This window comes from Hydrogenophaga sp. BPS33, from assembly GCF_009859475.1.
Lineage (GTDB): Bacteria > Pseudomonadota > Gammaproteobacteria > Burkholderiales > Burkholderiaceae_C > Hydrogenophaga.
In genome coordinates, this window is the sequence record NZ_CP044549.1 from 2,441,809 (window position 1) to 2,553,306 (window position 111,498).

General features: G+C 66.2%; 105 protein-coding genes and 1 pseudogene (2 of these 106 cut by a window edge). 56 read left to right on the forward strand and 50 right to left on the reverse strand.

Annotated features, from left to right (window positions below):
* The 4 genes from nuoN to F9K07_RS11370 all read left to right on the forward strand — a co-directional run.
* A protein-coding gene (nuoN, locus tag F9K07_RS11355) for an NADH-quinone oxidoreductase subunit NuoN (protein ID WP_159593007.1) crosses the window boundary here: on the forward strand, positions 1-565 show its 3' end. Its footprint begins 944 nt before the window's first position; 565 of the gene's 1,509 nt are visible here — the last part of the coding sequence; the start codon falls outside the window, past its left edge; the stop codon is at positions 563-565.
* Positions 566-630: 65 nt separating this feature from the next.
* Positions 631-936, forward strand: coding sequence for a DUF2818 family protein (locus tag F9K07_RS11360; RefSeq protein ID WP_159593010.1), 306 nt, complete (start codon positions 631-633; stop codon positions 934-936).
* Complete coding sequence (locus F9K07_RS11365; RefSeq protein WP_159593013.1) at positions 933-1,547, forward strand: NUDIX domain-containing protein; 615 nt, start codon at positions 933-935, stop codon at positions 1,545-1,547. Before F9K07_RS11360 ends, F9K07_RS11365 begins: the two co-directional genes overlap by 4 nt.
* Entirely contained in the window at positions 1,544-2,032 is a 489-nt protein-coding gene (locus F9K07_RS11370; RefSeq protein ID WP_159593016.1) for a DUF1178 family protein, read from the forward strand. Before F9K07_RS11365 ends, F9K07_RS11370 begins: the two co-directional genes overlap by 4 nt.
* An 11-nt stretch (positions 2,033-2,043) precedes the next feature.
* On the opposite strand, the gene F9K07_RS11375 is transcribed toward F9K07_RS11370, so the two are convergent.
* Positions 2,044-3,438 (reverse strand): Fic family protein, encoded by a 1,395-nt coding sequence (locus F9K07_RS11375; RefSeq protein WP_236581895.1) that lies wholly within the window; start codon positions 3,436-3,438, stop codon positions 2,044-2,046.
* Between the two features lie 64 nt (positions 3,439-3,502).
* On the reverse strand, positions 3,503-4,393 hold the full coding sequence (gene gcvA, locus F9K07_RS11380) for a transcriptional regulator GcvA (RefSeq protein ID WP_159593019.1): 891 nt from the start codon (positions 4,391-4,393) through the stop codon (positions 3,503-3,505).
* Positions 4,394-4,522: 129 nt separating this feature from the next.
* Between gcvA and F9K07_RS11385 the strand changes: the two genes are divergently transcribed.
* Together F9K07_RS11385 and F9K07_RS11390 are read left to right on the forward strand one after the other, a co-directional pair.
* The gene (locus F9K07_RS11385; RefSeq protein WP_159593022.1) at positions 4,523-5,254 is read left to right on the forward strand and encodes an RraA family protein; all 732 of its coding nucleotides are present in this window, start codon (positions 4,523-4,525) and stop codon (positions 5,252-5,254) included.
* A gap of 19 nt (positions 5,255-5,273) precedes the next feature.
* Positions 5,274-6,272, forward strand: a complete 999-nt coding sequence (locus F9K07_RS11390) for a tripartite tricarboxylate transporter substrate binding protein (RefSeq protein ID WP_159593025.1) — start codon at positions 5,274-5,276, stop codon at positions 6,270-6,272.
* A gap of 90 nt (positions 6,273-6,362) precedes the next feature.
* Here F9K07_RS11390 and F9K07_RS11395 read toward each other — a convergent pair whose 3' ends face one another.
* From F9K07_RS11395 to F9K07_RS11410, 4 genes are all read right to left on the reverse strand, one after another.
* Positions 6,363-7,694, reverse strand: a complete 1,332-nt coding sequence (locus F9K07_RS11395) for a Glu/Leu/Phe/Val family dehydrogenase (RefSeq protein WP_159593028.1) — start codon at positions 7,692-7,694, stop codon at positions 6,363-6,365.
* Between the two features lie 139 nt (positions 7,695-7,833).
* Positions 7,834-8,406: a pentapeptide repeat-containing protein gene (locus tag F9K07_RS11400; protein WP_159593031.1), complete on the reverse strand. Its 573-nt coding sequence runs from the start codon at positions 8,404-8,406 to the stop codon at positions 7,834-7,836.
* A gap of 10 nt (positions 8,407-8,416) precedes the next feature.
* Positions 8,417-8,728, reverse strand: coding sequence for a hypothetical protein (locus tag F9K07_RS11405; protein ID WP_159593034.1), 312 nt, complete (start codon positions 8,726-8,728; stop codon positions 8,417-8,419).
* 273 nt (positions 8,729-9,001) lie between these two features.
* On the reverse strand, positions 9,002-9,904 hold the full coding sequence (locus F9K07_RS11410; protein ID WP_159593037.1) for a LysR family transcriptional regulator: 903 nt from the start codon (positions 9,902-9,904) through the stop codon (positions 9,002-9,004).
* A 135-nt stretch (positions 9,905-10,039) separates the two neighbouring features.
* Between F9K07_RS11410 and F9K07_RS11415 the strand changes: the two genes are divergently transcribed.
* The 3 genes from F9K07_RS11415 to ydiJ all read left to right on the forward strand — a co-directional run bounded on the left by F9K07_RS11415 (position 10,040) and on the right by ydiJ (position 15,657).
* Entirely contained in the window at positions 10,040-11,038 is a 999-nt protein-coding gene (locus F9K07_RS11415) for a Bug family tripartite tricarboxylate transporter substrate binding protein (RefSeq protein WP_159593040.1), read from the forward strand.
* 38 nt (positions 11,039-11,076) lie between these two features.
* Positions 11,077-12,486, forward strand: coding sequence for a sulfatase-like hydrolase/transferase (locus F9K07_RS11420; protein WP_236581897.1), 1,410 nt, complete (start codon positions 11,077-11,079; stop codon positions 12,484-12,486).
* A 90-nt stretch (positions 12,487-12,576) separates the two neighbouring features.
* Positions 12,577-15,657 (forward strand): D-2-hydroxyglutarate dehydrogenase YdiJ, encoded by a 3,081-nt coding sequence (ydiJ, locus tag F9K07_RS11425; protein WP_159593046.1) that lies wholly within the window; start codon positions 12,577-12,579, stop codon positions 15,655-15,657.
* Between the two features lie 32 nt (positions 15,658-15,689).
* On the opposite strand, the gene F9K07_RS11430 is transcribed toward ydiJ, so the two are convergent.
* Positions 15,690-17,477, reverse strand: coding sequence for an ABC transporter transmembrane domain-containing protein (locus F9K07_RS11430; protein ID WP_159593049.1), 1,788 nt, complete (start codon positions 17,475-17,477; stop codon positions 15,690-15,692).
* A gap of 91 nt (positions 17,478-17,568) precedes the next feature.
* Between F9K07_RS11430 and F9K07_RS11435 the strand changes: the two genes are divergently transcribed.
* Entirely contained in the window at positions 17,569-18,741 is a 1,173-nt protein-coding gene (locus F9K07_RS11435) for a YjgN family protein (protein ID WP_159593052.1), read from the forward strand.
* Complete coding sequence (locus F9K07_RS11440; protein ID WP_159593055.1) at positions 18,741-19,853, forward strand: M48 family metallopeptidase; 1,113 nt, start codon at positions 18,741-18,743, stop codon at positions 19,851-19,853. The genes F9K07_RS11435 and F9K07_RS11440 overlap by 1 nt, the downstream gene beginning before the upstream one ends.
* 81 nt (positions 19,854-19,934) lie before the next feature.
* Here the strand turns inward: F9K07_RS11440 and F9K07_RS11445 are convergent, their stop codons facing one another.
* Genes F9K07_RS11445 through F9K07_RS11480 form a run of 8 tightly spaced genes read right to left on the reverse strand, consistent with a single transcriptional unit; the run spans position 19,935 to position 29,070 of the window.
* On the reverse strand, positions 19,935-21,692 hold the full coding sequence (locus F9K07_RS11445) for an FAD-dependent oxidoreductase (RefSeq protein ID WP_159593058.1): 1,758 nt from the start codon (positions 21,690-21,692) through the stop codon (positions 19,935-19,937).
* A gap of 37 nt (positions 21,693-21,729) precedes the next feature.
* The gene (locus tag F9K07_RS11450) at positions 21,730-22,701 is read right to left on the reverse strand and encodes a Bug family tripartite tricarboxylate transporter substrate binding protein (protein ID WP_159593061.1); all 972 of its coding nucleotides are present in this window, start codon (positions 22,699-22,701) and stop codon (positions 21,730-21,732) included.
* Complete coding sequence (dmpG, locus tag F9K07_RS11455) at positions 22,698-23,756, reverse strand: 4-hydroxy-2-oxovalerate aldolase (protein ID WP_159596900.1); 1,059 nt, start codon at positions 23,754-23,756, stop codon at positions 22,698-22,700. Before dmpG ends, F9K07_RS11450 begins: the two co-directional genes overlap by 4 nt.
* Before the next feature lie 11 nt (positions 23,757-23,767).
* Entirely contained in the window at positions 23,768-24,682 is a 915-nt protein-coding gene (locus F9K07_RS11460) for an acetaldehyde dehydrogenase (acetylating) (protein ID WP_159593064.1), read from the reverse strand.
* 13 nt (positions 24,683-24,695) lie between these two features.
* Entirely contained in the window at positions 24,696-25,499 is an 804-nt protein-coding gene (gene mhpD / locus F9K07_RS11465) for a 2-keto-4-pentenoate hydratase (RefSeq protein ID WP_159593067.1), read from the reverse strand.
* On the reverse strand, positions 25,496-26,473 hold the full coding sequence (locus tag F9K07_RS11470; protein ID WP_159593070.1) for a 3-carboxyethylcatechol 2,3-dioxygenase: 978 nt from the start codon (positions 26,471-26,473) through the stop codon (positions 25,496-25,498). Before F9K07_RS11470 ends, mhpD begins: the two co-directional genes overlap by 4 nt.
* Positions 26,470-28,149, reverse strand: a complete 1,680-nt coding sequence (gene mhpA, locus F9K07_RS11475) for a bifunctional 3-(3-hydroxy-phenyl)propionate/3-hydroxycinnamic acid hydroxylase MhpA (RefSeq protein WP_159593073.1) — start codon at positions 28,147-28,149, stop codon at positions 26,470-26,472. The genes F9K07_RS11470 and mhpA overlap by 4 nt, the downstream gene beginning before the upstream one ends.
* Before the next feature lie 21 nt (positions 28,150-28,170).
* Entirely contained in the window at positions 28,171-29,070 is a 900-nt protein-coding gene (locus tag F9K07_RS11480; protein ID WP_159593076.1) for an alpha/beta fold hydrolase, read from the reverse strand.
* Between the two features lie 183 nt (positions 29,071-29,253).
* Between F9K07_RS11480 and F9K07_RS11485 the strand changes: the two genes are divergently transcribed.
* The gene (locus F9K07_RS11485) at positions 29,254-30,078 is read left to right on the forward strand and encodes a DNA-binding transcriptional regulator (protein WP_236581902.1); all 825 of its coding nucleotides are present in this window, start codon (positions 29,254-29,256) and stop codon (positions 30,076-30,078) included.
* 6 nt (positions 30,079-30,084) lie between these two features.
* Here F9K07_RS11485 and F9K07_RS11490 read toward each other — a convergent pair whose 3' ends face one another.
* Together F9K07_RS11490 and F9K07_RS11495 are read right to left on the reverse strand one after the other, a co-directional pair.
* Positions 30,085-31,206: a lipocalin-like domain-containing protein gene (locus tag F9K07_RS11490; protein WP_442907416.1), complete on the reverse strand. Its 1,122-nt coding sequence runs from the start codon at positions 31,204-31,206 to the stop codon at positions 30,085-30,087.
* Positions 31,203-33,761 (reverse strand): FtsX-like permease family protein, encoded by a 2,559-nt coding sequence (locus F9K07_RS11495; RefSeq protein ID WP_159593079.1) that lies wholly within the window; start codon positions 33,759-33,761, stop codon positions 31,203-31,205. Before F9K07_RS11495 ends, F9K07_RS11490 begins: the two co-directional genes overlap by 4 nt.
* Positions 33,762-33,853: 92 nt before the next feature.
* On the opposite strand from F9K07_RS11495, the gene F9K07_RS11500 reads away from it, so the two are divergent.
* The 5 genes from F9K07_RS11500 (at position 33,854) to F9K07_RS11520 (ending at position 38,161) form a co-directional block, all read left to right on the forward strand.
* Positions 33,854-34,735 carry a transglutaminase-like domain-containing protein gene (locus F9K07_RS11500; protein ID WP_159596903.1) on the forward strand — a complete coding sequence of 294 codons (882 nt, stop codon included), beginning with the start codon at positions 33,854-33,856 and terminating at the stop codon, positions 34,733-34,735.
* Between the two features lie 173 nt (positions 34,736-34,908).
* The gene (locus F9K07_RS11505) at positions 34,909-35,883 is read left to right on the forward strand and encodes a VOC family protein (protein ID WP_159593082.1); all 975 of its coding nucleotides are present in this window, start codon (positions 34,909-34,911) and stop codon (positions 35,881-35,883) included.
* Positions 35,884-35,903: 20 nt separating this feature from the next.
* Complete coding sequence (locus F9K07_RS11510) at positions 35,904-36,128, forward strand: recombinase-like helix-turn-helix domain-containing protein (protein WP_159593085.1); 225 nt, start codon at positions 35,904-35,906, stop codon at positions 36,126-36,128.
* Between the two features lie 28 nt (positions 36,129-36,156).
* Positions 36,157-37,185 (forward strand): aromatic ring-hydroxylating oxygenase subunit alpha, encoded by a 1,029-nt coding sequence (locus F9K07_RS11515; protein WP_159593088.1) that lies wholly within the window; start codon positions 36,157-36,159, stop codon positions 37,183-37,185.
* 10 nt (positions 37,186-37,195) lie between these two features.
* Positions 37,196-38,161: a PDR/VanB family oxidoreductase gene (locus tag F9K07_RS11520; RefSeq protein WP_159593091.1), complete on the forward strand. Its 966-nt coding sequence runs from the start codon at positions 37,196-37,198 to the stop codon at positions 38,159-38,161.
* 6 nt (positions 38,162-38,167) lie between these two features.
* Here F9K07_RS11520 and F9K07_RS11525 read toward each other — a convergent pair whose 3' ends face one another.
* A complete protein-coding gene (locus F9K07_RS11525) occupies positions 38,168-38,725 on the reverse strand; it encodes a MarR family winged helix-turn-helix transcriptional regulator (RefSeq protein WP_159593094.1) in 558 nt (185 codons plus the stop codon).
* A 247-nt stretch (positions 38,726-38,972) separates the two neighbouring features.
* Between F9K07_RS11525 and F9K07_RS11530 the strand changes: the two genes are divergently transcribed.
* The 5 genes from F9K07_RS11530 to F9K07_RS11550 are packed head-to-tail and all read left to right on the forward strand — an operon-like array spanning position 38,973 to position 44,368.
* Entirely contained in the window at positions 38,973-39,953 is a 981-nt protein-coding gene (locus F9K07_RS11530; protein WP_159593097.1) for a Bug family tripartite tricarboxylate transporter substrate binding protein, read from the forward strand.
* Between the two features lie 25 nt (positions 39,954-39,978).
* Positions 39,979-42,264: a xanthine dehydrogenase family protein molybdopterin-binding subunit gene (locus tag F9K07_RS11535; RefSeq protein WP_159593100.1), complete on the forward strand. Its 2,286-nt coding sequence runs from the start codon at positions 39,979-39,981 to the stop codon at positions 42,262-42,264.
* Entirely contained in the window at positions 42,257-43,123 is an 867-nt protein-coding gene (locus tag F9K07_RS11540; RefSeq protein WP_159593103.1) for an FAD binding domain-containing protein, read from the forward strand. Before F9K07_RS11535 ends, F9K07_RS11540 begins: the two co-directional genes overlap by 8 nt.
* A 14-nt stretch (positions 43,124-43,137) precedes the next feature.
* Positions 43,138-43,614: a (2Fe-2S)-binding protein gene (locus F9K07_RS11545; RefSeq protein ID WP_159593106.1), complete on the forward strand. Its 477-nt coding sequence runs from the start codon at positions 43,138-43,140 to the stop codon at positions 43,612-43,614.
* Entirely contained in the window at positions 43,604-44,368 is a 765-nt protein-coding gene (locus tag F9K07_RS11550) for a CoxG family protein (RefSeq protein WP_159593109.1), read from the forward strand. The genes F9K07_RS11545 and F9K07_RS11550 overlap by 11 nt, the downstream gene beginning before the upstream one ends.
* A 36-nt stretch (positions 44,369-44,404) precedes the next feature.
* Here the strand turns inward: F9K07_RS11550 and F9K07_RS11555 are convergent, their stop codons facing one another.
* Both F9K07_RS11555 and F9K07_RS11560 read right to left on the reverse strand, forming a co-directional pair.
* Positions 44,405-44,875 (reverse strand): hypothetical protein, encoded by a 471-nt coding sequence (locus F9K07_RS11555; protein WP_159593112.1) that lies wholly within the window; start codon positions 44,873-44,875, stop codon positions 44,405-44,407.
* A gap of 22 nt (positions 44,876-44,897) precedes the next feature.
* Entirely contained in the window at positions 44,898-46,067 is a 1,170-nt protein-coding gene (locus tag F9K07_RS11560) for an IS4 family transposase (protein WP_159590777.1), read from the reverse strand.
* Positions 46,068-46,708: 641 nt separating this feature from the next.
* Here F9K07_RS11560 and F9K07_RS11565 point away from each other — a divergent pair.
* Positions 46,709-47,005 (forward strand): hypothetical protein, encoded by a 297-nt coding sequence (locus F9K07_RS11565; RefSeq protein ID WP_159593115.1) that lies wholly within the window; start codon positions 46,709-46,711, stop codon positions 47,003-47,005.
* Between the two features lie 86 nt (positions 47,006-47,091).
* Positions 47,092-47,544: a hypothetical protein gene (locus F9K07_RS11570; RefSeq protein ID WP_159593118.1), complete on the forward strand. Its 453-nt coding sequence runs from the start codon at positions 47,092-47,094 to the stop codon at positions 47,542-47,544.
* Positions 47,545-47,723: 179 nt separating this feature from the next.
* On the opposite strand, the gene F9K07_RS11575 is transcribed toward F9K07_RS11570, so the two are convergent.
* Genes F9K07_RS11575 through F9K07_RS11585 form a run of 3 tightly spaced genes read right to left on the reverse strand, consistent with a single transcriptional unit; the run spans position 47,724 to position 51,475 of the window.
* A complete protein-coding gene (locus F9K07_RS11575) occupies positions 47,724-49,307 on the reverse strand; it encodes a sulfatase family protein (protein WP_159593121.1) in 1,584 nt (527 codons plus the stop codon).
* Between the two features lies 1 nt (position 49,308).
* On the reverse strand, positions 49,309-50,298 hold the full coding sequence (locus F9K07_RS11580; protein WP_159593124.1) for a Bug family tripartite tricarboxylate transporter substrate binding protein: 990 nt from the start codon (positions 50,296-50,298) through the stop codon (positions 49,309-49,311).
* A 37-nt stretch (positions 50,299-50,335) separates the two neighbouring features.
* The gene (locus F9K07_RS11585) at positions 50,336-51,475 is read right to left on the reverse strand and encodes an FAD-dependent monooxygenase (protein WP_159593127.1); all 1,140 of its coding nucleotides are present in this window, start codon (positions 51,473-51,475) and stop codon (positions 50,336-50,338) included.
* A 92-nt stretch (positions 51,476-51,567) separates the two neighbouring features.
* Between F9K07_RS11585 and F9K07_RS11590 the strand changes: the two genes are divergently transcribed.
* The 4 genes from F9K07_RS11590 (at position 51,568) to F9K07_RS11605 (ending at position 55,564) form a co-directional block, all read left to right on the forward strand.
* Positions 51,568-52,557 carry an AraC family transcriptional regulator gene (locus tag F9K07_RS11590; protein ID WP_159593130.1) on the forward strand — a complete coding sequence of 330 codons (990 nt, stop codon included), beginning with the start codon at positions 51,568-51,570 and terminating at the stop codon, positions 52,555-52,557.
* 148 nt (positions 52,558-52,705) lie between these two features.
* A complete protein-coding gene (locus F9K07_RS11595; RefSeq protein WP_159593133.1) occupies positions 52,706-53,461 on the forward strand; it encodes a hypothetical protein in 756 nt (251 codons plus the stop codon).
* 121 nt (positions 53,462-53,582) lie between these two features.
* Complete coding sequence (locus tag F9K07_RS11600) at positions 53,583-54,686, forward strand: hypothetical protein (protein WP_159593136.1); 1,104 nt, start codon at positions 53,583-53,585, stop codon at positions 54,684-54,686.
* Between the two features lie 119 nt (positions 54,687-54,805).
* A complete protein-coding gene (locus tag F9K07_RS11605) occupies positions 54,806-55,564 on the forward strand; it encodes an IclR family transcriptional regulator (RefSeq protein WP_159593139.1) in 759 nt (252 codons plus the stop codon).
* Positions 55,565-55,578: 14 nt separating this feature from the next.
* Here F9K07_RS11605 and F9K07_RS11610 read toward each other — a convergent pair whose 3' ends face one another.
* Positions 55,579-56,385, reverse strand: coding sequence for a MarR family winged helix-turn-helix transcriptional regulator (locus tag F9K07_RS11610; RefSeq protein WP_159593142.1), 807 nt, complete (start codon positions 56,383-56,385; stop codon positions 55,579-55,581).
* Here F9K07_RS11610 and F9K07_RS11615 point away from each other — a divergent pair.
* The 17 genes from F9K07_RS11615 to F9K07_RS11695 all read left to right on the forward strand — a co-directional run bounded on the left by F9K07_RS11615 (position 56,369) and on the right by F9K07_RS11695 (position 73,770).
* Positions 56,369-57,727 carry an acyclic terpene utilization AtuA family protein gene (locus tag F9K07_RS11615; protein ID WP_159593145.1) on the forward strand — a complete coding sequence of 453 codons (1,359 nt, stop codon included), beginning with the start codon at positions 56,369-56,371 and terminating at the stop codon, positions 57,725-57,727. The two genes, F9K07_RS11610 and F9K07_RS11615, sit on opposite strands and share 17 nt — an antisense overlap.
* 3 nt (positions 57,728-57,730) lie before the next feature.
* Positions 57,731-58,105 (forward strand): AtuA-related protein, encoded by a 375-nt coding sequence (locus F9K07_RS11620; RefSeq protein WP_159593148.1) that lies wholly within the window; start codon positions 57,731-57,733, stop codon positions 58,103-58,105.
* Positions 58,102-58,920: an SDR family NAD(P)-dependent oxidoreductase gene (locus F9K07_RS11625; protein ID WP_159593151.1), complete on the forward strand. Its 819-nt coding sequence runs from the start codon at positions 58,102-58,104 to the stop codon at positions 58,918-58,920. The genes F9K07_RS11620 and F9K07_RS11625 overlap by 4 nt, the downstream gene beginning before the upstream one ends.
* Entirely contained in the window at positions 58,917-60,230 is a 1,314-nt protein-coding gene (locus F9K07_RS11630) for a Rieske 2Fe-2S domain-containing protein (protein ID WP_159593154.1), read from the forward strand. Before F9K07_RS11625 ends, F9K07_RS11630 begins: the two co-directional genes overlap by 4 nt.
* Positions 60,227-61,120 (forward strand): alpha/beta hydrolase, encoded by an 894-nt coding sequence (locus tag F9K07_RS11635; RefSeq protein WP_159593157.1) that lies wholly within the window; start codon positions 60,227-60,229, stop codon positions 61,118-61,120. The genes F9K07_RS11630 and F9K07_RS11635 overlap by 4 nt, the downstream gene beginning before the upstream one ends.
* Positions 61,117-62,061 (forward strand): PDR/VanB family oxidoreductase, encoded by a 945-nt coding sequence (locus F9K07_RS11640; protein ID WP_159593160.1) that lies wholly within the window; start codon positions 61,117-61,119, stop codon positions 62,059-62,061. The genes F9K07_RS11635 and F9K07_RS11640 overlap by 4 nt, the downstream gene beginning before the upstream one ends.
* Before the next feature lie 3 nt (positions 62,062-62,064).
* Positions 62,065-62,529, forward strand: a complete 465-nt coding sequence (locus F9K07_RS11645) for a hemerythrin domain-containing protein (RefSeq protein ID WP_159593163.1) — start codon at positions 62,065-62,067, stop codon at positions 62,527-62,529.
* Entirely contained in the window at positions 62,526-63,695 is a 1,170-nt protein-coding gene (locus tag F9K07_RS11650; RefSeq protein WP_236581906.1) for a thiolase family protein, read from the forward strand. Before F9K07_RS11645 ends, F9K07_RS11650 begins: the two co-directional genes overlap by 4 nt.
* Entirely contained in the window at positions 63,692-64,039 is a 348-nt protein-coding gene (locus tag F9K07_RS11655) for a Zn-ribbon domain-containing OB-fold protein (RefSeq protein WP_159593166.1), read from the forward strand. The genes F9K07_RS11650 and F9K07_RS11655 overlap by 4 nt, the downstream gene beginning before the upstream one ends.
* A complete protein-coding gene (locus F9K07_RS11660) occupies positions 64,023-66,191 on the forward strand; it encodes an acetate--CoA ligase family protein (protein ID WP_159593169.1) in 2,169 nt (722 codons plus the stop codon). The genes F9K07_RS11655 and F9K07_RS11660 overlap by 17 nt, the downstream gene beginning before the upstream one ends.
* Complete coding sequence (locus F9K07_RS11665; RefSeq protein WP_159593172.1) at positions 66,164-67,438, forward strand: Rieske 2Fe-2S domain-containing protein; 1,275 nt, start codon at positions 66,164-66,166, stop codon at positions 67,436-67,438. Before F9K07_RS11660 ends, F9K07_RS11665 begins: the two co-directional genes overlap by 28 nt.
* A gap of 65 nt (positions 67,439-67,503) precedes the next feature.
* Positions 67,504-68,730 carry a Rieske 2Fe-2S domain-containing protein gene (locus F9K07_RS11670; RefSeq protein WP_236581909.1) on the forward strand — a complete coding sequence of 409 codons (1,227 nt, stop codon included), beginning with the start codon at positions 67,504-67,506 and terminating at the stop codon, positions 68,728-68,730.
* Positions 68,731-68,798: 68 nt separating this feature from the next.
* A complete protein-coding gene (locus F9K07_RS11675) occupies positions 68,799-69,797 on the forward strand; it encodes a Bug family tripartite tricarboxylate transporter substrate binding protein (RefSeq protein ID WP_159593178.1) in 999 nt (332 codons plus the stop codon).
* A 3-nt stretch (positions 69,798-69,800) separates the two neighbouring features.
* Positions 69,801-70,643 (forward strand): TIM barrel protein, encoded by an 843-nt coding sequence (locus F9K07_RS11680; RefSeq protein ID WP_159593181.1) that lies wholly within the window; start codon positions 69,801-69,803, stop codon positions 70,641-70,643.
* A gap of 22 nt (positions 70,644-70,665) precedes the next feature.
* Positions 70,666-71,940: a Rieske 2Fe-2S domain-containing protein gene (locus F9K07_RS11685; RefSeq protein ID WP_159593184.1), complete on the forward strand. Its 1,275-nt coding sequence runs from the start codon at positions 70,666-70,668 to the stop codon at positions 71,938-71,940.
* Positions 71,937-72,767: an SDR family NAD(P)-dependent oxidoreductase gene (locus F9K07_RS11690; protein ID WP_159593187.1), complete on the forward strand. Its 831-nt coding sequence runs from the start codon at positions 71,937-71,939 to the stop codon at positions 72,765-72,767. Before F9K07_RS11685 ends, F9K07_RS11690 begins: the two co-directional genes overlap by 4 nt.
* Positions 72,768-72,780: 13 nt before the next feature.
* On the forward strand, positions 72,781-73,770 hold the full coding sequence (locus F9K07_RS11695; protein WP_159593190.1) for a Bug family tripartite tricarboxylate transporter substrate binding protein: 990 nt from the start codon (positions 72,781-72,783) through the stop codon (positions 73,768-73,770).
* Between the two features lie 16 nt (positions 73,771-73,786).
* Here the strand turns inward: F9K07_RS11695 and F9K07_RS11700 are convergent, their stop codons facing one another.
* The 17 genes from F9K07_RS11700 to F9K07_RS11780 form a co-directional block, all read right to left on the reverse strand.
* Complete coding sequence (locus tag F9K07_RS11700) at positions 73,787-74,155, reverse strand: RidA family protein (RefSeq protein WP_159593193.1); 369 nt, start codon at positions 74,153-74,155, stop codon at positions 73,787-73,789.
* Positions 74,156-74,168: 13 nt separating this feature from the next.
* Positions 74,169-75,155 carry a Bug family tripartite tricarboxylate transporter substrate binding protein gene (locus F9K07_RS11705; RefSeq protein ID WP_159593196.1) on the reverse strand — a complete coding sequence of 329 codons (987 nt, stop codon included), beginning with the start codon at positions 75,153-75,155 and terminating at the stop codon, positions 74,169-74,171.
* 62 nt (positions 75,156-75,217) lie between these two features.
* Entirely contained in the window at positions 75,218-75,997 is a 780-nt protein-coding gene (locus tag F9K07_RS11710; protein ID WP_159593199.1) for an SDR family oxidoreductase, read from the reverse strand.
* Positions 75,998-76,003: 6 nt separating this feature from the next.
* Complete coding sequence (locus tag F9K07_RS11715; RefSeq protein ID WP_159593202.1) at positions 76,004-76,444, reverse strand: RidA family protein; 441 nt, start codon at positions 76,442-76,444, stop codon at positions 76,004-76,006.
* Positions 76,444-76,782 (reverse strand): hypothetical protein, encoded by a 339-nt coding sequence (locus tag F9K07_RS11720; RefSeq protein ID WP_159593205.1) that lies wholly within the window; start codon positions 76,780-76,782, stop codon positions 76,444-76,446. The genes F9K07_RS11715 and F9K07_RS11720 overlap by 1 nt, the downstream gene beginning before the upstream one ends.
* Before the next feature lie 7 nt (positions 76,783-76,789).
* Positions 76,790-77,782: a Bug family tripartite tricarboxylate transporter substrate binding protein gene (locus tag F9K07_RS11725; RefSeq protein WP_159593208.1), complete on the reverse strand. Its 993-nt coding sequence runs from the start codon at positions 77,780-77,782 to the stop codon at positions 76,790-76,792.
* Positions 77,783-77,826: 44 nt separating this feature from the next.
* Positions 77,827-78,810, reverse strand: coding sequence for a Bug family tripartite tricarboxylate transporter substrate binding protein (locus F9K07_RS11730; protein ID WP_159593211.1), 984 nt, complete (start codon positions 78,808-78,810; stop codon positions 77,827-77,829).
* 115 nt (positions 78,811-78,925) lie between these two features.
* The gene (locus F9K07_RS11735; RefSeq protein ID WP_159593214.1) at positions 78,926-80,398 is read right to left on the reverse strand and encodes an aldehyde dehydrogenase; all 1,473 of its coding nucleotides are present in this window, start codon (positions 80,396-80,398) and stop codon (positions 78,926-78,928) included.
* The gene (locus F9K07_RS11740; protein WP_159596905.1) at positions 80,395-81,192 is read right to left on the reverse strand and encodes an aspartate dehydrogenase; all 798 of its coding nucleotides are present in this window, start codon (positions 81,190-81,192) and stop codon (positions 80,395-80,397) included. Before F9K07_RS11740 ends, F9K07_RS11735 begins: the two co-directional genes overlap by 4 nt.
* Before the next feature lie 41 nt (positions 81,193-81,233).
* Positions 81,234-82,916, reverse strand: a complete 1,683-nt coding sequence (locus tag F9K07_RS11745; protein WP_159593217.1) for a thiamine pyrophosphate-binding protein — start codon at positions 82,914-82,916, stop codon at positions 81,234-81,236.
* Positions 82,913-83,743 (reverse strand): IclR family transcriptional regulator, encoded by an 831-nt coding sequence (locus F9K07_RS11750; RefSeq protein WP_159593220.1) that lies wholly within the window; start codon positions 83,741-83,743, stop codon positions 82,913-82,915. The genes F9K07_RS11745 and F9K07_RS11750 overlap by 4 nt, the downstream gene beginning before the upstream one ends.
* Before the next feature lie 14 nt (positions 83,744-83,757).
* Positions 83,758-84,591 (reverse strand): alpha/beta fold hydrolase, encoded by an 834-nt coding sequence (locus tag F9K07_RS11755; protein WP_159593223.1) that lies wholly within the window; start codon positions 84,589-84,591, stop codon positions 83,758-83,760.
* 130 nt (positions 84,592-84,721) lie between these two features.
* The gene (locus F9K07_RS11760) at positions 84,722-85,219 is read right to left on the reverse strand and encodes a cupin domain-containing protein (protein ID WP_236582000.1); all 498 of its coding nucleotides are present in this window, start codon (positions 85,217-85,219) and stop codon (positions 84,722-84,724) included.
* Positions 85,220-85,342: 123 nt separating this feature from the next.
* On the reverse strand, positions 85,343-86,098 hold the full coding sequence (locus tag F9K07_RS11765) for an SDR family oxidoreductase (RefSeq protein ID WP_236581912.1): 756 nt from the start codon (positions 86,096-86,098) through the stop codon (positions 85,343-85,345).
* 11 nt (positions 86,099-86,109) lie between these two features.
* Positions 86,110-86,895: an ABC transporter permease gene (locus F9K07_RS11770; RefSeq protein WP_159593226.1), complete on the reverse strand. Its 786-nt coding sequence runs from the start codon at positions 86,893-86,895 to the stop codon at positions 86,110-86,112.
* A 37-nt stretch (positions 86,896-86,932) separates the two neighbouring features.
* Entirely contained in the window at positions 86,933-87,928 is a 996-nt protein-coding gene (locus F9K07_RS11775; protein ID WP_159596908.1) for an ABC transporter substrate-binding protein, read from the reverse strand.
* A gap of 54 nt (positions 87,929-87,982) precedes the next feature.
* The gene (locus F9K07_RS11780; RefSeq protein ID WP_159593229.1) at positions 87,983-88,789 is read right to left on the reverse strand and encodes an ABC transporter ATP-binding protein; all 807 of its coding nucleotides are present in this window, start codon (positions 88,787-88,789) and stop codon (positions 87,983-87,985) included.
* 213 nt (positions 88,790-89,002) lie between these two features.
* Here F9K07_RS11780 and F9K07_RS31570 point away from each other — a divergent pair, with 213 nt between their 5' ends.
* Positions 89,003-89,173 carry a hypothetical protein gene (locus tag F9K07_RS31570; RefSeq protein ID WP_201451547.1) on the forward strand — a complete coding sequence of 57 codons (171 nt, stop codon included), beginning with the start codon at positions 89,003-89,005 and terminating at the stop codon, positions 89,171-89,173.
* Between the two features lie 100 nt (positions 89,174-89,273).
* Here F9K07_RS31570 and F9K07_RS11785 read toward each other — a convergent pair whose 3' ends face one another.
* Positions 89,274-90,596, reverse strand: a complete 1,323-nt coding sequence (locus F9K07_RS11785) for an NHL repeat-containing protein (protein ID WP_159593232.1) — start codon at positions 90,594-90,596, stop codon at positions 89,274-89,276.
* Positions 90,597-90,786: 190 nt separating this feature from the next.
* Here F9K07_RS11785 and F9K07_RS11790 point away from each other — a divergent pair, with 190 nt between their 5' ends.
* From F9K07_RS11790 to F9K07_RS11810, 5 genes are all read left to right on the forward strand, one after another.
* Positions 90,787-91,269, forward strand: coding sequence for a MarR family winged helix-turn-helix transcriptional regulator (locus F9K07_RS11790; protein ID WP_159593235.1), 483 nt, complete (start codon positions 90,787-90,789; stop codon positions 91,267-91,269).
* Between the two features lie 69 nt (positions 91,270-91,338).
* Positions 91,339-92,793: an efflux transporter outer membrane subunit gene (locus tag F9K07_RS11795; protein ID WP_159593238.1), complete on the forward strand. Its 1,455-nt coding sequence runs from the start codon at positions 91,339-91,341 to the stop codon at positions 92,791-92,793.
* Positions 92,794-92,838: 45 nt separating this feature from the next.
* Positions 92,839-94,119: an efflux RND transporter periplasmic adaptor subunit gene (locus tag F9K07_RS11800; protein ID WP_159593241.1), complete on the forward strand. Its 1,281-nt coding sequence runs from the start codon at positions 92,839-92,841 to the stop codon at positions 94,117-94,119.
* Between the two features lie 37 nt (positions 94,120-94,156).
* Entirely contained in the window at positions 94,157-95,746 is a 1,590-nt protein-coding gene (locus F9K07_RS11805) for a DHA2 family efflux MFS transporter permease subunit (RefSeq protein ID WP_159593244.1), read from the forward strand.
* Positions 95,747-95,929: 183 nt separating this feature from the next.
* On the forward strand, positions 95,930-96,277 hold the full coding sequence (locus F9K07_RS11810; protein ID WP_159593247.1) for a heavy metal-binding domain-containing protein: 348 nt from the start codon (positions 95,930-95,932) through the stop codon (positions 96,275-96,277).
* A 71-nt stretch (positions 96,278-96,348) separates the two neighbouring features.
* Here the strand turns inward: F9K07_RS11810 and F9K07_RS11815 are convergent, their stop codons facing one another.
* Entirely contained in the window at positions 96,349-96,957 is a 609-nt protein-coding gene (locus F9K07_RS11815; RefSeq protein WP_159593250.1) for a glutathione S-transferase family protein, read from the reverse strand.
* 113 nt (positions 96,958-97,070) lie between these two features.
* On the opposite strand from F9K07_RS11815, the gene F9K07_RS11820 reads away from it, so the two are divergent.
* Entirely contained in the window at positions 97,071-98,042 is a 972-nt protein-coding gene (locus F9K07_RS11820; protein WP_159593253.1) for a helix-turn-helix transcriptional regulator, read from the forward strand.
* A gap of 25 nt (positions 98,043-98,067) precedes the next feature.
* On the opposite strand, the gene F9K07_RS11825 is transcribed toward F9K07_RS11820, so the two are convergent.
* Entirely contained in the window at positions 98,068-99,090 is a 1,023-nt protein-coding gene (locus F9K07_RS11825) for a cyclase family protein (protein WP_159593256.1), read from the reverse strand.
* Positions 99,091-99,213: 123 nt separating this feature from the next.
* Positions 99,214-100,428, reverse strand: a complete 1,215-nt coding sequence (locus tag F9K07_RS11830; RefSeq protein ID WP_159593259.1) for a citrate synthase family protein — start codon at positions 100,426-100,428, stop codon at positions 99,214-99,216.
* A 188-nt stretch (positions 100,429-100,616) separates the two neighbouring features.
* Between F9K07_RS11830 and F9K07_RS11835 the strand changes: the two genes are divergently transcribed.
* The 3 genes from F9K07_RS11835 to F9K07_RS11845 all read left to right on the forward strand — a co-directional run bounded on the left by F9K07_RS11835 (position 100,617) and on the right by F9K07_RS11845 (position 103,281).
* The gene (locus F9K07_RS11835) at positions 100,617-101,936 is read left to right on the forward strand and encodes an acyclic terpene utilization AtuA family protein (protein ID WP_236581925.1); all 1,320 of its coding nucleotides are present in this window, start codon (positions 100,617-100,619) and stop codon (positions 101,934-101,936) included.
* Positions 101,923-102,228 carry a DUF4387 domain-containing protein gene (locus F9K07_RS11840; protein WP_159593265.1) on the forward strand — a complete coding sequence of 102 codons (306 nt, stop codon included), beginning with the start codon at positions 101,923-101,925 and terminating at the stop codon, positions 102,226-102,228. Before F9K07_RS11835 ends, F9K07_RS11840 begins: the two co-directional genes overlap by 14 nt.
* Positions 102,229-102,330: 102 nt before the next feature.
* Positions 102,331-103,281 carry a Bug family tripartite tricarboxylate transporter substrate binding protein gene (locus tag F9K07_RS11845; RefSeq protein ID WP_236581927.1) on the forward strand — a complete coding sequence of 317 codons (951 nt, stop codon included), beginning with the start codon at positions 102,331-102,333 and terminating at the stop codon, positions 103,279-103,281.
* A 36-nt stretch (positions 103,282-103,317) separates the two neighbouring features.
* Here the strand turns inward: F9K07_RS11845 and F9K07_RS11850 are convergent, their stop codons facing one another.
* Positions 103,318-103,800, reverse strand: coding sequence for an Lrp/AsnC family transcriptional regulator (locus tag F9K07_RS11850; protein WP_159593271.1), 483 nt, complete (start codon positions 103,798-103,800; stop codon positions 103,318-103,320).
* A gap of 100 nt (positions 103,801-103,900) precedes the next feature.
* Here F9K07_RS11850 and mdeB point away from each other — a divergent pair, with 100 nt between their 5' ends.
* Positions 103,901-106,504 (forward strand): alpha-ketoglutarate dehydrogenase, encoded by a 2,604-nt coding sequence (mdeB, locus tag F9K07_RS11855; RefSeq protein ID WP_159593274.1) that lies wholly within the window; start codon positions 103,901-103,903, stop codon positions 106,502-106,504.
* A 34-nt stretch (positions 106,505-106,538) separates the two neighbouring features.
* Here the strand turns inward: mdeB and F9K07_RS11860 are convergent, their stop codons facing one another.
* From F9K07_RS11860 to F9K07_RS11870, 4 genes and pseudogenes are all read right to left on the reverse strand, one after another.
* Positions 106,539-107,771 (reverse strand): lytic murein transglycosylase, encoded by a 1,233-nt coding sequence (locus tag F9K07_RS11860; RefSeq protein WP_159596909.1) that lies wholly within the window; start codon positions 107,769-107,771, stop codon positions 106,539-106,541.
* A gap of 459 nt (positions 107,772-108,230) precedes the next feature.
* Positions 108,231-110,642, reverse strand: coding sequence for a hypothetical protein (locus F9K07_RS31830; protein WP_236581928.1), 2,412 nt, complete (start codon positions 110,640-110,642; stop codon positions 108,231-108,233).
* A gap of 218 nt (positions 110,643-110,860) precedes the next feature.
* Positions 110,861-111,037: pseudogene (locus F9K07_RS32085) on the reverse strand (lytic murein transglycosylase); the annotation flags it as partial.
* 27 nt (positions 111,038-111,064) lie between these two features.
* Positions 111,065-111,498 carry the final stretch of a ZIP family metal transporter gene (locus F9K07_RS11870; RefSeq protein ID WP_159593279.1) on the reverse strand. Its footprint extends 550 nt past the window's final position, so 434 of the gene's 984 nt are visible here — the last part of the coding sequence; its start codon lies off the right edge, out of view; it ends in the stop codon at positions 111,065-111,067.

Sequence of the window (111,498 nt, forward strand, 5' to 3'; positions counted from 1 at the left end):
CTTCCTCTTGCTGGGTCTGCTGGCCGGCGTGGTGCAAGGGGCCAACGGCATGGATGGCGGCAACATGGCCAACGCCTACGGTTCGTCCATGTTCTACGTGGTGACTTACGTGCTGACTACGCTGGGTACCTTCGGCGTGATCCTGCTGCTCTCGCGCAGCGGATTCGAGTCGGAGCACATCGACGACCTGGCTGGCCTGAACCAGCGCAGCCCGCTGTACGCCGGTGTGATGGCGGTGTGCATGTTCTCGCTGGCGGGTGTGCCGCCCCTGGTGGGCTTCTACGCCAAGCTGTCGGTGCTGCAGGCCTTGCTGGCGTCGAGCAGCGCCTTCCATGTGGGCCTGGCGGTGTTCGCCGTGGTCATGTCGCTGATCGGTGCGTTCTACTACCTGCGCGTCGTCAAGGTCATGTACTTCGACGCGCCCACGCAGACGGCCGAGATCAGCGCCGGCCTGGACGTGCGCTCGGTGCTCACGCTCAATGGCGCGCTTGTGCTGGTGCTGGGCATCGTGCCCGGCGGCCTCATGACCCTGTGCGCCCAGGCCGTGGCGCAGCTGCTGGCCTGAGAGGCGGGGCAGGGCGGGCCCAACCGGTGAACTTCGCCGGTGCCCGCCGGCTCACACACCGTTCCATGACCCATACCCTCTCTGTCTGGCTGGTGTTGATCGCCGCCTTCGTCGCGGCCAATCTGCCCTTCATCAACGAACGCTGGTTCGCCCTGGGGCCGCGCCGCATGCCCAAGAAGTCGCTTGGGGTGCGGGTGATCGAGCTGGTGGTGTGGTACTGCATCGTGGGCGCCATCGGCCTGGCGCTGGAGCAGCGCGCCGGGCAGATCGCCCCGCAAGGCTGGGAGTTCTATGCCACCACCGGCTCGCTCTTCCTGACACTGGCCTTCCCGGGCTTTGTCTACCGCTACCTCTACCGGCACCGCGGATGAGCCAGAACGACGACGCACATCTGCGAGAGCACCAGCTCTCACGCACCGAGTTGCTGCGCGGCAATTTCTTGCACGTGGTACGCGACCATGTGCGCATGCCCGACGATGGGCAGGCGACACGCGAATTCGTGCTGCACCCGGGTGCGGTCATGGTGGTGGGCCTGCTGGATGATGGGCAAGTGGTGCTGGAGCGCCAGTACCGGTACCCGATGCAGGCCGTGATGGTCGAGTTCCCTGCCGGCAAGCTGGACGCGGGCGAGGCCAGCCTGGTGTGCGCGCAGCGCGAACTGCTCGAAGAGACCGGCTACAGCGCGCGCGAGTGGGCCTTTGCCGGACGGCTTGCGCCCACCATCGCTTATTCCGACGAAGTCATCGACATCTGGTTCGCGCGTGGCCTTGCGCTGGGCGAACGCCGTCTGGACGAAGGTGAGTTTCTCGACGTCTTCAGCGCCACCCCGGCCGAATTGCACGCCTGGTGCTTCGATGGCACCGTGATCGACAGCAAGACCCTCATCGGCTCCATGTGGCTGCAGAACGTCTTGCGCGGAGAATGGTCTCTGACCTGGGCCGGTGCGCAAGGCGCGGCAGCTGCAGGAGAATCCGCTCCATGAAAGTCCTGGATCTGCAATGTGCACACCACCACGGGTTCGAAGGCTGGTTCGGCTCTGAAGAAGACTTCACGAGCCAACTGGAGCGAGGCCTCGTGACCTGTCCGCTGTGTGGCGACGCGCAGATCCACAAGAAGCTCTCCGCACCGCGACTGAACCTGCGCGTGGGCCGCCAGGAGCCCGAGGCAGCGGCAGCACCGCCGTCGGCAGACACCCGCACAGCGGTCACCATGAGCAACCACGGCGCCACGCCCGAACTCGCGGCCATGCAGGCCCGGGTGCTGAAGGCGCTGCGCGAGGTGATGGCGAACACCGAAGACGTCGGTGTGCGTTTCGCCGAAGAAGCCCGTGCCATGCACAGCGGCGAGGTGGCGCACCGCCAGATCCGTGGCCAGGCCAGCCCGCAAGAAGCGCTGGAACTGATGGAGGAAGGTATTGAGGTCATTGCCCTCCCGATGATCCCGGCGATCAAGGAAACGCTGCAGTAACGGTGCAGCGGCTACCGAGGCCGGCCGGCGTCGATCCAGCCCTGGGTTTCCTGCATGCCCAGCCGGTAGCGCGCGCAGTTGAAGGCGGCCAGCGCGTTCAGCTCCGTCACCAGAATCTGCTGCAGCTTCACCGCGTCATCCTCGGGCAGGCTCAGGCCGACAACCGCTTCCTGCGCTGACCGGCGACCGCGCACCACCAGGCCCATGGCTTCGTTCAGCGCCTCGCGGTAGCGGATGCGGAAAGGGTCGGGCGAACCCGCTGCGTCCAGCACCACCTTGTATTTCGCTTGCGAGCGCCGGTAGGTCCAGGCGAAGAGGTCCACCGCCATCGAGACGTCACCGCACTCGTAGACGCCCATCATGGCCAGCGCATAGTCTTCCCGGTCCACGTCCAGAAAAGACAGTGGCGCCTGGTTGTAGAGCATGAGCGGGATGTTGGCGGCCAGCCGGCTCACGCGCTTGTTGCCATCTTCAAAGGGTTGCAGGTAGGCCAGCTGGACCCACAGGAAGAACGCCGCCTCCACAGGGTTCTTGATGAGCCGCGCCGTCGCCAGAATGCGTTCGAACATTTCCCGCAACAGCGCAGGCACCTGGGTGGGCACGTAGGTCGAGCCACTGATGTTGACCACCTTTTCGCGGATGGTGCCCAGCGACGTCACGTCCACGAGCAGGTCTTGCATCAGCACCGCGTGCAGGTTGCACACGAGCGCGGTCGCGAGCCCCTGCAAGGGCACCGCGTCCACCAGAAACTCGATGGCCGCCTTGTGGTTGAGCAGCATGACCGCGTCGAGGTCCGTGGCCGCAGCACCGCTTTTGAACAGCGCCTCGGTATCCAGCAGCGTGTAGCGGTTGCCTTCGAGATGGGACGACGACCACGACAGGTCGATGAGCAGTTGCTCCAGCACCTTGCGGATGTAGGTGCCCGCTGGCAACTGCCCGGGGAGTCGCCCCAGTGCGGCCAGTTCTTCGGCGAGCGTTTGGGACAGCAGGAAGGTCTCGTTCGGCTTGTAGTCGTCGACGAAAGCACGGCGGTACGTGACGGGCGCGCGGGCTGCCAGAGGCAGGGTCATCTGCCGCCGGAGTTCCTGGCTGGCCACGCTCCAGAGGGGGGCCGACCTCGGAGGCTCTTTGGGCGGTTCCTGCACGAGCATGGGCCGAATCGGCACCATGCCCAACGACGCCGGGGCCGGCGTGGTCCGCAGCCGATACCGGGTGGCGCGGGCCTTGCCGATGACCTCGATGCGGCCGTCGGCCAGCAACCTTGAGAGCATGCGCTTGACGGCGGGCAGACTTGCGCCCGTGGCGGCTGCCAGCTGGGTGGAGGAGGCCCACGGTTGCTCCGTTGAAGCCCATGTGGACAGGGCCTGTCGCAAGTTGTCTGGTGTGAGGTGGTACATGTGGGCCATAAATCAGCTCGTGCGTCGAGCCGATTTTGGCGGAAGTGAGCCAATAAAACAAGTATTGGCTCTATTAATGAGCCGATACAAGTGTTTCTGCCAGCAACCAGTCCCGAAACCGCAGCACAAAAGCATCTTGCGCGAGCCGATTCGGGTACAGGAGGTAGAACGCGTCGCCCGAGTCGACCCGTTGCGCAAAGGGTTCGACCAGCCGGCCCGCCTTCAGGTCGGCCGCTACCAGCGCGCGCTGGCCCATGGCCACGCCAGCGCCGTCCAGCGCCATCTGGTAGGCCAGACTCACGCTCTCGAAGGTGATGCCGCGCTCGGGATCGATGTCGGGCGCGCCCGCCGCGTCCAGCCACAAACGCCAGTAATTCGGCCGAGCGGCCGATTGCAGCAACGTGGTGCAGGTAAGGTCGGCCGCTGCTCGCAAGGGCCCCAGCTTGGTCAGCAGCGCCGGGCTGCACACCGGCGTGAGTTCGATGGGCACCAGCCGGTGGCACACACAGCCCGGCCAGTCGCCCCGCCCGATGCGGATCGCTACGCCCGTGGCTTGCGCATCGAAGTCCACCGGTCCGAGCGATGTGGTGAACACCACGTCGCGATCGGGCTGCGCCGCGCGGAACACCGGCAGGCGCGGCACCAACCAGCGCATTCCGAAGGTCATGGGGCACCAGATGCGCAACGGGTCGCGGCCCTTGGTCGACCGGATTTCCTCGGTGGCCTGGCTCAGCTCCAGCAGCACGTCGCTCACGCGTGCGAGATAACTTTTGCCGCTCGCCGTGAGCGACAACGCCCGGTGCGAGCGGGTGAACAGCGGGGTGCCCAGGTGTTCTTCGAGCAGCGCCAGCTGCCGGCTCACGGCGCCGGGCGTGACGAACAGTTCTTCGGCGGCCTGCTTGACGCTGCCGCGCCGGCCGACGGCCTCGAACACGCGAACGGCATTGAGAGGGGGCAGGCTCATGGTTTCTCCAGGCGTCTTCGGTTCTAAAAAACTCAATCGAATCGCAGTTTAAATCGGTTGAGCAAGATGATCATGAAGCCCAGAATGCCGGTCATTCTTTCATTTTCATCAAGAGTCAAGGCCAGCATCATGAGCGCCAACCCACCCCGCCTGACCGGCAAGATTCATCCCTCGCGCATCCGCCAGTTCGCCGTGCCTCGGGCAACACCCGGCTTGCTGGAGCGCTACCGCGCGCTCGGCGATGCCAGCGGCGTGATCTCCGACGTGATGGACCGCCTGGGCATTCCCGGCGTGGTCGGCGCATCCACGCTCAAGCCCACCATCGCCGGCAAGATCATCGCCGGCACCGCGCTCACTGTGCGCAATGCCATGCAGCCCGGCGACGGCTATGCGAATGCCCGCGTGCCGACCAACAAGATGGCTGAGTTCGAAGCGCACAACCTCGCGCAACCGGGCGATGTGGTAGTGATCCAAGGCGTGGCCGGCGTGTCCAACATGGGCGGCATCTCAGCCCAGACCGCCAAGCGCCAGGGTGAGGTCGGCGCCATCATCGAAGGGGGCATTCGCGACGTGACGCATTCCCGCTCGATCGACTTTCCCATCTGGGCCTCCGAGATCACGCCGCTCACCGGCAAGTGGCGCATCGAGACCATGGAGATCAATGGCGATGTCGACATTGCCGGCATGCGCGTGTCGTGTGGCGACATCGTCTTCGCCGACGACACGGGCGTGTGCTTCGTGCCCATCGCCCGCGCCGAAGAGGTGTTGGCCTGGGCCGAAAAAATCGTGTGCGCCGAAGCCATCAAGTGCGAGGCCATCGACGCCGGTACGCACATCGCCGATTTGCCCAAAACCGAATGACCCCATCCCGGAGACAAACATGAACCCATCTTCTTCTCGGTCTTCCCGCTTCACCCGCCGCGCTGCCTGTGCTGCGGTCGCTTTGCTGGCCGCAGCGCCCATGCTCGGCTTTGCGCAGGCCGCCTACCCCTCACGCCCCATCAAACTCATCGTGCCCTTCGCTCCCGGCGGCGGTGTGGACGGCATTGCTCGGCTGCTCGGCGAGAAGCTGACCCAGCGCCTGGGCCAGCCCATCGTGGTGGAGAACAAGCCCGGTGCGGGTACCACCATCGGCAACCAGCTCGTGGCGCGCTCAGCCCCTGACGGCTACACGCTGCTGATGGCCAGTTCGTCATTCACCACCGGCCCCGGGCTGTTCCGCTCGCTGCCTTACAACACCGAGCGCGACTTCACGCCCGTCATCATGGTGGCCAATTCGCCCGCCGTCATGGTGGTCGGGGCCGCGTCGGAATCGAACACCTTGGCGCAACTCGTGAACAAGGCCAAGACCCAGCCCGGCGGATTGACCGCGGCCACCTACGGCAGTGGTTCCACGCCGCACCTCGTGTCGGAGCTGTTCCAGCAGCTGTCGGGCACGAAGTTCCTGAACGTGCCCTACAACGGTGGCAGCCCGGCGATGCTGTCGACGCTCTCGGGCGAAACCGACATGGTCTTTCCCACCGTGTTGCCGGCGCTGCCGCACGTGAAGTCGGGCAAGGTCAAGGTGCTGGCCATCGCATCGACCAAGCGCTCGGCGCTGCTGCCCGGCGTGCCCACCTTCCAGGAGCAAGGCGTAGCGCTGGAGACCGGCACGTGGTTTGGCCTGGTGGCGCCAGCCGGCACACCGGCCGCCATCGTCGAGCGCTTGAACCGCGAAGTGCTCGCCATTGCGAAAGACGATGCCAGCTTTACGAAGAAGCTGAACGACGAAGGCGCGGAGTTCACGGGGGGAACATCGGCCGAATTCGGCGCGTTCCTCAAGGTCGATCAGGAACGCTGGCGCAAGGTGATCGCGAGTTCGGGCATCAAGGCCGAGTAAGCGATTCGGCACATCCGCCCAAACATCCTTCCAAAAAAACGCCCGACGCTATTGGCATCGGGCATTTTGTTTTGCGTGGAGCCGAACCGCTCAGGGGTACAAGCCCCGCAAATCGCGCGCATGCAGGATGCGCTTGCACGCCACGATGAAGGTCGCCGTGCGCAGGCTCACCTTGTTCTCGTCGGCCACCTGCCACACGGCCGCGAACGCGTCCTTCATGATCTTCACCAGGCGTGCGTTGATCTCGTCCTCGCTCCAGAAGAAGCTCGAGAAATCCTGCACCCATTCGAAGTAGCTCACCGTCACACCGCCGGCGTTGGCGATCACGTCGGGCAGCACCAGCACGTTGCGGTCGTGCAGGATGTCGTCGGCCTGCGGTGTGGTCGGGCCGTTGGCACCTTCGATCACCATGCGCGCCTGGATGCGCCCGGCGTTGCTTTCGTTGATCTGGCCTTCCAGCGCGGCGGGAATGAGGATGTCGCACGGCACGTCCCAGAAGGCGTCATTCGCGATCACCTCAGCTCCGGCGAAGCCTGCCACCGAGCCGACCTGTTTCACGTGTGCCAGCAAGGCCGGTACATCGAACCCGGCGTCGCGGTAAATGGTGCCGCCGTGGTCTTGCACCGCCACCACGCGCGCGCCCGCCTCCGAGAACAACTTGCCCGCCACGCCACCCACGTTGCCGAAACCTTGCACCGCCACGCGCGCTGTGGCCACGTCCAGGCCAATGCGGCGCGCCGCTTCCACGCCCACGGTGAACACGCCCCGGCCCGTGGCTTCGCGCCTGCCGAGCGAGCCGCCGAGGTCCACCGGCTTGCCGGTGACCACGCCGGTGGCGGTGGCACCCTCGTTCATCGAGTAGGTGTCCATCATCCAGGCCATGATCTGCTCGTTGGTGTTCACGTCTGGCGCGGGGATGTCCTTGGTCGGGCCGATGATGATGCCAATCTCGCTGGTGTAGCGGCGCGTGATGCGCTCCAGTTCACCGCGCGTGAGTTGCCTCGGGTCCACGCGCACACCACCCTTGGCGCCGCCGTAAGGCACGTTCACCGCGGCGTTCTTGATCGACATCCAGGCCGACAGCGCCATCACTTCCGACAGCGTGACGTCCTGGTGGAAACGCACACCGCCTTTGCCTGGCCCGCGTGAGGTGTTGTGCTGCACGCGGTAGCCCTCGAAGTGGGCGATGGTGCCGTTGTCCAGGTGGATCGGCACGTCGACGATCAGTGTGCGCTTGGGTCGCTTCAAGGTGTCGACCCAACGCGCGAGCGGGCCGAGGTAAGGCGTGACGCGATCGACCTGCTGCAGGTAGATGCCCCAGGGCCCGAGGTGTTTGGGATCGAGGTAGGAAGGAAGTGCCTGCGTGAAAACGGCCGGGGCGCTGGTGGCGCTGCCGGCTGGGAGGGGCGGTGTTTGTGACATGGAAGAATCCTTGTGGTTTGCGGCCCTGGTGGGCCTGCCAACGCCACTGTACGGAAGCCGTCCTCGCTTGTCTAAGGCCACAAGGCCATTGCGTTATGCGTTTGGCGCATAGTTGTGCGCCGACCCGCTCGGGCTGGCATCAGGCAATGGCAATGCCCACGTCCATCAGCGACAAGGCCGCCTGGCTGCGTGAAATGGTGGACCCGCGCAACTGCGGGGCTTCGTCCAGCATGACGTGGCCCAGATCGGCTTCGCGAAGATCGGCGCCCGCGAGCAGCGTGTCTTCGAACGTCAAGCCTGCGCTGATCACCTCCAGGAAGCGCGCTCCCTCGAGCATGCAGGCCTTGAACAGGGTGGAGGCCAGGTTGGCGTGCCGCCATCGCGTGTCGATCAGGTCGCAGTCGTTGAACGTCGCGTCGCTGAGGTCGGCGGATTCGAGTTTTGCCCGCCGGCCACGGCATCCGATCCACTGGGTGTGTGCCATCGAGGCCGCTTGAAACGAGGCATCCATGAAGGAGCCGTGGATGAACTGGAAGGAGCGCAGCGTCAACCCGGACAGGTCGACACAGTCGAAGTCGCAGCGCTCGAACCGCTGCGGTGTTTCGGACTGCGCCAGGAACGCCATCTCGTGTCGGTTGAAGGACAGGTCTTCGTGCGTTTCCAATGCGGGCGAAGAGGTGTCCGTGTGGGGCAGGTCGGTGGGAGTCGTCATGCTCTGGCTCTCAGCGTTTTGCGATCGCCTGTTCCATGGACACCGCGACGCCCGCCAGGGCTTCGATCTGGCGGCAGATGGGCTCGTTGATCGCCCGCAGCAGGGCGCTGAGCTGGCCGCGGGAGTTGGGCACGCCGTGGCGCTGCTCGTCGGCGTAGTCCGTCATCGCGAAGCGCTCGAGCGAGCGGTAGGACTGGAAGTGGTCCGCGAGTTCGGCGATCTGGTCGCGAAACCGCGTGATGAGGGCGGTGGGGTCCTTTGTGTTGGTGTGCAGATCGTGAACCGACGGTCCGGCAGGGTTCTGCTGTGGTTGGTGTGACATCTCTTTCGCTCCCCGAAAGTTTTTGCAGATGAAAACCGCTGCCGACGCGCTGTCGGTGGCGGCGACTCGAGCAGGTTGGCGTACCGGGGAATCGTAGCGAAAACCCGTGGACCCTGAGGTCCCCCGCTCGAGCCGCCATAGGCGACACGTGAGCCATCACAGTGATCTGCGATCGCTCCGTTGTTCACTACGTTTTCGCCGGGACGCCAATTCCGTTCACACCCTTTGAGGATGCGACCGCGCGGTATAGGTGCGTCGCGCTCCTGTGGGCGATCAGATGGGCGGCGCCAGTGCCTGAACCAGCTCAACCAAGGTGGCACGGGTCACCTCGGCCGCGGGCTGAAGGGTCTCTTGCGTGCCCCACACGACGCACAAACTTCGTTGAATTGAGGGGTCGCGAATCGGGATGAACGAAAGACCGTCCACGGTGGCGGGCATCGCTCCAATGCGTGGACGGATGGTGTAGATCCCACCTTCCTTGAGCAGCAATGAAACCAGGCCAGTGCTCGTGCTGATGATGGGGCGCACTTCTTGGCCGACTCCTTGGGCGGCTGTGTCAATCAAGCGCCTGAGCCGGTTGGGGTGCAGAGACAGCGCCAGTGGATACGACAACACTTCCGACAGCGAGATCGATTCTGGCAGGCTGTCGACGTGGTCGAAGCGTCCACAAAAGCAAAACACTTGTGTGGCCAGCTCCATGGAGTGAAGGCTCGTGTCGGAGTGCCCTTCAGGGAGCAGCGCAAGGCTGGCTGTGCCCTCGCGCATCCACGTCTTGATGGCATGGCTGTCGCCTTCCAGCACTTCAAGCCTCACCAACGGGAAGCGTTCCTGCATGGTGGTGAACAGGCGCACACCCAATTGATCGATGAGCGAGGTAGGAAGCGCCACTGTCACGTCGCCAGATGGCACCGACTCCAGATGCGCAATGGCGGCTTCGGCTTCTGCAACGTTCTGAAAGATTCGTTTGGCGTGCTCGATCAGGCGGGCACCCGCTGCGGTGGGTTGAACGCCTTGTGAGGAGCGGTGCAGCAGTGCCGCACCCAGCGACTCTTCCAGGAGCCGTATCTGACGACCCACCGCCGGTTGAGCACGCAGAAGCCTTGCAGCCGCCCGATTGATGCTGCCTTCTTCTACGACGACAAGGAAGGCTCTCAGATGTTCGAGGTTTAGCGCCAATGTGCGATGTGCGAAGGGGAGGGTGTGCCGAATTTGGAGAACGGATGTGCGCCGATTTTACTTCCGGCCAACCTGCTGACGCACATAAACTGCGCCCCCATCGAGCAGGCCTCTTCGACAACTCCAGAGACAAACATGATCCAACTTCCTTCATTCTCGCGCCGTCGCGCCGTCCTCACTGTTTTGGCCAGTGGGGCTTCCAGCCTCGGCTTGTTCTCGGGCTCGGCCCGCGCACAGGCGTTTCCCAATCGACCCATCAAGCTGTTGGTGCCTGTGGCTGCAGGTGGAGGCACCGACTTGATCGCCCGTGTCGTGGCAGATGCACTTTCGCGCACGATGGGGCAGACCTGGGTCGTGGACAACCAGGCTGGCGCAGGCGGTCAGATCGCGTCGCAAGCTACCGCACGGGCGGCGGCCGACGGGTACAGCCTCATGCTGGGTTATGTGAGCACGCATGGCACCCTGCCAGCAGTGCGCAAACTCCCCTATGACACCCAGAAGGACTTCACCTATATCGGGATGATCGGGGGCGCCCCCAATGTGCTGGTGTCCAACGCGGTGCGTGGTCCGCAAACATTTCAGCAGTTTCTGCAAGACGTGCGAGCGAACCCTGGGAGGGACAGCTTCGGTTCGGCCGGTGCAGGCACCATCACGCACCTGGTCTTTGAACGATTGAAAGTCGCAACGAACACGTCCATCGTCCATGTGCCTTACAAGGGGGTCGCGCCGGTCATGACCGACCTGCTGGCCAACCAGATTCAGTACGCCATGCCAGGGCTGGCAGGCGCGCTCAACTACATCCGCAGCGGCAAGGCGACCGCGTTGGCCGTGACGGGCCCGCGCCGTCATCCCTTGTTGCCAGACGTCCCCACGCTCAAGGAGCTGGGCGTTCCCGACTTCGAGGCCGTGCAGTGGGTCGGCATCATGGGGCCTGCCGGCATCCCCGCCGATGTCGGTCAAAAGCTGACCGCATCGCTGAATGAAGTGCTCAAGCAAAAGGAGCTGGCCGAAAAGCTGACCAGCGAGGGGATCGAAGTCATGCCGATGAGCGTCGAGGCCTTCCGATCGTATGTTGCCGCCGACTCCGTGCGCTGGCGCGAAGTGGTGAAAAAGAGCGATATCAAGGAGTCTTGAAGATGAGGGCCAAGAAAAGAAGAATAGCCATTGTCGTGATGTCCGATGAGCACTCGGGCGTGGCGCTGTCATCGGCCGGGCATCCCTGGATCAAGACGCCGAACCTGGATGCGTTCGCCGCGTCTGGCTCGCGGTTCTCCTCGGCTTACACCAATTCGCCTATCTGTATTCCCGCGCGCGCTTCGTTCACCACGGGACGCTACACCCACGCTACCCGTCACTGGGACAATGCCCTGCCGTACACCGGCTCGCCCAAGGGTTGGACCCATCTGCTGCGCGATGCAGGCTACGACGTCACGTCCATCGGCAAGCTGCATTTTCGCAATGAGACCGACGACACGGGCTTCAGCCGCCAGATCGAGCCCATGCACGTGGTCAATGGTGTTGGTGACTTGCTGGGCGCTGTGCGCGATCCCTTGCCGGTCCGTCACAAGGCGAAGTCCATGTCCGAAGAAATCGGCATCGGCGAGAGCAGCTACACCCAGTACGACCGGCGCATTGCAGATGCATCGGTGGACTGGATCCGTGAGCACGCATCGCAGGACGGCTGGGTCTTGTTCTCGTCGTTTGTGGCGCCCCACTTTCCGCTGATTGCTCCGGAGGAATTCGCGTCACGCTACCGCCTGGAAGACGTGCCCTTGCCCAAGTTGCACCGCGCCGAAGACCGCAACGATCACCCTTGGGTGTCTGCACTGCGCACCTGCTTTCCCCATGACATCCATTTCAACGACGACTTGCGCCGTCGCGCACTGCTGAGCTATGCGGGCTTGTGCAGCTTCATGGACTGGAACTTCCAACGGATTTGCGATGCGATAGAGGCCGAGGGGCTCGCCGATGAAGCCTTGGTCATCTACACGAGCGATCATGGCGACAACATGGGAACACGGGCCTTGTGGGGCAAGTCGACGTTGTACGAGGAGGCCGCACGCGTGCCCATGCTGGTGCGCGCCCCGGGGCACAACCTGCGCAAGGTCGTCGCCACACAAGCGTCGCTGGTGGACGTGGCCCCGACCTTGCTGGAATGGATGGGCTTGGATGTCCCGCGCGATTGGCCGGGTCGATCGCTCGTGCAAATGGCCGAACAACCCGACGATCTGACCCGTCCCGCCTTCTCCGAATACCACGCAGCCGGCGCCAAGACGGGTGCCTACATGCTGCGGCGCGGACCGTGGAAGCTGATCCACTACGTCGACATGCAACCCCAGCTGTTCGATCTGGATGCGGATCCCGAAGAGCTCGTCGATCTGGTGCCCGGGGGGCAACACGACAGCGTCGTGCAGGAGCTGACGCTGGCCCTGCGAGCCATCGTGGATGTGGAGGCGCAGGACCGCCAGGCCAAAGCCGACCAGCATGCGCTGGTGGAGTTGCACGGTGGCCGACAAGCTGTCGTTGAGCGCGGAGGCTTTGGCGCAACGCCAGCGCCGGGGCTTAAACCGAAGTTCGCCTGAGCACCGTCTGCAGAAGGCATCGCGCCTGCCATCCGCGGCCTGAAGGCCGCTTTTGCTGCGCGTGTGCCGATCGCCATGCCCTCCAGATTCATGAAGCCCAAGACAATTGCCGTCGTTCGCCCACCGATCTCCACGGCCGAAACCTATCGACGTTTTTTGACCGCGCTCAAGGAGGCGGGCTTCTCGGGTGAAATGACGACCCTTTACGGGGATCGTCTGGTATTGGCAACGGATAACTCCGTTTACCAGCGGCTTCCTCAGGCCGTGGTCTTTCCGCGCGATACCGCCGATGTACAGCGTCTGGCGCGTCTCGTCGATTTGGACGTCTGGCGTTCGATTGTGTTGGTGCCACGCGGTGGTGGCACCGGCACCAACGGCCAATCGCTGACCGATGGCCTGGTGGTGGATCTGTCGCGGCACATGAACCGCATTCTTGAGATTGACGTGGCAGCGCGGCGCGTGCGTGTGCAAGCCGGCGTGGTGAAGGATCAACTCAATGCTGCGTTGAAGCCTCATGGGCTCTTCTTTGCGCCCGAGTTGTCCACCTCGAACCGTGCAACCATTGGTGGAATGGTGAGCACGGACGCCAGTGGGCAAGGTAGTTGCACCTATGGCAAGACGCGCGATCATGTCGTGGCGCTGGGCACGGTCCTGCTGGGCGGCGAGCTGCTGCACACGCATGCCATTGCATCGGACGAGCTGGAGAACCGTTGTGCGTTAGCGGGACGCAGCGGCCAGGTCTATCGAACGGCAGAAGCCATTCAACGGGAGCACAGCGCGCTCATCGATCAGGTGTTTCCGCCGCTCAACCGCTGCCTCACCGGGTACGACCTGGCGCACCTGCGAGAGGCGGATGGCCGCTTCAATCTCAACAGCGTGCTGTGTGGGTCGGAGGGCTCCTTGGGATTTGTGGTGGAGGCCACCTTGGGTGTTTTGCCCGTGCCCCAATTCACGGCGCTGGTCAACGTGCGATACGCGGCTTTCATGGATGCCCTGCGCGACGCTCAGGCCCTGATGGCACACCGTCCGTTGTCCATCGAGACGGTTGATTCCAAAGTGCTTTTGCTGGCCATGCGCGACATCGTCTGGAATGGTGTGGCCGACTATTTCCCGCAAGAGGACGACCGTCGGGAAACGCTGGGCATCAACCTTGTGGAGTTCAGTGGTGACGAGGAGGCCGAGTTGCGCGCACGTGTTGACGCGTTTGTCGAGCACCTGCGACGGGACCCGAGCGTGGAGCGCCTGGGGCACACCATCGCGGTCGGTCCCGAGGCTGTCGAACGGGTGTACGCAATGCGCAAGCGTGCGGTGGGCTTGTTGGGCAACGTGCAAGGCGAGGCGCGCCCCCAACCCTTCGTGGAAGACACGGCCGTGCCGCCCGAGAAGCTGGCCGACTACATCGCGGAGTTTCGGGCGCTGCTCGATGGTCATGGCCTTGCCTATGGCATGTTTGGTCATGTCGATGCAGGCGTGCTGCACGTGCGCCCGGCCCTGGACATGAAGGTGGCCGCACAGGCCGCCCTTGTTCGCCCGATTTCCGATGGCGTGGCGCGGTTGACGAAAAAGTATGGTGGCTTGCTCTGGGGCGAGCATGGGAAAGGGGTGCGCTCGGAGTATGCCCCCACGTTCTTCGGTGAACTGTATCCAGCGCTGCAGCAATTGAAGACGGCGTTCGACCCGTTCAATCAGCTCAATCCTGGCAAGGTCGCCACGCCGTTGGCGACGGCGGCTGAGTTGCTGAAGATCGACGGTGTGCCGTTGCGTGGGGAGGCCGATCGGCAAATCGACGAGCGAGTCTGGCAAAGCTATGGCTCGGCCATGCATTGCAATGGCAACGGCGCTTGCTACAACTACGATCCGGCCGATGCCATGTGTCCATCCTGGAAGGCCACGCGCGAACGTCTGCACTCACCCAAAGGCCGCGCCAGTGCCATTCGGGAGTGGCTCCGCTTGCAAGGCAAGGCCGGCATCAATGTTCTTGAGGCGCAGGCACGTGCTTCTTCGAGCGTTCATGGGTGGCTGACGCGATGGCGCAACGGGCGCGCAAAGAAGCGCGGAGAGGAAGACTTCTCGCACCAGGTCTACGATGCAATGGTCAGCTGCCTGGCCTGCAAATCCTGCGCTGGACAATGCCCCGTGAAGGTCAATGTGCCGGAGTTTCGCTCGCGGTTCCTGCAGCTGTACCACCAGCTCTACCCTCGACCTCTGAAGGACTATCTGATCGGCTCGCTTGAGTTCACCGTGCCTTGGCTGGCGCGGGTTCCAGGCTTTTACAACGCGTTGATGGCATCGGCTCCCATGCGCCATGCGCTTGAACGCTATGCAGGCATGGTGGACAGCCCTTTGCTGAGCCGCCATGACTTCAACTCGACGTTGCGGCGCCATGGGGTCGTGGCTGCCACGCCGAAACGCCTTGCGTCGCTCAGCGAAGAGGAGCAAAAACGAAGCGTCATTCTGGTTCAGGACGCGTTTACGCGGTACTTCGAAAGCCCGTTGGCTTCGGCTTTTGTCGAGTTGGCTGCGCACCTGGGACTTCGGGTCTTTCTGGCGCCTTTCCGGCCCAACGGCAAACCGTTGCAAGTCCAGGGTTTTCTCCACGCCTTCGACCGTGTCGCCACTCGAAACGCGGCGCAGCTGGGCGCGCTTGCAGCCTTCGGTGTTCCTCTGGTCGGGCTAGACCCGGCCATGACACTCGTGTACCGGCAGGAATACCGCAAGGTGGCCGGGGCAAGCGACTGCCCGGAGGTGCTGTTGCCGCAAGAGTGGTTGCTCAATGTCCTGGAGCCCGGTAACACCTCCGTTCAAGCTGCTACCACCTATCGCCTGCTGGCCCATTGCACCGAGAAGACGAACGTTCCGGCCAGCACCTCGCAATGGCAAGCCGTTTTCGCGCGTGTGGGACTGGTGCTCCAGAGTTCATCCAGCGGGTGCTGCGGAATGTCAGGCACCTATGGACATGAGACCCGCAACCGGCAGACATCCGAACGGATTTTTGACTTGTCCTGGGCCGCGTTGGTCGACCAGGGTGCAGCTGAACACGAGCCTGAGCTACTGGCGACGGGCTACTCATGCCGCAGCCAGGTCAAAAGGCTCCGGGCAAGCGAGTTGCGCCATCCCATTGCGGTGCTGCTCTCGACGCTTCGGGATTCGAAGGCAAGCACCAGTCTCTAAAGCGCTTCTCTGCGGGTCGAGCGGAAAGGTCGCTACGCGTTGAACTGCAAGGCCGCCAGCCCCGCATACACCCCACCGTGCGCCACCAGTTCCGCATGCGTGCCTTGCTCCACCAGCCGGCCGTGGTCGAGCACCACGATGCGGTCGGCCTTCTGCACGGTGGCCAGGCGGTGCGCGATCACGAGCGTTGTGCGGTCCTTCATGGCCGATTCGAGCGCGGCCTGCACCATGCGCTCGCTTTGCGCGTCCAGCGCGCTGGTGGCCTCGTCGAGCAGCAGCAGGGGCGGGTTCTTGAGCATGGCGCGCGCGATGGCGATGCGCTGGCGTTGTCCACCTGAGAGCCGCACGCCGCGTTCGCCCAGAAAGGTGTCGTAGCCCTCGGGCAGCTTGTCGATGAATTCGTCCGCGAAGGCGGCCTGGGCGGCCGCGCGTACCTCGTCATCGCTCGCCCCGGGCTTGCCGTAGCGGATGTTCTCCATCGCGCTGCTGGAGAAGATCACCGGGTCCTGCGGCACGATGCCGATGCGCTGGCGCAGCGCGTGCAGATCGAGCTGGTGGATCGGCACGCCATCGAGCCGGATGCTGCCTTGCGCCGGGTCGTAGTAGCGCAGCAGCAGGCCGAACACCGTGGTCTTGCCCGCGCCGCTGGGACCGACGAGCGCCACGGTCTGGCCTGGCTGCACGTCCAGCGTGAAGCCGCTGAGCGCGGCCTGCGCGGGGCGCGAGGGGTAGTGGAAAGTGACGCCGTCGAACGCCAGCGCGCTGCCACCTTGTGGCGTGGCGGCTTGCAGCGGTTGGGCCGGCGACTGCACGGGCGATGCGCTGGCCAGCAGCTCCATCAGCCGCTCGCTCGCGCCCGCCGCGCGCAGCAGGTCGCCATACACCTCGCCCAGCACACCCACCGCGCCGGCGAGGATGATGATGTAGACCACGGTCTGCCCCAGGTGGCCGGGCGTGATGGTGCCGGCCAACACCGCCTGCGTGCCCTGGTACAGGCCCCAGAGCAGCAGCGCGGCGGTGGAGATGATGATGAAGGCCACCATGCCGGCGCGCGCCTTGGTGCGGCGGATGGCGGTGATGAAGGCGCTCTCCGTCGAGCCGCGGAAACGCGTGGCCTCGCGCTCTTCGGCGGTGTAGCTCTGCACGATGGGAATGGCGTTGAGCACCTCGGCCGCGATGGCGCTCGAATCGGCCACGCGGTCCTGGCTGGCGCGCGAGAGCTTGCGCACGCGCCGGCCGAACCACATGCTGGGCAGCACCACCAGCAGGATGATCAGCAGCACTTGCAGCATCACGTACGGGTTGGTCCACACCAGCATGATCAGTGCGCCGATGCCCATCACCGCGTTGCGCAGGCCCATGGACAGCGAGGAGCCCACCACGGTCTGCACCAGCGTGGTGTCGGTGGTCAGGCGCGAGAGCACTTCGCCGGTCTGCGTGGTCTCGAAGAACTGCGGGCTTTGCCGCAGCACGTGGCTGTAGACCGCGCTGCGCAGATCGGCCGTGATGCGCTCGCCCAGCCAGCTCACGAGGTAGAAGCGCGCCGCGGAAAACAGCCCGAGCGCGACCGCCACGGCAAAGAGCTCGAAGAAGTGGCCGCGCAGGCCCATGGCTTGCGCGCTGCGGTCGCCGGTCACCAGGCCGCCATCGATCAGGCCGCGCAACGCCACCGGAAACAGCAGCGTGGCGACCGCCGCCAGCACCAGGAACAGCAGCGCCAGCGCGATCTGGAGGCGGTAGGGACGCATGAACGGGAAGAGGCCTCCGAGCGAGGTCGGCGTGGTGGCTTTGGGGCGTTCGGCGGCGAGGGACTGGGGCATGGTGGTTCCGATGGAGGGCCGGCAAGTGGACCTGAACGTGCGGGGTGCGCTGCTAGGATGCGTGCGAACTCAATCACATCAAGGGCAGAGGATGGCACAACAAGATGATTTCGCACCCACCGAGGTGCTGGCGGGCCAAGGCGCGTCCCGCGCCATGGAGGGGCTGGGCATCCAGTTCACCGGTTCGGGCAGCGAGTACTTTCGCATCTGGATGGTGAATCTGCTGCTCACGTTGGTCACGTTCACGCTCTATGTGCCGTTTGCGCGCGCGCGCCGCATCGCCTACTTCCAGAACAACACGCTGGTGGGTGGCGACCCGCTGGGCTTCCATGCCGACCCGTGGAAGATGTTCCGAGGCTACCTGCTGGTGCTTGCGCTCGGCGTGGGCTATTGGGCGGTGTCGAACTTCCAGCCCGGCCTGGCCTGGATTGCGCTGGTGGTGTTCGCGGCCCTGTGGCCCGCGCTGTGGCGCGCCTCGCTGCAGTTCCGCCTGCGCAACACCAGTTGGCGCGGCGTGCGTTTTTCGTTCGAAGGCGATCTCAAGTCGGCCTACATCGCCCTGCTGCCGTTCTTCCTGCCGGCCCTGGCGTTCGTGCTGTTTCTGCCACAGGTGGAAGAGGGCGAAGAGATGACGCGCGAAGCGGCGCAGACCGTGGCGACCGTCATGGGCGTGGTCACCGTGGCCTTCATGGTGCTGCTGCCCTGGCTGTTCGCGCGCATCAAGCGCTACCAGCATGGCGGCTACGCCTTCGCGCAGGAGCGCACGGCGCTGAAAGTGGGCGCGGGCAGCTTCTACGTGTTGTTCCTCAAGACCTTGGGTGTGAGCATCCTGGTGGGTCTGGTGGCCGGCGCGGTGCTGATCGCGCCGCTGTTCCTGCTGGGCGGGGCGCTTGCGCCCCTGTTGATCACGGCCGCGCTGGCCGTGGTCTACCTGCTGGTGCCGCTGCTCACCATGCCCTACGTCCATTCGCGCCTGCAGAACCTGTTGTGGGGCAACACGCGCAGCCCGAAGATCCATTTCGAGAGCCGCTTGCGCTTTCGCGAGCTGTTCCGCGTCACGCTGGTCAACTGGCTGCTGATCGTGGTCACGCTCGGCCTGTACTGGCCCTTTGCCAAGGTGCGCACCGCGCGCCTGAAGCTCGAAGCCCTGTCGCTGGAAGTGGAGGGGCCGGTGGACGAATGGGTCGCGCGTGCGAAGCGCAGCCACCAGGGCGTGCTGGGGGATGCGGCGGGAGACTTCTTCGGCATCGACATGGGCCTGTGATGCGCGAAGGCGGCGCGCTCGAATCGTTGTGGTTTGACGGCCATTCGCCCAAAGCGCGTGCGGTGACGCTGCGCATCGAGGGCGCGCAGTTGCACCTGCGCGTGCACGACGACGCCACGCAAGCCGAGCGGCACTACCCGTTGAAGCGCGTGCGCTGGCCCGAGCGCCGCACCCACGGCCAGCGCCAGGCCGAGCTGCCCGACGGCGGCCTGATCCAGCACGCCAACGCCGCCGAGTGGGACGCGTGGTGGCAGGCCAGCGGCCAGCGCGACAGCGCCGTGGTGGGCTGGATGCAGAGCTGGCGCGCCACGCTGGTGGCGCTGGGCGGCACGGTGGTGTTTCTCGCGGCGGCCTGGGTCTGGGGCGTGCCCTGGTTGAGCCAGACGATCGCGCACCAGATCCCGGATTCGCTGGACACCCACATCGGCCGCCAGAGCTTGCAGCAGCTCGACCGCCTGTTTCTCAAGCCCAGTGCCTTGCCGCAGGCGCAGCAGGACGATCTGCGCAAGCGCTTCCAGGCGGTGGTGGAGAACGCCCATCCTCAAGGCGATGCACCGCCGTGGACGCTGGCCTTCCATGCCTCTTCCGTGCTCGGCGCCAACGCCTTTGCGCTGCCGGGTGGCTTCATCGTCATCACCGACGACCTGGTGAAGCTGCTGCACGACCAGCCCGATGCGATCGTGGGCGTGCTGGCGCACGAGCTCGGCCATGTGCAGCACCGCGATGGCCTGGACATGCTGGTGCGCGCCAGCCTCATCAGCGCCATGGTGGGCGTGGTGCTGGGCGACGCCAGCGGCTTTCTGGCCACCGTGCCGGCCACACTTGCCACGCAAGCCTATTCGCGCGACGCCGAGCGCCGTGCCGACGCGCATGCGGCGCGCCTGCTGCACCGCAGTGGCGTGTCGCCGGCGGTCATGGCGGTGTTCTTCGAGCGCATGCTGGAAGAGGAGTCGAAGGAAGAAGGCGAGCGCCAACCGAAGCGTCAAGAAGCGGGCGATGGCGACAGCGAAAAGGAGCGCAGCGTGTCGCTGCCCATTGCCATCGCGAGCCCCCCGGACCACGAAGAACGCATTCGTTATTTCCGCGAGTGGCAACCCGAAGAAGCGCGTTGAAATGCCGCTCCGATCTGCCCGATTTTTGGGCATCGTGGCGCAGGCCAGGCGGGCTGCGGCTTGCTGGAGTTGTGCCAGCGGTTATCCACAAGCTTGGACACAGTTGCTGTTCGTAACCCGGGCCTGCAGGGCATCGCCGCGGGCCAGATGCATCGCCGTGGCATAACCAAACGCGATGGCCGGGCCCAGTGTGATACCGGCCCCCGGGTACATGCCCGACATGACGGAGTTCATGTCGTTGCCGCAGGCGTAGAGGCCGGGAATGGCGGACCCTGCGTGCGACAACACCCGGCCATGCAGATCCGTGTCCAGTCCATGGCAGGTGCCGATGTCGCCCGGGTGCAGGCGGATGGCGTAGAAGGGGCCTTGGGCCAAGGGCGCCAGACAAGGGTTGGGGCGGTGCTCGGGGTCTCCCAGCATGCGGTTGTAGGCGCTGTCTCCTTTGCCGAAGTCCGGGTCCGCACCGCCTTGTGCGTGCGTGTTGAATTCAAGAACGGTCTGGGCCAGTGCGTCGGCAGGCACGCCCATCTGCTGCGCGAGTTCGCCCAGGGTGTCGGCTTTGAGCAGGTAGCCCTGTCGCACCAGTGAAGCCTGCAGGCGGCGGTTGGGGTGCGACACACCGAAACAGTACTGGTCCAGGTGGGCCTGGGTAGCCACGAGGTAGGCCGCGGTCGTTCCGGTGGTGGACGCCTGCGCCAGCATGGCCTGCGCGAACCCGTGGTAGTTGAGTGCCTCGTTGACGAAGCGGACACCGTGGGCATTCACCGCGATCAGGCCCGGCTTGGAGCGGTCCATGATGAGGTGAGGGTAGTGGTAGGTCGAACCGTCGGCCCGCGTGAGATGCGACACCGGCGACCAGAAGGCCGGCGTGGCCGGCGCACGGCCCATCGCGCCGCCTGCCGACAGGGCCATGGCAATGCCATCTCCGGTGGACGACGCAGGCGTGGCGCTGTTCACCTCGGCACCCGCGCTGAAGTAGCGCTGCCGCATCTCGGCGTTGTGGGGAAAGCCACCGGTGGCCAGCACCACCGCCTTGCGCGCCCGCACGGTGCGCAGCTGGTTCTGGTGCGACACCTGCACACCGACCACGCGGCCTTCGGGACCACCGTCCTGCAGCAGCGAGCGCACCTCGGCCTCGCGCCACACGGGTACTTGCCGGTCCAGCACGCTGCGGTACAGCCGCGCGGCCAGGGCACTGCCCAGCACCAGGCGCGTTCCTCGGGGATAGCGCCGCAGACGGTCCCACAGGTACTGGGTGCTCAGCTTCACCGCGTGCGTGAATCCCTTCCACGACTGTTTCCAGGCCATCAATTGCGTGGCATCGCCACCCGTCACCATCATGCCGCCCCACACCAGAAACTCGGGTGGTGGCATGCGCAGGTGCGCCAACGCGGGCCCCAGCCGCTGGCCATCGAAGGCCAGGCTCTCCAACGGGCGGCCATGCTGGCTTCCACCGGGCAGTTCGGGGTAGTAGTCGCACATGGCGCGCAGTGCAAAACGCACCTCGGAGTGCGCCTCCAGGTATTGGAATGCTGGCGGTGCCAGCGCGAGGTAGCGCTCCACCCGCTCGCGGTCCAGGTGCTCGCCGATGCAGGCTTCCATGTAGCGGCGCACATTCTCTGGCGGGTCCTGCACACCCGCGGCCTCGGCGAGGTGGTTGCCGGGCACCCAGCAAACCCCTGCCGAATAGGTGGTGCACCCACCCACCACCGGGGACTTCTCCAGCAGCAGGACCTGCAGGCCCTCGCTGGCGGCCACCAGAGCGGCCGTCATGCCGGCCGCGCCGGCGCCCACCACGACCACGTCGGTCTCGAAGTCTTGCGAAGAGGTCATGTTCATGGGCTGCAATGGGGCAACGGGCAGGGCGCCCGGGGGTTCAATCAAGCGTGATGTTGAGGGACTTGATGACCGGGCCAAAGCTCTTGCGCTCGCCCTCGATCAACGATTTGACCTCTGCAGGGCCACCCTTCAGGGGCAGGATGGTCAGCGTGTTCAGCGAGGTCTTCACCTCATCGGACTCCATCACGACGGCCAGCTCGCGGGCGATTTTCGCCACGATGGCATCGGGGATGCCTTTGGGGCCCAGCAGCACGGCGTAGGGGTTGGGGATGTGCACGTTGGGGTAGCCGGCTTCGGCCAGGGTGGGGATGTCCGGGAACGCGGGGAGCCGTTTCTCGGCGTTCACGGCGAAGGTCCTCACCTGGCCGCTGCGCATGAAGCCGCTGGTGGAGCTGGCTTCGTTGAGCATGAAGTCCACCTGCGCGCCGATGACGGCCTGCGCCACGGCCAGGCCGCCCTGGTAGGGCACCTGGGTCAGCTTGATGTCGGTCTGGTTCATGAACAGTTCCGATGCCAGCCGACCCGGCGAGGTGGCGCCGGTGTTGCCATTGGTCAGCTTCATCGGATTCTGTTTGGCGTGCTCGATGAATTCCTTGAGCGTCTTGAACGGCGAGTTGTTCGCCACCTGGAAGGTGTAGGTGTAGATGCCGATCGGCGCGATGGGCGTGTATGCGTCCACGTCGTAGGGCAGGGACTTGAAGAAGAACTGGTTGTTGGTGAACGGTTGGCCGAGCGTGTAGTAGAGCGTGTACCCGTCTGCCGGCGAACGGGTGACCGCCACCGTGGCCGGGATCAGGTTGCCGCCCGGCCTGTTTTCCACCACCACGTTCTGCCCCAGGCGCTTGCCCAGGCCTGCGGCGATGGGGCGGGCCAGGGAGTCCAGCGCGCCGCCAGCGGGGTACGGCACGATCAGCTTGATCGGCTTGTTGGGATAAGCGTCTTGCGCGTGTGCGCAGGCCATGCCAAGGGTGGCCAGCAAGGCCGCCAGAATGCTCGCGTAAGTCTTCATGAATAGTCTCCTGTTGTGGGCGATGAAACTCGGGCTGCTTGTTGACGTGCCATGGTGATGGCGGTGTCTTCGATCATGTCTTCCTGCCCGCCGACCAGGCCGCGCCGGCCCAGCTCCACGAGCAGATCGCGCGCCGACACGCCGTACTTTTTCTCGGCGCGCTGCGCGAACAGCAAAAAGCTGGAGTAGACCCCGGCGTAACCCAGCGTCAGGGCGTTGCGGTCTATGCGGATGGGCTGGTCCATCAAGGGCACCACGATGTCCTCGGCCACGTCCTGAATGGCGAACACGTCCACGCCGGTCTCGATGCCCATGCGGGCACACACCGCGACGAACACTTCCATGGGCGTGTTGCCGGCACCCGCGCCCAGGCCGGCGGCCGCGGCGTCGATGCGGTTGGCGCCGGCCTCGATCGCGGCGATCGAGTTGGCCACGCCCATGGCCAGGTTGTGGTGGCCATGGAAGCCCAGCTCGGTCTCGGGTTTCAAGGCATCGCGCAGCGCACCCACGCGGGCCGTCACATCGTCGGGCAGCATGTAGCCCGCCGAGTCGGTGATGTAGAGGCAGTGGGCGCCATAGCTCTCCATGAGCAAGGCCTGTTTGACCAGGGCCTGCGGTGTGCTCATGTGCGCCATCATGAGAAAGCCCACGGTGTCCAGACCGAGGGCGCGGGAGCGCGCAATGTGCTGTTCGCTGACGTCGGCTTCCGTGCAATGGGTGGCCACGCGAATGGTCGCCACGCCCAGTTCGAACGCCATCTGCAGATGGTCCACCGTGCCGATGCCCGGGATGAGCAGCGCGGACACGCGGGCCTGCTGCATCAACGGGATGACGGCACCCAGGTAGGCCTCGTCGGTGTGCGCGGGAAAGCCGTAGTTCACCGAGCTGCCACCCAGGCCGTCGCCGTGGGTGACTTCGATCAGCGGCACGCCTGCGGCGTCCAGGCCGCAGGCCACCGCCTTCATCTGCTCCAGCGTCAACTGGTGGCGTTTGGGGTGCATGCCGTCACGCAAGGTCATGTCGTGAACGGTGATTTTTCTGCCTCGCAGATCCATGGTGCTTGCCTTCATGCGACCGACTCTTCCAGCACGAGCGCGCCGCTGAGGATGTCGTGGGCGAACATCTCGGCCGTGCGCGTGGCGGCGGCGGTCATGATGTCCAGGTTGCCGGCGTAGGTGGGCAGGTAGTCGCCCAGGCCCTCCACCTCCATGAACACGGAGACGCGTTGGCCGTCGAACACCGGTCCGTTGACCAGGCGGTAACCCGGCACGTATTGCTGCACCTCGCGGATCATGGCCTGCACCGAGGCCGTGATCTCTTCTTCTCTGGGCAGCTCCTCGGTCAAACAGTGGACCGTGTCGCGCATGATGAGCGGGGGCTCGGCCGGGTTGATGACGATGATGGCCTTGCCCCGGCGCGCGCCGCCGATCTGCTCGACCGCGCCGGCGGTGGTCCGGGTGAACTCGTCGATGTTGCGGCGCGTGCCCGGTCCCACGGATCTGCTGGACACCGTGGCCACGATTTCGCCGTAGTCCACGGCCTGCACCCGCGAGACCGCCGCCACCATGGGAATGGTGGCTTGCCCGCCGCAGGTCACCATGTTCACGTTCATGGCACGGCGGCCCACATGCGCGCTCAGATTGACGGGCGGCACGCAGTACGGGCCGATCGCCGCCGGGGTCAGATCGATCATCAGCACGCCCAGCGCGTTGAGCAGCCGGCTGTTCTCGGCGTGGGCGTAGGCGCTGGTCGCATCGAAGGCGATCTGCACACCGTCGGCCTTGACGTGGGGCAGCAGACCTGCCAGGCCCTCGGCGGTGGTCTTCACGCCGAGCCCGCGGGCGCGCTGCAAACCTTCCGACGCGGTATCGATGCCCACCATCCAGACCGGCTCCAGCACGCGGCTGCGTCGCAGCTTGATCAGCAGATCGGTCCCGATGTTGCCGGGGCCGATCACGGCACATCGAATTTTTTCGCTCATGGAGCCGTCCTTTTCAATCGGGGGAGAAACGTGCGCAGACCGAACCGAGCCCGGACAGGCGGGCTTCGAAGACATCGCCTGCCGCAATGGGCACCATGGGCCCCAGCGCACCGGTGAGGATCAGGTCGCCCGCGCGCAGGGGCTGTGCCAGCGCCGCCATCTTTCGGGCCAGCCACACGGCGGCGTTCAAGGGATGGCCCAGGCAATCAGCGCCGGTGCCCGTTGACACGGTTTGCGCATTGCGGGTCATTTCCATGGCGCAGCGCCCGAGGTCCAGGGCGCTGAGCGGGCGCGGCGCGCCGCCCAGCACCACGACCCCGCTGGAAGCGTTGTCGGCCACGGTGTCGAAGAAGCGGATGTCCCAGTGGGCGATGCGGCTGTCGACCACTTCAATGGCGGGCAATGCGTAGGCTGTGGCGTTGATGACATCGACCATCGTGGCGTGCGGCATGTCCAGGTCGTGGCCCAGCACCAGCGCCACTTCCGCCTCGGCCTTGGGCTGCAGCAGCCGCGACATCGGGATCGGCTCGTTGTCGCCGTACACCATGTCGTCGAGCAAGGTGCCGAAGTCGGGTTGCGTGACACCGATCTGGGCTTGGACGGCCCGGGAGGTCAGGCCGATCTTGCGTCCCACGACCCGCGCCCCCCGGGCCACCGCATGGGCCACGTTGAGCTGCTGCACGGCATAGGCCGCTTGAATCCTGGCCGCTTCGTCCAGGCTCTCGGCCTCGCTGCGCAGGGGCGCTATGGGCGTGGCCAGGGACTGGGCCTGGCGCAGGCGCTGGGCCCATGGCTCGATCGGGTGGTCGGTGTTCATGAAGGCTGGGTCTCTTCCGGGGTGGGGGTGTCCATGAACAACACGCCAAAGCCGGCGATCAGTTCGGGAATCGCCTGGTAGTGGCGCATGTGTGTGCGTGGCGAGGTGTCGCCCAGGCTGCAGCGGGCGACCAGCCAGGTCTTGGACTCGTGGGCGGATCGGCCGGCGTCGGCTTCGATGCGGTGCTCGGCCATGCCGCTGAAGTAACCCAGGTCGCCGTGCTCCAGCGCGTCCATCCAGCGCCGGTCCCAATCGGGGTTGAGCGGTTTGGTGCCGGGTGCACCCTGGGACAGCGCCAGTCCCGCTTCCATGGCCCGCTGCGTGCGCTCCTGCCGTTGTGCGGGGGTGTAGTCCACGCGGGCGATGATGCGTTCGCGAACCGCCGGGTCCGGGTGGTCCATCGTGGGGGCCGGGGGCTCGTGCGAGAGACCGCCCGAGCCAATGACCAGCGTGCGCCCGGGCAGCGTGTCGAGGAAGCGGCCCAGGGCCTGGCCCAGTTCGATGCAGCGACCCACGCGCGCAATCGTCGGGCCGGCCAGCGCGTTGAGAAAGACCGGTACCACCGGTGGCGACTGCAGGCTGCCCCACAGCAGCACCAGTGGCTGCACGAAGGCATGGTCCACCCGCATGCGCCGCGACACCGACAGATCGAACCCGGCGTCCATCAGCGAGGTGGACAAGGCCAGCGCGGTGTGCGTGTCGACCCTCAAGGGGCCGGAAGGCATCAGGTAGTCGCCCACCGACACGGCGTCGGTGCCCACGCAGAAGGTGGGCATCAACTCGTTGAAGAAGCCGTTGTAGTGGTCGGGTGCCACGAGCACCACGCGGTCCGGTGCCCAGGCAAGCACGCGCGATTTCAGGATGTCGAGCGCCGACAGGAGTTCGGCTTCCACCGTCTGTGGCACCGTGGCCAGACCGAGCAAGGGGGTGTGCGAGAGACCGAGAAAGGCTCTCGACGAATGCGCGGCGGTCATGTCAGTGCCTCCTCTTGTTGAGCGTGTGGCACCGGCGCCTGTGTGGCGTTGTCTGGGGCAAGGTCCATGGTCGCGCTCAGGGCGCGCAAGGTCTCGTCGAGCTCCCAACCGGTGCAGACCGCTGCGACGATGCGGTCCGGTCGCAGCAGGACGATCGAGCCGGGGGCCTGGTCGAACCAGCGCTTGACGGTTCCGTCGCGGTCCGCCACGGCCAATGTGCCTTCGGGCACGCCGCGCTGCAGGTCCTGGCAGGCGGGGCGGACCACCACGGGAACCGCACCGAGCCTGGCCAGCACCGCGCGGCCAGCGGGTGTGATCCACGCATCGGCGCCGACGCTCCAGGACACGATCGCAAAGCGCAGGCCGATCACATCGTCGAGGCGGCGGGCTTGTCCTGCGGCATCGGTCACCCAGGGCTGGATCAGCATCTTGCCGACCACGCCCTTGGGGTCGGGTGCGCCCCGGTGCACCACCGCGCCGGTCTGGAAAAAGGGCATGGGCTTGAACCGCATTTCGCCGATGTACCGGCGCAAGGCTTCGAAGCGGAACAGCACCGGGGCCAGCACGTCGCGCAAGGCGCGCAGCACGGTATGGGACGGCACGAAGATGCGGCCCACCAGCACCGACAGATCGATCATCGCGCTGGCATGGGCGTGGCGCTCCTGGGTGTAGGTGTCCAGCAGGCGGTCCCCCGCCGCACCCTGGACCACCAACGCGAGCTTCCACGCCAGGTTGGTGGCGTCGCGAATGCCGGTGTTGAAGCCCTGTCCCTGCCACACCGGCATGAGGTGCGCGGCGTCGCCGGCCAGGAACACCCGGCCCTTGCGGAAGTCCGGCACGATGCGCGCGTGGTGCATGTAGACCCGGTGCCGCAGCACCTTGGGTTTCACCTCGGCCGGCAGCACGCGGGCGAGCAGTTCCTGCACGCGTTCGGGCCGGGCGAAGTCGGCTTCGTCCGCACCGCGCGGCACCATGAACTCGAAGCGGCGTATGCCGTGCGGCAAGGCGATCTCCACATAGGGGAAGTCGTTGCGCAGCACCAGGTTCACGTTGGGCGTGCCGACCGGGTCGTCCGCCAGATCGATGACCAGCCAGCGTGTCGACTCGCTGATGCCTTCGAAGGGCAGTCCCATGGCGCCACGGATGGGGCTGCGACCTCCATCGCAGCCCACGAGGTAGCGCGCCGTGGTCGTCCACCGGTTGCCCGCCGCCTCGCCGTCGGCATCGACGGGCTGCACCTGCACGGTCACCGCGTCCGCCGCGTCTGTGAACCCTTCCACGCGGCATTGCGTGCGCACCTGCACCTGCGCGAAGCGGCCCAGGCCTTGCAGCAACACCCGGTCGACCAGGGGTTGGATGAAGCCGTTGCGCCGGGGCCAGCCGAAGGGTTGTCCCGGCGGCATGATGGAAATCAGGGTCTGGCGATGGCGGTTGAGGAAACCCATGATCTGGTCGGGCACGGTGTGCTGTCGCACCGTGTCCACCAGCCCGACGGCCTGAAAACTGCGCAAGGTCTCGTCGTCCATGCCGACCCCGCGCGGGTAGTCGATCAGCTGGGGCAAAGCCTCCAGCACCAGCGTGCGAATGCCCAGTGCCCCCAGGTGGTTGGCCAGCGTCAGGCCCGCCGGGCCGGCCCCGGCGATCACCACGTCCCAGTCAACGCGTTGTCGTGTCATGGCGTGTGTCATCGGGCGGCATCAGATCGGCGTGTCGGCCGCTCGGCCCAGCAGGAAGTTGATGTGCAGGCGGTCGAACGTGGCCGCGTCTTCCCATTGCGGCCAGTGTCCGCAGTCCTGCATCACCACGAACCCGGCACCGGGGATCATCTCGGATATGCGGCGCCCTTCGGTCACGTCGGCGGTCGGGTCGTGCGAGGTCCACAACACCAGGGTGGGCGCCGCGATGCGGCCATAGTCTTCGGGCTGGATGAGGTTGCGCAGGCGCACGTCCATGTCCTGCAGCACCATCGTGTTCGCCATCGCGCGGGCAAAGCCTGGCTGGGCGTAGATGGCCTGGCGGCAGGCCACCAGATCGGGCGTGGCCTTTGACGGGTCGGCCATCAGCCATTCGACACGCGCCTTGATGAAGTCCCAGCTCGGGTCTTCGGCCGCGCGCATCGACAGGCTCTTGATGCGGGCCATCACGCTGGGCTCGGCACGCGAACCGCCGGCGGTGTTGAGCACCAGGCGCTCGACACGGTCCGGGTGGTCCGCCGCGAGGCGCGCCACGACCCAGCCGCCGAGCGACTCGCCGCTCAGCCGCGCCTTGTCCCAGCCTTGTGCGTCCATGAAACGCAGGACGTGATCGACGTAGTGCGCGATCTCGTGCGGGTGGTCGGGCTTGTGCGACCAGCCGTGGCCGATCATGTCGATCGACCAGGTGTTGAAGAACCGGCCGTGGTTCTTCAGGTTGCGCAGGTAGGCCTCGGCATGCCCGCCGGAGCCGTGCAGAAAGAGCAGGGGCGGCAGGCTCTCGTCGCCCGATTGCAGGTAGCGCGTGTCCACGCCTTGGGCGTCGTACCAGCCTTGCCGGTACGAGGTGCCGAGCAGGTCTTGCCAGAAGCTGGTGGGGGTGGTGTTGCTGTTGCTGGTGCTCATGTTCAAGGGGTCTCGGGAAGGCGGTTCGCAAGAGGCAGTGCTTGGTGTGGCCGGATCTTCCCCGCACTTTCCCCGGGCGCGAATAGAGTGCACCTGGTGCACTTTGGGGTGCGTGTAAACCCCAGTCGCCAGCCGCACTGGCGGGTGCTGCGGGCGCGGATGTCTCCCTACAATCCGGCCACGATGATCACGACCGTCCACACCGGCATGGGCTTGCCCGAAGGACCGCACAAGGAGGTCAGAGGGCTCGCGCGGGGCATCCAGCTGCTGCGGGCGTTGAACCGTTCACCGGGCGGCATCGCCACGACGACCCAGCTGGCCAACGCCTGTGGCATCCACCGCACGACGGTGAAACGCCTGCTGGAGACTTTGCGGGCGGAAGGGCTCGTGCGGCATGGCGAGCGCGACGGCCAGTACTACCTGACCTTCGGCGTGCGCCGGCTCAGCGAGGGCTTCGAAGATGAGAGCTGGATACTGGAAGCGGCCACGCCGCTGATGCACGCGTCCGTGAAGGAACTGCTGTGGCCTTGCGACCTGACCACCATGGAGGCCGGGTTCATGGTGGTGCGCGAGTCCACCCACCGATGGAGCAGCCTGTCCCAACACCACGCCATGATCGGCCAGAAGATGCCGATGTTCGTGACCGCGGCCGGTCGGGCCTATCTGGCCGCGTGCCAGGACGAAGAATTCGAAGCCCTGATGGCCATCCTGCGCAAGCGAGCGGACTGGATCGGCGAGTGGGCACGCGACAAGGCGCGCATCGGCAAGATGGTGCGCGAGACCCGTCGGCGCGGCTTTGCCATCAACACCGGCGAATGGGTGACCGAGCCCCACTTCGGCGGCATCGCCGTGCCCGTCCACAGTGGCAATACCTTGCTGGGGGCGGTCAGCATCATCTTTCCGATCAATGTCGTCTCGGGCAAGGACCTGAGGGAGCGGTTTGCGCCACGCCTGGTCAAACTCGCCAGCGCCATTGGCAAACACAGCCAGCCCTGGCTGGAGAGCTAGCGCGCGTCACAGCACCAACCGCTGCGCGTACCCCGTCATCTCCAGGTAGCCGCGCCCGACCGTCTTGCCGTTGCTGTCGATCAGGTCCGACAAGCCTTCCCAGTACACCGTGCCGGTGCTGGCGCGGCTGTCGAGTTCCTGCGGATCGATGACCGCCTTCACGGTGTAGAAATCGCCCGGCGTGCGCACCACCCATTCCACCGGATAGCGGGCGCGCGTGAGCGGGCTGGTCCACCAGCGCTGGGGTTTGAAGTCGACCTCGCCGGGGGAGAACCGGTAGATGTCGGTGGGGCTCTTCGCGCTGCCCGCCGCGCGGAACGAGCCGCCCGCCCAGACTTTGCTGCCGTCCTTTCGGCGCAGCTGGAACGCCGTGAGGCTGTGGCCATCGAACAGGTTCATGCCGATCCAGTCCCAGCCCACCGCCTCGGGGTGCAGGATGGCTTCGCTCCATTCGTGGTCAAGCCAGGCGGTGCCCTTGATGGCAAAGCGCTGGCCCTGAAGGCTCAGCGTGCCCTGCACCGCGAGGTGCGGCTGGCTCACGTAGAAGCTGGCCTGCGAAGGGGTGGGGCCCTTGCGCGAGAAGCCCTTGTCGCCCTGCAGGAGCCAGGCCTGTTGGGGTGCGGCGTTCAGTTCGATGCCGAAGTCGTGGGCGTCGATGCGCGCCGTGTAGCGGCCGTCGGCATGGCGCTGCAGCGACCAGTCGCGCAGCACCACGTGCGTGTCGTGCTCGCTGGCAAAGACGCCGCGCGCGTCGGGCTGCGCGGGCGGCTCGCCATTCCAGCGCGCGATGCGCTGGTCGTGCAGCAGCCGAGCGCTTGTCACATCGGTGATCGCGGCGTGCGCGAACAGCAACTGCCTGGCGGCCAGCGTGCTGCGCAGATCCTGGGTGGCGTCGACGCGGCTGCGGAAGAAGGTGACCTGGAAGCCGAAGTCGCGCCCGGCCGCGTCCTGTGCTTGCCCGGTGAGGTACCACCACTCGGTGCGTGTCTCGTTGTGTGTGCCGTGGTCGCGTGGGAACACGAGCGGCCGTGGCCGCAACGCGTCGCCCGGGCGGTGCTGGGCCTGCACGCGCGGCAGCGCGAATGCGCCCACCGAGGCGACTAGAAGAGGGCGCCGTCCGATGTTCACCAATCCTCCTTCACCGCGCGCACCGCATCGCGGCCCGCGGCGGCCTGGCCGGCCATCCACGCGGTGAGCGTGCCCGCCACCACCACCGCCGCGCACAGCGCGAGCAGCCGCGCCCACGGCAGCACCAGGTCCATCGTCCAATGAAAGCTCTGCGGGTTCACCACGTGCACCAGCACCAGGCTCACCGCCAGGCCGAGCACAAGGCCGGCGATCGCGCCGAGCACGGTCCAGGCCAGGCCCTCCAGCGCGACCACGCCCAGGATCTGCGCGCGCGTGAGACCCAGGTGCGCCAGCAGGCCGAACTCGCGCCGCCGCGCCAGCACCTGCGCGCTGAAGCTGGCGGCCACGCCAAAGATGCCGATGCCGATGGCCACCGCCTGCAACCACACGGTGACGGCGAAGCTGCGGTCGAAGATGCGCAGCGAGTTCGCGCGGATCTGGCCGACCGAGGCGAACTCGATCTGCTCCTGCGCGCCGTGCTGCGCCGCCACTGCGCGGATGCGTTCAAGCACGGCGTTCTCGTCCGCGCCTTCGCGCAGGTGCAGCGCGAGATCGTTCACGCGCGTGTCGCCCGTGAGGCGCACGAAGTCGGCGCGGTCCATCACCACGCTGCCGTGTTGGCGCGCGTAGTCGCGCCACACCCCGGCCACGAAGAAGCGCGTGCCGCGCACCTGAGGTTCGGCGAAGGCCTGCGCCATCGCAGGCAACCACGCGCCGGGCTTCGCGCCGTAGAGGTCCACCATGGCTTCGCTCACGTAGACGGCGATCACGCGCTCACCCTCGGGCACCCCAGGCGAAGGCAGGGCATGGCCCACCAGCGGCAGACTCAGGGTTGCGCCTGGCTTCGTGTCGAGCGGGCGCACGAGCAGGGCCACCGCGGGGCGTGCCGGGTCCAGTTGCAGTGGCGTGGCGCGCAAGGTGTCCACGCGGTCCACACCGTTCACTTGCGCCACCGCCGCCACAAAGCCGGGCGGCAGGTGGTGATCGTCGCCCGCGCCGCCGGCGCTGCGCACGTAGAGTTGGGCGGGCAATACGGCGTCGAGCCACTGCGTGACCGAGTCGCGAAAGCTCGCCACCATCACCGTGAGCGCGACCGACAGCGCCAGGCTGGCCACCACCCCGCTGGTGGCCACGGCGGCGGTTTCGCGCAAGCGGCGCGCCCGCTCCACGGCGAGCACGGGCAAGGCATGCCGGGTGATGCGGGGCGCGACGCGGTCGAGCAGCCAGCCCACGCCCAGCGGCAGCGCCGCGATACCGCCCACCAGCAAGAGCCCCACCGACACATACGCCGCCAGCGGAATGCCCGCCACCGGCGGCGCCCATGCGAGCGCGCCGGCCAGCAACACCAGGCCCAGCGCCAGCGTGTGCCGGTGCGCACCGGGCGTCGGGGGCGCGCCCAGGCCCTTGAGCGCCAGCGCGGGCGCCATGCGCGCCGTGGCGCGCGCCGGCCACCAGCCGCCCACGAGCGATGCGGCCACGCCCAGCAACAGGTAGACCGCCGCGGCCCATGGCCTCCAGAGCAGCGGCGGCGTTTCGCCTTTGAAGTAACCGCCTCCCAGGTCGCCGCCCAAGAGGCGCAGCGCGAGCGCGGCCAGGCCTGTGCCCAGGGCGATGCCCAGCGCGCTGCCCAGCAAGCCGAGCAGCGCCGACTCGGCCAGCACCAGGCGCAGGCGCTCGCGGCTGGAGAGCCCCAGCACACCGAGCAGCGCGAACTGCGGCTGGCGCCGCGCCACCGAGAGCGACAACACCGAGAACACCAGGAAGGCGCCGGTGAACAGCGCGACCAGCGCGAGCACCGTGAGGTTGACGCGGTAGGCGCGCGAGAGGTTGCTCACGCGCTCGCCCGATTGTTCGGGCCGCTGCGCGATCACGTTCGCGGGCAGTTGCAGCGCGGCCAGCACATCGCTGGCGCGCGCGCCAGGCGCCAGGCGCAGGTCGATGCGGCTGAGTTCACCCTCGCGTTGCGACAGGGCCTGCGCGGCGGCCACGTCCATCACCAGCAGCGGCGCGCCGGGCGCGTTCACGCGGCCGGCCACGCGCAGGCGCGCGCCATCCCCCGTTTGCAACGCGGTCTGCCCCGCGAGAGCCTGTTGGGCCGCCGCGTTGAGAAACACCGCGTCGGGCGCGAACAGGTCGAAGCGGCGCGCGCCGCTGGGCGCCTGGGTGGTGTCGGTCACCGGCATCAGCGCGGGCGAAAGCGCGGCGACCACCAGCGCGTCCACCCCCACCAGGCTCACGCCCATGCGTTCGCCGCTGGGTGCAATCACCTGCAGTGGAAATTCGAGCACCGGGCTGGCCAGCGCCACACCGGGGTGCGCGGCCACTCGCGCGAGCAGGGCATCGTCCAGCGCGCCCTGGCGCGCGCGCAGTTCCACGTCGGGTTGGCCGTTGACCGAACTCACCGCGCTGGAGAACTCGGCCAGGGCCGAGGCGTTGATCAGGTGCACCGCGAACGCGAGCGCCACGCCCAGCAACACCGCCACCACCGCACTGGCGTTGCGCCAGGGGTGGTGGCGCAACTCTTGCCAGGAGAAGGTGCAGAGCAGGGCGCGCATACTGTCGAGCTTACAAGGGTGCTTGGTGAGGCAGCGCACCGACAGGCATTCGCCAGGCGCCTAACATGGGCCATTCCTTTCACGGTGCCACCATGGTCCACATTCACCTTGCCATCGATCTGCAGTACGAGGTGCTGCCGCCCGGCGCCGATTTCATCTTCAACGTGCAGGCCGCGCACACGCCGCAGCAGACCGTGACCTGGGAACAGCTGCAGGTCAGCCAGCCGGTGCCGCTCCTGATGCACACCGACGCCGCCACGCGCACGCGCACCTTGCGTCTGAGCGCCACGCCGGGCGCGCTGTCGGTGCGGTACCGCGCCACGCTGGGCATCGAGCACCACGTGGCCGACCCCGACCAACTGACCGAGACGCCGGTGGCCCAGCTGCCGCCCGAGGCGCTGATCTATATCTACCCCAGCCGCTATTGCCCGTCCGACTGCGTGGCGCAGAAGGCCTTCGAGTTGTTTGGCCAGTTGCCGCAGGGCTACCGCCGCGTGAAGGCCATTCGCGACTGGGTGCAGAACCATGTGACCTTCACATCCGGTTCGAGCAACTCCATGACTTCGGCGCTGGACACGCTGAACGACCGCCAAGGCGTGTGCCGCGATTTCGCGCATCTGATGATCACCATGTGCCGCGCGCTCAACATCCCCGCGCGCTTCACCACCGCGATCGACTTCGGAGCCGATCCTGCCTTGGGCCCGACCGACTTCCACGCCTATGTGGAAGCGTACGTGGGCCACCGCTGGTATCTCTTCGACCCCTCGGGCACGGCGATCCCGATGGGCTTCGTGCGCATCGGCACCGGGCGCGATGCGGCCGACGTCTCCTTTGCCACCATCTTTGGCGGCGTGACCAGCCAGGCCCCGCGCATCGACATCTCGGCCCAGACCAGCGTCGAAAACGGCTGGCAGATGCCGGTGCACCGCCCTGACGCCTTGTCCACCGACAGCGGCTGGCACGCGCCGGCCTGAACCGACGCGCCCTGCCGCCCACGCCGCTCGGCGAAAGCCGAGCAAATTACTCTGCGAGCCCCTTCCCACGCCCGTGGTTTGTCTGTAAAATTCGCTTCGTTTCAAGTAAGAAACACGGATTTACTAAAGAAACGATCGGCCACCGCCACGGCCGGGCACTTCAAGGAAGACAGATGAGCGTATTGGGCATTGATCAAATCACCTACGGCGCTGCCGATCTGCCGCGTTGCCGGCAGTTCTTCCTGGACTGGGGGCTCACGCTCGCGAGCGAAACCGCGCAGGAGCTGGTGTTCGAATCGCTCAATGGCTGCCGTGTGGTCGTGGCCCATTCCGACAAGCCCGGCTTGCCTGCCGGCGTCGAGCCCGATCCGACGCTGCGCGAAGTGGTGTGGGGCGTGGATTGCGCCGAGAGTCTGGCGCTGTACCGCGGCCGCCTGCAGGATCAACCCGGTTTCGTCGACGCCGAAGGCCGCATCGGCTGCACCGACCCCAACGGTCTGGCCGTGCGCCTGCAACTCACGCAAAAGCGCGACGTGCAGCTGGAGAGCGCGGTGGTCAACACCTGGAGCGAGCGCAAGCGCGTGAACCAGCGCAGCCCCGCCTACGACCGCGCCACGCCGGTCGAAGTGGGTCACGTGGTGTTCTTCGTGACGGACATCCAAGCCACCGGCGCGTTCTACCTCGACAAGCTCGACTTCGCCGTCTCCGACAGCTACCCCAACCGTGGCCTGTTCCTGCGCTGCTCGCTCGAAGGCGGCCACCACGACCTGTTCCTGCTGCAGCCGCCCGAGCCGCGCAAAGGCCTGAACCATGTGGCCTTCTCGGTGCGCGATCTGCACGAGGTGGTGGGCGGTGGCATGCACATGTCGCGCACCGGCTGGACCACCGAACTCGGCCCTGGCCGCCACCCGATTTCCTCGGCCATGTTCTGGTACTTCGAATGCCCGGCCGGCGCGCTGGTGGAGTACTACACCGACGAGGACGAACTCACCGCCGACTGGCAGCCGCGCGAATTCACGCCCGGCCCCACTGTCTTCGCCGAATGGGCCATCAAGGGCGGGATCGACGGCAACACCCGCCGCCAGGTCAACGCCGCTGCGCCCAGCGGCAAGTTCATGACCGACAAGGTCAAGCCGCCCACGGAATGACACAGAAGGAGACCACGAGCATGCGAACCCCGGATCTGTACAACGAAACCCACCAGACGCGCACCGCGCCGCCGACCGCGTACGAAGGCCTGCTGGGCGACTCGATCGAACGCGCCTACGCGCAGGGCATCCACGACCTCCCAGGTCTCGTGGGCTACCTCAACGACGCGGGCCCTTCGGGCCCCAACGGCCAGCGCTGGACCGAGCAAACCTTTCAACAGGAAATGGCCCGCCTGGGCGCATAAGCCACCCCCTTTGCCAGGAGACACGTCCATGGATACCTCTGTCATCAACGTCCAGCTCGACCCGGTCGATGCCGTCCTCGAAGTCGGCCTCAAGGACCTGTGGTTCCCGGTCTGCCCGTCCAGCTTCGTCAAGAACGACCCGATCTCGATCCGCCGCCTGGGCTACAAGATCGCGGTCTGGCGCGACCAGAACGGCCAGGTGCACGCGCTCGAAGACCACTGCCCGCACCGGGGCGCGCCACTCTCGCTCGGGGTGAACCTGGGGGACCGCCTGGCCTGCCCGTACCACGGCGTGGAGGTGCGCTGCGACGGCACCGTGACGCGCGTGCCCGGCAGCCCGGGCTGCAAACTGGAAGGCTCGCGCCCCGCGCGCATGTTCCATGCCGCCGAGGCGGCCGGCGCGATCTTTCTCTACAACGCCAGCAACCCCATCCTGGACGTGGCGCCGCCGCTGCAACTGCCCGAGGAACTCACCTCGCCCGAGTGGTCGCATTTCCTGTGCTACACCGAGTGGGGCGGCGACTACCGCTATGTGGTCGACAACGTGATGGACCCGATGCACGGCGTGTATCTGCACAAGCAGTCGCACACCATGAGCGAAGGCGCCAGCGAAGCCGAGTTCCAGATCCGCGACATCCCCAACGGCTTCTGCTTCGAGAAGAAGGGCCAACGCGGCGTGAACTTCGACTGGACCGAATGGATGGACCTCGGCATTCACGTGATGCGCCTGGAAATCCCATACCCCAAGACCGGTGGCCCTGGCGGCAACTTCACCATCATCGGCAGCTACACGCCCATCAGCAACCGCACCTCGGGTGTCTTCCACTGGCGCTGCCGCAAGGTCACCAGCTGGCAGCGCGACACCTGGCGCTTCCTCTACAAGAACCGTCTGGAAGAGCGCCACTGGAACGTGCTCGAGCAGGACCGCGTGGCCGTGGAAAACATGGAGCCCGACGCCAACAAGCGCGAGCACCTGTACGCGCACGACATGGGCATCGTGCGCCTGCGCCGCCACCTGAGAAACCTGGCCAAGGCCCAGCTCGACAAGCCCGTGTGAGAATCGCGGGATGAGCAACGCCAACACCTTGCAAGCCTGGGTCCACACCCTGAAGTACGAAGCCGACGACATCATCAGCGTGGACCTGCGGCCCGCGCCCGACGTGATCTTCCCGGCCTTCACCGCCGGCTCCCATATCGACTTGCACCTGCCCAACGGCATGGTGCGCAGCTACTCGATCTCCAACAACAGCCAGGAGCGCCACCGCTATGTGGTCGGCGTGCTGAAGGACCGCGCCAGCCGAGGCGGCTCGCGGTGCGTGCACGAGCAGTTGCGCGTCGGCATGCGCATCACCATCAGCGCGCCGCGCAACCACTTCGCCTTGCACGAAGACGCGAAACACTCGGTGCTGGTGGCCGGTGGCATCGGCGTGACGCCGGTGCTGTGCATGGCACGGCGCTTGAAAGACCTGGGCCACAGCTTCGAGTTCCTGTACTTTGCCCGTTCGCGCAAGAGCGCGGCCTTCGTCGCGGAGATCGAGGCGCTGGGCGTGCCCGTCACCTGGCACTTCGACGACGAGAAGGGCGGCCCGCCCGACTTGCGTGCGCTGCTGGCGCGCCGCGAGCCTGCGGCCAGCGAGCACTACTACGCCTGCGGCCCGGCCGTGATGCTCGACAACTTCGAGAAAACCTGCGCCGCGCTCGGCCACACGCAAGCCCACATCGAGCGCTTCGCCGCGGTGGAAGTGGCGGCCGCGGCCGACGCGAAGACCGCCTTCACCGTCGAGCTGCGCCGCAGTGGCCAGATGTTCGAAGTCACGCCCGACACCACCTTGCACAAGCGCCTGATCGAGATCAATGCCGACGTGCCCTTCAGTTGCGAAGAGGGCATTTGCGGTTCGTGCGAAACCAAGGTGCTCGAAGGCGTGCCGGACCACCGCGACATGGTGCTGACCGATGCCGAACGCGCCACCAACAAGGTGATGATGGTCTGCGTCTCGGGCTGCAAGAGCGAGCGGCTGGTGCTCGATATCTAAGGCCTGTCAGGCATCGATGGCGTCGTCTGAGGAGGCCGCGCCGCACTGCCGCCGCAGTTTCCCCAGCACGGTGTAGAGCGTGCTGCGCTCTTCCCGGTTGAGCGTGAGGATCATCTCGGCCTGGCTGCGCCGTGCCAGCGGCATGATCTCCTGGTAGAGCGCCTCGCCCGCCGGCGTCATGAGGCAGATCAGCCCCTTGCGGCCCTTGGGGCCCGGCGTCTGCGTTTCCACCAAACCCCGATCCCCCAGCAGGCGCAAGGCGCGGCTGACCTGCGCCTTGTCGGCGGCCGCGAGTTCCACCAATTCCGCAAAGGGCAGTGAGCCCGCGTGCGCCAGCACCGAGAGGATGCGCCACTCCGACACCGTGAGCTGGAAGCGGTCGGCGTAGGGCAGCGTGATCGCGCGCCGCAGCGCATTGCTGGTGTGGCTGAACATGGTGGTCAGGAAATCGTGCACGGCCAGACCCGCGCCGTCGGGCGAAAGATCGGCCCAGGGATTGGCGGGGGTGGCATCGGCGTCTGGCGGCAAGGTGGGCTGGACTGGGGTGGGCTTGTTTCGGGGCATGCGGGCATTCTGAGGGACGGCAGATCCGTCCATGGGCGGGACGGGTGCTTCTCGTCGTTGATGGATCAACAAAATTGCAACAAGATGTTAGAAATCGGGAAAACGTCGTTGATCAGTCAACGACGAAGGCATACGATGAGTCTGTTTCTGTTGTGAACCTGTGTCTCCAATATGAAACCGTCTTCCGGCGTCAAAACGACCGGGAGCGCCCCCACCAATGGATGAAGCGCCTTCGCAGGAGTGCACGATGAAAATGGAACGTCGACAGTGGATGGCAGTGGCAATGGCTGCCGCGGCCTTGTTTGCGGGTGGCGCGGCCGCCCAGGCCTACCCGGAAAAAACGATCAGCCTCGTCGTGGCCTATCCGCCCGGCGGCGATTCCGACGCCACGGCGCGGCTGTTCGCCGAGAAGCTTTCGCTGCGGCTCAAGCAACCGGTGATCGTGGACAACCGGCCCGGTGCCGGCGGCACGCTGGGCAACACGCTGGTGTCTCGCGCCAAGCCCGACGGCTACACCCTGCTGTTCACGCCCAATCCCTTCACCACCGCGCCCATGGTGCTCAAGTTGGCGCCTGGCTCGACCTACGACCCGCTCAAGGACTTCGAGCCGGTGATCCTCACGGCCATGCAGTCGGTGCTGTTGGTGACCCACCCCGACACCGGCATCAAGAGCGTGGCCGACCTGGTCGCGCAGGCCAAGGCCGGCAAGCCGCTGACCTACGCCAGCCCGGGCGCGGGTTCGCCCATGCACATCGCCGCCGAGTGGTTGAACCGCGCTGCCGGCATCCAGGTCCAGCACGTGCCTTTCCGAGGTGTGGGGCCGATGATTCCCGACATGCTGGCGGGCCGCGTGAGCATGGGGTATCCGACCCTGGGTGCGGTCGAGCAGTACCTCAAGTCCGGCAAGCTGGTCGCCGTGGCCTTGACCGACGGCGAACGCAGCCCCTTGGTGCCGCAGTTGCGCACGGTGGCAGAACAGGGCTACCCGGACGTGAAGCTCGGTGCGTGGAACGGCATCTTCGCGCCCAAGGGCACGCCGCCGGCCGTGGTCAAGTTGCTCAACGAGCACATGAACGAGATCCTCAAGATGCCCGACGTGATCGAGAAGATGGCGACCTTCGGCTCGCGCCCGGTGGGTGGCAAGCCCGAGGCGCTGGCCAAGATCAACGCCGATGACTACGCGCGCCTGTCCAAGCTGATCAAGGACCTGAACATCCAGGCCGACTGATCCCGCAACCGAGGCAAGGACTCCCATGAGCACATCCACCCTGGGCCGGGACACGCCACAGGTCAACGCGCGGTCCAAGGTGCTGGGCCGCGCGGTGTATGCGGGCGACATCAAGGTCGCCGGCATGCTGCACGGCAAGATCTTGCGCAGCCCTTATCCGCATGCGCGCATCGTGAGCGTGGACACCTCGGCGGCGCGGGCCTTGCCCGGCGTGAAGGCGGTGCTCACAGGCGCCGACGCCCCGCGAGCGATGTGGGGCGTGCACCAGAAAGAGCGCCGCATCCTCGCCGAAGGCGTGGTGCGTTTCGCGGGCGAAGAGGTGGCGGCCGTGGCCGCCACCACGGAAGAGATCGCGCGCGATGCGCTGGACCTGATCCACATCGAGTACGAAGAGCTGCCCGCGATCCTCACGCCCGAGGAAGCGCTGGACGAAGACGCACCGGGCGTGCACCCGGGGCGCGGCAACGTGGCGCACGAAATCCGCTTCGAACGCGGCAGCATCGAAGCGGGTTTTGCGCAGGCCGATCTGGTCCACGAAGCCACCTACACCGCGCACGCGCAGTACCCCGGTTACCTCGAACCCATGGCCAGCGTGGCGTCGCTCGACGCCGATGGCCGCCTGCAGGTCTGGACGTCGACGCAGTCGGTGTTCCTGGCACGCGCGCGCCTGGCTGCGGCGCTGGAGCTGCCGGTCTCGCGCATCCGCGTGGTGGCGACCACCGTGGGCGGGAGCTTCGGCGCCAAGATCGTGGAGGACGACAACCAGCTCGTGGCCGGCCTGCTCGCCCTCAAGACCGGGCGCGCGGTGCGCCTCGTCAACAACCGGCTGGAAGACTTCCAGGCCGCGTGTTCCAGCGTGCCCGAGCGCATCACGCTCAAGCTGGGCATGACGCGCGACGGCCTCATCGTCGCCAAGGACGTTCGCATCGTGGCCGACTGCGGCGCCTACTGCGGCCTGTCGCCCGAAGTCATGCACGTCAGCGCCATGCGCAGCGACAACATGCACCGGCTGCAAAACGTGCGCTCACACGCCACCATGGCCTACACCCACACGCCGCCGCACGGGGCGTTTCGCGGTTTCGGCGGCACGCAGATGCTGTTCGCGCTCAACAGCCACATCCACACCATGGCCGGGCAGCTCGGTCTGGACCCGGTGGAGATCCACAAGCGCAACGCCATCGGGCGCGGTGAAACCTCCATCCACGGTTGGGAAATCGGCAGCACCGGTTTGCTCGAGTGCATAGCCCAATGCACCGACGCCATCGGTTGGGCGGGCAAGCGAGCCCGGCCCGCGCAGCACGGTGCGAAGCGCCGCGGCGTGGGCATGGCCGCGGCCATGCACGTGAGCGGCAACCGCACCATCGGCAACTGGGACGGCTCCACCGTGATGATCAAGGTCAACGAGGACGGCCGCGTGGTGGTGCATTGCAGCGAAGGCGACATGGGGCAGGGTGCCATGACCATGTTGAGCCAGGTCGTGGCCCACGAACTCAACCTGCCGTTGGCGCATGTGCACGTGGTCGCGCCCGACACCGACAGCGCGCCGTTCTGCATCGGCACGCTGGCCTCGCGCGTGACCATGGCGGCGGGCAACGCCGCCATCGTGGCAGCGCGCGCCGCCAGGGACAAACTCTTTTCCATGGCCGCACAGATGCTGGACGTGGCCACCGACCGGCTTGAAATCGCCGAAGGTGCCGTGCGCGTGCAAGACAACCCGCAGCAGCGGCGCACGCTGGCCGAGGTGGTCCGCCAGCACCTCTGGCGCCACGGCGGCGAAGGTATCCAGGTCATGGGAAACTGGGACGCGAAGACCCAGATGCACGACGCCAACGTCTACGGCAACATCGCGCCCGCCTACTCATTCGCGGCGCAAGCCGTCGAAGTGGAGGTGGACACCGAGACCGGCCAGGTCAGCGTGATCGACAGCTTCGTCAGCGACGACTGCGGCAAAGCCTTGAACCCCTTGGCGATCCACGGCCAGACCAACGGCGCGACCGTGCAGGCCATGGGCTGGACGCTCTACGAACAGCTGCAGGTGGAGGGCGGCCGCATCATGAACGGCAACTTCGCCGACTACAACATGCCCACGGCCGACGCCGTGCCCATGTTGCGCGGGGGCCTGGTCGAGTCGAACGAACCCAACGGCCCGCACGGCGCCAAAGGCGCGAGCGAAACCGCCATCCTGCCGGGCGCGCCGGCGATCGCCAACGCGGTGTACGACGCCGTGGGCGTGCGCATCACCGATCTGCCCATCACGCCGCAGAAGGTGCTGGCCGCGCTGCGCGCTTTGCGAGAGAGCACCCATGCTTGATTTTGATTTCCTCGAACCCGCCAGCGTCGGCGAAGCCAGCCGCATGCTGGCCGACCTGGGCGACGAGTGCCGCGTGATCGCCGGTGGTACCGCGCTCATGCTCGGCATGCGCCAGCGCATGCTCACACCCTCGCACCTGGTGTCGCTGGGTCGGCTCGGCACATTGCGCGGCATGGCGCTGGACGAACGCGGCGGCTTGCGCATCGGCGCGCTCACGCTGCACGCCGAAGTCGCCGCTTCACCGGTGGTGCGCGAGCGCTGGCCCATGCTCGCCAGCATGGCCTCGCGCGTGGCCAATCCGCAGGTGCGCAACCAGGGCACCGTCGGCGGCAACCTCTGCTATGCGGATCCGTCCACCGACCCGCCCGGGTGCTTGATGGCGCTGAACGCACAAGTCGTGCTGGCCAGCCAGCGCGGCGAGCGGATTCTGTCCATGGCCGACTTCCTGGTGGACTACTACACCACCGCGCTCGAACCCGACGAGTTGCTCAGCGAAATCCGCGTGCCCGCGATGCCGGCCGACGCCTGCGGCCAGTACGCGCGCTTCCTGCGCACGGCGGCCGAGCACCGGCCCCTGGTCAGCGTGGCGTTCGTCGCCAGGCGCCAGGGCGCGGTGTGCACCGAGGCGCGCATCGCGGTGGGCGCCTCCACCCCGATTCCGCTGCGCCTGTCGCGCGCCGAAGCCTATCTGGCCGGCAAGACGGTCACCACCGACGTGGCGGCCGAAGCCGCCGCCATCGTGGCGTCCGATATCGAGCCCGTGTCCGACGCCCGTGGCGACGCCGACTTCCGGCGCGACATGGTGCGCGTGGTCGCGCGGCGCAACATCGCCGGCCTGTTCGGCCTGCCTCAGGCATGAGAGGAGCACTCGCCATGAGCCAACACCCGATCGAACTCACCGTCAACGGCGAGACCGTGCAAAGCACCGTGCCGGCGCGGCGCCTGCTGTCCGACTTTCTGCGCGACGACCTGCACCTCACCGGCACCAAACGCGGTTGCGAAACCGGCATCTGCGGTGCTTGCTCGGTGCTGGTCGACGGCCAGGTCGTCAAGTCCTGCCTGAGCCTGGCCGTGCAACACAACGGCCGCGCCATCACCACCGTTGAAGGCTTGTCGCAAGGTGAGCAACTGCACCCTTTGCAGGAGAGCTTCATGCAATGTGGTGGCCTGCAGTGCGGCTACTGTACGCCGGGCTTTCTCATGACCTCGTGCGCGATGCTGGCGAACAACCCCTCGCCCAGCGAAGAGGAAGTGCGCCATGGCCTCAACGGCAACCTGTGCCGCTGCACGGGCTACACCCAGATCGTCGAATCCATCCTGAGCGCTGCGGAGAAGATGCGTGGAAATTGAAAAAACCTTGTTGCTGGACGCGCCGCCTGCGCGCGTCTGGGCCTTGTTGCTCGACCCGAATGCCATGGGCGCCTGCGTGCCCGGCATGGAATCGATCGATGTGATCAGCGACGACGAGTACGTGGCCGTGATGAAGGTGAAGATCGCCTTCGTCAGCGCGCGCTTCAAGCTCAAGACGCGCATCGTCGAGCGCGACGCACCGCGCTACCTGTGCGCCGAAGGCACGGGTGAAGACGCCTCGGTGGCCAGCTCGCTCAAGCAGACCAGCGAGATGTGGTTGCAAGCGCGCGAGGGGGGCGGCACCGAGCTGCGCATGAAAGTGAAGGTGGATGTGCTGGGGCGCATGGGCACGTTCGGTCTGGGGGTGATGAAGACCAAGGCCGATCGCATGTGGGACGAATTCGGGGTCAATGCGGGGGCCCGGTTGGCGGGTGGCGGGGCTGCTGCGGCAGTGCAGACCGTGGCCGAAGTGGCGGAGGCCGCGCCTGTGCCCGTGTCGAGCGCATCCGAGGCGCCTGCATCGGCAGACGCGGTGCCGCCGATCGCCAGGCACATCGGGCCCGCTGCGCCTCCTGCCGCACCGGCGCGCGCCGTGCAGAGCCTGGGCTTCTGGGCGCGCTTGTTGAGCGGCCCGTCCGCAGCCGCGGGGCAGGACATCCGCGTCGAAGTCCGCCGAGGTGATACCACCATCACCGTGCACTGGCCGGTGCAGGCCTCGCAGGACTGCGCGGCCTGGTTGCGCACGCTGATGTAGCGCGGGGGCCGCTTGGGTTCTTGCGAAGCATGGGCATCATTCCGAATCGGCGGTCTTTGGCCCCTTTTTCATCGTCGTATCCACCCGCCATTTCAAGGCGTACAGCATGGTTGCCTCCCATGTCTGCTCTTGGTCCGCCGCCGAGGCAGAGGTCGCCTTTTTGTGCATCGCGTGGACATGCTCGCGAACCTCTTTTGCCTGATCCCATGAGACTCTGTGCAGCAGGTAGTCTCCGGGCGAGGCGGTCATCATCAACGCATAGACCATGCGAACCAATGCCGGCACCGCTGGACTGTTGCGACCCTTGTTCAGGAGTTCGAGGGCCAGCTTCTCGCCAGCGTATGCTCGCAAATTATGGGCTTGCTGGACCAGCTTGTGAAATTCGCGCACGGTCTTGCCTTTGGTGTGTTGCTCGAGCAAGGTGCACCTGAAGCCCAGCAACTTCGTTCCCGCAAAGGGTTGCTCCGCGAGCAAATCGGCGAGGCGCTTGCGATGCGGTGATTTCATGAGTTGCTTCACTACTGTCCGGTTAAAAGTCGAACAAATTCAATTGGTTAACGGCGTCGGGCATATCGGTCTGGGACGCGTCGGCCTGCAAGGCGCATGAAATCTCGGTTTTCTCGAAGACCGACACCGACAAGATCTGTAGACATGTGTAAAGCGAGACATCGAGTTGAAGCTCCTTCTTGACGATGGCAATGAGCACGTAGGTGGCCACGGCACACCACACCTGCGTCTTCACGGCGTTCTCGCTGTTGCCGAGAAACTTCTTGATGCGCAGATGCTGCTTGATCCATTTGAAGAACAGCTCGACTCGCCAGCGGCTCTTGTACAGCGCGGCGATCGTCAGCGCCGGCAGCGCCGTGTTGTTGGTCAGGAAGATCAGTGTTTTGCCGGACTCGGGATCCTTGAATCGCACACGCCGCAAATGCTCGGGATACTTCTTGGCCGAGTAGTGACCGTTGAGCATGACCTGCTGGTCGCTGATGACGCCAGTGCTGCGGTCGGTGGGTGCCGAGTAGACACGTCTGGCATCCATCGGCGACTTCGCGCGCGTAACGAAGAAGGCGCCAGCCTGGTGCAGCGCATACAGCCGTGCGAAGTCCACATAGCCGCGATCCATCACGTAGAACGCACCGGCCTCGAAACTCAGCATGTCCAGCACGTTCACGTCGTGCAGCTTGCCATCGCTGATGTGGATGAAGGCCGGGATAGCGCCGCGCAGATCCAGCAGCGTGTGCAGCTTGATGGCCGCCTTGGTCGATCGAAACGGTGCCCAGTCGAACAGGCTCAAGCACAGATCGATGGTGCTGGAGTCCAGCGCATAGACCGTGTTGTCCAAGTCGACGCCGAGCGCATCGTTCGCGTACAGCTTGCGTGCGCGCCGGATCAGCAAGGCAGCCAGGTCCGACCAGATGCGCCAGTCGCGCGATTCGTTGGCGTCGGCCAGCGTGGAGCGCTTGACCGCCGAGCGAAACCCCATCGCATACAGCTTGCCGGCATTGGCCGACAAGCTGGCCTCGATGTCGCGCAGACTCTCTCGCCAAGTCAGCTGCGCGAAGGCCATCGCCCGGAACTGCTCGGCGCACGACAGCGCTCGCACACCCGAGTTGCCTCCATGGCGCTGCACGATGCGCGCGAAGCTGGTCCATGGGACGAACTCCATGATCTGAGAAAACAAGGTCTTGCCGATGTGCACGCGCTTCCCCAGAGACAGTCAAGCCCGGGAAAGTACGCGGTTTTGGAAGAGCGAAGTTCAAATCGGCACCAAACGAAATCGGTCTGCAACCCGCGCCAATGCTTGATCTCAGGCTCGGCGCGGACCATTTAACCGGACAGTAGTGGAGTTGCTTGATGGCGATCTCCAAGGCTTTGGCTTGTGCCTTCACCTGGTTTTCCGGGCATGCCAGGAGGGCATGGCAGACGTTCTGTACCTCGATGGGGTAGAGCTTTCGCATGTCGGTATCGCGCTGGATCCGCTCCGTGATTTCCGCGTGCGTTCTGGCGGCAAGCGCCGCGCGGCTGATGTGTTGTCTCAATTCCGGGAGACCGTGCTGCTCCGCAAACGGGTAAGTCCATTTCTGTGCCTTCTCGTACGAACGCAGCACGCTGGGGGGCGGGAAATACTTCAGCATGTGCAGCGGTTGAGGCAAGGTCTTCAGGATCGTCAGGACCTTTGCGCCGTCGCCCGCGTCGATCGCGGTCATCAGGTCGTTCTGGACTTGCGCGCGGCGAAGGATCTCGTCCGCATTCTGCAATTCGACTTTCGCAGCCGCTCCCGCTGCCTTCTCAGTGGGATCCCTGAGGTCGGCAGGACTGCGGGGCTTGCGGGCGACGCCCGTGGTGGCCGTGATGGTGGTGTTTGTGGTGGTGGTTGTCGTCGTGGCCGTGGTCGCCGACATGCTGTTCATCGTGGTCGGCGCCAGCGTCGATGTATCGGACACGCTGCGCTTGTGCGATTTGCGTTGCTGCGATGTGCTGGCGGTGCTTCTTTCCATGCGCGAGTCGATGGAGGAGGCGGTGGTGCTGATATCGCTGTGGCCTGCGCCGCTGCGCGGGACGGTCTTGGGTGTCGCCTTGAGTGGGGCGACGGTGTTGGCCTCTTCGTCGTCGTTGTCTTCTTCTTCCGACCGGTAGTCCGATTCGGACAGCTGATCGGCATCGATCTCCTGCGCGATCTCGCCCACGGTTTTGGGGGCGGGTTGCTCCTTGTGGATGTCGACGTGGACGCGCCATTGATCGCAAATCCACTGCAGCATCTGCTCGCAGGCCGGGTCGCCCAACAGGCCCTGGATCGTTGCGGCCTTGCGCAGCAATATTCCCGCCACCGTGACCGCCTTGTCGCTCTTGCCCGGGTAGGCGTCAAACCCCATGTAGACGCCCAAGGCGTCTGGTGTCTCGCTTCCACAGACCCGCCGGTTCTCGACGACCAGGGCTTGCAACTGCTGCTTGACGGTCTCGACGTGGTGGGGGACTTTGAAGAGTTCCTCGACCAGCAGACTGCGCGCCTCGATGGCCTTGCGGGTGTTGTTCCAGTACAAGCCCCGTTGTTCTGCCTTGCGGTCCACGACCGCGAAGACGACCGTCGTGCTGTTGCTCGCGTTTGCGGTGGAGGTGGTGTTGGCCTGGCTTCGCGAGGTGCCGCCCCGTCCGGCTTGCTTCTGAAGCGGACCTAGGGTGATGCCCCAATCGCTGGGTGGCGTGACGGGGTTGGCCGAATGAGGGCGGGGGGTGGCGGTGCTTTGGGCCATGGATTGAACTCCAGGTGGGAATGGGTTCCGTGGGTAACCCATGCCATCCCGAGGTTCCCCCATGGGGGAAGCCGCGTCGCTTGCCCGTGGGGCGGGCGAGGCGTCTATGCCGCCGCGCCCGGATACGGGCTGTCGTCCACCGCCGACAGCATCGCCCGCGCGAGCCGCTCCATGAGTTCGCGCCGCAAGGGTAGCGAGGCCGTCTCGTCCCAGAGGTTGCGCAACTCCAGCGGGTCCGCGCCGAGGTCGTAGAGCTCGCCCCACGGCTGGCCGTCGTACACCGTCAACCGGTGTTGGTGGTCGCGCAGCGTGCGCATGCGCACACGGCGGTCCATGCCGAAGTCGCTGCGCTGGCTCTCTTCCTCGATCAGCAGTTGCGTGCGCACCTCGGTGGCGTCGCCACGGATCACGGGCAACAGCGAGGACCCTTGCATGCCATTCGCCGCTGGCAGGCCCGCGCGTTCGAGCACGGTGGCGGCGATGTCGATGGTCTGCGTCAGCGCGCTGCTGGCGGCGTTCGCTGAAGCCTGCGCGCCATCGCGCCAGATGAAGGGCACGCGCGTCAACGCGGGGTAGTGCAGCCCGCCCTTGAACATCAGGCCGCGCTCGCCCAGCAGGTCGCCGTGGTCGCTGGTGAACATCACCACGGTGTTGTCGTCCAACCCGAGCGCGCGCAATTGCGCCATGACGCGGCCGATGCTGTCGTCGATGTGCGCCAGGCTGCCGTGGTTGAGCGCCAGCGCTTCGCGCACTTCCTGCTCGGAACAGGCGAAGCTGCCGTAACCGGGGCGAAACGCCGGGTTGGCGCGGCGCTGCTCGCGCAGCCATGGCACAGGCGGCGGCGGGTTCGTGAGCTCGGCGTTGAACGAGGCGGGCAGGGACACGTCTTGCGGGCGGAACATGTCCCAGTACCGGCCCGGTGGCGTGAACGGGTGGTGCGGGTCGGGGAACGAGCACTGCACGAAGAAGGGCTGGTCTTCGCGCGCCAGCCGCGCGAGTTGTTCGCAGGTCTGGGTGGCGATGTAGGCCGTGGGGTACAGCTCTTCGGGCACGCGCGTGCGCCAGGCCTGGCGCAGTTTCGCCAGCTGCAGGCCGGGCGTGGGAATGGCGTTGTCGGGGCCGATCAGTTGGTCCGCGTCGGGCGTCTGCTCGCGCAGCCAGCGCCGCCAGTGGCCGTGTTGTTCGTCGGCGTGGCCGATGGTCAGGCGCGCTTGCTCGAAGCCGTAGTAGGGCAGGTCGAGCTCGAACGTGGGGTCGTCCTCCCAACGCTTCCACACCTCTTGCCCGTAGCGGCCGGGGAAGGGCTGCAGCGCGTCCTGTGGCCGGCGCTGGGCGGCCGAGGGCCACAGGGGCGGGATGGTCGTGATGTTCTGCAGGTGGCACTTGCCCACCAGCGCGGTCTGGTAGCCGGATGCGCGCAAAGTCTCGACAAAGGTGCGTTCGCCCAGCGAGAGTTCGCGCCCGTTCATCTGCAGGCCGTGCACGCTTGGCAAGCGCCCGGTCATGAGCGAGGCGCGGTTGGGCTGGCAGATCGGGGTGGCGACGTGGAAGTGATCGAAGCGGCAGCCCTGTGCGGCCAGCGCGTCGATGTGCGGCGTGCGCACCTCGGCGTTGCCGTAACAGCCGAGGTGGTCGGCGCGGTGCTGGTCGGTGATGAACAGCAGGAAGTTGGGGCGCTTGCGCGTCACCTCAATCTGCCTTGATATTGAGTTCCTTGGCCAGCTTGCCGTAACGCTCGTTGTCGGCCTTCATGAAATCGGCGAGCACCTGTGGCGAGCCACCCAGAATGTCCAGGCCCGCGCCGGCCAGCTTCTCGCGCACGTCGGGCAACTGCAGTGCGTCGTTGAACTCCTTGTTCAGGCGAGTGACCACGGCGGCAGGGGTGCCGGTGGGCGCGAACACGCCGTACCAGGCGTTCACTTCGACACCGGCCACGCCTTGTTCGCCGGCGGTGGGCACGTCGGGCAGCAGCGGCGAGCGCTTCTTCTCGGTCAGGGCCAGGGGCACCAGCTTGCCGCCCTTGATGTGCGGCACCGCGCCGCCCAGGCCGGTGAACAGCAGCTTGACTTCGCCGCTGAGCGCGGCGGTGATCGACGGGCCGACACCGCGGTAGGGCACGTGCATCAGGTCCACCTTCGCGGCGCTCTTGAGCATCTCGCCCGCGAAGTGCATGGGTGAGCCGTTGCCGGGGCTGCCGTAGGGCAGGCCGGGCGACTTCTTCGCGGCCTCCAGCGCGGCCTTGAGCGTGGTCACGCCGAGCTGCGGGTTGGCCACCAGCACCATGGGCGTGGTGGCGGGCGAGATCACCGGCACCAGGTCCTTGTGCACGTCCAGGCCGCCGCCCGCGCCGGCCGGCAGCACGTGGGGCGAGATCACCATGGTGTTGGGCGTGAGCAGGATGGTGTGGCCATCGGCGGCCGAGCGCGCGACCATGCCTGCGCCCAGCAGCGCGCCTGCGCCGGGGCGGTTGTCCACCACCACCGGCTGGCCGAGTTTGGGGGCGAGTTTCTCGGCCAGCACGCGCGCCGCCAGGTCGGGGCCGCCGCCGGGCGGGAAGGGCACGACGATGGTGATGGGCTTGCCAGGGAAGGTTTGCGCGAGCGCCGCGAAGGGCAGTGCCGCGGCCAGTGCCGCGCCGAGCAGGCCGAGGGTGAAGTTGCGCTTGTGGTTTGAGCTCATGTCGGTCTCCGGTTCGTGGTGGTTGTGGTTGTGGTGATCAGGCCGTGGCCAACGGTTCGTTCCAGGCGTCGTAGCCGTACACCCAGTCGGCGTTGCCCTGGCCCTTCATCCACTGGTTGCCGCGCGAACCGATCTGGATCTTGGCGGTGCGTTCCTGGCGCGTCTTCTCGTAGCGGCGCAGCGCTTGCACGGCTTGCGCGCGGTCGCTCACACCGGCCAGCGCACGGCCCAGCACCACCGCGTCTTCGATCGCCATGCCCGCGCCTTGCGCCATGAAGGGCAGCATCGGGTGGCTGGCGTCTCCCAGCAGCGTCACCGTGCCCACCGACCACTGCGGCAGCGGGTCGCGTTCGTACAGCGCGCTCTTGAGCGTGGTGTCGCAAGCGTCGAGCAGCGCGCGCGCGTCGGCGTGGAAGTCTTTGTAGAAGCCGCGCAGTTCGTCCACGTCGCCTTCGCTGGTCCACGATTCCTCGGTCCAGCTTTCCTGCCCGGTGGTGGCGAACACGAAGGTTTCCTTGCCCTGGTTGAGCGGGAAGGTGACGATCTGGCTGTGCGGGTTCGGGCCCCACCACTTGGTGAAGGCTTCGATCTCGGGCACGTGCCGCACGCGCGCGGTGGGCACGACCGAGCGGAACGACACCACGCCGGTAAAGCGCGGGCGCTCCTCGCCGAACAGCGCAGTGCGCACGCGCGAGTGGATGCCATCGGCGCCCACCACCACGTCGAAGCGGCCTTCGCTGCCGTCCTCGAACTGCACGTTCACGCCCGCGTCGTCCTGCGTGAGCGTCTTCACGCGTTTGTCGAACTGGATGTTCTCGAGCGGGAAGTTCTCCGCCAGCGCGTTGATGATGTCGGCGCGGTGGATGGTGACCTGCGGCGCGCCGTACTGCTGCTCGGCGATGTTGCCCATGCCCAGGCGCGAGGTTTCCTGGCCGGTGTCCCAGTCGCGGCTGATGCGAAAGGTCGGGCGCGCGCCGCGCTCGCGGATCGCCGGGCCCGCGCCCAGTCCGTCGATGGCGCGCACCACGTTGGGCGTGAGGTTGATGTCGGCGCCCACGCGCGAGAAGCCCTTGGCCTGCTCGAACACGGTCACGTCATGGCCTTGCTTGGCGCAAGCGATGGCGGCGGCCAGTCCGCCCACACCACCGCCGGCGATACCGATTTTCAAATTGCTCATGGGGCTGCTCCTGCCATTGCGATCCGCGCATTGTTCTGCGCATGGCGTGTGCGCTCAACCGCTCGGACGCTCGAAATGGGTACGATTCGTCCATGGATGTCCTCAGCGAAGTCCTCGCCATCTGCCGCGCCGAGCGCGCGGTGACGGCGCGGTTCCACCTCTCAGCACCCTGGGGCCTGCATTCCAACGGGGTGTCGGGCTCGGCCATGATCCGCATGGCGCGCGGCGCGCCCTGGTGGGTGGAGGCGGCGGGCGGGGGTGGGCCGGTGCGCGTGGAGCCGGGCGACCTGGTGATGATGCCGCTGGGTGCGGCGCACCGCATGGGGTCCGCGCCCGATGCGCCCACGGTACCGTTCGCGCAACTGCTCACCCAGCGCACGCCGGGCGCTCGCGACGAAGCCCCGCTGGACCTGCGCCATGGCGGCGGTGGCGAAGGCTGCGAAATGTTCAGCGCCTTGCTGTGGTTCTCGGCCTACTGCCGGCACTCGGTGCTCAGCGTCCTGCCACCGCTCATCCACGTGCGCGCGAGCGAACTGCCCACCGCGGTGATCCTCGCCGCGTCCATGGAAACCCTGGTCACCGAAACGCTGGACCAGCGCCCGGGCTGGCGCCTGTCGGCCAGCCGCATGGGCGAGCTCTTGCTCATCAACATCCTGCGGGGTCACCTGTTGCGCGAGGCCGGTGCGGCAGAGGCCAACTGGTGGCGCGGCCTGTCGGACCCCGCGATTGCCCGCAGCATCGCCGCCATGCACCGCGAGCCCGCGCGCAGCTGGACCGTGGAAGCGCTGGCACGCGAGGCGGCCATGTCGCGCTCGCGCTTCAGCGACCGGTTCAAGACTCTGGTGGGCGACACGCCGATGGGCTACCTCGGCGGGCACCGCATGGCGTTGGCCGCCGAGCAACTGGAGGCCGGCTTCCTGCCACTCGCGCAGGTGGCGCAGGACGCGGGGTATGAGTCCGACAAGGTGTTCGCGCGTGCGTTCCGGCGCTGGTCGGGCTTGTCGCCGACGGCGTATGCGAAGCGCGAAGTGGCGCGCAGGACGGCGATGAGCGATCCGCACACGGCTTCGGCACAGCACTGATCCGTTGGGGAATGCCACCTCGGAACGGTTGCGCAAGGGCCGTTACCCAGGCCGAGATTCAACGCATGTCTGCGTTGGACGCAAGCTTGAAGGAGTGATGGTGAAGCGGACCACGACAGAACCGGGATATGTGCCCCTCCCTTTATCCATGGGTACCAATCCTCCTGCGCAGAAGCCGCGTGTGGTGCAGCAGGACCCATTGCCACGTGTCACGCAACAGGCACCGTCGCAAGGCACCCAGGGCGCGCTGCCCCCGGCCTTTCAACAGCCTCCGCCTGTCCCCACGGTACGCCGGGATCAGCCGCGCTTCTTCACCTCGGAAAGCCTTCTCAGTGGCGCTTACACGGTCGGCCAGGGAACGCAGCAGCAGAAGCGCTTTCTGCCCATGAGTGCCTTCCATCCCACGCGAGTCCCGGTGCCCACCGTGTCGCCATCTGCCGCGGCTCCACAGGCGCTTGCGCCGTGGATCCTGGAGGAGGACGAGGTGCTCGAGGCGCATCCTCACATCCATCTTCAGGCCGGGAGTGGGTATCGATTTGAAGATGACAAGGGCCGTCGCTTCGAGTTGCGATGGAGCGAGCTTCCTGAGCTGTGGTGCGATGGCAAACGGTTCGTTGAACTGCCGGATGCCGGTGGTGCTGTCCAGATCCTGGGGGCGTTGTTTGACGCGGAGCTTCGATCGCCTGGAGAGTATGTCGAATGCCAACAACTCAATGGAAAGATCCTGAAAATCAAAGGAAAGGGACTCCTTAGCAGAACGACGGACGGGTTGAATTCCCTGGCGGCGGTCTTGGGCGCATCGGTGGTGCAGCGCTTTGGAAAAGCCGATGTCCAGGTCGTTTGCAAGTTGCAGGTTGTTCCAGCCATCACCCGGCCTGCAGGAGCCGTTGGGACATCGCAATGAAATGGACTTGCCCATATGGGTCTCCTCCTCCAAGGCAACGTTCCCGCAACCGTGCCCGTGAGAGCGTTATCCAGCGGCACGGGCGGTGCCACCCCGCCTGCCGCGACCCCAAGGAGCTCTCATGAAGCGGGTCGCCGCAGATTCAGATCTGCGGGTATTGCCGCAGACACCGACACACACACAACCGCGTCAACGTCGCCGCGAAGCGGGTGCTGAGCAAGGGAGGCGCATCGAAGTGCAGCCGGCGTTGCCGGCTGTGGTCACCGCCACGGCAACGGTCGTTCCGAAGCTTCAGACCATGACGCCGACCGTCGAAGCACCTCCGGGACCCCACAAAGGCACTCCTCTCGAGGACCACCCTGTCATCCGGCTCGAGACGGGGAAGTGGTACTGCTTCGTCAGCGGAAATCAGCTCTATGAGCTGCAATGGAGCAAGACCCCCGAACTGTGGCGGGACGGAGCACGCGCCGTCGATATCGAGAGTACGAACGGTGCCGTCCAGCTCCTGGGAGCGTTGGTCTACGGTCGAATAAAGTCGCCAAACAAGCATCAGTCACGCCGGTCATACGCACAACAGGTGCTGCAATTCAACGACCAGCCTTACAAGAACCTGGACTCGGCGTTCAGCGTGCTGCAGAGTGCTTTCGTGCGATCGGCTTTTTCCATGCGTGGGGCCATGGGCACGGCTTTCAGGCTTCAAGTGGAAGGTCCTTTGCCGCAGCGGCTCTCCCTATTGCCGGATGCTTCGAGCGAGCCGCCCTCGCTGGAGCAAGCCTCTGCGCAAGAGGCCGTCACCAGCGATCTACCGGTCCCGGCGTATGACGTCAGCAGGTACTTCGCGGCCGCAATACCGTTGACAGGCGTGCTTCAAGAACACCCCGGCGGGCCGCAGAACAATGCGCCGCGAGCCGAGCAGCCACCAGAAGCATGGGAAGCGTTTCTGAACCCGGAGCCCTGGCGCCGTGCGAGGGCCACGCCTGGCGTTACCGGCACTGGAACCGCAGATCCGCGGGACAGCGTGGGTGCTGCAGGCTTCGGACTGTGGGACGCGATCCAGCAAGAAGACGAAGCCGCCGTCCTGCGCCATCTGCTGAGGCCGGGCGCGTGCAGCGAGCAGATCCTCCAACTGGCCAGGCAGATGGCGGCCTCGGATCCTTCGGAGGCGCGTGACCGCATCGTGGCTGCCGTGGAACAGGCGGCCATGCTGAACACCCACACAGGTTGACGAGGTTCGGACTCGCCCAGCGACGCGGTGAGGCGGTGTAAGCCGGTGGGGATTCGCCCATGTCCCCAGTACGATCGCAGTTGCTGTAGTTGCGGCCGTTGGCCTGCCCGGGAACGACGATGAAACCAAGTGCTCACGCTTCGATGCCTTTGTCGGCCATGCACAAGTGCGTGCATCTGCTGAAGGCGATGACCGAACCCGGTCCTCACCACGTGTCGACGCTGGTGAAGGCCACGGGCTTGAACAAGGCCACGGTGATACGCATCCTGGACGTGCTCACCAGCGAGGGCTATACCGTGCGCGGACCTGACCGCGCGGTGCGGCTGGGTGTCGAGGCATTCGTGCTCGCCGCCTCTCTCGCCAGCACGGCCAGGCCTTTCGAGGGCGCTCGTCCGGGTCTTTTGCGTCTGGCGGCCGAGAGCGAGGACAACGCCTTGCTGTCGGTGCGTTCGGGGCCGGACATCGTCTGCATGGACCAGGTGCAGGGCACCTACCCGATGCGCGCGGGCTACCTGGCGCCGGGTCGACGTCTGCCACTGGGCGCTGGCAGCGCCGGCGTGGCATTCCTGGGGGCCATGCCCGAGCAGGAGGCCGATGCGGTGATCGACGCCAATGCCCCGCGCCTGCTGGGCATGGGACGCATGGAACTCGACGACGTGCGCCAGCAAGTGAGGCTCGCCCGTCGGCAGGGTTATGCGTTGGTCACCAATGTGGTTTTTGAGGGAACCGGCGGTATCGCCGTGCCGGTGCGGGACGCCGATGGCCGACCCGTGGCGGTGCTGTCCATCGCGGGCCTGGTGAGCCGGCTGCAGGCGCGGGAGGCCCAACTTGCGGCCATGCTGCTGCGCGAAGCTTCGGTGCTACGCGGCAGCGCCTGAACGCCGAAGACCTTCTACGGACGCTCTTCGGCGTGGGCGGTGGGCGTGCCCGTCTCGAGAATGAACAGAAACCGGTCCATGAATTCCTGGATGACTTTCACTTCGCTCTCATTCCAATGCTGGAGTTCCTTTTCGACCAGGGAACTCATGCTGCCAGGCTTGAGCAGCGTGTTCATCATCCTGTCCACGGATTTCAGGCCCAAGGCCGTGAGCTGAACCAGAAATCCGCCGGCATGCAACGGGTCGCGGTTGCGCAAGACCAGCTTGGCGGCGCATAGGCTGTCGATCTGCTTGGTCATGCCGCCCGACGAAACGAGCTGGGCCCGGAACAGATCGGTGGGCCTGAGGGCGTAGGGCCGACCGGATCGCCTTAGCGCGAGCAGGAGGCGGACCTCCGACGGCAGCAGTTTGAACTCCTGCTTGCACAGGGCCGCGAACCGTTGCTCCTGCAAGCGCGCAGCCCTCGTGAGCCACATGAGGCACTGCAATCCGTCCAGCCGCAGCGCGGGGTCCTCTCGGTGCCATTGGTCGATGCTGCCGGAAATCACATCCTTGGTCACGCTGTTCTCCAATATCTTTCCAGAAAGATGACAGTGTGCCGCAATGTGGTCGACGCACACAAGTTCTTCTGTGGAATAGGTGATTACCCGTGGCTGCAGGGGTTCGGGTTCAATGGGCAAACCAGACCTTCTCCGCTTTGAAGGAAATGCCGTTCTTTCTCTTGCCAGTCGGTTTTCCGTGTCGCAGAATTCATCTTGCTGGAAAGATGTTTTTGAAATGTGACCCACGACACAAGGAAAATCGATGACGGACAGGACCATACGGATCGGTGCTGGAGCGGCTTGGTGGGGCGACCGGGTGGAGCCGGCGGCGTTGAGCGCCGAGAAGGGCGATCTCGACTACCTGTGTTTTGAAACCATGGCCGAGGCCACGGTGTCGGCCGCCCAGGTGCGGGCCCGACGCGACCCCAGCTTTCAGGGCTACGACACCTATCTCGACGACCGCATGCGTGCGGTGCTGCCCGCTTGCATGCGGCATGGCACCAGGATCGTCAGCAACCAGGGCTGGATCAACCCGACCGGTGCGGCCCAGCGGGTGGTCGAGCTGTTGCGCGAGGCGGGGTACCACGGTGTCAAGGTCGCGGCGGTCAACGGCAGCCTCATCACCGACCGCGTGTTGTCGATCACGGATCGGATTTCTGAGAACGGGCAGAGCACCTCGACACTGGCGCCGAACCTGATTTCGGCCGAAGCCTATCTGGGTGCGGAGCCCTTGGCGCAGGCCCTGCGCGAGGGCGCCCAGATTGTGCTCAGCGGTCGCGTGGCCGATCCCTCGATCTTCCTGGCCCCCATGATGGTTGAGTTCGGCTGGGACCCGCTGGACCACGAACGGCTCGCGCGCGGCACCGGCCTGGGGCACCTGATGGAGTGCGGCGCCCAGGTCACGGGCGGCTACTTCTGCGATCCCGGTTTCAAGGAGGTTCCCGAACCCTGGAACTTCGGCTTCTCGATTGCGGAGGTGACGGCCGACGGCAACGCGGTGCTCACCAAAGTGCCGGGCACGGGTGGTGCAGTGAACCTGCGCACGGTGAAGGAGCAGATGCTCTATGAAGTGCACGACCCGGCCCACTACATCACGCCCGATGTGGTGGTGGATTTCACCACCGCCCGGCTTGAGCAGGTGGGCCCCGATCGCGTGCGTGTCAGCGGCATCTCCGGCAAGCCGCGCACGCCGACGCTGAAGGTGTCGATGGGCTGCACCGAGGGCTTCATCGGCGAGGACATGTTCTTCTATGCCGGACCGGGCGCGCTTCGCCGCGCGCAACTGGCCAAGCGGATTCTCGAAGAGCGCTTCCGGATCGTGAATCTGCAGGCCGAGGAATTCCGCATCGATTTTCTCGGCATCAACGCCATTCACGGCGATGCCACACCGGCCGACGCGCCTGAGCCTTATGAGGTGGCGGTGCGCGTGGCGGCGCGCACCGCCACGAAGAAGGAAGCTGAGAAGGTGGGACGCGAGGTGGACGGCATGGCGGTCTCCGGCATCGCGCACACCGGCAAACGCGTGCCCCACCAGGACCGCACGCGAGAGGTGATCGGTGTGTGGTCGTCCCTGGTTCCGCGCGAGCAGGTTCCAGCATCCATTCAGTATTTCGAGAGTTGAACGATGAAAGTCCTTCTGCAACATGTGGCGCACGCGCGATCGGGCGACAAGGGCAACACCTCGAATATCTCGGTGTTTGCCTACGAATCGGCGTTCTACCCCCTGCTCAAAACGCAACTGACGGCACAGCGGTTCAAGGCGTTCTATCGGGGGGCCATCCAGGGTGACGTGACCCGGTACGAAGCGGAGAACATCGATGCCCTGAACTTCGTGTGCGAAGGTGCGTTGGGCGGTGGTGTCTCGCGCAGCTTGTGTCTGGACAACTACGGCAAAGCGCTGTCGGCCGCCATCCTGGGTTTTGAAATCGAGGTCCCACAGGCGCTGGTCGGCTTGCTGCACGGCACGCACCTGCTCAGGCCCCTGGAGGGCACGCCATGAGCGCCGCCGATCCGGGGCAGGTTCCCGACTATGCAGGCATGCTTCGGCTGGATGGCCGCAACATGGTCGTGCTGGGCGCCGGGCAGGGCATCGGGCGCCAGGTCAGCCACGCGCTGGCGCAGTGTGGTGCGCGGGTGCTGTGCGTGGACCACGACCCGGCGTTGGCCGATGCCGTGGCGCTGGAATGCGGTGGCCTGGCGTGTGCCGCCGATGTCACGCAGCGCGAAGGCATGGCGCAGGTCTTTGCACACGCCGAACGCCACTGGGGCGCGGTGCACGGCATTGTCGACATCGTCGGCCGCGCACACATCGCGCCCATCGAAGCCACCTCGGACGAGGCCTATCAGGCGCAGCACGACATGGTGTTTCGCCATGCCTGGCTGGCCTTGCAACTGGGTGCGCCGGCCATCGCCGCATCGGGCGGCGGATCGATCGTGTTCATCGGATCGACCTCGGCGGTGACGACGCACGCCAACCAGTCGCTCTACGGCGCCAACAAGGCGGCACTGCACCACCTGGCACGTTGTGCGGCCGTGGAGTACGGCCCGCGCGGCGTGCGGGTGAACACCGTGGCCCCGGGGACGACCCGCACGCCCCGCGTAGAGGCGTTGATCGGCGACGGATGGGACGACGTGCACGCGGTCATCCCGCTGCGCAGGTCTGCCGAGCCGGCCGACATCGCCAGTGTCGTGCTGTTCCTGATGAGCCCGTTGGCCCGGCATGTCACGGCGCAAGCGCTGGTGGTCGACGGCGGCATCACGGCCACCACCATGCGCTCGGGGGTGCGCAAAGAACCTCAAGGAAACGTTCCATGAACCACGAAGACAACGAAGCGCTTTGCAGGGTTGGCAAGGGAACCCCGATGGGCGAATTGCTGCGCCGCTATTGGCTTCCGGCGGGCCTGTCGTCCGACCTGCCATCGCCCGACAGCGATCCGGTGCGTGTCCGTTTGCTGAACCAGGACCTGGTGGCGTTTCGGGACAGCGAAGGGAAGGTGGGCATCCTGGACGAGTTGTGCCCTCACCGGCGCGCTTCGCTGGTGCTCGGGCGGGTGGAGCAGGGCGGCATCCAATGCATCTACCACGGCTGGCGTTTTGACGTGCGTGGCCAGATTCTGGAGATGCCCAATTGCGATGACGAAGCGGTGCGCTCCCGGTACAAGGCCACGGCCTACCCCGTGCGCGAAGCGGGTGGCGTGATCTGGACCTACCTCGGTGAGCCCGAACAGTGCCCGGTGTTTCCCGAGCACCCGTGGATGGCGATACCTGAGAGCCACCGCTACAACCGCGTGATGGCGAGCCACTCCAACTTCGTGCAGGTGCTCGAAGGTTTGCTGGATTCGTCGCACCTCGGCGTCCTGCACCAGGACGCGCTGCCGAAACCCGATGGGTCCAACCAGTTCGCGCACTTCGGGAAAACCGAGAGTTTCCAAAGCATGACGACGTCGCGTGCACCGCGCATTGAAGTGGAGGAGACGGACTTCGGTATGTACTACGCGGCCTTGCGGGGCGGTGTTCACGAGGGCGAGCCGGTACTGGAGACGCGTGTGACCGCGTTCGTGGCGCCGTTCACCGTCTACGTGCCCTTCGATACCGGGAGAGTGGCGTTGATGGTGGTGCCTGTGGACGACGAGCACACCCACTTCTACAACATCCAGTGGGACGAGAGCCGTCCGCTGGGCGAAGAGCCGCACCGAAGTGCCATCGACCATGCCGGTGGGACACGGCCCGATGTCGCGCAGTGGTGGGGCTTCAGCCGGGAGGCCCATGGACGGCCGGGCACGGCCTGCCGCGAGAACAACTGGCTGCAGGACCGCGTGGCCATGCGCCAAGGCAAGTCGTTTTCGGGCTTGCCGGTGTTCTATGCCGAGGACACGGCGATGACCTCGTCCATGGGGCCCATCTCCGATCGCGACGAGATGCTGGTGCCCGCCGACGTCGCTATCGTGCGCATGCGCCGGCTGCTGCTGGCGGCGGCACGCCGTGTGCAGGCCGGCGAGCGGCCACCCGCGTATGCCGATGGGCAGGTCGCGGGCGATGTGGTCCCGATCGCGACACGCATCCGAGCCGACGGCGACTGGCGCGAGCTCGTCCGCCGCACACAAGCCGATGTGGAGGGTGCATGACGCCAAGCGCATCCCCATCGACCGTGGTTCGCGAGATGCAGCAGCGCGTACGCGCGCTGGGCCCGGTTTTCAATCCCGACGTGCTGCTCGCCACGCGTGCCATCTACCGGGAACACATCGCGACGGAGCAGGTCAGCGAACAGCTCGACGTTCCCTACGGCCCGCACGAGCGGCACCGCCTCGATGTGTACATGCCGGCCCAAAGGCCGCGCGCGGTGGTGGTCTTTGTCCATGGTGGCGGATTCATCGGTGGGGACAAGCGGGACGACGGCGTCTTCTATGCCAACGTCGGACGCTTTCTGGCCAACGCGGGTTTCGCCGCGGTGTTGATCAACTACCGCCTCGCGCCGGCGTTCGGCTGGCCGTCGGCTGCGCACGACGTGCGCGATGCGCTGGCCTGGGTGCACGCAAAGGGGCTTGGCTCCGATACCGGTTTGCCGGTGTTCGTGTGGGGCCAGTCCGCCGGCGCCAGCCATGTCGCCACCTGGATGTTCGACGACGCCACCCGGGGATGCGATCTCGGTTCCGTGGCCGGCGTGCTGCTCATGAGCGGGTACTACCACCCATCGGCACCCATGTCGCCCAACGCCCAGGCGTACTTCGGTGCCGATCCGAACTCGCACGAGCGCCGTTCTTCGGTGGTGCAGGCCAAGAAATGTGCCACGCCACTCTGGCTGAGCATGGCGGCGTTCGATCCGGGTGACATGGCCGCGCGTTCGTTCGAGCTGGCTCAGCGGATCTCTCAGCTCAACGGACGTCCCCCGTCGTTCGTGTGCTTTCAGGACCACAACCACGTGTCCACGGTGTTGAGTCTGGGATCGCCTCAGACCGATGTCGGCGATGCCGTGCTCGGTTTTATTCATTCGGTTTTGTCGGGAGATGGGTCTTGAGTACCTTTGACGTGCGGGTGCACGCCATTCGGTTGGAGGCCGGAGGCGTCTACTCCTTCGAGTTGCAATCGCTCGACCGTTCCGCGCTGCCGGCGTTCACGGCCGGTGGACACATCGACGTGTTCCTGCCAAACGGTCTCGTTCGGAGCTATTCGCTGGCGAATGCCCAGAACGAGACGCACCGCTATGTGATCGGCGTGCACAAGGACCCCGCCAGCCGGGGTGGTTCGAGTCACATGCACGAAGACATCCGGGTCGGTCAAAAACTGAGAATCGGCACGCCTCGCAACAACTTCGTGTTGAACGAACAGGCAGAGCACACCGTGCTGATCGCTGGCGGCATCGGCATTACGCCGCTGCGTTCGATGGCCGATCGGCTGTCGGCGCTGGGCAAGCCCTGGACGCTTTACTACTGCGGCCGCGAGCGCAATTCGATGGCCTATGCGCAAGAGTTCGCGAACGCGGGTAGCCACGTGCATCTCCACGTGGATGCCGAGTCCGGTGGGGCCCTTCTGGACCTTGCGAAGGTGGTGGCATCGGCGGCGCCGAATGCGCACTTCTACTGCTGTGGCCCGAAACCCATGCTGGCTGCGTACGAGGCCGCGACTGCGCATCTGCCGTCCGAGCGTGTGCACGTCGAATACTTCAGCGCCAAAGAGAGTGCCTCGGTGGAAGGCGGCTTCCGTGTGGAGCTGGCACGTTCGAAGCGCAGCGTGGTGGTCGAGCCGGGCAAGTCGATTCTGGACGCGGTACTCGATATCGGCGTGCAGGTGGAGTTTTCGTGCATGGACGGCATCTGCGGTTCATGCGAAGCACGCGTCCTGGCGGGAATTCCGGATCACCGCGACTCGGTGTTGTCCAAGAGCGAGCGCGAGGCCAATGACCGCATGCTGATCTGCTGCTCAGGGTCCAGGACGGACTGCATCACCCTGGACCTTTGACCCATGGCGACCGATCTGCATTCCTTGCCGACGCATCTGCGTCTGGGGTTGAGCTCGCTGGACGCCGAGCACGCCGATTTGCACCAGGCCATCCTGGTGTTGCGCGATGCATCGCACGACAACGTGCAACCGGCTCTGCAAGCCCTGCGTGCGCAGGCGGCGGCGCATTTCGCATCGGAAGATCAGGATTTGCGCCAGATGAAGGACGGCAACGCCTCCTGCCACATCGACGAACACGCTGCCGTGTTGAAGTCGCTGGACGAGGTCGATGAGATCCTGAGCAACGCCGAGTCGACGGACGACACGAAGAGCCGGCTGGTGCGGATGCTCGTGGACGAGCTGTTGCGCTGGTTGCCAGAACACGTGAATGAAATGGACGCGGCGGTGGCTGTGCACCGCTCCAAGCACCGTTTCGGCGGCGCTCCGGTGAAGTTGTCGCGTCCGTCTGCCGAGAGGTTGAGCGCGTGAACACATTTCTCACCAAGCCCAACCGACAGCCTCTGGCCTATCTGGCGGGATCGGCCGTGACCCGTTACGGTCGGCATGAGGGCCAATCCAGCCTGGACCTGATGTCGCAGGCAGCCGAAGCGGCCTTGGCCGATGCGGGCCTGCAGCGAGGCGATGTGGACGGCGTGCTGTGTGGCTACACGACAACCCTGCCGCACATCATGCTGGCGACGCTGTTTGCGGAGCACTTTGGCGTGCGCCCTTCATACGCGACATCGCTCCAGATGGGCGGCGCCACCGGCTTGGGGCTGCTGATGCAGGCCGCGCAGTTGGTGCGCATCGGGGCCGCCCGGCGCATCCTGGTGGTGGCCGGCGAAAACCGGGCCACCGGACAAAGCCGCGATTCGGTCGTGCAAACGCTCGCCCAGGTGGGCCACCCGGTCTTCGAAGTGCCGCTGGGCGCAAGCATTCCAGCCTACTACGGTCTGGTGGCGGCGCGCTACATGAAAGACCATGGGGTGGGCGAGCGCGACTTTGCGGCCCTGGCGGTGCTGATGCGCCAGCATGCCACCCGGCATCCCGGCGCGCAGTTTCGCACCCCCATCACGGAAGACGACGTGCTCGCGTCCAAGCCTGTGGCCTCGCCGCTGAAGCTGCTCGATTGCTGCGCCACGGCCGACGGCGGCAGTGCCTTCGTTGTGACGCACGAGCCCTGCAGCGCCCATGCGGTGCGCATCACCTGTGCGGCTCAACACCACAACGCGCAGCACGTCAGCGCCATGGAGGACATCACCGCGTTTGGCGCAGCCGGTTGTGTGGCGCGTGCCCTGGATGGGGCCGGTCGCTCGTTGGCCGACGTCGAGCACGCGGCGATCTACGACAGTTTCACCATCACGCTGGGCATGCTGCTCGAAGAAATCGGTCTCGCGCCGCGCGGACGTGCCGGGCCTTTGGCACGCGAAGGCCACTTTGGTCGCGACGGCGTGCTGCCCCTGAACCTGCACGGCGGCTTGCTCTCGTATGGGCACTGCGGCGTGGCGGGTGCGATGGCACACGTGGTGGAAGCCCACTTGCAGCTGACGGGTCGTGCGCAGGATCGGCAGACCCGCCGCGCCGGGCTGGCGCTGTTGCATGCCGACGGGGGCGTTCTGTCGTCCCACGTCAGCGTAGTTCTGGAGAGCGCATGACCGCGTCGACACCTCCGCTTGAGTTCCAGCGTTGTGGTCAATGCGACCGGCGCTGGTACTTCACCCGTGACTTCTGCCCCGGGTGCGGCAGCCACGATGTGCAACGCCAGGCTTCTCAGGGGTCGGGCGTTCTGTACACGTCCACGCTGGTTCACCGCGCCCCGGCAGAGGCATTCCGTGCCCTGGTGCCTTTTCGCCTGGCGCTGGTCGACATGGACGAAGGCTTTCGCGTGATGGGCCACACCGAGGCCGACCTCGCCATCGACGACCGCGTCGTGTGCGAGATGCGCGACATCGCCGGCCGTTTGCTTCCGTATTTTCGAAAGGATGTTCGTGTCTCTTGACCCCCGAGCTGCGCTCAGACGTGCGCTGAATCCCGCCTCGATCGCCGTGATTGGCGCGTCGGACAACCCCAACAAGATCGGTGGGCGTCCCATCGCCTACCTGTCTCGCTACGGCTACCAGGGGAAGGTGTTCCCGATCAACCCCATGCGCTCGGACGTGCAGGGCATGCGTGCGTTTCCCAGCCTGGCGTCGCTGGACACGGCGCCCGATCTGGCCATCGTGGCTGTGCCCGGTGACGCTGCGGTGGACGCGGTGCAGCAATGTGCCGACGCGGGTGTGTCGCTGTGCATCATCATGAGCTCCGGCTTTGGTGAGGTGCACGAAGCAGGCAAACGCCAGGAGGCTGCGATGCGCGCCATGGCCAAGGCCGCCGGCATGCGCCTGGTCGGCCCCAACTCGCAGGGCCTGGCGAACTTTGGCACCGGTGCGGTGGCCAGCTTTTCGACCATGTTCACCGAGGTGGCGCCTGCCGACGGCCCCATCGGCATCATCAGCCAGAGCGGCGCGATGTCGGTCGTGCCTTACGGACTCTTGCGTGCGCGCGGCCTCGGTGTGCGGCATTCGCACGCCACCGGCAACGACTGCGACGTGACCGTGTGCGAACTGGCCACCGTGGTGGCCGAAGATCCCGAACTCAAACTGCTCATGCTTTACCTCGAGCAGATTCCCGACCCGTGGCATCTCGCCGAAGCCGCGCGCGTGGCGCGCGAGCGCGATCTGCCGATCGTGGTGCTCAAGTCCGGTCGCACCCCGGCCGGCCAGGCCGCCGCCCAGTCGCACACAGGCGCCTTGGCCAGCGAAGACCGTTCTGTCGATGCCTTCTTGCAGGAGCACGGCATCTTTCGTGCACAGTCTGTGGCGGACTTGGTGGCGTCTGCGCCGCTGTACCTGCAGGGCTGGCGCCCGCGTGGCCGGCGCCTGGTGGCGATCAGCAACTCCGGCGCGGTGTGCGTGTTGACGGCCGATGCCGCAACACGAGCACACATGCCCCTGGAGCCGTTGAGTGCCCACACGCAAAAGGAACTTCGGTCGATCCTCCCGGGCTTTGCGAGTGTGGGCAACCCCGTGGACATCACCGCTGCGCTGCTCACCAACAGCCAGCTGTTTGGCGACATCCTGCCTGTGATTGCGCGCGACCCGGCGGCCGACGCGTTCCTGGTGGGGGTTCCCGTGGCCGGAACGGGCTACGACGTGGACGCGTTTGCGCGCGATTCCGCCGCGTTCGCGTCCGATACCAAAAAGCCTCTGGTGGTGGCAGCGCCTCAGGAGCTGGTGGCCGGGCCGTTCCGCCAGCAGGGCCTGGTGACGTTCACCACCGAGGGCGAGGCCATCGACGCCTTGTCGAACTACCTCTCGCACATGGAGTTGATGGCGGCGGCGCGGTCGCATGCACCGACGTTTGTGCGTCCATCCGAATCAGCCGGGCCGCTGGTGCTGCTGGACGAAGCCCAGAGCCTGCGGTCGTTGGGGGATGCCGGTGTGCCCGTGGTTGCCCACCGCTTGTGCCACAGCGAAGCTGAGGCCGCTGCCGCTTTCGCAGACCTCGGTGCCGTGCGGGTGGTCGTCAAGGGATGTACCGCCGAGGCTTCGCACAAGTCCGAGCTGGGTCTGGTCGAGTTGGGCTTGCAAAGTGCCCAGGCCGTGCGCGAGGCCTATGCCCGCATGGTGGCTGCGGCTGGCGCGGCGGGAATTGGTTTGTCCGGTGTGCTGGTCGCCGAGCAGATGAAGGGCCAGCGGGAAATGATGATCGGCGCGCGCATCGACCCCGTGTTCGGCCCGCAACTGCTGGTGGGTGACGGCGGCAAGTACGTCGAGGCCATGCCTGACATCAGTCTGTTGCCCGCCACCGCCACCCTGGCCCAGGTCGAGCGCGCCGTGCGTTCGCTGCGCATGGCCCCCCTGGTCGATGGCGTGCGCGGCGAACCGCCCATCGATCTACAGGCGTTCTGCGAGGCCGCAGTCGCCGTGGGTCGCCTGATCGCCAATCCTCACAGTGGCATTCGCCAGCTCGACATCAACCCCGTGATCGTTTGCGCCCAGGGTGCTGGCTGCGTGGCTGTCGACGCGGTGGTGTACCGCGCGGATGCTGTCCCCATCCCTACCCACGACCAAAAGGAGACGACATGCTGTCCCACGACGACAACGAATTGATGTGCCGCAGCGGCCCGGGCACGCCGATGGGCCAGGCCATGCGGCGCTTCTGGATGCCGGTGGCCACGCTGACCGATCTGCCGGAGCCTGGTGGCGATCCCCGTGCGCTCGAATTGCTGGGCGAGCAATTTGTGCTGTGGCGAGACGCGGCCGGGCGCCCGGGGCTGTTTGCCGATGGCTGCGCCCATCGCGGTGCCTCGATGCTGCTGGCGCGCGCCGAGGAAGATGGCCTGCGCTGCATTTACCACGGCTGGAAGTTTGCCGTGGACGGCTCGGTGCTGGATGTGCCCAACGTCACCGACGCGAAATTCAAGCAACGCATCAAGGGCCGCGCCTACCCCGTTCGCGAAGCCGGTGGGCTGCTGTGGGCCTATCTGGGCCCCAAGGACAAGGAGCCGCCATTTCCTGCGTGGCCTTTCATGGAGGTGTCGGAAGAGCACCGCATCACCACGACTTCGATCGTCGATTCCAACTACGTGCAGGTGATCGAGGGGTTTGTGGATTCCTCGCATCTGACGATCCTCCATTCCACCGCCCTCGCTCGCACGAACGGCGAAGACCTGGACTTCGCCAAGAAGACCAACCACATGCAGTTCGATGCGGCGCCGAAGCTGGAGGCTGATGCGACGGACTTTGGCTTTCACTACGTGGCGATGCGGCCGTCGGGCGACAAGGTCATGGCGCGCGTGGCGTCATTCGTTGCGCCGTTTTCTGTCGCAAACCCGAACGGAAACCTCTGGCTGGCGGCCGTGCCGATGAACGACGAGCGCTGCTACTTCTTCCACGTGCTGTGGGACGAGGTGCAGAAGGTGGGTCTCGAGCCGTTGCGCTCCAAACAGAAGACGTTCACGGGGCTGGACACGCCGACCCTTGAGCAGTACGGCATGACCTGGGAAACCTGCGACGGCCCGCGGACGATGAAACGCGAGAACCGCTTCCTGCAGGACCGGGAGCTGATGCGCCAGGGCCATTTCAGTGGCTTTGCCAGCTTCAACCAGGAGGACGCTGCCTGTTGCGTCTCGGCAGGCGGCATCCGGGACCGCAGCTACGAGATGTTGTGCGCGGCCGATGTCGGCATCGCCCGTCTCTACCGTGCCTTGCTCGATTGCGCGAAGGCCGCGCGCGACGGCAGGGAGATACCAGGCGCCGACCTGCAGATCGGCCATGTACGCGGAATTTCGGCGGAGATCGAGGCAGGAGCGGACTGGCGTTCGCTGGTGCCCGATCACGGCATTGTGAGTCGTTGAAGGAGTGGTTTATGTTGAGCAGAGAAGACAATGAGTTGCTGTGCCGGGTCGGTCCCGGAACGCCCATGGGCCAAGTGTTCCGGCGTTTCTGGAACCCGGTGTTGCTGGAGGAAGAGCTGCCGGGTCCTGACGGGGCACCTGTACGGCTTCGTGTGCTGGGCGAAAACCTGATCGCCTTCCGTGACACGTCAGGGCGTATCGGGTTGATCGACGAAGGCTGCCTGCACCGGCGCGTGTCGCTGGCGCTCGGGCGCGTCGAGCAGGGCGGCATCCGCTGCCTGTACCACGGTTGGAAGTTCGACGTGGATGGCAAGGTGCTGGAGACGCCCAATGCGGCCGACACGCGCATCCGCGATCGCCTGCGCACCCGCGCCTACAAGACCCGCGTGGAAGCCGGCATGGTATGGGCCTATATGGGCCCGCCGGAGAACGAACCTTCCTTCCCCAACTGGCGCTTCATGCAGTTGCCCACCGAGAACCTGAAGGTGGTGCGCCTGGACGCCGCCGCCAGCTACATGCAGGTGCTCGAAGGTGGCGCCGACAGCTCGCACGTGGGCATCCTTCACACCAACTTTGCGCGTCCGGGCTGGATGGACGGCGACTTCGAGGCCAACAGCGACGAAGACAACCCGGCCGCGCTCGCGACCAACGATCTCGCGCCCGACCTGCTGCTCGAAGACACCCAGTTCGGCTTCCACTACGCAGCCGTGCGCAAGATCATCGACGAAGGCGATCCGCGCAAGAACATCCGCATCGTGCCCATCGCCATGCCGAGCACGCGCATCATCCCGTCGCCAGCGATGCAGTTTGTCGTGTTCGAGATTCCGATCGACGACGAGAACACACGCACCTTCAGCGTCGGCTTCCGCACGGACGGCCAGCCGCTGGTCGAAGACCGCTACGACGAACTGCGCGGACGCGACAACCGCGAACTGGTCGATCCGACCACCTGGACCTACCTGGGCAACTGGGACAACGGCTTCGGCCAGAAGCGCGAGGCGATGACCCGGGACTGGTCGGGCATTCGCGGCGTGGTGATGGAAGACCTGGCCATGGCGCTGTCGCCCGGACCCATCCTCGACCGCAGCGAAGAGCACTTGGTGGCCGCCGATGCAGCCATCGTGCGGGCCCGTCGGCAGCTACTGGAATCGGCACGTGGATTGCAGGCCGGGCGCGATCCCATCGGTGTCGGGGCGGATCTATCGGGTGTCATCGCCTGCGATGACACCGTGGCCGCCGATGCCGTCTGGCAGTCGCTGGCACCGGGACACCACGCCCGTCGTCCTTCATGACCCATTTCCAACCCGCGTCCATCGTTCGGACGAACCCCGCGCGATGAGCGCGTAGCAAAGGAGACCCGATGAAGCATCGTCACGAAGATCACCCCACGTCCATCGACCGGCGCACCTTTGTGGGCGCCTCGATGGCGGCCGTTGCCGGCTTGCTGGCACCGCAGGCCATGGCCCAGCAAGCCTTTCCTTCCGGCCCCATCAAACTGATCCTGCACACGCCACCGGGTGGGGGGAACGACGCCATGGCGCGGCTGTTCTCGCTCAAGATGCAGGAGAGCTGGGGGCAGCCGGTGGTGGTGGAAAACCGCACGGGTGGCAACGGTTCCATCGCCACCCAGGCGTTGATCAAGTCGCCGGCCGATGGGCACACGATGATGGTCAACATGAGTGCGCTGCTGTCGCAACTTGTCGTGACAGAACGCCCCGGCTACAAGCTGAGCGACCTCGTGCCCGTCAGCTGGATCTGCGACATCCCGATCGCCATCGGTGTGCGCAGCGGCCTGGGCGTCGATTCGCTGAAAGACCTGATCGCCCTGGCCAAGTCCAGCCCGGGCAAGTTGTCCTATGCCACCGCCGGCCCCGCCAGCTCGCCCAACTTCGTGGGTGAACTGCTCAAGGCCGAAACGGGCACGTCGATCGTTCACATACCGTATCGGGGCGATGCGCCTGCCGTCCTCGACACCGTGGCCGGTCAGGTGGACATCGTGCTGGGTGCTTTGGGCACCATGTCCCAGTACCCCGACAAGATCAAGGTGCTGGCCACGGCCGGGTCGGGTCGCTTCCCCACGTACCCCAAGGTGCCCACGCTCACGGAACTGGGCTATCCCGCAGTCGACATGCCCGGGTGGGCGGGTCTGTTTGCCCCGGTGGGCACGCCACCCGCTGTGGTGCAGCGTTGGGCTGCCGAGATCGAGCGCCTGGTGAAGTTGCCCGACGTGTCGCGCCGCATGCTGGAGTTCGGCTTCCTGCCGGTGGGCCAAGGTCCCGAACGCTTCGCCGCGATGATGAAGGACCACCTGGCTCGTTTCGAGCGGGTGGTCGCACAAGGTCGCATCAAGGTGGGCTGAGGCGTGCAAGCACAAGCGCTGCTTTCGTTCAACCTGGGCATCGTGCCGGGCGTGACGGCGATGTTCGATGCCCCAACGCTGCCGCAGCGGCTGGACGCTGCGCGCGCCAGTGGCTTTACCGGCGTGGAAGGAGCGATACCCGCAGACCCTGTGGCGATGCGGCGTTTGCTGGACGAGCGAGGCATGCACTTTGTGTGTTTGTCGTTTGCACGCGGGCGCACGGAACAAGGCGAGCTGGGGATCGCCGCCTTGCCCGATCGAGGCGAGGCGTTCCAGGCGTCCTTGAGCGATGTGCTGGACGCTGCCGAGGTGTTGGGCTGTTCCATGGTCCACCCTGTGGCGGGGCTGGTGTCTGAGGCTGCGCGCGTCGAAGCGGCTTCGGCCTACCTCGATCGCCTGCACCTGGCCTGCGAGCAAGCGAGCCTGGCGGGTGTGAACGTGATCATCGAACCGATCTGCGCAGCGCGCCAGCCCGCGTTCTTTCTGCAAACCCAGGCGCAAGCGCTGGGCGTCTTGCAGGCGGTCAATGCCCCGAACCTTCGGATCATGGCCGACATGTTCCATGCCGGTCTATCGGGGGAATCGACCAGCAAACTCGCCCGAAAGCACCCTGGCGCCATTGGTTTGCTTCAGGTGTCGGACGTGCCACACCGCCGCCAGCCCGATCCCGCGGACCCTGAACTGCAAGCCACGCTGCAGGCGCTGGCTGCGCACGGGTGGAACGGTTGGATCTCGGGTGAGTACGTGCCGGAAGGCGATCTCCAGGCCTCGCTGGCGTGGACACGCCTGCTCCATGAGTACGGGGTTGGGCTGCGGCCGCAGGCCGCAGTCGATCCGCTTTTTTGAATCTATGTGAAGGAGTTCAGCCATGCTGTCGAAAGAAGAAAACGAAAAACTGTGCCACGTCTCACCCGGCACGCCCATGGGGGATGTGTTCCGGCGTTTCTGGAACCCGTTCCTGATGTCCTCGGAGTTGCCGCACCCCGGTTGCGATCCGGTGCGTATCACGCTGCTGGGCGAGGAACTGGTGGCGTTTCGCGATGCCTCAGGCCAGCTCGGTCTGCTGGAGGAAGGCTGCCTGCACCGCGGTGCTTCGCTGGCACTGGGCCGGTTGGAGGAGGGCGGCGTGCGCTGCATCTACCACGGCTGGAAGTTCGATTTCTCCGGCCGCTTGCTGGAGACGCCCAACCACCTCGACCCGCGCGTGCGCGACCGGTTGCGTGCCGTGGCCTACCCCGTGCGCGAAGCGGGTGGTCTGATCTGGGCCTACATGGGACCACCCGAGCACCAACCCGCGTTTCCGGATTGGCACTTCATGGACCTGCCCGTGGAGAACCTGCGCGTCACGCGCGTCGAGGCCGAGGTCAACTACATGCAACAGCTCGAAGGCGGTGCGGACACGACGCACGTCGGCATCTTGCACACCAACGATGCGCGTCCAGGCTGGATGGAAGAGAAATTCGTCGCCACTGTTGACGAGACAAACCCCGCCGCGCTGGCCTCGGACGACCTGGCACCGGCCATGGAGTTCGAAACGACCGAATTCGGCTTTCGCTACGCCTCCCTTCGCAAGCTGCGTGGGGACACGCCGCAGCGCAACGTGCGCATCGTGCCGATTGCCATGCCGTCCACGCGTGTCATTCCGTCACCGATGGTGCAGTTCGTGGTGTTCGAGGTGCCCATGACCGACACGCGCACCGCCACGATCGGCATCACCTACCGCCTCGACGGCAAGCAGGTCGATGGACACAAGCTCGACGAGATGGGGGGGAGGCACGATCCCAAACTCTTCAACCCGGCCAATAACCACTACGTCGGCACCTGGGCGAACCGTTTCGGCCAGGACCGCCAGCGCATGAAGGACGACTGGAGTGGCATTCGCGGCATCGTGGCGGAAGACCTGGCGATCGCCATGTCGCAGGGCCCGATCGTCAACCGCGCGAAGGAGCATCTGGTGGCGGCCGACATGGCGCTGGTCAAGGCGCGCAAGCAGCTGCTCGACTCGGCGGACCGGGTGCGCAACGGCGGGACCCCGATCGGCGTGAACGCCGATTTCCGGCAGGTTCTCGCGTGCGATCAGACGGTGGCGCAGGGGACCGAGTGGAAATCCCTGCTTCCTCTGACGTCGGCGGCCGTCGCGTGAGCGCGCCCTTCGACGACACGGCGGCGCCCGACTACGCAGGTCTGCTGCGCCTGGACGGGCGCGGCTTCGTCGTGCTCGGCGCAGGCCAGGGTATTGGCCGGCAGGTGGCGTTGGCGCTGGGGCAATTGGGGGGCGAGGTGCTTTGTGTGGACCGGGACATCGAGCATGCCCAGCGCGTGGCCGGGCAAGTCGGCGGCGTGGCGGTGGCGGCCGATGTGACGCAGCGAGGCGAACTCGAGCGCGTGTTCGCGCATGCCGCCGAACGGTTGTCTCGGCCCTACGGGGTGGTCGACATCGTGGGCATGGCCGCCATCCAACGCTTGCTGGACACCGGCGACGACACGTATGAGCAACAGCATGCGCTGGTCTTTCGCCACGTCTTTCTGGCCCTGCAATTGGGCGGGCGCATGCTCGCTGCCCGTGGTGAAGGTGCGATGGTCGTGGTCGGCTCGCTGTCGGGGTTGACGGCTGTGGAAGGCCAGGCCCTGTACGGCGCCTTCAAGGCCGGCGTTCACCATCTGGTGCGTGGCGCGGCCGCGGAATTCGGGGCGTCGGGGGTGCGCGTGAACACCGTCGCGCCAGGGGCGACCAAGACGCCGCGCCTGGTTGCCACGCTGGGCCCGGACTGGCGCCGTGTCAGCGATGCGCTGCCGCTGCGCCGCGTTGCCGACCCCCATGAGATTGCCTCGGTCATCGCGTTTCTCTGCAGCGACATGGCCGTTCACATGACCGGCCAGACCCTGGCGGTGGACGGCGGCGCCAGCGTGGCGTCGTCTCGTCCGCCTCTCATTCCCACGTTCACCCCTTCGAACCTCAAATGGCCATAAGGAGACCATCAATATGAAAACCCAACTTCACCGCCGCGCCTTGCTTCTCGCCGCCCCGTGCATGACCTTCGGCCTGGCGGGCGCATGGGCCCAGGCGCCCTGGCCTCAGCGACCGGTCACCATCGTGGTGCCGACGCCGGCGGGTGGCCCGGCCGACGTGGTCGCCCGCATCGTGGCGCAGAAACTTCAGGATCGGCTGGGTCAGGCGGTCCTGGTGGACAACAAACCCGGTGCGGGTGGCTTGCTGGGGGTCGAACTCGTGGCCCGCGCACGGCCCGATGGCTACACCATCGCGATGCCCAGCTCCTCCGTGATCCTGTCCACGGCCATCGATCCCAAGGCGGTGCGTTTTGACATCCGCACGGACTTCGAACTGCTCACCACCGCGGGCAAGATTCCGCTGGTCATGTCGGCCAACAACGCAATGCCGTTTTCGAACTTCCGTGAGTTTGTGTCCTACGCCAAGGCGAATCCCGGCAAGCTGTCTGTGGGCGTGACGCCCGGGCTGGCCACCACCGCGCACGTGCTGATGGAACGCATCAAGCTGGAGATGGGCATTGACATCGTTCCCGTCGCGTACAAGGGCAGCGGTCCGGCGACGATCGCCGTGAGCACCGGTGAAGTGCAGGTGATCATGGACAACATCTCGGGCTCGGGTGCGTTCATTCAGGCGGGCAAGATCAAGCCCATCGCGATCATGACGCCGCAGCGCAATCCCAACTATCCGCAGGTGTTGAGCATTGCCGAGCAAGGCCATCCGGGGCTCGCGGTGGAGACCTGGAACGGCTTTGTCGTGCCCAAGGGAGTGCCGAAGGAGGTGGTGCAGCTGCTGCAGCGCGAGCTCATGGCGGTGATGAACGATCCGGAGATGGTGGCGAAGCTGCGCTCCCTGGGGCAAGACCCGGGTGGTCAGACCCCGGAGGAGTTCGCCGCCATCATGCGCAATGGGCTCGAGATGTGGACACGCGTCATCCGGCAGGCCAACCTGAAGCTGACGCAGTGATCGGCAGGTGGGCCCGCTACGCCACGTAGGCCACGATCTCGATCTTCATGCCCGGTACCACCAGGGCCACCCCCGCGCTCGACCGGTTCGGCCAAGGCGCCCGGAAGAACTCGCGGTAGACCGCGTCGATGGCCGGCATGTCGGCCACGTCGGTCATGTAGATCAGAACCTGTGCCACGTCGTCCATCGTCCTGCCGGCACGCTCCACCGCGCGCCGCAGGTTGGCGAACGTCAGGCGCGCCTGCTCTTCGATGGTGCCGGTGGTGTCCACGCTGCCATCTTCGCGCACCGGCCCGTGCGCGGTGTAGAGCACACCGCCGGCACGGACCATCCACGAAAAAGGTTGCTGGAAGTCGGGCAGGCCGACGTCGATCACTTCTCTCATGGAGGTCCGACGATCAGTCGGCCATGATCCCGGTTTCCCGGATCACCTTGCCGTAGCGTTCGTTGTGGTACTGGTTGATCTTGGCCAGGGCCGCCGGCTCACCGCCGACGGGAATCAGCGCCATGGTCTGCATGCGCGCCTGCACGTCGGGCATCTTGAGGATGTCGTTCAGGTGGCCGTTGAGCGTGCGAACCACGTCGGCGGGCATGCCCTTGGGGCCGAAGAAGCCTTGCCAGGCACCCACTTCCGCGTCCTTCACGCCGGCCTCGGCCAGCGTGGGCACGTTGGGCGCCAGCGACGAGCGCTGCGGGTCCGCCACGGCCACGTTCACCAGCTTGCCCTGGCTGATGTATTGCGCCACCGGACCGAGCGTGGTGTACATCATGGGGATGTGGCCGGCCACGAGATCGACGATGGCCGGGCCGCTGCCACGGTAGGGCACTTGCGCCAGCTTGGTGCCGGCCGACCGGTTGACCATCTCGCCCAGGATGTGCATGGGCGAACCGCTGCCGGGGCTGGCGTAGTTGGCGACCTTGCCGCTCTTGGCGGCGGCCACCACGTCCTTCACCGTGTTCAGGCCCGAGCCTGCGTGGGTGATGAGAAAGAGCGATTGCGTGCCGGCCAGCAGGATCGGCGTGAAGTCGGTGAGCGGGTTGTAGACCGCGCCCGTGCCGGGCTTGAGCACCAGCGGTGCGGTGGCGAAGGTGTTGGGTGTGAAGAGCAGGGTATAGCCATCGGGCGCGGCCTTGGCCACGTAGGAATTGCCGATGGTGCCGCTGGCGCCGGTCTTGTTCTCCACCACCACCGGCTGGCCGACGCGGGCCTGCAGCTTCTCGGCAAAGCTGCGCGCCAGCGCGTCGGTGTCGCCACCGGGCGGGAACGACACGACCAGGGTGATGGTCTTGCTGGGGTAGGCCTGGGCCAGGGCAGCGCCGCCGGGCAGGGCGAGCGCGGCTGCGGCAGTCATGGTGGCGAGCATCAGCTTGCGTCGATCGATCATGTTTTTGTCTCCGGTGGTGGTGGTTGTGGTCTGACAGGAAAACGATCAGGAGGCACGCGGTGCTAGAACACGCCGTTGAACGAGCCGCCGTCGATGAGGATGTTCTGGCCGTTGATGTAGCCGGCGTGCACGCTGCACAGGTAGGCGCAGGTGTGGCCGAGCTCGCTCGGTTGGCCCGGGCGGTGCGCGGGGTGCTTGGCAAAGCGGGCGCTGCGCACTTCTTCGGGTGTCTTGCCTTCGCGCTGCGCCTGCGCGGCGAAGTTGCTGGCCAGTCGCGCGGTGTCGAAGGCGCCGGGCAGGAGGTTGTTGATGGTCACGCCGCGCGCCACCGTGCTGCGCGCCAGGCTGGCGACGAAGCCGGTGAGGCCGCTGCGCGCGCCGGTGGACAGGCCCAGGCCGTCCACGGGCGATTTCACCGCGCTGGAGGTGAGGTTGATGATGCGGCCGAAGCCGCGCGCCATCATGCCGTCCACCGTGGCCTTGATGAGTTCGATCGGCGCGAGCATGTTGGCGTCGATGGCCTTGTGCCAGGTCTCGCGGTCCCATTGGCGGAAGTCGCCGGGCGCGGGGCCGCCGGCGTTGGTGATGAGGATGTCGAACGCGGGGTGCGCGGCGAAGATGCGCGCGCGGCCTTCATCGGCGGTCACGTCGGCGGCGATCCAGTCGACCCGGCCCGCGCCGTGCGCGGCCAGGCGTTCGGCCGCTTCGCGCAGCGGCCCTTCGGTGCGCGCGGCGATCACCACGTGCACACCGTCTTTCACCAGCGCTTCGGCGCAGGCATAGCCCAGCCCCGAACTCGCGCCGCACACCAGTGCTTTCTTGCCAGCAATGCCCAGATCCATGGTGGTTCAGCTTTCGTTTGAGAGGGGGATGGTTTCGCGCAGATCGGTGTCCAGGCGCGCCCAGGCGTCGATCTCCACGTGCAGTTCTGGAAACACCAGAGCCTTCACGGCCACCAGCGTGGAGCAGGGCGTGTGCGCGCCGAAGAAGTCGCGCCTGGCGCGGCCCACTTCGTCCTTGTCGGCGATGTCGGTCAGGTAGACCACGGTCTTCGTGATGTTGTGCTTGTGCCCGCCGGCCGCGCTGACCAGTGCTTCGAGCTTCTTCAGCACCACCATGGCCTGGTCGTACGCGCCGAGCGCTTCACCGCGTTCGGCGGCCTGGCGCGTGGCGGGGTGGCCGGTCATGCCCGACATCACCACTTCCTGGCCGATGCGGTAGCCGTTGGTCCAACTGGCGGTGGGCAGGTCCGGCACCTGCGGGCACTGGAGTTTTTCGGCGATCGCCATCACTGGCCTCCCGCGCGCACGCGTTCGATGATGCGCTCGCGCACCGGCACGAAGTCGTAGGTGGGATAGACCTCGGTCTGGAACACGCCCCAGGCGGAGCGCTCCAGTTCGAGGTTCACGCGGCCCAGGAGGTGCGCAGGCACCTCCAGCGTGACGATCTGGCCCAGGCCCATGGCCACGGTCCACGAGACGACGCGCGTGCCTTCCACCGGGAAACGGTCCCACCACCCGCTGGCCTTGAGCTTGGCCTGCACGTCGTCCAGCGTGAGCCCCGGGTGGTGCTTGAGCACCAGGGTGAGCAAGACGTTGGGGTTATCGGTCGCGGCAGGTTGGCCCATGGCGGTATCACTCCACGGTGATGTTGCGGTCCTTGATGACCTTCGCCCAACGCGCGGTCTCGTCGCGGATGTGCTTGTCGAAGGCGGTGGTCTTGATGTCCCACGAGGTCAGGCCCTGGCCCTTGAGCTGTTCCTGCACGGCGGGCTGGGCCAGGATCTCGGCCGCATCCTTGGCCAGTTGCGCCGCCACGTCGGCCGGCGTGCCGGCAGGCGCGAGCAGGCCGTACCACGAGGGCACCACGACGCCGGGCACGCCCGATTCGGCCAGGGTCGGGATCTCGGGCGCGGTGGGCGTGCGTGCGCTGTCCGTCAGGGCCAGTGCCACGAGCTTGCCGCTGCGGATGTGCGGCAGCACGGTGGGCAGGTTGCTGAAGGTCAGCGGCACCACGCCACCGAGCACGTCGTTGATGGCGGGCGGCGTGCCCTTGTAGGCAATGTGCAGGATGTCCACGTTCGCCTGCGACTTGAAGAGCTCGCCGGCCAGGTGCAGGCCGCTGCCCACGCCGGGCGAGGCGTACGACAGGGTGTTGGGCTTGGCCTTGGCCTGCGCGATCAGATCGGCCACGGTCTTGATGCCGGTCTTGGGGCTGGTGACGATCACGTTGGGCGTCTTCGCCAGCATGGCCACGGGCACGAAGTCCTTCTGGATGTCGAAGGGGAACTTGGGCATCAGCGTGGGGTTGATGGTGAGGTTGCCGGCCGGGATCACCAGCAGCGTGTGGCCATCGGCCTTGGCGCGCTTGACGCGCTCCATGCCGATGTTGCCAGCGGCACCCGGTGCGTTGTCCACCACGGCGAGTTGGCTGTAGCGCTTGCCCAGGCCATCGGCCAGCACGCGCGCGAGCGTGTCGATGGGGCCACCTGGCGGGAAGGGGGCGATCAGCGTGAACTTGTCCGAGGCCAGCTGCTTCTCGGCGGTGGTCTGCGCGTGGGCCACAGTGGTGCCCAGCAGGGCGAACAGCGAAGTGAAGGCGATCAGGGTGCGGCGGTGGTGCGTCATGTGAAAACTCTCAAGGATTCAAAAGTGGGTGAGGATGGCCAGGGTCATTCCATCGTGATGTTGCGGGCCTTGATCACCTTGGCCCAGCGCGCGGTTTCCTCGCGGATGTAGGCGTCGAAGGCCGAGGTCTTCAGGTCCCACTCGGTCATGCCTTGCGACTTGAAGAACTCGCGGAACTGCGGCTGGGCCAGGATGGCGTCCACGTCCTTGGCCAGCTGTGCCACCACATCGCTGGGCGTGCCGGCCGGCGCCATCAGGCCGTACCACGAGGGCACCACCACGCCAGGCACACCTTGCTCGGCCATGGTGGGAATGTTCGGGGCGTGCGGCGAGCGTTTGCTGTCGGTCAGGCCCAGCGCCACCAGCCGGCCGCTTTCGATGTGCGGCAGCATGGTGGGCAGGTTGCCCACCATCAGCGGCACCGTGCCGGCCAGCAAATCGTTGATGGCCGGGGTCGATCCCTTGTAGGCCACGTGCTGGATGTCGATGCCGGCCTGGTCCTTGAACAGCTCGCCGGCGATGTGCAGGCCACTGCCCATGCCACTGGAAGCGAAGAAGAGTTCGCCCGGCTTCTGCTTGGCCGTCTTGATCACGTCGGCCACGGTCTTGAAGCCCGACTTGGGGTTGGCCATCAGCACGTTGGGCGTGGTCGCCAGCATGGTCACGGCGACGAAGTCCTTCTGCACGTCGAAGGGAAACTTGGGCATCAGCGTGGGGTTGATGGTGAGGTTGCCCGCAGGGATGACAAGCAGCGTGTGGCCATCGGCCTTGGACCGCTTGACCTTGCCCATGCCGATGGTGCCCGCGCCACCGGGCACGTTGTCGACCACGGCCACCTGGTTGTAGCGTTTGGCCAGGCCGTCGGCCAGCATGCGCGAGAGCGAGTCGAGCGCGCCGCCGGCCGGAAAGGGCGTGACCACGGTGAACCGGTCGGACGAGAGCTGCTTTTCAGCGGCGTTCTGCGCGTGAGCGGTGCCCATGAGGGCGAACATCGAGGCGAGGGCGAGGAGGGTGCGACGGCTGGTCATGGCTTGAACAAAATGAGATGAGAAAAAAAGAAAAGATGTCGCACCGAATGGAATCCGGCAGATGCCGGACCTTGTCTCCTGTTGTGTGCAGCGACGCGGATGGGTTGAGCAAGACTCAGGCCGTGGCCCAGGGCATGGGCGCTTCGTTCAGGCCCCAGTAGAAGCTCTTCTGGCTGGTGTATTCGAGGATGCCCAGGCGGCCCTTCTCCTGGCCGTAGCCGCTCATCTTCACGCCGGTGAAGGGCGTGCTGATAGAGAAGACCTTGTAGGTGTTGATCCAGACCGTGCCGGTCTGCAGCGCGCGCCCGATGCGCCAGGCGCTCTTGAAGTCGCGCGTCCAGATGCCCGAGGCCAGGCCGAACATGTTGTCGTTGCACTGCGCGATCAGGTCGGCCTCGTCCTTCCACGGCAGCAGCGCCAGCACCGGGCCGAAGATCTCTTCCTGGCACATGCGCGCGCTGTTGGGCAGGCCTTCGAAGATGGTGGGCAGGTAGTAGCTGCCGCCGTCGTAGAAGCCGCCGCTGGGACGCTCGCCACCGCAGAGCACGGTGCCGCCTTCGTCGCGGCCCAGTTGCACGTACTTCTCCACCGAGGCGCGGTGGCCCAGGTTGACCAGCGGGCCCATCTGCGTCTCTTCCTTCGACGGGTCGCCCACGCGCAGGCGTTTGACGCCTTCGAGCAGGCGCGCCTTGAACTCGTTGTAGACGCTCTCGTGCACGAAGGCGCGCGAGCCGGCGATGCAGGACTCGCCCGAGGAGCTGAAGATGCCGTAGAGCACACCGGCCACGGCGTGGTCCAGGTCCGCGTCGGGCATGACGATGGTGGGCGACTTGCCGCCGAGCTCCAGCGAGGTCGGCATGAGCTTCTCGGCCGCCAGACGCTGGATGCCCATGCCCACGGTGGTGCCACCGGTGAAGGCGATGCGCTTGATGAGGGGATGCTTGACCAGCGCATCGCCGACGATGCTGCCCTTGCCCGGCAGCACGCTGATGATGCCGTCGGGCACGCCGGCCTGCTGCGCGATTTTGGCGAGTTCAAGCGCCATGCGCGGCGTGATCTCGGCGGGCTTGAAGACCATGGCGCAGCCGGCGGCAAGCGCCGGGGCGAGCTTCTGCGCTTCGCTGGCGATGGGGCTGTTCCAGGGCGTGATGGCGCCGACCACGCCCAGCGGCTCGTTCACGCTCATGCTGAGGAAGTCGCCGCGCGAAGGGGTGATGGTGTCTTCCCAGGTTTCGGCGGCGGCGCCGAAGAACTGGAAGGTGCCGGCGGCGCTGGCGACCAGGGCGCGGCATTCCTTGATGGGCTTGCCGTTGTCCAGGCGTTGCAGCTGGGCGAGGTCTTCGCTGCGCTCGCGGATGCCGCCCGCGATGCGGTAGAGGATGGCGGCGCGTTCGTGGTGCTTGAGCTTGGCCCAGGCGGGTTGCTGGCGCGCGCGCTCGGCCGCTTGCACAGCCTCGTCCACATCGGCGGCGGTGGCCGCGTGCAGGCGGGCCACGGCGCTGCCGTCGTGCGGGTATTCGGTGGTGTATTCGGGGCCGCTGGCATCGCGCCATTGGCCGGCGATGAAGCTCTTGAGTTGGTCGGTCATATGGTCACCGAGGAAGTGCGGTTGTGCAGGAAGCGCAGTGCCGAGAGCACGGTGAGCGCTGAAGTTTTCGGGTTGTCGGCCAGCGGCTTGCCGCGCATGGTGATGTGCATCTCGCCGAAGGCGCCGCGCACGTCGATCTCGTGGACGTTCTCGGTCACGGTCGGGTCGGCGATCAGGCGCACGCGCGTCGCGTCCAGGCCCAGGCCGGCGAGCGAGACGGTGGCGGCCACGTTGGCATTCTTCGGGTACAGATGCGCGGCCTCGCGCGCCGTGGCTTCCAGGATCACGGTGGGCTCGGTGATCGCGTCCAGGTTCGTCACCTGCTCGGCCGGGCTGCCGCGCCAGCCTTGGGGCGGTTTGCGGCCGATGTAGGTCACGCTGTCCAGGCCAGCGAGGCGCGCCGAGGCGATCGCGTCGATGCCGCCAATGGCGCCGGCCAGCAGGTGCACGCGCGTGCCGCCGCGCTGCGCGGCGTCGGCCAGCTTCTCGGGCAGGCCGTCTTCGGACAGCGCACCCACCGAGAGCACCGCGCATTCGATGCCGCGTTCCAATGCCGGCAGCACGTGGCAGGCCAGCGCGCCATGGCCCGCGGCCTCCAGCAGCAGCGTGGTCTCGGGCGGCACGGCGCTGCAGACGGTCAAGCCATCGCCGACCTGTGCCTGCGTTTCGGCCACCTTGGCTTCGGACACCACCACGTGCGTGATGCGCACGCTGGGGTGCCCGGCCATGCGCGCGATCAGCGTGCGGCCGATGGCACCATGGCCGATGAGCGTGACGCGTTGGATGGCGCTCATGGACGTGGCCTGGTGGTGCGCGCTGGCCAGGGGAAGGCCGCTCATACTTCTTCTTCCTTTTCCTTCTTCTTCGGCGGGCCGGCGAACTTCACCGCGAAGGGGCCCCAGGCGTTCATGTCCACTTCCACCACCACCGGGCCGTTGGCCGGGGCCAGGGCTTTCTTCAGCGTGTCCTGGGCCGCGGCGGGGTCGGTCAGCTTGAAATGCGGCACCTGCAGGCTGGCGCAGAGCTGCGCGAAGTCGGGCGTGTGCAGTTCCACGTAGGCGTGGCGGCTGCCGTAGATGTCGTCCTGGATGTTCTTGATCACGCCGTAACGCTGGTCGTTCATGACGATGAAGACCACGTTGGCTTTTTCCTGCGCGGCGCAGGCGAGTTCGCCCACGTTGAGCATGAAGCCGCCGTCGCCGCACAGCGAGACCGTGCGCCGGCCCAGCGCGTGCTCGGTGTCGGCCACCGCCGCACCCACGCCCATGGCCAGGCCCTGGCCGATGCCGCCGCCCAGGGCGTGCACGCCGGCGCGCGGGTGGTCCAGCACCGGCGCGCGGTTGCCCCACATGCTGTTGGAGAGCGTGATGTCGCGCACCCACCAGAGGTCTTTGCCCACCACTTCGCCGAGCGCTTTCTTGAGCTTGGCGTACTGGCCCAGGGTGCCGTCCACCAAGGTGGCGGCTTCGGCGCGCGCGCGCTTCACGTCGGCAGCGAGCGCGGGGTCGATCTGCATGCGACCTTCCAGGCGGTCGGCCAACGCGTTGAGCGTGATCTCCGCATCGCCGTGCACGAACAGCTCGCTGCTGTAGCCACGGCCGTCGGTGAGCGGGTTGGCGTCGATGCGGTAGCGCGTCTCGGGCAGCCGCAGCTTGTAGTTCAGCGTTTCGTTGCTGCGCAGGCGCGTGCCCACGGCGAGCATGGCGTCCACGGTTTCGTAGAACGTTTCGGCCGGTTTCTGCAGGTTGTACGAGCCCAGCGTGGCGGGGTGGTCTTCGGGCACGATGCCACGGCCTTGCACCGAGGACACCACGGCCCAGCCCATCTTCACCAGGCGCTGCGCGGCGGCGCTGGCGCCGCGCGCGCCACCGCCCAGCCACAGCAGCGGACGCTTGGCGCTGGCCAGCCGTTCGGCCAGCGCATCGACCGCGGCCAGGTTGGGCTGCACGGCGGGCACGGCCAGCGGCGAGAGGTCGGCCGGCAGGTCCATCTTCATCTTCTGCACGTCGATCGGGATCTCGATGCTCACCGGGCCGCAGGGCGGCGTCTGCGCCAGGCGCACGGCTTCGCGCAGCGTGGCCAGTGCGGTCTCGGGGTTGCGGATGCGGAAGGCGTCCTTGCCCACGGCCTTGAGCATGGCCAGTTGCGCCGGGTGCTCGTGGATGTAGCCCAGGTCGCGGTCGAGGAAGGGCGACTCGATCTGGCCGGTGAGGTGCAGCAGCGGCGTGCCGGCGGTGATGGCTTCGACCATGGCGCCGGCCGCGTTGCCGCAGCCCGTGCCGGTGCTGGTGACACAAACGCCCAGGGTGCCGCTGACCCGCGCATATGCGTCGGCCATGTTGCAGGCGCCGGCTTCGCCTCGGGCGGAGACGAAGCGGATCTTCTGACGCGTGTGGAACGCGTCGAGGATCGGCATGTTGTGGATGGAGATCACGCCAAAGGCGGCGCGCACGCCGCACTGCTCCAGGAAGCGCGCGGCAAGTTCACCCACGGTGATGCGTTTGTGTGTCGATGTCATGCGACCTTCTTTTCGGTTGGTTTGTTTTGCCAACTACCACGTTCGGGCAGGTGGCTGATGCGGGCGGTGAGGCGGTCGGCCGCCTCGCGGACTTGGTTGATCAGGACTTCGAGTTCGCCGGGCTGCACCTGCTGCGCCGGCACGGTGATGCTCACGGCAGCGGCCACCTCGCCCCGGTCGTTGAACACGGGGGCGGCAATGGTGGAGATACCGGTTTCGAACCCGCCCTGGCTCACGCCATAGCCGCGTGCGCGGTCGGCGTCGATCAGCACCTTGAGCTGTTCGACGGTGGACGGGGTTTTGGGGGTGTAGCTCGGCAGCTCGGGCTCGGGGTAGAGCTGGCGCAGGCCGTCGAGGTCGAGGTCGCTGAGCAGCAGGCGGCCGAGCACGGTGGCATGGGCCGGCAGGCGCGCGCCGACCTGGATGGAGTGGAAGAGGGCGTTGCGTCCGGCCACCTTGGCGATGAAGACCGCGTCGCGCCCGTCGCGCACCACCACGTGGGCGGAATAGCCGCACGCGTCGCGCAGGGCCTCGATGACCGGGCGGCCGTGCTCGGTGAGCTCCATCGACGCCAGGAATTCGAAGCCCAGGCGCAGCACGGCCAGGCCGAGCTTGTAGTAGGCGCCGTCGCCCACGCGTTCGACGAAACCGCCTTGCTCCAGCGTCTGCAGCATGCGGAACACCGAAGCGCGCGGCAGTTCGAGCCGGCGCGAGATTTCCGCACCGGTGAGCTCGCGCTCGTCGCGGTTGAACAGCATCAGCAGTTGCAGGCCGCGCATGAGCGCGGGCACGGTGTAGCGGTCGTCGGTGGTTTTCTCGGTGGCCATGGTCGGTTCCTTGATCAATGCAGACCCAGCAAGGCGTTGACCGGGCCGGGCGCTTCGAGCGGGCACGCATGGCCCGCGACACCGAGATCATTCCATGCCACGCCAGCGGCCTGCGCCACGGCCTGGCAGGACAGCGGGGTGGTGATGCTGTCGGCGTTGCCGCTGGCCACCGCGATGGGCATGCGCAGCTGCGCCACGTCATCGGCCAGCGTGCCTTGGGCCAGCAGGCGCGCGGCCTGCGTATAGCCGGCGGGAATCACCTGCGACATGCTGTCGCGCACCGCTTCGACCAGATCGGGCGCTGCGCCGGGCGAGAGCATGGCCGCGCCACGGGCTTGTGCCATGCCCTGCGGGCCGAGGCGCTCCAGCGTGGCCAGGCGGTCCTTCAGTTTTTGCTCGCGCACGGCGGGCTCGGCTTTGCCGTAGCCCCCGGCAGGGGAGAGCAACACCAGGCGCTGCACGCGCGAGGGCGCCAGCAGGGCCGCGCGGCCCGCCATCAACGCGCCCAGCGAATGGCCCACCAGGGTGACGGGCGCGCGCGCTTCCAGTGCGTCCAGCCAGGCCCAGACCCGCTGCGCGTAGTCGTCGGTGCAAGGCCATTCGGCCGCCACCGGCGTGCTGCCGCTGTAGCCGGGTGCGTCCCAGGCGACGACGCGCACGGGCTTGCCTTGTGCGGCTTGTGCGGCTTCGAGCTGGCGCACCCAGCTGCCCGAGGCCGAGCCGATGCCGTGCAGCAGCACGTGCGTCACTTCGGTGGCCGAACCCGCTTCGCGGTACGACACGCGCGCGCCGTCCGCCAGCGCGGTGGTGCGCGAGGGGAAGGTTGCGAGGGCTTGAAGAGGTGTCATGTCGATGGAGGAAACGGAGCGAGCGAAGTGCGTTCAATCCAGAAACACCGAGGAACCGGCTTTGCCGGGCCTCAGGTGTTGCCCCCTGGGGGGTGACGGCCCCAGTGGGCCGGCACGGGGGGGACCCAGTTCACCTTTTGATTTTTGCCAGCGGCGAATCCGGTGGGTAGGTCGGCGTGATCGGCTTGGGCGAGCCCAGCATCACGCACATCAGCGCGTCTTCGTCGCCCACGTTGTGCTCTTCGCGGTACACGCCGGGCGGCACCGAGATCAGGTCGCGCTCACCCACGATGGTTTCCCAGCGCTCGCCGTCTTTCTCGCAGACCACCTTCATGGCGCCGCGCATGACGAAGAAGATTTCTTCCACGTCGTAGTGGATGTGCGACGGGCCGATGTTGCCGGCCGGGATCACCATGGTGGAGAAGGTGAAGTGTGCGGCGGGCACGGTGTTGGTGTCCTTGTTCACGCCGGTGCCGCCGGTGCCCACGTAGCGCATCTGCGCGCGGCGGTACTTGGGGTCGTAGTCGGCCTGGAACTTCAGCGCGTCCCAGTCGTAGCTGCGGCTGGCCTTGCGGGCCACGCGCGATTCCATCCATTGCGCGAAGCTCTGGCCTTCGGCGCGCATCATGGTGCGTTGCGTCTCGGCTTCGGACGGGATGTTGGCGTCCATCAGGCCGCGTTCGTTGAACACGGGCGCGTTGGCTGCGGCGGTGGGTTTGTCGATGGTTGCAGTGCTCATGGGTTCTCCTTTTCAGTTCATTGCAAAACCGCCGTTGACCGGCAGCAGCTGACCAGTGATGAAGCCGCTCGCTTGCGTCAGCAAGAACAGCGCGGCGGCGTTGACGTCTTCGGGCACCTGAGGCCGCTGGATGGCGCGGCCCTTGAGGTAGTGTTCGTGCCGCTCCTGCGGCACATAGGCGGTGGCTTCCACCAGCGTGAGGCCGGGGGCGATGGCGTTGACGGTGGTGCCGTCCTCGCCCATCTCGCGCGCCAGCGACTTGGTCATGGCGATCACCGCGCCCTTGCTGGCCACGTAGGCCAACAGGTTGGGCGCGCCCCACAGCGCGGTGTCGGACGCGAGGTTGACCACGCGCCCACCGCCGCTGGCGGCCAGGTGCGCGCGCGCGGCGGCCGTCACCAGCCAGGTGCCGCGCACGTTCACGTCCATCACCAGGTCCCAGGTCTCGGGGCTGAGCTGGTTCATGTTCTTGCCGCCCGAGTTCGTGATGGCGGCGTTGTTGATCAGGCCGTCCAGCCCGCCCAGCCATTGCACGGCGGCGTCCACACCGCTGCGCACGCTGTTCGCGTCGAGCAGGTCCAGCGGCACGTAGTGGGCGTTGGGACCCAGGTCCTTCGCCAGTTGCTGGCCGGCGTCGTGCAGCACGTCGCTGATGACCACGCGCGCGCCGGCCTGTACCAGCGACTGCGCGAAGCCGGCACCCAGGCCGCGCGCCGCGCCGGTGACGAGCACGCGGCGGCCGGTGAGCAGAATTTCGTTGTGGCTCATGGCGTTCATATTCAAGCCACGCGCCGCTCGGCGCTGGGCAGGTAATGCAACACGCGCTTTTCAGCGATGACGACGGCGTAGTAGGCAAAGATGCCGATGACGGTGAGCGCGGCGATCACCACGAAGACCGCAGCGGTGTTGCCCTGTCCCTCGAAGAACGTCAGCAGATAGCCCAGGCCCATGTTGCCGCCCACGAGTTCGCCCACGACCACACCGATCACCGCCAGCGTGCTGGCAATGCGCAGGCCCGAGAACAACGGTGGCAGCGTGGTCGGGAACTCGACCATGCGGAACACCTGCCAGCGCGTGGCCGAGAACGAACGCGCGAGGTTGATCAGATCGTGGTCCATGGTGCGCATGGCCGAGAGCACGTTGATGAGCACCGGGAAGAACACGATCAGCACGGCGACCAGGATCTTGGGCGACATGGTGTAGCCCAGCCACATCACGAACAGCGGCGCGAACGCCACCTTGGGCGCGATCTGCAGCGCCAGCAGATAGGGCGAGAGCACGGCTTCGACCTTGGGTGAGAGGCCCAGCGCATAGCCGATCACGGCGCCCAGCAGCGAACCCAGGATGAAGCCGACCACGACCTCGAAGGCCGTGATGCCCGAGTGCCAGAGAAGACGCTCCGCGCCCCAGATGCGCACCGCCTCTTCCCACACGCGCGAGAACGGCGGCAGCACGAACTCGGGAACGCCGAGCAAGCCCGGGCCGAATTCCCAGGCGGCCATGAACACCACCAGCACGGCCAGGCTCCATAGCGCGGTGCTGAAGCGCTGCAGTAGGTCTTTCATGTTGCGACTTTCTCGGGCGGAATGGGATGGGTGTGGCTTACTTGCCCGTCACGAACTGGTTCGTGTACAGGTCCTTGAGCGGCGTCTCTTTGGGCACCACGCCGTTGGTGACGTAGAACTTCTGCAGTTCGCCCAGGCGCGCTTCGTCCATCAGGCCTGGCACCTTCTGCTTGGCATAGACGTACTGGTTGAACAGCTCGAAGGCCTTCAGGATGCTGGCTTCCTTGCCCTTGTGCACCGGCACGTGGGCCACGTAGGCGGTGGTCGCGGCCTTGGGGTCGGCCATGATGTCCTTCATGCCCTTGAGGGTGGCGCGCACCAGTTTCTGGATGAGCTGCGGGTTCTTGGCGATGGTGTCGTCGGACGCGAGGATGGCCTGCGCCATGCTCTTGAAGTACACGTCGGCGGGCAGGATGTCGACCTGTGCGCCCGCGTCCATGGCGCTCACCGTCCAGTCGGGAACGCCCGCCATGGCCGAGGCCTTCTTGGCCGCGAACTGCTGCCACACTCCGGCCGGTCCTGCGGCCTGAATGTTCACGTCGTTCTTGGTCAGACCGACCTTGCTGAGCATGCCGAGCAGGGCGTAGTAGGTGGTGTCGGTGTAGGCCAGCACGGTCACGGTCTTGCCCTTGAGCTCGCGCGGGCTCTCGATCTTCTCGTCCTTGTGGCTCACGAGCTGGGTGAGCGAACCGGCGCCGAGCACGGCCACGGCCTTGACCGGGATGCCCTGGGCGCGCGCGATGATGGGCGTGTCGCCGATGGCGCCGCCGATGACGGCGTTGCCCGCGCCGACCTGTTTGGCCACGTCCACGCCACCGCGCGCGGTGACGAAGGTGACCTTCAGGCCTTCCTGTTCGTAGTAGCCCTTGGCCTGCGCCAGCATCCAGGGGCCGAAGGCGGGCAGCGTGCCGGGCGCGGGCAGCAGGTAGGTGATCTCCTGCAGTTGTGCGTGGGCAGCCAGGGGCGAGACCAGCGCGGCGGCGGCGAACAGGCTCAGGCAGGCACGGCGGGTTCCGTTGAAAGCGCGGGTCATCTTCATGGCAACTCCAGTGGGCGGGTGAATGTGGAAAGGCAGGTGGGGAAGGGATCAGTGCACGTCGGTCTGCGCGTCGAGCTTGAGCAGGTCCATCAGGCGCGAGACGTAGTCGCCCACGGCGGCATGCTTGCGGCGCGCCATCGGGTTGTCGCGGTTGGGGATGTCCACCACGATTTCTTCGACGATCGTGCCGGGGCGCTCGCTCATCACCAGGATGCGGTCGGACAGCGCGACGGCTTCGGCCAGGTCGTGGGTGATGAAGAGCACCGTTTTCTTGTGCTCGGCCACGGTGCGCGCCAGGTCCTGCTGCAGGATCATCTTGGTCTGCGCGTCCAGCGCGGAGAAAGGCTCGTCCATCAGCAGCACCAGCGGATCGACCGCCAGCGTGCGCGCCATGGCCGCGCGCTGGCGCATGCCACCGGAGAGTTGGTGTGGATAGCTGTTGCCAAAACCCTTGAGGTGGCATTGCAGCAGCAGCTTCTCGGAAATCGCGGCACGGTCGGCGGCCTTCACACCGCGCAACTCCAGGCCGAATTCCACGTTCTGCGAAATCGTGCGCCAGGGCATGAGCAGGTCCTTCTGCAGCATGAAGGCCACGTGCCTGTTCGGACCCGTCACGGGTTCACCATTGACCCTGACCGTGCCGGCCGAAGGTTTGGCCAGGCCCGACCCCATGTTGAGCAGCGTGCTCTTGCCGCAGCCCGAAGGACCGATGAGCGACACCACCTCGCCGGTGCGGATCGACAGCGTCACATCGCGCGCTGCCAGCACTTCGGGGTTCTTGCCCCGGGCGGGAAAGCGCTTGTCCACGCCGATGAATTCGATCGCGGGGTGAGAGCCATGCAAGGTGTCGTTCATATGGGCCTGCAAATCGGTTTGTGCGTTTTGTATATGAAACGCTGATTCATTACGGAATCAATGCTAGGGCCGTTGAAATGCTTTGTCTGCAAATCCCAAGTAAATCCGCGGGGTATTGGGGCGGCGGTTTTTCGTTGGCGGAGTGCCTTGTCCGCCGGTGGGTTTCGTCTATGGCCTAATAGCAGCTTTTGCAATTTCTCTCAGGAACCAGCCATGGGCAACAAAATCGTCACTGAAGCCGACCGCAAAGCCACCCCCCGTCCGACGCCCGTCGCTGGCGCCAGCCTGCAGACACCTGGCCGTGGCCAGCGCGTGAGCCTGGAGCGCGGCGTGGCCACGCGCAGCAAGAAGAACCCGGGCAAGCGCTCGAAGAAGGGCGGCTGAGCCGTCTCGCTTGCCCTTGAGGCCACGCCCCCATGCAAAAGGCCCGCAATCGCGGGCCTTTTGCATGGGGCGCGATGCGCCGATGGCGGTGCATCGGCTCCTACCGCGCTGGGGTGACCTTGCGGACTTTCTGGCTCAAGGTGTCGGCGATGTAGAGCGTGCCGTCGGCAGCGATCGCCACGCCAAACGGTTGAAAAAAACGGGCTTGTGATCCCACGCCATCCGTGCTCCCTGCCACACCCGCCTGGCCGGCCAGCGTGGACACGGCGCCTTGAGGGGTAACCCTGCGCAGCAGGTTGTTGCCGATTTCAACGACATAGACGTTGCCGTCCTCGTCCACCGTCAGGCCACTCGGTGTGTTGAAGGATGCGCCGGCGCCGACCCCATCTGCGGACCCGCTCTGGCCGGAGCCTGCCAGCGTGGTGACGACCCCCTCGGGCGTGATCTTGCGGATGCGGTGGTTGCCGGAGTCTGCGACATACAGGTTGTCGGCCTTGTCGATGGCGATGCCGAAGGCGTTCTGGAACGACGCGGCGGTGCCGGTGCCGTCGGCAAATGCAGGTACGCCCGAGCCGGCCAGGGTGCTGACCTCGCCGTCGGGCATGATCTTGCGCACCACCTGGCCGTCGAGTTCGATCACATAGATCTCGCCCTGGGAGCCCATGGCCACGCCGGCTGGGTTGTTGAGCGAAGCGGCTCTGCCCTTGCCATTTTGCGATTGGGGCGTGCCGTCGCCTGCGAAGGTGGTGACGTCCGCGCCGGGTGTGATCCTGCGGATGAGATTGCCGAAGAACTCGGCGAGATAGAGATTGCCCAGGTTGTCCAACGCGATCCCCCCCAGGCTGGCGAACGAGGCTTTCAGGCCGTTGTCATCCAACGAGCCAGCGAAGCCCCCTCCCGCGAACGTGGTGACGTCGCCATGGATCGAAACCTGGCGCACAAGGCCGGCGACCGAATCCGTCACGAACAGGCCGCCATCGGGCCGAATGACGATGCCCAGGGGGTAGTTGAAAGAAGCGGTGCGGGCATCGCCGTCGTTGGACCGGGCGATCCCGGAGCCCGCCAGGGTCGAGACGCGGGCCGCAGTTGCCGAACACACCACGCTGACCTGTCTCGCGTCGATCATGGCGACGCCGTTGCCTGGGCTGACGGTGCAGGTTTGCCACAGGGGTTGTTGGCCCACTCGGACCTGGTCGGGCAATCCTGCGGTGGAGGCCTTCGAGAAGGCAAACGCGCCATCGGCCTTGAGCGTGAGTTCTTCGCCAGCGTTGTTCTGCAGCACCAACGTGCCTGAGAGCCCGGTCACTGTGCCGCCAAGGGTGTTCGTGGCGCTCGCGCCGTGGCCGCCGCAAGACGCCAGAAACGAGACTGCAAGGGCGATCGCGCCGCTGCGGAGCGCCCAACGCGCGGGGCCAACATTCATCGCGGGGGTGGGTGTTTGGTTCATATAACCCCTATGGGTATTGGTATTTAGGTATCAATCTAAATCTGATGAGAATGGAATTATGAATTCTTTAGATATAAAAATCAATCTTCAACAAAACTGTTAGACAAACTGTCGAGTTTTGTTAGAAGCCTCGACAAATATTGCCTAGGCATGTATATTCCGGCCCATGCCTCGAACTTCCAAACCCGCCCAGTTCTACGACGGGGGCCACCTGCGGCCCGAGGACAGCGTGGGTTACCTGCTCAAGCGCGTCCTGATGTCGATCGTTTACCAGGCCGACAAGCGCCTGTGCCTGCACGACCTCACGACCGCCCAGTGGGCGCCGCTCATGAAATTGCGCATGCAGGGCACGAGCACGGTGGCCGAGCTGGCGCGGTGGTCGCAGATCGACGCTGGCGCGATGACGCGGCTGCTCGATCGCCTGGAAAAAAAAGGTTTGTGCAAACGCGCGCGCTCCACGGAGGACCGCCGCGTGGTCATGGTGGAACTCACGCCCGAGGGCGAGGCCGCCATGGAACACGTGCCTGCGGTGTTCGCCGATGTGATGAACCAGCACCTGGCCGGTTTCACCAAGACCGAATGGACAGCGCTGCTCGGCTACCTGCGCCGCATGCTGGAGACTGGCGAGGCCTTGCGCGGGTCCGAGTGAGGGATGGAGTGAATGTGGTCCGGTACGGCGGACCGATGGCCTTTTTGAATCAATTAATTGCCTAAGCAAATGAAGCCCCATCAAACAACTGACGTCCGTGGCCGTTTTCAGCGACGCGGCATCGCGCTATCGATCGTGGTGGCCGCCTTGGTGGCGGGCTGCGCCAGCAGCGCCGGCATCCAGTCGCAATCGACCGCACTGGAGCCCCAGGCGGTGGGCCTGGCCCCGTCGGGCGTTGGCAGTGGTGCGGCCATGCCCGCGGCCGATTGGTGGCGCACCTGGGGCGACGAGGAACTGGGCCGCGTGATCGAACAGGCGCTGCGCGCGCAACCCTCGCTGGGCGTCGCGCAAGCGCGGCTGCGCCGCGCGCAAGCCGCCACCGCCAGCGAAGAGGCCACCAATGGCTTGCAGGTGAAGGCAAGCGCCGACGCCACGCGCCAACGCTTCAGCGCCAACAGCATCTACCCCGCGCCTCTGGGCGGCTCCATGCAGACCATGGCCAATGCGCAGATCGCCGGCTCGTGGGAGCTCGACTTCTTCGGCAAACACCGTTCGGCCATCGAAGCCGCCCTGGGCGCCGAGCGCGCCGCCGCGGCCGACGTGCAGGCCGCGCGCAACCTGTTGGCAAGCCAAGTGGCGCAGACCTACGTGCAACTGGGCCGCCTGCTGGCGCAGCGCGAAGTGGCGCAGCAAGCCCTGGCGCAGCGCGAGCAGATGCTGGGCCTGATCCGCCAGCGCGTCGATGCCGGCCTGGACACCCGCGTGGAACTCAAGCAAGGCGAGGGCGCGCTGCCCGATGCGCGCGTGCAGATTGAGCAGGTCGACGAACAGATCGCCGCCGCGCGCCACGCGCTGGCCGCGCTCGCGGCCTTGCCGCCACAGAGCTACGACCAGCTCCAGCCGAACCTGCAGGCCCTGCGCAGCCTGCCATTGCCCGCGGTGCTGCCGGCCGATCTGCTGGGACGGCGTGCCGACATCACCGCCGCGCGCTGGCGCATCGAAGCCGCCACCCAAGGCGTGAGCGTGGCCAAGGCGCAGTTCTATCCCAACGTGAGCCTCACGGCCTTCGTGGGCCTGGCCAGCATCGGCCTGGACCGGCTGGTCGATTCGGGCAGCCAGCAATACGGCATCGGTCCGGCGGTCCACCTGCCGCTCTTCGACACCGCTCGCCTGCGCGCCCAACTGCGCGTGCGCACGGCCGACCTGGACGCCGCCGTGGACAGCTACAACGGCGCGGTGCTCGAGGCCGTGCGCGACACGGCCGACCAGCTCAACGCACGCCAATCGCTGGAGCGCCAGCGCGAACAGCAGGCGCAAGCGCGCAGCGCCGCCGAAGCCGCCTACGACATTGCCACGCAGCGCTACCAGGCGGGCCTGAGCAACTACCTCACCGTGCTCACCGCCGAGGCCACGCTGTTCAACCAGCGGCGCCAGACCATCGACCTGCAGGCGCGTGCCCTGTCGACGCAAGTGGCGCTTGTGCGTGCGCTGGGCGGCGGCTTCGCACCCGATGCCGTGCACTGATCCAACTCCATCCCATCCTCCCGCTCACCGCAACCGGAGCCTTCCATGAACGCCACCACCGACAACCCGACACCCCAAGGCAATCCCGCCCGCAAGAAGGCCCTCACCGCCGTGACCGCCGCCGTGCTCGTTGCGGGCCTGGGCTATGGCGCCTACTGGGCGCTGGTGCTCAACCATTTCGAGACCACCGACAACGCCTACGTACAGGGCAACCTTGTGCAGGTCACGCCGCAGGTGGCGGGCACGGTGGTGGCCATCAATGCCAACGACAACGACCACGTGAAGGCTGGCCAGTGGCTGGTGCGCCTGGACCCGACCGACGCGAAGATCGCGCTGGAGCAGGCCGAGGCGCAACTCGCGCAGACGGTGCGCGAAGTGCGCACGCTGTATGCCAACAACCGCACCCAGAGCGCGCAGATTGCGCTGCGCGAAGCCGATCTGCAGCGCGCGCAGAGCGACCTGCAGCGCCTGCAGGACGACGTGAACCGCCGCCAGCCGCTGGTGGCCAGCGGCGCGGTCGGCCAGGAAGAGTTCAAGCACGCCACGGCACAACTGGCCGCTGCCAGGAGCAACGCCGAAGCGGCGCGCGCCGCCGTGGCCGCCGCCCGCGAGCAACTGGCATCGAACCAGTCGCTCACCGAGGGCATCTCGGTCGACCAGCACCCCAACGTGCTGCGCGCCTCTGCCCGCGTGCGCGAAGCCTTCGTGGCGCTCAAGCGCGTGGAATTGCAGGCGCCGGTCGACGGTTATGTGGCCCGGCGCAACGTGCAACTGGGCCAGCGCCTGCAGGCCGGCGCGCCACTGCTGTCGGTGATCGCGCTCGACCAGGTCTGGGTGGACGCGAACTTCAAGGAAAGCCAGTTGAAGAACCTGCGCATCGGCCAACCCGTGGAGCTGACCGCCGACGTGTACGGCTCGAAGGTGGTCTACCACGGTGCCATCGAAGGCCTGGGGGCGGGCACGGGCGCGGCCTTCTCGCTGCTGCCGGCGCAGAACGCGACCGGCAACTGGATCAAGGTGGTGCAGCGCGTGCCGGTGCGCGTGCGCCTGGAAGCCCAGGAACTGGTGGACCACCCGCTGCGCCTGGGCCTGTCGATGGAGGCGCGCGTGGACGTGAGCAAGACCGATGGCCGCATGCTGGCCGATGGCGCCACGCCGCCCGTGGCGACCGAGACCGATGTGTTCGCGCAGGACAACCGCGAGGCCGATGCGCGCGTGCAGCAACTGATCGCGCAGCACAGTGGTGGTGGTCGGGGCACCGTGGCATCGCAACCCAAGGCCTCCAACGCGCCCGCGCCCGCCGCGCTGGCACTGGCCGCCCACTGAAGGCGCGCCGCGCCCGTTCCTCATGAGCAGCCAAGCCATGCCAGCGGCTACCGGGGCCACGCCCCCGGCGCCACCACCCGCACCCGCCGCGCCCAAGGTGTTCGAACCGCTCAAAGGCGGGCAACTCGTGTTGGGCACGATCGCGCTGTCGCTGGCCACGTTCATGAACGTGCTCGACAGCTCGATCGCCAACGTCTCGATTCCCGCCATTGCCGGCGACATGGGCGTGAGCCCGGCGCAAGGCACGTGGGTCATCACCTCGTTTGCGGTGGCCAACGCCATCTCGGTGCCACTCACCGGCTGGCTCACACAGCGTTTCGGACAGGTGCGCCTGTTCATGATGAGCGTGCTGCTCTTCGTGGTGGCCTCGTGGCTGTGCGGCCTGGCGCCCAACATCGGCATGCTGATCGCATTTCGCGTGCTGCAAGGCCTGGTGGCCGGCCCGATGATCCCGCTCTCGCAGACGCTGCTGCTGGCGAGTTACCCACGCGCGCTGGCCGGTACCGCGATGGCGATGTGGGCCATGACGGTGCTCGTCGCGCCCGTGGCCGGCCCGCTGCTCGGCGGTTGGATCACCGACAACATTTCGTGGCCCTGGATCTTCTACATCAACATCCCGGTGGGCCTGGTGGCGGCCGCCATGATCTGGTCGATCTACCGCACGCGCGACCCCGGGCCGCGCCGCGTGCCGCTGGACGTGATGGGCCTGGCGCTGCTGGTGCTGTTCGTCGGCGCGATGCAGATCATGATCGACATGGGCAAGGAACTGGACTGGTTCGAATCGAACCAGATCATCCTGCTCGCGGTGGTGGCCGTGGTGGCCTTCCTGTTCTTCCTCGCCTGGGAGCTGACCGAGAAGCACCCGATCGTGGAGATCCGCCTGTTCGCGCGGCGCAACTTCGTCGTGGGCACGGTGGCGCTGTCGGTCGCCTATGGTCTGTTCTTCGGCAACGTGGTGCTGCTGCCGCTGTGGTTGCAGCAGCACATGGGCTACACCGCCACCTGGGCCGGGCTGGCCACGGCACCCGTGGGCTTGTTGGCCATCGTGCTCTCGCCCTGGGTGGGCAAGAACGTGAGCCGCATCGACCCGCGCAAGCTCGCGACCGTCGCGTTTCTCGGCTTCGGTGCGGTGTTGTGGATGCGCTCCAACTTCAACACCCAGGCCGATTTCATGACCATCCTGATACCGACCCTGCTGCAGGGCGCGGCCATGGCCTTTTTCTTCATTCCCTTGCAGGCCATCGTGTTCTCGGGCCTGCAGCCGCACCAGACGCCTTCGGCCGCGGGCCTGTCCAACTTCGTGCGCATCACGGCCGGCGCGGTGGGCACCTCGCTCTTCACCACTTTGTGGGAGAGCCGCGCAGCGCTGCACCACGCGCAGCTGGTCGAATCGATCCACACCGGCAGTGCGACGGCCATGGCCACGATCGACCAACTGATGGGCAGTGGCATGGGGCGTGAGCAGGCCCTGGCCACGATCGATCGCCTGATCAACCAGCAGGCCTTCACGTTGGCGGTGACCGATCTGTTCTACCTCTCCGCCGCGTTATTCTTCGTGTTGGTGGGCGTGATCTGGTTCTCCAAGCCGGTGCATGGGGCTGCCGTGGATGCCGGCGGGGCGCATTAGCGCAGAGACACCCCCGCCGCGCTGCGCGCGACCCCCTCAAGGGGGCGATGTCTGGGGCCGGCGGAGCCGGACCCTCGACATCTCTGGATGAGGGCCTCGCGCTCCGGAGATGCGAGTGTCTGCGCGGGTAGGCGGTCACAATGAAGTCGCACCCACCGGGCGGTGCGTTTCTGGAGTATTTCCATGGGCTGGTTCTCGAAGAACAAGGACGGTTTCTTTCTCAGCACGACCACGCTCGAAGGCGTGGGGCGTGCGCAGATCCTGGGTGTGGTGCATGGCGAGGCCATCATCGGCGCCAACATCTTTCGCGACATGTTTTCTTCGGTGCGCGACGTGGTCGGTGGGCGTGCGGGTGGCTATGAGCGGGCACTGTCCGGTGCGCGCGACGCGGCCGTCGAAGACCTGATCGAGTCGGCGCGCGAGATGGGCGCCAATGGCGTGATCGGCGTCGACTTCGACTACGAGGTGCTCGGCGAAACCAACGGAATGATGATGGTCTGCGTGAGCGGTACGGCGGTCAAGATGGCCTGAGACCGTGGGCTGGCAGGACCCTCGCCGTCTTGGCCACGAACATCAACGCATCACAGCCATCGCCGATCAGCTCAGGCGCCGTCGGCCTGCATCGCCGGGCGCGCCTGCAACGCGCCCAGCCAGGCCGCTACATGCGCGTGCTGCTGCACCGGCGCGCCGATGTATGCGCTGTAGCCGATCACCGAGCCCACCACCAGATCCACCAACGAATACGCCTCGCCCAGCATCCAGGGCTGTTGCGCCAGGCGCGCATCGAGCAAGGCGAGCAGCTGGTCCATGGCCTTGTGGCCCGCGCTGCCATGCGCATCGTCGGGCGTGCCCATGTCGCGTGCGGCCTGCAAGCGCACCAGTTGCGCACCGTAGGTGACGTACGACCACACGCACCACGACATCGCCTGCAGCCGCTCGGGCGTGCCCTCGGCGGGCCACAGACCCTTGGCCACGCCATACGTCTCGCCCAGCCACAGGTGCATCGCCAGCGCTTCGAACATGGGCGCGCCGTCGACCGTGAGCGTGGGCACCTTGCCGTTGGGGTTGAGCGCCAGAAACTCGGGGCGGCGCTGTTCGCCGGTGCGGATGTCGACTTTGACGCGCTCGTGCGCCACGCCGAGTTCGACCAGCGCGCAGGCAATCGGGGTGGCGCTGGACATGGGATGCCAGTAGAGAACGGTCTTGGACATGGAGTGCTCCTTGTGTGAGGGTGGTGTCGCCCTGGCACCGCGCCAGGAACGTGTGGCCAATGTCGCCTCTATTAAGGACATATTCAGGCCTCAATAAGAGATAAAGTGCTCCCATGCTCTCTTCCTCCTCGCGATTGCTCCGCGTGCTGTCCTTGCTGCAGACCCGCAGCCACTGGGCCGGTGCCGAACTGGCCGAGCGGCTCGAAGTCCACCCGCGCACCTTGCGCCGCGACATCGACCGCCTGCGCCAGCTCGGTTACCCCATCCATGCGAGCAGCGGCGTGGCGGGGGGCTATGCGTTTCGTGCGGGACAGGCGCTGCCGCCGTTGCTGCTCGACGATGACGAAGCGCAGGCGGTGGCCATTGCCTTGCGCATCGCCGCCGCGGGCTCGGTCAGCGGCGTGGAGGAGAGCTCGCTGCGCGCTCTGGTGAAGCTGGAGCAGGTGATGCCCACGCGCCTGCGCCGCCGCATCGACGCGCTGCGCACGGCCATCTTGCCGATGCAGCGCGTGGGGCCGACGGTGGACGCCGGCATGCTGGCCACACTGGCTGCCGCATGCCGCGACCAGTTGCAGCTGGCCTTCGCCTACCGCGACGGCAAGGGACGCGCCACCGCGCGGACGGTGGAACCCCAGGGCCTGGTGCACACCGGCCAACGCTGGTACCTGGTGGCCTGGGACCCGGCCCGCGACGACTGGCGCACGTTTCGCATTGACCGTGTGGAGGGGCGTGCCACCACAGGCGCGCATTTCGCGCCACGCCCCGCGCCCGGCGGCGGCGACCTCAGCGCCTACGTGGCGGGCACGCTGGCGGTGGTGCTGCAGGGCGAGGAGGCGCGCGTGGTGTTGCACCAGCCCCTCGACGTGATGTCGCCACGCATCCCACCGTCGGCTGCGCTCCTCGAAGCCATCGACGGCACGCGTTGCCTCATGCGCTGCGGTGCGCACCAGCTGGATTCGCTGGTTTACTGGCTGATGGCGCTGGACGTGGACTTCGAGGTGTTGGGTCCACCGGCGCTGGTGGAGCGGCTGCGTGTGGCGGGGGAGCGCGTGGTGCGGGCCGTGTCCGCGCACACGGTGTCTTAGCGCTTTCGGAACGGCCGCGCGGCGCTCATACTGTGGCCACCGGCGTGACCGGTGATCCAGCCGCTCCCGGCAGCCGCAGGGGTGGTGCCGTTAGCAGGAAGCGGTTGCGCTGGTGTTCGCGCAGCCAACGGTTCAACGGCGAGAGCAACCACTGCTCACCCAGCGGGACACCTAGCTTGAACAGGCAGTGTTCGTGGATCGTCGTGCGAGCACCCGGCGTGGGCGGCAGGATCTCGACCGCGCGGTTGTCGGAGATCAGCGCGGCCACGCCAGAGTCGGTGATCCATTGCAGCAGGCGTGTATCCGCCCCATCCAGGCCCGCGCAGCTGTTGTGCAGGCGCTGCGCATCCGGTTCGCGGTTCATCTCCAGCAGAAGCTCGTCGAAGCCCGTGCACAGGCACAACATGTCGCCGCGCTCGACGGTCACACCGTCCGCCTCGAAGATGCGCATCAGCTCGTCGTAGCCGATGCGGTGGTGGTCTCGGCCGACATGGTGGAACAGATCGACCATCACGCCGCGGCCCTGCACACCCGTGGCCGCCATCGTGTCGATACCCAGCGGGCCGGCATTCACCCCTTCATAGCGCGCCCATGGCTCGGCGCCTTCGCGGGCGGGTGGCGTCAAGATGTGTTCTCCGCCGCGCCAACCGTTGTAGTAGACGATCTCGGCCACACCATCGCCATCGGCATCGAACTTCGCACCGACATGGGCCAGGCTGTCCCACTGTGTCGAGTATTGGGTGGATAGCAGCACCGCGTCGTCGCAAACCACCGAAGACCTGCCTGCCGCGTGGCGCGTGTGGTTGTGAAAGCAGGTGTCGCCGAGCACGGCGCCGAAAAGCCGCGGTGGATGCCGCCGTGGATTCGCAACGCTGCCACCCGGATAGTCCAGCGGCAGGCTCAGGCAGAAGACCCGGCCTTCGCGCGCCTCGGCCAAGCCCTCGCGCACCTTGGCGGACGTCAGCAGGTTCAGCCGCCCGATCTGGTCCATGTCGCCGAACTCGCCCCAGTTGGAACCCTCCGGCCGGTGGATCCATCGCTTGCCCATACCGTCTCCTCTTCGTGTTACGCCTGGTCCCAGGATTCCGGAAGAAGACCTGGGAGATGGGCGTCAGCATAGAGGTGTCGATCCTTCCTAGTCAATCTCGATTTTTACAGTCGATATATGCATTCAGGCGGGAAGAACGCCTGTGTAGTGGACCCTCCAGCGCGGCAATGGCCGATCGTTCTGCTGCTCCCAGGCATGGGCAACCCAGCCCACGATGCGCGCCAGTCGCACGAGGTTGGCCTGTGCGTCGGCGCCGATGCGCTGGTTCACATAGGCTGCCAGGAACGCGAAATCGGGAGGCTGGCCGGTCAGTTCGGCGGCCAGCGTGACGGCGCGCTCGAAGCGCTCGAAGCGGCGGTCGGCCGCGAGCACGGTGCGCAGGGACGACCACAACGCTACCGCGCGCGGATCGGCGACATCGAACGGCGAGAAGCCGAAACCGGGGATCGCCTCGCTCTCGCGCGCGCGGATGCGCACGGGCTCGGTGGGGTCGTCGGCCTTGTCGATTTCGGTGATGAAGCGCGCGAAGGCGCCTGCGCGCACCGCCGGCAGCCGCTTGCCGGTGGTTGCCGCCAGTCCGGCGACGACACAGCGGTAGGGTGTGGCGCCGGTGCTGGCGGTGGCGCGCACCGCATACGTGGCGGACTGGAAGGCCTGGTCGGCCGCGAGCACGAGCACGCGTCGCACCATGTCCTCCAGTTGAGGGCCACATTGCGTCACGCCGCCAACGTACTGGTGCAGTAGACCTTGGGCGGGCTGCATCTGACGCAGCATCAAGGCGGCGAACCAGCGCAACACCTCGACGCCCGACCGCAGAAAGCCGGGTTTGGCGAGGTCGTGGGCGCGCGGGTTCGCGGCCTCGGCGGCCGGCAGGAACATCATGGCGCGGTCGAGCGCGTTGTAGCCGGCACTGGCTTCCAGCAGTGCCTGGCCGTGGAGAGGCATGGCCGGAGGCTCCGACGCGAATGGATCGGCATCGTGCGCGTCCCATAGCAGCCGGGCGACGTCCTCCAGCGTGGCATGGTCCGCCAGATCCACGGCGCTGATGCCGCGGTAGAACGAGCCGGCTTCGGTTACCAGCGTGATGGCGGACGACGCGGCCAGGCCTGGTGCCGCGTCGCGCGAGGCATCGGTTGCAACGCCCGCCTTGAGCTGCTCTACGTCGGAGCGCAGGTAGCGGCTGGCGCGGCTGCCGCGCGTCTTGTGGGCACGGATGTTCTTGCGGCTCACGTAGGTGTAGAGCGTGGGAACGCTGACGTTGAGCGCGCGCGCCGCCTCCTCGGCGGTCATGTAGATGCTGTCACTGGAACCCAGCTTGGGGGATGGGCGGTCTGCCATGTCTGACTCCTGATGTCTATATATCGATGATTATTGTCGAGATTGACTAGATTTTGACATCGGTCGATATTCCGCGGCGGACGACGTGTTCGAAACCCTTTCAGGAGATCTTGATGCAGGAATGCAGATTTGTTGCCGCAAGCGGAATGCTTGGTGTCGGCATCCATGAAGACAGCTTGAGGCAGGCGATGGCGTCGCGGCCGCATTTCGTGGCCGCGGATGCCGGCAGTACGGACGCCGGGCCGTTTGCCCTCGGCATGGGCGTTTGTGCCTTTCCGCGCGAGGCGATCCTGCGCGATGTGGCCATCTTGCTGCGCCAGACGTGTCCCGCGAAAGTCCCGTTGCTGATCGGTTCGGTGGGTACCGGCGGGGCCGACATTCACGTGGACTGGTTCATGGAGATCGTGCGCGAGGTCGCCCGCGAAGAGGGGTTGCAGCTCAAAGTCGCCGAGATCCGTGCCGAGCAGTCCAGGGATTTCCTGGTCGATCAGCTCCGGCAGGGGCGCATCCGGGCGCTCGATCCAGCGCCGCATCTGGACGAGGCCACCTTGCAGCGCAGCGTGCGCATCGTCGGCATGATGGGCATCGAACCGCTGCAGGCCGCGTTGGACGAAGGCGTGGACCTGATCGTGGCCGGGCGCTGCAGCGACCCCGCGCTCTATGCCGCCGTGCCGATTCGGATGGGCCTGCCCGCCGGATTGGCCTGGCATGTGGGCAAGGCCGTCGAATGCGGCACCTCGGTCTGCGAGAAGCCTGGGCCCGGTGTGGTCGTCGGGGCCATCCGCCCGCACGAGGCCATCATTCGGCCGCTCGGCCCAGAACTGCGCTGCACCACGCAGTCGGTGGCGGCGCACAGTCTGTACGAAAACGGCGACCCCTTCCTGTTCCCCGAGGCCTCCGGTGTGCTGGACATCCAGGAAGCGACCTACGAACAGGTGGACGAGACCAGCGTGCGCATCCGCGGCAGCCGCTTCGTGCCCGCCGCACAGCACACGGTCAAGCTCGAAGGCGCGGAACTCGTGGGTTACCAGAGCATTCTGGTCGGTGGCGTGCGCGATCCCTTCATCCTGGCGGAGTTCGACACCTGGCTCGGCAAGGTCGCCGAGCGCGTGCACGGTTCGGTCGAACGGGTGTATGGGAAGTCGCTTCAGGCACTGGGCGCGCGTATCGACTACCACGTCTACGGCCGCAATGGCGTGATGGGCGCGCTGGAGCCACGGCGCGACAGCGTGCCGCATGAGGTTGGCATCGTCGTCGAGGCCACCGCGCCCGATCAGGTCACCGCCACCGCACTGGCTCAACTCACGCGCCAGCCGTTGCTGCACCAGCCCACGAGCAAGTGGAAGGGATCGATCACCGGCTTCGCCTGCCTGCACAACCCAGCCGTCATCGAACGTGGACCCGTCTGCGCCTTCAACCTCCACCACGTGGTGCTGCCGGCAACGCCGCTGTCCATGTTTCGCACCACGATCACCACCCTCCACGGAGTTGAACATGCGACTGTCTGACTACGCCGCGATGGTCCGCAGCAAGAACGCCGGACCTTTTGTCCTGACCTTCGACATCCTGTTCTCGGACGACGCCAGCTACGAACGCGTCAAACGCTCGGGCACGCTGAATTCCGAGATGTTCGCGCGCCTCTACCAGACCGAGCCCGCGAAAGTGCGCTTCTTCGAGTGCGACCGGGCGCGCGCATTCAAGTTCAGCATCCCGCATCCAACCACCCAGGGCGCGCTCGGGTGCACCGACCTGCATGGCGGCCAGCAATTCATCCCGCTGCTGGACGTCGAGATTCCCTGACCCGTACCCGGCCCCTCCCAACACCTATTCTTAACAATCTTCCGGAGCCAATCCATGCATTGCAAACACAAGCTCGTCGCATCCCTTTGCATCGCCGGCAGCGTGCTGGCCGCCGCAGCCCCGTCCTTTGCGCAACCACGCGCCGAAGCCCCTGCTCTGTGGCCCACGCGGCCGGTGAAGCTGGTGGTGCCGACAGCGCCTGGCCAGGCGTCGGACGCACTCGCGCGTCTCTTGGCGGACAACTTCTCCAAGGCCTTCGGCAAGTCTTTCGTCGTCGACAACCGGCCCGGTGCCGGTGGCTCGATCGGACTGGGCGGTGTCGCCACAGCGGCGCCCGATGGCTACACGCTCGTGATCGCCTCTAGCGGCCCGCTGACGATGTCGCCGGCCGTCTATGCCAAGCAGTCGTTTGATCCGATCAAGGATTTCGAACCCATCGCGAACATTGCGCTGACGCCTCAGTTGATCGCGGTTTCGAGCGCAGGCCCATACAAGACCCTGGCAGACCTCACCGCTGCCGCGAAGCAGAGGTCCCTGCCGTTCGCCATTCCCTCGCTGGGTTCGACGGCCCATTTCGCCTATGCCGCGTATGCCCGCTCCGCCAAGGTGGATTTCAATCTGATCCCCTTCAGGAGCAACGTCCAGGGCGCTTCGCAGGTCATGGCGGGTGACGTGGCGGCGATGTACGACACCGTTCCCGGTGCTCTCAGCCTGATCAAGGCCGGCAAGCTGCGCGCGGTGGCGGTTGCGGCGACCCAGCGGTCTCCTTTCTTGCCGGACACGCCGACGCTGGCAGAGCAAGGGGTTGCCGGTGCGGAAGTCGTTGGCTGGATCGGCTTGGCGGCGCCAGCGGGGACGCCTGCCGTGATCCTGGACAAGCTGAATGCGCAGGTGCGGACGTTCCTCGATTCTGTGGCCACCCAGGAGTCGCTGAAAGGCATGGCCTTCGTGGCCGTCGAGGACAGCAGCCGGTCCGCATTTGCCAAGACCATTCGATCCGAACTCACGCGCTGGGCCAAGCTCGCGAAGGAGGCGAACATCCGCGCCGAGTGATCCGGCGGGGGTCGGTCTGGTGGCAGTGGTGGCGGCCTATGCCTGCAACGGCAACGCCGTCTTGTACCGCACCTGCTTGAGCGCGAAGCTCGATCGGATCTTCTCCACCTGCGCAATCGGCGAGAGCTGCTCCAGTATGAAGCGCTCCAGCGCCGGCATGTCGGGCACGGCCACGCGCAGCAGATAGTCGGCATCGCCCGTCATGAGGTAACACTCCATCACCTCGTCGCGAATGCCGATGCGCGCCTCGAACTCTTCCAGCGCCTTGCGGTTCTGCTGCTTGAGGCTGATGGAGATGAACACGTTGAGGTGCAAGCCGAGTTGCTTCGCATCGAGCAGTGCCACGTATTGGCGGATCAGGCCGCTGGCTTCCAGCGCTCGCACCCGCGCCAGGCAAGGGGAGGGCGACAGGTGCACGCGTTTGGCCAGCTCCACGTTGGAGAGGTTGGCGTCCTTCTGGAGTTCTTCCAGAATCTTCAGATCGGTGGCATCAAGGTCGTTTGTGCTGCTGGATTTCATATCAATGGCATTTTATGCTGCGAATTGGCAATTACGGGGGTGGTATTGACACCAACTGCCTGGGCTGTGCGCCTACAGTTCCCGCATCCAGGAGAACGCCATGAACGATGTTTCGAAGCAGCTGTATTTCACCGACCCCACACAGCCGGACCAGGACCCCGAGGAGACGCTCGAGTGGCGCGATGCGCTGCTCTCGCTGGCGGCGGTCCAAGGCCCGGCGCGCGCGCGGCAGATCCTGGACGAGCTCGCACGCCTGGCGCGCCAGCAGCGCATCGGCTGGCAGCCCGAGCTCAACACGCCCTATGTGAACACCATCGCGGTGGAGGACCAGCCCGCTTTCCCGGGCGACCTCGCGATCGAAGAGCGCCTGGCCTCGTTGATGCGCTGGAACGCCCTGGCCATGGTGGTGCGCGCCAACCAGGCCTATGGCGAACTGGGTGGCCACATCGCAAGCTATGCCAGCGCAGCGGACCTGTTCGAAACCGGCTTCAACCACTTCTTTCACGCACGCAGCCCGCAGCATGGCGGCGACCTGGTGTTCTTCCAGCCGCACAGCGCACCCGGCGTCTACGCACGCGCCTTTCTCGAAGGCCGCCTGAGCGAAGCCGACCTGATGCACTACCGACAGGAGATCACCGCGCCGGCCAGCGGCGCACGCGGTCTCTCCAGCTACCCGCACCCGTGGCTGATGCCCGACTTCTGGCAGTTCCCCACCGGCTCCATGGGCATCGGTCCGATCAGCTCGATCTACCACGCACGCTTCATGCGCTACCTCACGCACCGCAACCTGCAGAACTGCGCGGGCCGAAAAGTGTGGGGCGTGTTCGGTGACGGCGAGATGGACGAACCCGAGAGCATGAGTGCGCTCACGCTGGCCGCGCGCGAAAAACTCGACAACCTGGTGTGGGTGGTCAACTGCAACCTGCAGCGCCTGGACGGCCCGGTGCGCGGCAATGGCCGCATCATCGATGAGCTCGAAAAGCTGTTTGCCGGCGCGGGCTGGAACGTGATCAAACTCGTGTGGGGCAGCGACTGGGACGGCCTGTTCGCGCGCGACACCACCGGTGCTTTGGTGCGCGCTTTCGCCCACACGGTGGATGGCCAGATGCAGACCTTCGCCGCCAAGGACGGCCGCTTCAACCGCGACAACTTCTTTGGCCAGAACGAGGCACTGGCGCGCCTGGCGCAAGGCATGACGGACGAGCAGATCGACCGCTTGAAGCGCGGCGGCCACGACCTGGTGAAGATCCACGCCGCCTACGCCGCGGCCGCGGCGCACACTGGCCAGCCCACCGTGATCCTCGCGCAGACCAAGAAGGGCTACGGCATGGGCAGCGCGGGGCAGGGCAAGATGACCACGCACAGCCAGAAGAAGTTCGAGGGCGCCGACCTGATCGAATTCCGCAACCGCTTCAACCTGCCGCTGAGCGACGAACAGGCGACGGGCCTCAGCTTCTTCAAACCCGCCGAAGACAGCCCGGAGATGCGCTACCTGCGCGAGCACCGCGAGCGCCTGGGTGGCGCGATGCCACGGCGTGAAACCGCGTGCGACATGGTGCCCGTGCCCGCGATCGATGCCTATGCCACCTTCGCGTTGAAGGCCGACGGCAAAGAGATGAGCACCACCATGGCCTTCGTGCGCATGCTCGGCACCTTGCTCAAGGACAAGGCACTCGGCCCCCGCATCGTGCCCATCGTGGCCGACGAGGCGCGCACCTTCGGCATGGCCAACCTGTTCAAGCAGGTCGGTATCTACAGCAGCGTGGGCCAGCGCTATGCGCCCGAGGACATCGGCTCGGTGCTGAGCTACCGCGAGGCACTGGATGGGCAGATCCTGGAAGAGGGCATCAGCGAAGCCGGCGCCATTGCGAGCTGGACCGCGGCGGCCACCAGCTACAGCGTGCACGGCCTGGCCATGCTGCCGTTCTACATCTACTACTCGATGTTCGGTTTCCAGCGCGTGGGCGATGCGATCTGGGCGGCGGCCGACCAGCGCGCGCGGGGCTTCCTGCTGGGTGCCACTTCCGGGCGCACCACGCTCGGCGGCGAAGGCCTGCAGCACCAGGACGGCAGCAGCCATCTCGTGGCCGCGACCATTCCCAACTGCAAGGCCTACGACCCGGCATTCGCGGGCGAACTCGCGGTGATCATCGACGCAGGCATGCGCGAGATGCTGGTGGAGCAACAGGACGTGTTCTATTACGTCACGCTGATGAACGAGAACTACGCCAACCCCGATCTGCCCGAAGGCGCTGCGGCAGGCGTGCTTCAGGGCGGTTACCGCTTCGGCCGCTTCGGCCCTGAAGATGCCGCGCAACGCGTGGGCCTGCTGGGTTCGGGTGCGATCTTCACCGAGGCTCTCAAGGCCGCCGAGCAACTGGCAGCAGTTGGCATCGGCGTGGACGTGTTCAGCATTACCAGCTGGAGCGAACTCGCGCGCGATGGCGTGGCGCATGGCGAGGCTTCGCACCTCACGCGTTTGCTGGCCGACAGCACGGGTCCGCTGATCGCCGCCACCGACTACGTGCGCACCGTGCCCGAGAGCGTGCGCGCCTTCGTGCCCGAAGGCCGGCGCTTCCACACGCTGGGCACCGACGGTTTTGGTCGCAGCGATACGCGCGCCGCGTTGCGCGCGTTCTTCCAGGTCGATGCCGAGCACATCGTTCGCAAAGCGTTGGCTGCGCTGGCCAAGCCGGCGCGCTGAGGCGCGCCTGTGATGCCACCGGTGGTGGCGCAGACTACAGGCCGCGCAGCGACTTCAACAACTTCTGTCCCGCACGTCCGCTGGCTTCCTGGCCGAGCCGTTCCTGTTCAGCGCGGATGGCGGCGCGGCTCTTGTCGCCGAGCATGCCGTCGACTTCGCCAATGTCGTGGCCGCGCGCGATCAGCAGGGTCTGCACCTCGCGGCGTTCGGCGCGCGAGAGGCCTGGGTCGTCGGTGGGCCATGGCGTGGCGAAGGCGCCGCCGCCGCGCAAGCGGTCCGACAGGTGCGCGATCGCCAGGCCATAACTCTCGGACGCGTTGTAGCCATAGATCGCATCGAAATTGCGCAGCACGAGGAAGGCCGGCCCTTGCGGACCCGCTGGCGTGAGCAGACCTGCGACGCCCATGCCGGAGGGCAGGGGCGAGCCATCGGTGTGGGTGACACCGCGCTCGGCCCACTCGCTCATGGGCCGTTTGGTGCGCCGGCCTTCGCCGCTGCTGTTGAAACCCCGCGGCAGCCGCACCTCGAAACCCCAGGGCTGGTTCGACTGCCAACCGGCCTTGTGCAGGAAATTCGCGGTGGAAGCGAGCGCATCGGCCGCGCTGTCCATCAGGTCGGCCTTGCCATCGCCATCGAAGTCGACCGCGAGCCTTTCGAACGTGCTGGGCATGAACTGGGTGTGGCCGAACGCGCCAGCCCACGAACCCACCAGCCGTTCCCGCGCGATATGGCCTTCTTGCAGGATGCGCAGCGCCGCGAACAGTTCGGTGCGGAAGTAACCCTGGCGGCGGCCGAAACACGAGAGCGTGCCCAGCGATTGCACCAGCGGTGATTTGCCGAAAGTCTGGCCGAAGTTGCTTTCCACCCCCCACACCGCCACCACCGTGGCCGGGTCCACGCCGTAGCGTTCCTGCACGCGCTTGAGTGTTTCGGCGTGCAGCGCCAGCATGCCCTGGCCTTCGGCGACACGCTGGTCGTCCACCAGACCGGCGAGGTAGTCCCAGACGGCGGTGCGGAATTCGGGTTGGTAGTTCAGCTTGTCGATCACGCTCATGTCGGGCTGCAGGCCTTGGGTGAAGCGCGTGAAGCTCGCGTCGTTCACGCCCACGGCGCGTGCTGGTGCGCGCAGCTTGGCCAGGCAGCTGTCGAACTCGCCGGGCGGGGGGGCTGGGGTGGGCGGTGGTGGGTTCTGTGCCCACACCGAAACGGCGAGCAGGGTAGCGAGCAGGGCGGTGAGCGGTGGCAGGGCGCGAAGTCGAGCGGTCATCATGCTTCCGATCTTAGTCACCCCGCGTGGCAGGGGGTTCGGGTTTGTGTCGCATGGCGTAACAGCATGAACATCAGGTCCTGAGGCTCAATGCTCTTCGTGTGTTGGGCGCGTTGAAAAGCTCGCCGTGTTGATCGACGCGGAGAATGTCTCTCACACGCTCATCCGCCCCGTTCTGCGGCGCGCGGGTGTGCGGGTGTATGGTTTCGGTGGGCAACAGATGCCCAGGGCCTTTGTGGCGGCGTGCAGCAGCTTCATCTACACGGAATCGATCCAGGGCAGCGCAGTGAGGTCGTTTGAGCTCTGTGCAGTGCCGCACTGAGGCACAGCTTGAACAAGAGGCACACTGGCCCTGTGATGCCGCCGGCCAATGGCCTCGCGCGCGACCGGCACGCTCGAGGTTCTGCTCAACACCGGCGCCGAACGGGGCCGCGACTGCGGCTGGCCACCCAGGTGGTGTCACGAGCCGTTCGAATCCGGGTCTTTGCGCGGCCTGGTGGTTGGGCGCACCTGGCTTGGGGTGGTCGGGGTGGTCGACACCGTCCCTGTGGTGGTGGTCGTCGTTGTGGTCGTGGTGTTGGTCGTGGTCTGCGCAGGCGTCCGGGCGGGCTTGGGGATGGTTGTCATCCGGGCAGTGCGGACAAGCTTGCTGCGCTTCGAGCTTGACTTGTCGGGAGGCAGGAACGCATCGAGAACCGGACCCCTGGGGGCAGTTCGTTGCACACGACCACCGAAGTCAATGGCGTTGTTCTCCCGCGCACTGCGAATGCCAGCGTGATCGCCATTGCGCACCAATTCCTTCAGGTGCTGGTTGGCACCGTCAGGGTCGACCCGATTGGTCTCCAGCGGCGCCTCGCTCAAGTCCAACGCCACCGCTTTCGTGTTGTTGGCTTTCACCAGGGTCTTGACATCGGGATGGCTCTTGGCGGGATCACTTCCTCGCTGTTGGCGGTGGTCCAGCGTTGTGCTCACCTCCGTCAGGCGAACCGCGCGGCGCAGTCCCCCGTTGCTCTCCACGTGCTCGGTGACGAGCCTGGCCACATCGGTGATCTGACTTGCGACAGAGCCGATCGGGTTGTCCTTTTCGACCAGGAGCGAATTCGATGTTCCGCTGCGCTTGTGAACATCGTCCTGGACGATTTGCGTTGCCATCCAGTGCGCCACGTTCGACACAACTTCCGGGTAGGCGTTTTGCCGCTGGCGATCGGCAAGCGCGTGGAGGAACGTGTCGGCTTGCGCCTTGAATTTGCTTCCAAAAAGATGCTTCATGGCCTCGAAGGTCGCTTTGTCCTTGGATGCCTCGCTCCTTTTGAGTTGAAAATCGTCGCGGTTTCCCGATGCTTGCAGACCTTGTCGGAAACCATAGAAAACACCGTCGGACCCCAGCATGTAGTACTTGCCCGCGTAAGTGGGCAGGGTGACCGAGATGTGCGGGTTGCGCTTGAGAGATTCGGCCAGGATGTCCAGCGCTTCGATGTCGATGCAACTGTGGGACAGGTCGAGTTCTTCCAAAGAGGTGTTGTCTGCGATCCCGGCGAACAAGGAGCGTTGATGGCCCGGGAGCATCGGCAGGCCTGTCGCCGAGAGCTTCTGCAGCGGGCATGACGCGGACTTGAGCGTGTCCTCGATCACCGCAGAGCGTTCTTGGAGCTTGTCCACGCCTTCGTTCTTGTAGAGCAGGTTCATGGACTCCGAAGCCAAAAGATCCGGCCGGGGCCGGTAGTGAAATTCCAGTTGCTGGGTGGGGGCGGGACGGTCCTTGAGCAACTGGAAGACCTGCGGCATGAAGTCGGCACCTTCGAGGGTGGGTTGGATTCCTGCCTCGTGCGAAGCCTTCAGCCGCGTCAGCGATGGCTGGTCTTTCAACGTGGGAAGCAGCTGTTTGAGGGCGACGTTGGCGTGGCCCGTACGTATCGTCAAAGTCACCTCGTCGAGCTGAGGAGTTTCTTTCAGAATCTTCAGGAACTCGGTGGATATGCTCGATTGAATGGTACTGATGGAGTTGAGGGTCAACGATGTCAATGACGGCATACGCTGCGGATCTTCCCTCATGCGCATGTTTATGTAGGCCAGCGACTTCATATCAGGGACGCTCAGGTTCTTGAGCTTTGTGCAGGTCGCCACGTTTGCGAAGAACTTCCCATGTTGCATGGCCTCCTCGGTCGGCCTGTGCCCATGGATGAGAGGATCGCCCAGCTCCAGTGACTCGATCGACGTGCTGTTGCTCACCGCGAGAACCACTGTTGGGGCATCTTCCATCACTCCCTGAATGGAAAGTTCGGAAACGCCTGATGGTTTCGTCAGCAGGACCTTGACCATGTTGCAGGCCGCGCTTGGTATGAGGGCATTCGGTCTCGACCCACCGTCCCCGTCGAAAAAAGTCCACGCTGAATCGTCATTCGCCGCCTGAACCTGCGGCGCGGCCGGAGGTGGCAGAACCTCCAGCCGTTGCACCGAAGTGCGCTCGAATGCCGCCTGCATCGCTTGCGGCGCGGTGGGCGCCCAGCCTTGCGGCAACTGCAGCTTGAGGCAGGCCTTGAAGGGTTTGCCTGCGTTGTCGGGAAGCGATTTGAGCGAGTTGTTGTAACTGTTGAAGGCGTCGGCGAACACCTCATAGGCTTCGTGGGCGATCAAGTCGTTGAACACGGCAGTGGCGTCGTGGTCTGGCACCTGTCCATGGGCCACGCTTTCCAGGAAGGTGTGCACCCTTGATGGGTCACTCAGTGTGACCTTCTCCAGTTTTTCCTTCCACCCGGCCACGATCTGCCTGGGCGGCACCTTTGAGGGTGCCGTGGTGGATGGAGGAGCGTTGTCCGTTGCCACCAGCGGGTTGGGCGTCTGTTGAAGGCTCGGAGAAAGGGGCTTGGACATGGACGGCTCCTGGAGGTGTGTTGAGCTTGAACGGTCTTCGTTCTGCAACACACTCTTCCAATAAGTTCCATCGCGGCGGTGCCACTGGCGCGTTCAACAAAAAAATGCGACACCGTGGCGTCGCTTTTTGTGGGAGGTGGGCAAACCCGATCAGGCAAAGAAGGACTTCGCCTTCTCGAACCAGCCCTTGTCGTTCGGGCTGTGCTTGTGGCCACCCCGTAGCGTTCCTGCACGCGTTGGAGTGTTTCGGCGTGCAGCACCGGCATGGCCTGGCCGTCGGCGGCACGCTGGTCGTCCACCCAGCCGGCGAGGTAGTCCCAGACGGCGATGCGGAACCCGGGCTGGTAGTTCAGCTTGTCGATCACGCTCATGTCGGGCTGCAGGCCTTGGGTGAAGCGCGCAAACGCAGGCGGACGAAGACTTCAGTTCAACGTCGCATCGAGTAACAGCATGAACACGAAACCGGCCAGCAGCGTGCCCGTGGCCAAGGTTTCGAAGCCATTGCGGTGGGTCTCGGGAATGATTTCGTGGCTGACCACGAACAGCATGGCGCCCGCGGCCAAGGCCAGGCCGAGCGGGTAGAAGGCCGGCACGCTGCCCAGAACGGCCAGGCCGACGATCGCGCCCAGCGGCTCGGCCAGCCCGGTGAGCGCGGCGATGCCCCAGGCTTGCGCGGCACTGCGGCCCAGCGTGCGCAAGGCCATCGCCACGATCAGGCCCTCGGGCATGTTCTGCAAGCCGATGGCCAGGGCCACCGATGCGCCCGCTGGCGCGCCTGCCGCGCTGCCAGCGCCGGCGTAGGCCGCGCCGACCGCCAGGCCTTCGGGCACGTTGTGGATCAGGATCGCCAGCACCA

Excerpts from the sequence above, each read along its gene's own strand:
- F9K07_RS11360 (WP_159593010.1), top strand. The coding sequence starts at position 631 with ATGACCCATACCCTCTCTGTCTGGCTGGTGTTGATCGCCGCCTTCGTC.
- F9K07_RS11365 (WP_159593013.1), top strand. The coding sequence starts at position 933 with ATGAGCCAGAACGACGACGCACATCTGCGAGAGCACCAGCTCTCACGC.
- F9K07_RS11370 (WP_159593016.1), top strand. The coding sequence starts at position 1,544 with ATGAAAGTCCTGGATCTGCAATGTGCACACCACCACGGGTTCGAAGGC.
- F9K07_RS11375 (WP_236581895.1), bottom strand. The coding sequence starts at position 3,438 with ATGGCCCACATGTACCACCTCACACCAGACAACTTGCGACAGGCCCTG.
- gcvA (WP_159593019.1), bottom strand. The coding sequence starts at position 4,393 with ATGAGCCTGCCCCCTCTCAATGCCGTTCGCGTGTTCGAGGCCGTCGGC.
- F9K07_RS11385 (WP_159593022.1), top strand. The coding sequence starts at position 4,523 with ATGAGCGCCAACCCACCCCGCCTGACCGGCAAGATTCATCCCTCGCGC.
- F9K07_RS11390 (WP_159593025.1), top strand. The coding sequence starts at position 5,274 with ATGAACCCATCTTCTTCTCGGTCTTCCCGCTTCACCCGCCGCGCTGCC.
- F9K07_RS11395 (WP_159593028.1), bottom strand. The coding sequence starts at position 7,694 with ATGTCACAAACACCGCCCCTCCCAGCCGGCAGCGCCACCAGCGCCCCG.
- F9K07_RS11400 (WP_159593031.1), bottom strand. The coding sequence starts at position 8,406 with ATGACGACTCCCACCGACCTGCCCCACACGGACACCTCTTCGCCCGCA.
- F9K07_RS11405 (WP_159593034.1), bottom strand. The coding sequence starts at position 8,728 with ATGTCACACCAACCACAGCAGAACCCTGCCGGACCGTCGGTTCACGAT.
- F9K07_RS11415 (WP_159593040.1), top strand. The coding sequence starts at position 10,040 with ATGATCCAACTTCCTTCATTCTCGCGCCGTCGCGCCGTCCTCACTGTT.
- F9K07_RS11420 (WP_236581897.1), top strand. The coding sequence starts at position 11,077 with ATGTCCGATGAGCACTCGGGCGTGGCGCTGTCATCGGCCGGGCATCCC.
- ydiJ (WP_159593046.1), top strand. The coding sequence starts at position 12,577 with ATGAAGCCCAAGACAATTGCCGTCGTTCGCCCACCGATCTCCACGGCC.
- F9K07_RS11430 (WP_159593049.1), bottom strand. The coding sequence starts at position 17,477 with ATGCCCCAGTCCCTCGCCGCCGAACGCCCCAAAGCCACCACGCCGACC.
- F9K07_RS11435 (WP_159593052.1), top strand. The coding sequence starts at position 17,569 with ATGGCACAACAAGATGATTTCGCACCCACCGAGGTGCTGGCGGGCCAA.
- F9K07_RS11440 (WP_159593055.1), top strand. The coding sequence starts at position 18,741 with ATGCGCGAAGGCGGCGCGCTCGAATCGTTGTGGTTTGACGGCCATTCG.
- F9K07_RS11445 (WP_159593058.1), bottom strand. The coding sequence starts at position 21,692 with ATGAACATGACCTCTTCGCAAGACTTCGAGACCGACGTGGTCGTGGTG.
- F9K07_RS11450 (WP_159593061.1), bottom strand. The coding sequence starts at position 22,701 with ATGAAGACTTACGCGAGCATTCTGGCGGCCTTGCTGGCCACCCTTGGC.
- dmpG (WP_159596900.1), bottom strand. The coding sequence starts at position 23,756 with ATGGATCTGCGAGGCAGAAAAATCACCGTTCACGACATGACCTTGCGT.
- F9K07_RS11460 (WP_159593064.1), bottom strand. The coding sequence starts at position 24,682 with ATGAGCGAAAAAATTCGATGTGCCGTGATCGGCCCCGGCAACATCGGG.
- mhpD (WP_159593067.1), bottom strand. The coding sequence starts at position 25,499 with ATGAACACCGACCACCCGATCGAGCCATGGGCCCAGCGCCTGCGCCAG.
- F9K07_RS11470 (WP_159593070.1), bottom strand. The coding sequence starts at position 26,473 with ATGACCGCCGCGCATTCGTCGAGAGCCTTTCTCGGTCTCTCGCACACC.
- mhpA (WP_159593073.1), bottom strand. The coding sequence starts at position 28,149 with ATGACACGACAACGCGTTGACTGGGACGTGGTGATCGCCGGGGCCGGC.
- F9K07_RS11480 (WP_159593076.1), bottom strand. The coding sequence starts at position 29,070 with ATGAGCACCAGCAACAGCAACACCACCCCCACCAGCTTCTGGCAAGAC.
- F9K07_RS11485 (WP_236581902.1), top strand. The coding sequence starts at position 29,254 with ATGATCACGACCGTCCACACCGGCATGGGCTTGCCCGAAGGACCGCAC.
- F9K07_RS11495 (WP_159593079.1), bottom strand. The coding sequence starts at position 33,761 with ATGCGCGCCCTGCTCTGCACCTTCTCCTGGCAAGAGTTGCGCCACCAC.
- F9K07_RS11500 (WP_159596903.1), top strand. The coding sequence starts at position 33,854 with ATGGTCCACATTCACCTTGCCATCGATCTGCAGTACGAGGTGCTGCCG.
- F9K07_RS11505 (WP_159593082.1), top strand. The coding sequence starts at position 34,909 with ATGAGCGTATTGGGCATTGATCAAATCACCTACGGCGCTGCCGATCTG.
- F9K07_RS11510 (WP_159593085.1), top strand. The coding sequence starts at position 35,904 with ATGCGAACCCCGGATCTGTACAACGAAACCCACCAGACGCGCACCGCG.
- F9K07_RS11515 (WP_159593088.1), top strand. The coding sequence starts at position 36,157 with ATGGATACCTCTGTCATCAACGTCCAGCTCGACCCGGTCGATGCCGTC.
- F9K07_RS11520 (WP_159593091.1), top strand. The coding sequence starts at position 37,196 with ATGAGCAACGCCAACACCTTGCAAGCCTGGGTCCACACCCTGAAGTAC.
- F9K07_RS11525 (WP_159593094.1), bottom strand. The coding sequence starts at position 38,725 with ATGCCCCGAAACAAGCCCACCCCAGTCCAGCCCACCTTGCCGCCAGAC.
- F9K07_RS11530 (WP_159593097.1), top strand. The coding sequence starts at position 38,973 with ATGAAAATGGAACGTCGACAGTGGATGGCAGTGGCAATGGCTGCCGCG.
- F9K07_RS11535 (WP_159593100.1), top strand. The coding sequence starts at position 39,979 with ATGAGCACATCCACCCTGGGCCGGGACACGCCACAGGTCAACGCGCGG.
- F9K07_RS11540 (WP_159593103.1), top strand. The coding sequence starts at position 42,257 with ATGCTTGATTTTGATTTCCTCGAACCCGCCAGCGTCGGCGAAGCCAGC.
- F9K07_RS11545 (WP_159593106.1), top strand. The coding sequence starts at position 43,138 with ATGAGCCAACACCCGATCGAACTCACCGTCAACGGCGAGACCGTGCAA.
- F9K07_RS11555 (WP_159593112.1), bottom strand. The coding sequence starts at position 44,875 with ATGAAATCACCGCATCGCAAGCGCCTCGCCGATTTGCTCGCGGAGCAA.
- F9K07_RS11580 (WP_159593124.1), bottom strand. The coding sequence starts at position 50,298 with ATGAGCTCAAACCACAAGCGCAACTTCACCCTCGGCCTGCTCGGCGCG.
- F9K07_RS11585 (WP_159593127.1), bottom strand. The coding sequence starts at position 51,475 with ATGAGCAATTTGAAAATCGGTATCGCCGGCGGTGGTGTGGGCGGACTG.
- F9K07_RS11590 (WP_159593130.1), top strand. The coding sequence starts at position 51,568 with ATGGATGTCCTCAGCGAAGTCCTCGCCATCTGCCGCGCCGAGCGCGCG.
- F9K07_RS11595 (WP_159593133.1), top strand. The coding sequence starts at position 52,706 with ATGGGTACCAATCCTCCTGCGCAGAAGCCGCGTGTGGTGCAGCAGGAC.
- F9K07_RS11600 (WP_159593136.1), top strand. The coding sequence starts at position 53,583 with ATGAAGCGGGTCGCCGCAGATTCAGATCTGCGGGTATTGCCGCAGACA.
- F9K07_RS11605 (WP_159593139.1), top strand. The coding sequence starts at position 54,806 with ATGAAACCAAGTGCTCACGCTTCGATGCCTTTGTCGGCCATGCACAAG.
- F9K07_RS11615 (WP_159593145.1), top strand. The coding sequence starts at position 56,369 with ATGACGGACAGGACCATACGGATCGGTGCTGGAGCGGCTTGGTGGGGC.
- F9K07_RS11610 (WP_159593142.1), bottom strand. The coding sequence starts at position 56,385 with ATGGTCCTGTCCGTCATCGATTTTCCTTGTGTCGTGGGTCACATTTCA.
- F9K07_RS11620 (WP_159593148.1), top strand. The coding sequence starts at position 57,731 with ATGAAAGTCCTTCTGCAACATGTGGCGCACGCGCGATCGGGCGACAAG.
- F9K07_RS11625 (WP_159593151.1), top strand. The coding sequence starts at position 58,102 with ATGAGCGCCGCCGATCCGGGGCAGGTTCCCGACTATGCAGGCATGCTT.
- F9K07_RS11630 (WP_159593154.1), top strand. The coding sequence starts at position 58,917 with ATGAACCACGAAGACAACGAAGCGCTTTGCAGGGTTGGCAAGGGAACC.
- F9K07_RS11635 (WP_159593157.1), top strand. The coding sequence starts at position 60,227 with ATGACGCCAAGCGCATCCCCATCGACCGTGGTTCGCGAGATGCAGCAG.
- F9K07_RS11645 (WP_159593163.1), top strand. The coding sequence starts at position 62,065 with ATGGCGACCGATCTGCATTCCTTGCCGACGCATCTGCGTCTGGGGTTG.
- F9K07_RS11655 (WP_159593166.1), top strand. The coding sequence starts at position 63,692 with ATGACCGCGTCGACACCTCCGCTTGAGTTCCAGCGTTGTGGTCAATGC.
- F9K07_RS11660 (WP_159593169.1), top strand. The coding sequence starts at position 64,023 with ATGTTCGTGTCTCTTGACCCCCGAGCTGCGCTCAGACGTGCGCTGAAT.
- F9K07_RS11665 (WP_159593172.1), top strand. The coding sequence starts at position 66,164 with ATGCTGTCCCACGACGACAACGAATTGATGTGCCGCAGCGGCCCGGGC.
- F9K07_RS11670 (WP_236581909.1), top strand. The coding sequence starts at position 67,504 with ATGGGCCAAGTGTTCCGGCGTTTCTGGAACCCGGTGTTGCTGGAGGAA.
- F9K07_RS11675 (WP_159593178.1), top strand. The coding sequence starts at position 68,799 with ATGAAGCATCGTCACGAAGATCACCCCACGTCCATCGACCGGCGCACC.
- F9K07_RS11685 (WP_159593184.1), top strand. The coding sequence starts at position 70,666 with ATGCTGTCGAAAGAAGAAAACGAAAAACTGTGCCACGTCTCACCCGGC.
- F9K07_RS11695 (WP_159593190.1), top strand. The coding sequence starts at position 72,781 with ATGAAAACCCAACTTCACCGCCGCGCCTTGCTTCTCGCCGCCCCGTGC.
- F9K07_RS11700 (WP_159593193.1), bottom strand. The coding sequence starts at position 74,155 with ATGAGAGAAGTGATCGACGTCGGCCTGCCCGACTTCCAGCAACCTTTT.
- F9K07_RS11705 (WP_159593196.1), bottom strand. The coding sequence starts at position 75,155 with ATGATCGATCGACGCAAGCTGATGCTCGCCACCATGACTGCCGCAGCC.
- F9K07_RS11710 (WP_159593199.1), bottom strand. The coding sequence starts at position 75,997 with ATGGATCTGGGCATTGCTGGCAAGAAAGCACTGGTGTGCGGCGCGAGT.
- F9K07_RS11715 (WP_159593202.1), bottom strand. The coding sequence starts at position 76,444 with ATGGCGATCGCCGAAAAACTCCAGTGCCCGCAGGTGCCGGACCTGCCC.
- F9K07_RS11720 (WP_159593205.1), bottom strand. The coding sequence starts at position 76,782 with ATGGGCCAACCTGCCGCGACCGATAACCCCAACGTCTTGCTCACCCTG.
- F9K07_RS11725 (WP_159593208.1), bottom strand. The coding sequence starts at position 77,782 with ATGACGCACCACCGCCGCACCCTGATCGCCTTCACTTCGCTGTTCGCC.
- F9K07_RS11730 (WP_159593211.1), bottom strand. The coding sequence starts at position 78,810 with ATGACCAGCCGTCGCACCCTCCTCGCCCTCGCCTCGATGTTCGCCCTC.
- F9K07_RS11735 (WP_159593214.1), bottom strand. The coding sequence starts at position 80,398 with ATGACCGACCAACTCAAGAGCTTCATCGCCGGCCAATGGCGCGATGCC.
- F9K07_RS11740 (WP_159596905.1), bottom strand. The coding sequence starts at position 81,192 with ATGAGCGCCATCCAACGCGTCACGCTCATCGGCCATGGTGCCATCGGC.
- F9K07_RS11745 (WP_159593217.1), bottom strand. The coding sequence starts at position 82,916 with ATGACATCGACACACAAACGCATCACCGTGGGTGAACTTGCCGCGCGC.
- F9K07_RS11750 (WP_159593220.1), bottom strand. The coding sequence starts at position 83,743 with ATGGCCACCGAGAAAACCACCGACGACCGCTACACCGTGCCCGCGCTC.
- F9K07_RS11755 (WP_159593223.1), bottom strand. The coding sequence starts at position 84,591 with ATGACACCTCTTCAAGCCCTCGCAACCTTCCCCTCGCGCACCACCGCG.
- F9K07_RS11760 (WP_236582000.1), bottom strand. The coding sequence starts at position 85,219 with ATGATGCGCGCCGAAGGCCAGAGCTTCGCGCAATGGATGGAATCGCGC.
- F9K07_RS11765 (WP_236581912.1), bottom strand. The coding sequence starts at position 86,098 with ATGAGCCACAACGAAATTCTGCTCACCGGCCGCCGCGTGCTCGTCACC.
- F9K07_RS11770 (WP_159593226.1), bottom strand. The coding sequence starts at position 86,895 with ATGAAAGACCTACTGCAGCGCTTCAGCACCGCGCTATGGAGCCTGGCC.
- F9K07_RS11775 (WP_159596908.1), bottom strand. The coding sequence starts at position 87,928 with ATGACCCGCGCTTTCAACGGAACCCGCCGTGCCTGCCTGAGCCTGTTC.
- F9K07_RS11780 (WP_159593229.1), bottom strand. The coding sequence starts at position 88,789 with ATGAACGACACCTTGCATGGCTCTCACCCCGCGATCGAATTCATCGGC.
- F9K07_RS31570 (WP_201451547.1), top strand. The coding sequence starts at position 89,003 with ATGGGCAACAAAATCGTCACTGAAGCCGACCGCAAAGCCACCCCCCGT.
- F9K07_RS11785 (WP_159593232.1), bottom strand. The coding sequence starts at position 90,596 with ATGAATGTTGGCCCCGCGCGTTGGGCGCTCCGCAGCGGCGCGATCGCC.
- F9K07_RS11790 (WP_159593235.1), top strand. The coding sequence starts at position 90,787 with ATGCCTCGAACTTCCAAACCCGCCCAGTTCTACGACGGGGGCCACCTG.
- F9K07_RS11795 (WP_159593238.1), top strand. The coding sequence starts at position 91,339 with ATGAAGCCCCATCAAACAACTGACGTCCGTGGCCGTTTTCAGCGACGC.
- F9K07_RS11800 (WP_159593241.1), top strand. The coding sequence starts at position 92,839 with ATGAACGCCACCACCGACAACCCGACACCCCAAGGCAATCCCGCCCGC.
- F9K07_RS11805 (WP_159593244.1), top strand. The coding sequence starts at position 94,157 with ATGCCAGCGGCTACCGGGGCCACGCCCCCGGCGCCACCACCCGCACCC.
- F9K07_RS11810 (WP_159593247.1), top strand. The coding sequence starts at position 95,930 with ATGGGCTGGTTCTCGAAGAACAAGGACGGTTTCTTTCTCAGCACGACC.
- F9K07_RS11815 (WP_159593250.1), bottom strand. The coding sequence starts at position 96,957 with ATGTCCAAGACCGTTCTCTACTGGCATCCCATGTCCAGCGCCACCCCG.
- F9K07_RS11820 (WP_159593253.1), top strand. The coding sequence starts at position 97,071 with ATGCTCTCTTCCTCCTCGCGATTGCTCCGCGTGCTGTCCTTGCTGCAG.
- F9K07_RS11825 (WP_159593256.1), bottom strand. The coding sequence starts at position 99,090 with ATGGGCAAGCGATGGATCCACCGGCCGGAGGGTTCCAACTGGGGCGAG.
- F9K07_RS11830 (WP_159593259.1), bottom strand. The coding sequence starts at position 100,428 with ATGGCAGACCGCCCATCCCCCAAGCTGGGTTCCAGTGACAGCATCTAC.
- F9K07_RS11835 (WP_236581925.1), top strand. The coding sequence starts at position 100,617 with ATGGCGTCGCGGCCGCATTTCGTGGCCGCGGATGCCGGCAGTACGGAC.
- F9K07_RS11840 (WP_159593265.1), top strand. The coding sequence starts at position 101,923 with ATGCGACTGTCTGACTACGCCGCGATGGTCCGCAGCAAGAACGCCGGA.
- F9K07_RS11850 (WP_159593271.1), bottom strand. The coding sequence starts at position 103,800 with ATGAAATCCAGCAGCACAAACGACCTTGATGCCACCGATCTGAAGATT.
- mdeB (WP_159593274.1), top strand. The coding sequence starts at position 103,901 with ATGAACGATGTTTCGAAGCAGCTGTATTTCACCGACCCCACACAGCCG.
- F9K07_RS11860 (WP_159596909.1), bottom strand. The coding sequence starts at position 107,771 with ATGACCGCTCGACTTCGCGCCCTGCCACCGCTCACCGCCCTGCTCGCT.
- F9K07_RS31830 (WP_236581928.1), bottom strand. The coding sequence starts at position 110,642 with ATGTCCAAGCCCCTTTCTCCGAGCCTTCAACAGACGCCCAACCCGCTG.